The 115,343-nt window shown below is 63.9% G+C and carries 97 protein-coding genes and 3 pseudogenes (2 of these 100 only partly in view); 45 read left to right on the top strand and 55 right to left on the bottom strand.

Annotated features, from left to right (window positions below):
* From A0W70_RS02560 to gcvA, 3 genes are all read right to left on the bottom strand, one after another.
* On the bottom strand, positions 1–560 hold the 5' end (the start) of the coding sequence (locus tag A0W70_RS02560; protein ID WP_070988019.1) for an ABC transporter ATP-binding protein. It extends 568 nt beyond the left edge of the window; the window shows 560 of its 1,128 coding nt (coding positions 1–560); its start codon is at positions 558–560; the stop codon falls past the left edge of the window.
* A complete protein-coding gene (locus A0W70_RS02555) occupies positions 557–1,219 on the bottom strand; it encodes an ABC transporter permease (protein ID WP_070988017.1) in 663 nt (220 codons plus the stop codon). Before A0W70_RS02555 ends, A0W70_RS02560 begins: the two co-directional genes overlap by 4 nt.
* A gap of 189 nt (positions 1,220–1,408) precedes the next feature.
* Positions 1,409–2,305, bottom strand: a complete 897-nt coding sequence (gene gcvA / locus A0W70_RS02550) for a transcriptional regulator GcvA (protein WP_070988015.1) — start codon at positions 2,303–2,305, stop codon at positions 1,409–1,411.
* A 148-nt stretch (positions 2,306–2,453) separates the two neighbouring features.
* Here gcvA and A0W70_RS02545 point away from each other — a divergent pair, with 148 nt between their 5' ends.
* The 6 genes from A0W70_RS02545 (at position 2,454) to A0W70_RS02520 (ending at position 10,413) form a co-directional block, all read left to right on the top strand.
* Positions 2,454–3,791, top strand: a complete 1,338-nt coding sequence (locus A0W70_RS02545) for an NAD(P)/FAD-dependent oxidoreductase (protein ID WP_070988013.1) — start codon at positions 2,454–2,456, stop codon at positions 3,789–3,791.
* Between the two features lie 504 nt (positions 3,792–4,295).
* Complete coding sequence (locus A0W70_RS02540) at positions 4,296–5,537, top strand: FAD-dependent oxidoreductase (RefSeq protein WP_070988276.1); 1,242 nt, start codon at positions 4,296–4,298, stop codon at positions 5,535–5,537.
* Positions 5,538–5,932: 395 nt separating this feature from the next.
* A complete protein-coding gene (locus A0W70_RS02535; RefSeq protein WP_070988011.1) occupies positions 5,933–6,226 on the top strand; it encodes a sarcosine oxidase subunit delta in 294 nt (97 codons plus the stop codon).
* Positions 6,223–9,105, top strand: coding sequence for a glycine cleavage T C-terminal barrel domain-containing protein (locus tag A0W70_RS02530; RefSeq protein WP_070988008.1), 2,883 nt, complete (start codon positions 6,223–6,225; stop codon positions 9,103–9,105). Before A0W70_RS02535 ends, A0W70_RS02530 begins: the two co-directional genes overlap by 4 nt.
* 10 nt (positions 9,106–9,115) lie before the next feature.
* Positions 9,116–9,778: a sarcosine oxidase gene (locus tag A0W70_RS02525; RefSeq protein ID WP_175443047.1), complete on the top strand. Its 663-nt coding sequence runs from the start codon at positions 9,116–9,118 to the stop codon at positions 9,776–9,778.
* Between the two features lie 101 nt (positions 9,779–9,879).
* Positions 9,880–10,413 (top strand): VOC family protein, encoded by a 534-nt coding sequence (locus tag A0W70_RS02520; RefSeq protein WP_070988274.1) that lies wholly within the window; start codon positions 9,880–9,882, stop codon positions 10,411–10,413.
* Positions 10,414–10,547: 134 nt separating this feature from the next.
* Here the strand turns inward: A0W70_RS02520 and A0W70_RS02515 are convergent, their stop codons facing one another.
* A complete protein-coding gene (locus A0W70_RS02515) occupies positions 10,548–11,291 on the bottom strand; it encodes a sulfotransferase-like domain-containing protein (RefSeq protein ID WP_070988006.1) in 744 nt (247 codons plus the stop codon).
* The gene (locus tag A0W70_RS02510) at positions 11,288–12,214 is read right to left on the bottom strand and encodes an aminotransferase class IV (protein WP_070988273.1); all 927 of its coding nucleotides are present in this window, start codon (positions 12,212–12,214) and stop codon (positions 11,288–11,290) included. Before A0W70_RS02510 ends, A0W70_RS02515 begins: the two co-directional genes overlap by 4 nt.
* Before the next feature lie 303 nt (positions 12,215–12,517).
* Here A0W70_RS02510 and folD point away from each other — a divergent pair, with 303 nt between their 5' ends.
* Both folD and A0W70_RS02500 read left to right on the top strand, forming a co-directional pair.
* Positions 12,518–13,399 (top strand): bifunctional methylenetetrahydrofolate dehydrogenase/methenyltetrahydrofolate cyclohydrolase FolD, encoded by an 882-nt coding sequence (gene folD / locus A0W70_RS02505; protein WP_070988004.1) that lies wholly within the window; start codon positions 12,518–12,520, stop codon positions 13,397–13,399.
* 5 nt (positions 13,400–13,404) lie between these two features.
* On the top strand, positions 13,405–14,799 hold the full coding sequence (locus A0W70_RS02500) for a bifunctional folylpolyglutamate synthase/dihydrofolate synthase (protein WP_070988002.1): 1,395 nt from the start codon (positions 13,405–13,407) through the stop codon (positions 14,797–14,799).
* Positions 14,800–14,934: 135 nt separating this feature from the next.
* Here A0W70_RS02500 and A0W70_RS02495 read toward each other — a convergent pair whose 3' ends face one another.
* Positions 14,935–15,378, bottom strand: a complete 444-nt coding sequence (locus tag A0W70_RS02495; RefSeq protein ID WP_070988000.1) for a hypothetical protein — start codon at positions 15,376–15,378, stop codon at positions 14,935–14,937.
* 313 nt (positions 15,379–15,691) lie between these two features.
* Between A0W70_RS02495 and A0W70_RS02490 the strand changes: the two genes are divergently transcribed.
* Both A0W70_RS02490 and A0W70_RS02485 read left to right on the top strand, forming a co-directional pair.
* Positions 15,692–17,284 carry a BCCT family transporter gene (locus A0W70_RS02490; RefSeq protein ID WP_070987998.1) on the top strand — a complete coding sequence of 531 codons (1,593 nt, stop codon included), beginning with the start codon at positions 15,692–15,694 and terminating at the stop codon, positions 17,282–17,284.
* Between the two features lie 213 nt (positions 17,285–17,497).
* On the top strand, positions 17,498–17,893 hold the full coding sequence (locus tag A0W70_RS02485) for a DUF4870 family protein (RefSeq protein WP_070987996.1): 396 nt from the start codon (positions 17,498–17,500) through the stop codon (positions 17,891–17,893).
* Positions 17,894–18,001: 108 nt separating this feature from the next.
* On the opposite strand, the gene glnT is transcribed toward A0W70_RS02485, so the two are convergent.
* The 8 genes from glnT to A0W70_RS02445 form a co-directional block, all read right to left on the bottom strand.
* Positions 18,002–19,309 (bottom strand): type III glutamate--ammonia ligase, encoded by a 1,308-nt coding sequence (gene glnT, locus A0W70_RS02480; RefSeq protein WP_070987994.1) that lies wholly within the window; start codon positions 19,307–19,309, stop codon positions 18,002–18,004.
* Positions 19,310–19,355: 46 nt separating this feature from the next.
* Entirely contained in the window at positions 19,356–20,666 is a 1,311-nt protein-coding gene (locus A0W70_RS02475) for an FMN-binding glutamate synthase family protein (protein ID WP_070987992.1), read from the bottom strand.
* A gap of 13 nt (positions 20,667–20,679) precedes the next feature.
* Positions 20,680–21,366, bottom strand: coding sequence for a GltB/FmdC/FwdC-like GXGXG domain-containing protein (locus A0W70_RS02470; RefSeq protein ID WP_070987990.1), 687 nt, complete (start codon positions 21,364–21,366; stop codon positions 20,680–20,682).
* A gap of 2 nt (positions 21,367–21,368) precedes the next feature.
* Positions 21,369–22,268: a class II glutamine amidotransferase gene (locus A0W70_RS02465; RefSeq protein ID WP_070987989.1), complete on the bottom strand. Its 900-nt coding sequence runs from the start codon at positions 22,266–22,268 to the stop codon at positions 21,369–21,371.
* A 162-nt stretch (positions 22,269–22,430) separates the two neighbouring features.
* Complete coding sequence (locus A0W70_RS02460; protein ID WP_070987987.1) at positions 22,431–22,712, bottom strand: hypothetical protein; 282 nt, start codon at positions 22,710–22,712, stop codon at positions 22,431–22,433.
* A gap of 17 nt (positions 22,713–22,729) precedes the next feature.
* Entirely contained in the window at positions 22,730–24,145 is a 1,416-nt protein-coding gene (locus tag A0W70_RS02455) for an ammonium transporter (RefSeq protein WP_070987985.1), read from the bottom strand.
* A 763-nt stretch (positions 24,146–24,908) separates the two neighbouring features.
* Positions 24,909–25,559 carry a helix-turn-helix domain-containing protein gene (locus tag A0W70_RS02450; protein WP_070987983.1) on the bottom strand — a complete coding sequence of 217 codons (651 nt, stop codon included), beginning with the start codon at positions 25,557–25,559 and terminating at the stop codon, positions 24,909–24,911.
* 100 nt (positions 25,560–25,659) lie between these two features.
* A complete protein-coding gene (locus A0W70_RS02445; protein WP_217495361.1) occupies positions 25,660–26,343 on the bottom strand; it encodes a response regulator transcription factor in 684 nt (227 codons plus the stop codon).
* 361 nt (positions 26,344–26,704) lie between these two features.
* On the opposite strand from A0W70_RS02445, the gene A0W70_RS02440 reads away from it, so the two are divergent.
* The gene (locus A0W70_RS02440; protein WP_070987979.1) at positions 26,705–27,559 is read left to right on the top strand and encodes a cyclic nucleotide-binding domain-containing protein; all 855 of its coding nucleotides are present in this window, start codon (positions 26,705–26,707) and stop codon (positions 27,557–27,559) included.
* Here the strand turns inward: A0W70_RS02440 and A0W70_RS02435 are convergent.
* From A0W70_RS02435 to A0W70_RS02400, 8 genes are all read right to left on the bottom strand, one after another.
* Positions 27,553–28,203 carry a hypothetical protein gene (locus tag A0W70_RS02435; RefSeq protein ID WP_070987977.1) on the bottom strand — a complete coding sequence of 217 codons (651 nt, stop codon included), beginning with the start codon at positions 28,201–28,203 and terminating at the stop codon, positions 27,553–27,555. The two genes, A0W70_RS02440 and A0W70_RS02435, sit on opposite strands and share 7 nt — an antisense overlap.
* A gap of 308 nt (positions 28,204–28,511) precedes the next feature.
* Complete coding sequence (locus A0W70_RS02430) at positions 28,512–30,206, bottom strand: formate--tetrahydrofolate ligase (protein WP_070987976.1); 1,695 nt, start codon at positions 30,204–30,206, stop codon at positions 28,512–28,514.
* A gap of 161 nt (positions 30,207–30,367) precedes the next feature.
* Positions 30,368–30,979 carry a sarcosine oxidase subunit gamma gene (locus tag A0W70_RS02425; RefSeq protein ID WP_070987974.1) on the bottom strand — a complete coding sequence of 204 codons (612 nt, stop codon included), beginning with the start codon at positions 30,977–30,979 and terminating at the stop codon, positions 30,368–30,370.
* Positions 30,972–34,004 (bottom strand): sarcosine oxidase subunit alpha family protein, encoded by a 3,033-nt coding sequence (locus A0W70_RS02420; protein WP_070987972.1) that lies wholly within the window; start codon positions 34,002–34,004, stop codon positions 30,972–30,974. The genes A0W70_RS02425 and A0W70_RS02420 overlap by 8 nt, the downstream gene beginning before the upstream one ends.
* Positions 34,001–34,282: a sarcosine oxidase subunit delta gene (locus A0W70_RS02415; RefSeq protein ID WP_070987970.1), complete on the bottom strand. Its 282-nt coding sequence runs from the start codon at positions 34,280–34,282 to the stop codon at positions 34,001–34,003. The genes A0W70_RS02420 and A0W70_RS02415 overlap by 4 nt, the downstream gene beginning before the upstream one ends.
* 11 nt (positions 34,283–34,293) lie before the next feature.
* Positions 34,294–35,547 carry a sarcosine oxidase subunit beta family protein gene (locus tag A0W70_RS02410; RefSeq protein ID WP_070988272.1) on the bottom strand — a complete coding sequence of 418 codons (1,254 nt, stop codon included), beginning with the start codon at positions 35,545–35,547 and terminating at the stop codon, positions 34,294–34,296.
* Between the two features lie 110 nt (positions 35,548–35,657).
* Positions 35,658–36,911: a serine hydroxymethyltransferase gene (gene glyA, locus A0W70_RS02405; RefSeq protein WP_070987968.1), complete on the bottom strand. Its 1,254-nt coding sequence runs from the start codon at positions 36,909–36,911 to the stop codon at positions 35,658–35,660.
* A 397-nt stretch (positions 36,912–37,308) separates the two neighbouring features.
* Positions 37,309–38,172 carry a phytanoyl-CoA dioxygenase family protein gene (locus tag A0W70_RS02400; RefSeq protein ID WP_070987966.1) on the bottom strand — a complete coding sequence of 288 codons (864 nt, stop codon included), beginning with the start codon at positions 38,170–38,172 and terminating at the stop codon, positions 37,309–37,311.
* 165 nt (positions 38,173–38,337) lie between these two features.
* Between A0W70_RS02400 and A0W70_RS02395 the strand changes: the two genes are divergently transcribed.
* The 11 genes from A0W70_RS02395 to A0W70_RS16685 all read left to right on the top strand — a co-directional run bounded on the left by A0W70_RS02395 (position 38,338) and on the right by A0W70_RS16685 (position 48,780).
* On the top strand, positions 38,338–39,672 hold the full coding sequence (locus A0W70_RS02395; RefSeq protein WP_070987964.1) for a dihydroorotase: 1,335 nt from the start codon (positions 38,338–38,340) through the stop codon (positions 39,670–39,672).
* A 5-nt stretch (positions 39,673–39,677) separates the two neighbouring features.
* Positions 39,678–40,514, top strand: a complete 837-nt coding sequence (locus A0W70_RS02390; RefSeq protein ID WP_070987962.1) for a M23 family metallopeptidase — start codon at positions 39,678–39,680, stop codon at positions 40,512–40,514.
* Between the two features lie 76 nt (positions 40,515–40,590).
* Positions 40,591–41,034, top strand: coding sequence for a phosphoribosyl-AMP cyclohydrolase (gene hisI, locus A0W70_RS02385; RefSeq protein WP_070987960.1), 444 nt, complete (start codon positions 40,591–40,593; stop codon positions 41,032–41,034).
* 36 nt (positions 41,035–41,070) lie between these two features.
* Positions 41,071–42,480 (top strand): cysteine--tRNA ligase, encoded by a 1,410-nt coding sequence (gene cysS, locus A0W70_RS02380; RefSeq protein ID WP_070987958.1) that lies wholly within the window; start codon positions 41,071–41,073, stop codon positions 42,478–42,480.
* A complete protein-coding gene (gene yidD / locus A0W70_RS16395; RefSeq protein ID WP_075109816.1) occupies positions 42,477–42,710 on the top strand; it encodes a membrane protein insertion efficiency factor YidD in 234 nt (77 codons plus the stop codon). Before cysS ends, yidD begins: the two co-directional genes overlap by 4 nt.
* 124 nt (positions 42,711–42,834) lie before the next feature.
* On the top strand, positions 42,835–43,224 hold the full coding sequence (locus A0W70_RS02375; protein ID WP_070987956.1) for a sigma factor-like helix-turn-helix DNA-binding protein: 390 nt from the start codon (positions 42,835–42,837) through the stop codon (positions 43,222–43,224).
* A gap of 139 nt (positions 43,225–43,363) precedes the next feature.
* Complete coding sequence (locus A0W70_RS02370; protein ID WP_139150671.1) at positions 43,364–44,113, top strand: hypothetical protein; 750 nt, start codon at positions 43,364–43,366, stop codon at positions 44,111–44,113.
* Between the two features lie 544 nt (positions 44,114–44,657).
* Positions 44,658–45,773: a tyrosine-type recombinase/integrase gene (locus A0W70_RS02365; protein WP_070987952.1), complete on the top strand. Its 1,116-nt coding sequence runs from the start codon at positions 44,658–44,660 to the stop codon at positions 45,771–45,773.
* Positions 45,773–46,645 (top strand): hypothetical protein, encoded by an 873-nt coding sequence (locus tag A0W70_RS02360; protein WP_070987949.1) that lies wholly within the window; start codon positions 45,773–45,775, stop codon positions 46,643–46,645. The genes A0W70_RS02365 and A0W70_RS02360 overlap by 1 nt, the downstream gene beginning before the upstream one ends.
* 110 nt (positions 46,646–46,755) lie before the next feature.
* A complete protein-coding gene (locus tag A0W70_RS02355; protein WP_070987947.1) occupies positions 46,756–46,959 on the top strand; it encodes a MerR family transcriptional regulator in 204 nt (67 codons plus the stop codon).
* Between the two features lie 1,140 nt (positions 46,960–48,099).
* Entirely contained in the window at positions 48,100–48,780 is a 681-nt protein-coding gene (locus A0W70_RS16685; RefSeq protein ID WP_139150670.1) for a hypothetical protein, read from the top strand.
* Between the two features lie 423 nt (positions 48,781–49,203).
* On the opposite strand, the gene A0W70_RS02345 is transcribed toward A0W70_RS16685, so the two are convergent.
* On the bottom strand, positions 49,204–49,743 hold the full coding sequence (locus A0W70_RS02345) for a hypothetical protein (RefSeq protein WP_070987943.1): 540 nt from the start codon (positions 49,741–49,743) through the stop codon (positions 49,204–49,206).
* 279 nt (positions 49,744–50,022) lie between these two features.
* Between A0W70_RS02345 and A0W70_RS02340 the strand changes: the two genes are divergently transcribed.
* The 4 genes from A0W70_RS02340 to A0W70_RS02325 are packed head-to-tail and all read left to right on the top strand — an operon-like array spanning position 50,023 to position 57,798.
* Positions 50,023–52,473: a type I restriction-modification system subunit M gene (locus tag A0W70_RS02340; protein WP_070987941.1), complete on the top strand. Its 2,451-nt coding sequence runs from the start codon at positions 50,023–50,025 to the stop codon at positions 52,471–52,473.
* Entirely contained in the window at positions 52,466–53,746 is a 1,281-nt protein-coding gene (locus tag A0W70_RS02335) for a restriction endonuclease subunit S (RefSeq protein ID WP_075109815.1), read from the top strand. The genes A0W70_RS02340 and A0W70_RS02335 overlap by 8 nt, the downstream gene beginning before the upstream one ends.
* Positions 53,747–53,761: 15 nt before the next feature.
* Positions 53,762–57,106, top strand: coding sequence for a type I restriction endonuclease subunit R (locus tag A0W70_RS02330; protein ID WP_070987937.1), 3,345 nt, complete (start codon positions 53,762–53,764; stop codon positions 57,104–57,106).
* Positions 57,103–57,798 carry a M48 family metallopeptidase gene (locus A0W70_RS02325; RefSeq protein ID WP_070987934.1) on the top strand — a complete coding sequence of 232 codons (696 nt, stop codon included), beginning with the start codon at positions 57,103–57,105 and terminating at the stop codon, positions 57,796–57,798. The genes A0W70_RS02330 and A0W70_RS02325 overlap by 4 nt, the downstream gene beginning before the upstream one ends.
* A 1,694-nt stretch (positions 57,799–59,492) precedes the next feature.
* Here the strand turns inward: A0W70_RS02325 and A0W70_RS17065 are convergent.
* The 8 genes from A0W70_RS17065 to A0W70_RS02295 form a co-directional block, all read right to left on the bottom strand.
* Positions 59,493–60,662 carry a hypothetical protein gene (locus A0W70_RS17065; RefSeq protein ID WP_217495360.1) on the bottom strand — a complete coding sequence of 390 codons (1,170 nt, stop codon included), beginning with the start codon at positions 60,660–60,662 and terminating at the stop codon, positions 59,493–59,495.
* The gene (locus tag A0W70_RS17060) at positions 60,659–64,426 is read right to left on the bottom strand and encodes an ATP-binding protein (protein ID WP_217495359.1); all 3,768 of its coding nucleotides are present in this window, start codon (positions 64,424–64,426) and stop codon (positions 60,659–60,661) included. Before A0W70_RS17060 ends, A0W70_RS17065 begins: the two co-directional genes overlap by 4 nt.
* Before the next feature lie 266 nt (positions 64,427–64,692).
* The gene (locus A0W70_RS02315) at positions 64,693–64,992 is read right to left on the bottom strand and encodes a transposase (RefSeq protein ID WP_139150669.1); all 300 of its coding nucleotides are present in this window, start codon (positions 64,990–64,992) and stop codon (positions 64,693–64,695) included.
* 23 nt (positions 64,993–65,015) lie between these two features.
* Positions 65,016–65,231: a transposase gene (locus tag A0W70_RS02310; RefSeq protein WP_070987930.1), complete on the bottom strand. Its 216-nt coding sequence runs from the start codon at positions 65,229–65,231 to the stop codon at positions 65,016–65,018.
* Between the two features lie 665 nt (positions 65,232–65,896).
* On the bottom strand, positions 65,897–68,689 hold the full coding sequence (locus A0W70_RS02305; RefSeq protein WP_245675788.1) for a hypothetical protein: 2,793 nt from the start codon (positions 68,687–68,689) through the stop codon (positions 65,897–65,899).
* A complete protein-coding gene (locus A0W70_RS16925; protein WP_175443045.1) occupies positions 68,686–68,838 on the bottom strand; it encodes a hypothetical protein in 153 nt (50 codons plus the stop codon). Before A0W70_RS16925 ends, A0W70_RS02305 begins: the two co-directional genes overlap by 4 nt.
* A 294-nt stretch (positions 68,839–69,132) precedes the next feature.
* Complete coding sequence (gene mobF, locus A0W70_RS02300; protein ID WP_070987928.1) at positions 69,133–70,134, bottom strand: MobF family relaxase; 1,002 nt, start codon at positions 70,132–70,134, stop codon at positions 69,133–69,135.
* 537 nt (positions 70,135–70,671) lie between these two features.
* Positions 70,672–71,133: a hypothetical protein gene (locus tag A0W70_RS02295; RefSeq protein ID WP_070987927.1), complete on the bottom strand. Its 462-nt coding sequence runs from the start codon at positions 71,131–71,133 to the stop codon at positions 70,672–70,674.
* A 264-nt stretch (positions 71,134–71,397) separates the two neighbouring features.
* Between A0W70_RS02295 and A0W70_RS02290 the strand changes: the two genes are divergently transcribed.
* The 4 genes from A0W70_RS02290 to A0W70_RS02275 all read left to right on the top strand — a co-directional run bounded on the left by A0W70_RS02290 (position 71,398) and on the right by A0W70_RS02275 (position 74,017).
* Positions 71,398–71,826: a hypothetical protein gene (locus tag A0W70_RS02290; protein ID WP_070987925.1), complete on the top strand. Its 429-nt coding sequence runs from the start codon at positions 71,398–71,400 to the stop codon at positions 71,824–71,826.
* Between the two features lie 33 nt (positions 71,827–71,859).
* The gene (locus tag A0W70_RS02285) at positions 71,860–72,627 is read left to right on the top strand and encodes a nucleotide-binding protein (RefSeq protein WP_075109814.1); all 768 of its coding nucleotides are present in this window, start codon (positions 71,860–71,862) and stop codon (positions 72,625–72,627) included.
* Complete coding sequence (locus tag A0W70_RS02280) at positions 72,624–73,172, top strand: hypothetical protein (protein WP_070987921.1); 549 nt, start codon at positions 72,624–72,626, stop codon at positions 73,170–73,172. The genes A0W70_RS02285 and A0W70_RS02280 overlap by 4 nt, the downstream gene beginning before the upstream one ends.
* 503 nt (positions 73,173–73,675) lie before the next feature.
* The gene (locus A0W70_RS02275) at positions 73,676–74,017 is read left to right on the top strand and encodes a nucleotidyltransferase domain-containing protein (protein WP_245675787.1); all 342 of its coding nucleotides are present in this window, start codon (positions 73,676–73,678) and stop codon (positions 74,015–74,017) included.
* 31 nt (positions 74,018–74,048) lie between these two features.
* On the opposite strand, the gene A0W70_RS02270 is transcribed toward A0W70_RS02275, so the two are convergent.
* The 11 genes from A0W70_RS02270 to A0W70_RS17115 all read right to left on the bottom strand — a co-directional run bounded on the left by A0W70_RS02270 (position 74,049) and on the right by A0W70_RS17115 (position 80,032).
* On the bottom strand, positions 74,049–74,429 hold the full coding sequence (locus A0W70_RS02270) for a hypothetical protein (RefSeq protein ID WP_070987919.1): 381 nt from the start codon (positions 74,427–74,429) through the stop codon (positions 74,049–74,051).
* Entirely contained in the window at positions 74,426–75,508 is a 1,083-nt protein-coding gene (locus tag A0W70_RS02265; RefSeq protein WP_070987917.1) for a metallophosphoesterase, read from the bottom strand. Before A0W70_RS02265 ends, A0W70_RS02270 begins: the two co-directional genes overlap by 4 nt.
* An 8-nt stretch (positions 75,509–75,516) precedes the next feature.
* Complete coding sequence (locus A0W70_RS02260; RefSeq protein ID WP_070987915.1) at positions 75,517–75,807, bottom strand: nucleotidyltransferase family protein; 291 nt, start codon at positions 75,805–75,807, stop codon at positions 75,517–75,519.
* Positions 75,794–76,330, bottom strand: coding sequence for a hypothetical protein (locus A0W70_RS02255; protein ID WP_070987913.1), 537 nt, complete (start codon positions 76,328–76,330; stop codon positions 75,794–75,796). Before A0W70_RS02255 ends, A0W70_RS02260 begins: the two co-directional genes overlap by 14 nt.
* A gap of 52 nt (positions 76,331–76,382) precedes the next feature.
* Positions 76,383–76,523 carry a hypothetical protein gene (locus A0W70_RS16920; protein ID WP_175443044.1) on the bottom strand — a complete coding sequence of 47 codons (141 nt, stop codon included), beginning with the start codon at positions 76,521–76,523 and terminating at the stop codon, positions 76,383–76,385.
* A gap of 72 nt (positions 76,524–76,595) precedes the next feature.
* On the bottom strand, positions 76,596–77,303 hold the full coding sequence (locus A0W70_RS02250; RefSeq protein ID WP_139150668.1) for a hypothetical protein: 708 nt from the start codon (positions 77,301–77,303) through the stop codon (positions 76,596–76,598).
* The gene (locus tag A0W70_RS02245) at positions 77,300–77,779 is read right to left on the bottom strand and encodes a hypothetical protein (RefSeq protein ID WP_070987908.1); all 480 of its coding nucleotides are present in this window, start codon (positions 77,777–77,779) and stop codon (positions 77,300–77,302) included. Before A0W70_RS02245 ends, A0W70_RS02250 begins: the two co-directional genes overlap by 4 nt.
* The gene (locus A0W70_RS02240) at positions 77,772–78,155 is read right to left on the bottom strand and encodes a hypothetical protein (RefSeq protein WP_070987906.1); all 384 of its coding nucleotides are present in this window, start codon (positions 78,153–78,155) and stop codon (positions 77,772–77,774) included. Before A0W70_RS02240 ends, A0W70_RS02245 begins: the two co-directional genes overlap by 8 nt.
* A 10-nt stretch (positions 78,156–78,165) precedes the next feature.
* Positions 78,166–79,251 carry a metallophosphoesterase family protein gene (locus A0W70_RS02235; protein WP_070987904.1) on the bottom strand — a complete coding sequence of 362 codons (1,086 nt, stop codon included), beginning with the start codon at positions 79,249–79,251 and terminating at the stop codon, positions 78,166–78,168.
* A gap of 3 nt (positions 79,252–79,254) precedes the next feature.
* Positions 79,255–79,863, bottom strand: a complete 609-nt coding sequence (locus tag A0W70_RS02230; protein ID WP_070987902.1) for a 3'-5' exonuclease — start codon at positions 79,861–79,863, stop codon at positions 79,255–79,257.
* Entirely contained in the window at positions 79,829–80,032 is a 204-nt protein-coding gene (locus A0W70_RS17115; protein WP_245675800.1) for a hypothetical protein, read from the bottom strand. The genes A0W70_RS02230 and A0W70_RS17115 overlap by 35 nt, the downstream gene beginning before the upstream one ends.
* 218 nt (positions 80,033–80,250) lie before the next feature.
* Here A0W70_RS17115 and A0W70_RS02225 point away from each other — a divergent pair, with 218 nt between their 5' ends.
* Positions 80,251–80,454 (top strand): hypothetical protein, encoded by a 204-nt coding sequence (locus tag A0W70_RS02225; RefSeq protein WP_175443043.1) that lies wholly within the window; start codon positions 80,251–80,253, stop codon positions 80,452–80,454.
* Between the two features lie 606 nt (positions 80,455–81,060).
* On the opposite strand, the gene A0W70_RS02220 is transcribed toward A0W70_RS02225, so the two are convergent.
* Together A0W70_RS02220 and A0W70_RS02215 are read right to left on the bottom strand one after the other, a co-directional pair.
* The gene (locus tag A0W70_RS02220) at positions 81,061–81,657 is read right to left on the bottom strand and encodes a GGDEF domain-containing protein (RefSeq protein WP_070987898.1); all 597 of its coding nucleotides are present in this window, start codon (positions 81,655–81,657) and stop codon (positions 81,061–81,063) included.
* A gap of 647 nt (positions 81,658–82,304) precedes the next feature.
* Positions 82,305–82,919: a TetR family transcriptional regulator gene (locus tag A0W70_RS02215; RefSeq protein ID WP_070987896.1), complete on the bottom strand. Its 615-nt coding sequence runs from the start codon at positions 82,917–82,919 to the stop codon at positions 82,305–82,307.
* Between the two features lie 179 nt (positions 82,920–83,098).
* Here A0W70_RS02215 and A0W70_RS02210 point away from each other — a divergent pair, with 179 nt between their 5' ends.
* The 5 genes from A0W70_RS02210 (at position 83,099) to A0W70_RS02190 (ending at position 91,059) form a co-directional block, all read left to right on the top strand.
* The gene (locus A0W70_RS02210) at positions 83,099–84,259 is read left to right on the top strand and encodes an efflux RND transporter periplasmic adaptor subunit (RefSeq protein WP_070987894.1); all 1,161 of its coding nucleotides are present in this window, start codon (positions 83,099–83,101) and stop codon (positions 84,257–84,259) included.
* Positions 84,259–87,393, top strand: a complete 3,135-nt coding sequence (locus tag A0W70_RS02205) for an efflux RND transporter permease subunit (RefSeq protein ID WP_070987892.1) — start codon at positions 84,259–84,261, stop codon at positions 87,391–87,393. Before A0W70_RS02210 ends, A0W70_RS02205 begins: the two co-directional genes overlap by 1 nt.
* Positions 87,386–88,843 carry an efflux transporter outer membrane subunit gene (locus tag A0W70_RS02200; protein WP_070987890.1) on the top strand — a complete coding sequence of 486 codons (1,458 nt, stop codon included), beginning with the start codon at positions 87,386–87,388 and terminating at the stop codon, positions 88,841–88,843. The genes A0W70_RS02205 and A0W70_RS02200 overlap by 8 nt, the downstream gene beginning before the upstream one ends.
* Positions 88,840–89,388, top strand: coding sequence for an acyloxyacyl hydrolase (locus A0W70_RS02195; protein ID WP_070987888.1), 549 nt, complete (start codon positions 88,840–88,842; stop codon positions 89,386–89,388). Before A0W70_RS02200 ends, A0W70_RS02195 begins: the two co-directional genes overlap by 4 nt.
* A 486-nt stretch (positions 89,389–89,874) precedes the next feature.
* On the top strand, positions 89,875–91,059 hold the full coding sequence (locus A0W70_RS02190) for a lipase family alpha/beta hydrolase (RefSeq protein WP_070987886.1): 1,185 nt from the start codon (positions 89,875–89,877) through the stop codon (positions 91,057–91,059).
* A 76-nt stretch (positions 91,060–91,135) separates the two neighbouring features.
* Here A0W70_RS02190 and A0W70_RS02185 read toward each other — a convergent pair.
* The 5 genes and pseudogenes from A0W70_RS02185 to A0W70_RS02170 all read right to left on the bottom strand — a co-directional run bounded on the left by A0W70_RS02185 (position 91,136) and on the right by A0W70_RS02170 (position 97,179).
* A pseudogene (locus A0W70_RS02185) lies at positions 91,136–91,782 on the bottom strand (ISL3 family transposase).
* Between the two features lie 160 nt (positions 91,783–91,942).
* A complete protein-coding gene (locus A0W70_RS16680) occupies positions 91,943–92,155 on the bottom strand; it encodes a hypothetical protein (RefSeq protein ID WP_139150666.1) in 213 nt (70 codons plus the stop codon).
* A gap of 224 nt (positions 92,156–92,379) precedes the next feature.
* Positions 92,380–95,535, bottom strand: coding sequence for an efflux RND transporter permease subunit (locus A0W70_RS02180; protein WP_070987882.1), 3,156 nt, complete (start codon positions 95,533–95,535; stop codon positions 92,380–92,382).
* A 5-nt stretch (positions 95,536–95,540) separates the two neighbouring features.
* Positions 95,541–96,686 carry an efflux RND transporter periplasmic adaptor subunit gene (locus tag A0W70_RS02175; protein WP_175443042.1) on the bottom strand — a complete coding sequence of 382 codons (1,146 nt, stop codon included), beginning with the start codon at positions 96,684–96,686 and terminating at the stop codon, positions 95,541–95,543.
* A complete protein-coding gene (locus tag A0W70_RS02170; RefSeq protein WP_070987878.1) occupies positions 96,670–97,179 on the bottom strand; it encodes a GbsR/MarR family transcriptional regulator in 510 nt (169 codons plus the stop codon). Before A0W70_RS02170 ends, A0W70_RS02175 begins: the two co-directional genes overlap by 17 nt.
* A 100-nt stretch (positions 97,180–97,279) precedes the next feature.
* Between A0W70_RS02170 and A0W70_RS02165 the strand changes: the two genes are divergently transcribed.
* From A0W70_RS02165 to A0W70_RS02130, 8 genes are all read left to right on the top strand, one after another.
* On the top strand, positions 97,280–98,065 hold the full coding sequence (locus A0W70_RS02165; RefSeq protein ID WP_070987876.1) for a SpoIIAA family protein: 786 nt from the start codon (positions 97,280–97,282) through the stop codon (positions 98,063–98,065).
* Between the two features lie 152 nt (positions 98,066–98,217).
* Positions 98,218–99,735 carry a BCCT family transporter gene (locus A0W70_RS02160; RefSeq protein WP_070987874.1) on the top strand — a complete coding sequence of 506 codons (1,518 nt, stop codon included), beginning with the start codon at positions 98,218–98,220 and terminating at the stop codon, positions 99,733–99,735.
* A complete protein-coding gene (locus tag A0W70_RS02155; protein WP_175443041.1) occupies positions 99,735–100,619 on the top strand; it encodes a phospholipase A in 885 nt (294 codons plus the stop codon). The genes A0W70_RS02160 and A0W70_RS02155 overlap by 1 nt, the downstream gene beginning before the upstream one ends.
* A 403-nt stretch (positions 100,620–101,022) precedes the next feature.
* Positions 101,023–101,838 (top strand): MipA/OmpV family protein, encoded by an 816-nt coding sequence (locus A0W70_RS02150; protein ID WP_175443040.1) that lies wholly within the window; start codon positions 101,023–101,025, stop codon positions 101,836–101,838.
* 71 nt (positions 101,839–101,909) lie between these two features.
* Positions 101,910–103,088 carry an MlaE family ABC transporter permease gene (locus A0W70_RS02145; RefSeq protein WP_245675786.1) on the top strand — a complete coding sequence of 393 codons (1,179 nt, stop codon included), beginning with the start codon at positions 101,910–101,912 and terminating at the stop codon, positions 103,086–103,088.
* Positions 103,085–103,864, top strand: a complete 780-nt coding sequence (locus tag A0W70_RS02140; protein WP_281182032.1) for an ABC transporter ATP-binding protein — start codon at positions 103,085–103,087, stop codon at positions 103,862–103,864. The genes A0W70_RS02145 and A0W70_RS02140 overlap by 4 nt, the downstream gene beginning before the upstream one ends.
* Positions 103,864–104,802 (top strand): MlaD family protein, encoded by a 939-nt coding sequence (locus A0W70_RS02135; RefSeq protein WP_070987868.1) that lies wholly within the window; start codon positions 103,864–103,866, stop codon positions 104,800–104,802. The genes A0W70_RS02140 and A0W70_RS02135 overlap by 1 nt, the downstream gene beginning before the upstream one ends.
* Positions 104,799–105,404 (top strand): ABC-type transport auxiliary lipoprotein family protein, encoded by a 606-nt coding sequence (locus tag A0W70_RS02130; protein WP_070987866.1) that lies wholly within the window; start codon positions 104,799–104,801, stop codon positions 105,402–105,404. Before A0W70_RS02135 ends, A0W70_RS02130 begins: the two co-directional genes overlap by 4 nt.
* A 258-nt stretch (positions 105,405–105,662) precedes the next feature.
* On the opposite strand, the gene A0W70_RS02125 is transcribed toward A0W70_RS02130, so the two are convergent.
* The 5 genes and pseudogenes from A0W70_RS02125 to A0W70_RS17295 all read right to left on the bottom strand — a co-directional run bounded on the left by A0W70_RS02125 (position 105,663) and on the right by A0W70_RS17295 (position 112,159).
* Entirely contained in the window at positions 105,663–106,316 is a 654-nt protein-coding gene (locus A0W70_RS02125; RefSeq protein WP_075109813.1) for a TetR/AcrR family transcriptional regulator, read from the bottom strand.
* A 363-nt stretch (positions 106,317–106,679) separates the two neighbouring features.
* Positions 106,680–107,642, bottom strand: coding sequence for a tyrosine-type recombinase/integrase (locus tag A0W70_RS02120; protein ID WP_070987862.1), 963 nt, complete (start codon positions 107,640–107,642; stop codon positions 106,680–106,682).
* 447 nt (positions 107,643–108,089) lie between these two features.
* Positions 108,090–109,838, bottom strand: coding sequence for a diguanylate cyclase (locus tag A0W70_RS02115; RefSeq protein ID WP_175443039.1), 1,749 nt, complete (start codon positions 109,836–109,838; stop codon positions 108,090–108,092).
* Between the two features lie 443 nt (positions 109,839–110,281).
* Positions 110,282–111,361 (bottom strand): annotated as a pseudogene (locus tag A0W70_RS02110) (IS5 family transposase).
* A gap of 177 nt (positions 111,362–111,538) precedes the next feature.
* A complete protein-coding gene (locus tag A0W70_RS17295) occupies positions 111,539–112,159 on the bottom strand; it encodes a transposase (protein ID WP_070987860.1) in 621 nt (206 codons plus the stop codon).
* A 1,296-nt stretch (positions 112,160–113,455) separates the two neighbouring features.
* Here A0W70_RS17295 and A0W70_RS02100 point away from each other — a divergent pair.
* Positions 113,456–114,618, top strand: a pseudogene (locus A0W70_RS02100) (IS256 family transposase).
* A gap of 170 nt (positions 114,619–114,788) precedes the next feature.
* Here A0W70_RS02100 and A0W70_RS02095 read toward each other — a convergent pair.
* Positions 114,789–115,343 carry the 3' end of an AAA family ATPase gene (locus A0W70_RS02095; RefSeq protein WP_070987858.1) on the bottom strand. It continues 660 nt past the right edge of the window, so the window shows 555 of its 1,215 coding nt (coding positions 661–1,215); the start codon falls outside the window, past its right edge — the gene reads right to left on this strand; it ends in the stop codon at positions 114,789–114,791.

Here is a 115,343-nt window from a genome sequence, read left to right as displayed (position 1 = left end):
TCCTGCATCTTCAGGAACTCGTCCTGGATCACCTCGCGGTTGATGGGGTCGATCGCGCCGAACGGTTCATCCATGAGCAGCACCGGGGCGTCCGCTGCCAGCGCCCGTATCACGCCGATCCGCTGCTGCTGACCGCCCGAAAGCTCGTTCGGATAGCGCTCCATGAACGCGTCGGGATCCATCGCCACCATGTTCAGGAGCTCGCGCGCGCGCTCCCGGCATTTCTTTTTGTCCCACCCGAGCAGCGATGGGACCACCGAGATATTTTCGGCCACGGTCATGTTCGGGAACAGGCCGATCTGCTGGATGGCGTAGCCGATATTGCGCCGCAGTTCGACCGGGTCGTACTCGTCCGTATCCTTGCCGTCGATGTAGATCTTGCCCGAGGTCGGTGTGATCAGGCGATTGATCATCTTCATGGTGGTCGTCTTGCCGCAACCGGACGGCCCCAGCAGCACGCAGATCTCGCCCTCCGGGACCTCGAGCGAGACATGATCGACGGCCGTCACCGTCCCCTGATCGGTCTGGAACGTCTTGGTCAGTTCTTCGAGCCGGATCATGTGTCCCCCTGGATCTGCAGACCGCGCGGCGTCAGCTTCTTCTGCAGCCACAGCAGTGCGTAGTCCGCGGCGATGGCGAGGATGCTGACCGCTACCGCCCCCGTGACGAGTTTGCGTGGATCCGTCTGCGAGATACCACGCGAGATCAGTTCACCGAGACCGCCGGCGCCGATATAGACGGCGATCGCGGTCACGCCGATATTCAGGACCACCGCGGTCCGGACACCGGCCATGATGACCGGCACGGCGATGGGTATCTCGACCGCGCGCAGGCGCTGCACCGGCGTCATGCCCATGCCTTTCGCGGCCTCGCGCAGGGCTGGATCGACGTTGTTGATGGCCGTGTAGGTGTTACGGATGATCGGCAACTGCGAGTACAGCAGCACGGCGATCACCGCCGGCAGGTAGCCGATGCCCTGCCCGATCACCGACAGGATGGGGATCATGATGCCGAACAGGGCGATGGACGGGATGGTCATGACCATCGCCGCGACGTAGAGGACATTCTCGGCGATGCGCTGGTTCTGTGTGATCGCGATCCCGATGGGCACACCAGTCAGGATCGCGAGCCCGACGGCCACGGCAACGATCGAGATGTGCTCGACCGTGAGCACGGCGATCTGATCGAGATTGGAGAAGGCGTAGCTGAGCGTTTCCATCTCAGCCCCGGATCACGCCGGCCATTCCGCCTGATACGCACAACCGATGAGCCAAGGCCGTGTCCCCCTGCGGTCTTGTCGATGTGAATGCGGCGGCCAAGCTGCTCCGCCGGGGCTTGCCGGTCAATACACCAAGAATACCGCCGCACGCACGACAAGTTCTCGCGAATCCGACACAAAATCTCCTGATCACGACGCGCCGCGTTGTCCCTGTACCGCCAACCAGGTGCGCAGCGCCTGCAGCGGTGGCCGATCGGCGGTCGCGGTCGGCGCCACAAGCCAGTACCGACCTGGACTGCGGATACGCTGAGCGAACGGTTCCACCAGCCGCCCCGCCGCCAGATCCGACTCGACCAACGGGGTGCGTCCCAGTGCCACGCCCATACCGTTGGCGGCAGCCGCCAGGACTTCGTTGGAGGCGTCGAAAACCGGCCCCCGTTCCGCCGGCAGCCCCGTAACACCGGCTTCCGCGAGCCACTCTCCCCATTCCCCGGGGTGAGCGCCGTTATGCAGAAGGATCGTCGCGGACAGGTCCGACACCGTGCGCAACGCAGGCGGCCCGGCTGCCAGGGCCGGGCTGCAGACGGGGAAACGCTCCTCCAGCATCAGCGGATCGCAGCGCAGGCCCGCCCAGTCGCCCTGGCCGAACCGGATCGCCGCATCAATGACACCACTGTCGAAATCGACCCTGCGGACGGAACTGACCAGTTCGATCTCGAAATCCGGATACTGCTCACGGAAATCGTTCAGTCGCGGTATCAGCCAGCGCACGGCGAAGCTCGGGAACAGGCTGATGGTGACCGTGCGCTCCCCATGCCCCTGGCGCACCCGGGAGGTCGCCTCACCGAGCGCGTCGAGGGCCTCGTGGACGGCCCGAAAATACTCCCGGCCCGCATCGGTAAGCCGCAGGCCGTGCGGCTCGCGATGAAACAGGGCCGTGCCCATTTCCTCCTCCAGACCCCGGATCTGATGACTGATCGCCGACGGCGTGCGATGCAGTTGCGCCGCCGCCGCCTTGAAACTCATCAGTTCCGCGGCTGCTTCGAATGCTCGCAGGGCGGCCATCGGCGGCAGTTTCCGGTACATAACAGGCTCCACGGCGCCGGCGGACGGGCATCGCCCCGCCAAAGCCGGATGAATTTCATTCATCTGAGATGGAAATTATATCGCTTGAGCAGCCGCGAGGCACGGCGCACGGTGCGTGTCGTTGGCACATTCGACGGACAGACCACCCATGAGTTTCCCGACCCGCTCACCCTACGTAATCATCGGCGCAGGCATACATGGCCTCAGCACCGCCTGGCATCTGGCGCGGGAACTGCGCGCCCGTGGTCGCGGCGATGGCAGCGATATCGTCGTGCTCGATAAATCCTCGATTGCGGCCGGTGCCTCCGGCATCGCCTGCGGGGTCATCCGCAACAACTACTTCCAGCCCGCCATGCGGGAATTGATGGCGCACAGTGTCGAGGTCTGGGAGAGCGACCCCGCGGCCTTCCATTACCACCCGGTCGGCTACATGCAGATCAGCCCTGAATCCATGCACGAGGACGTCGCCTCGATCGCCGAACAGCAGCGGCAGATCGGCTATACGTCCGAATTCATCGAGGGTGAAAAGGATTCACACGACTACATGCGTGGCCTGTTCGATGACTGGAAGGCGCCGGGCACGACCTCGGTACTGCACGAGAAGAAGGGCGGGTACGCCAACAACACCGCCTCGATGTACGGCCTCGCCGGCAAGGCCGAGGCCGAAGGTGTACGCATTATCACCGGCGTGCGCGTAACCGGCTTCCAAACGGACAGCGAGTCGATCACCGCGGTGGAAACGGACAAGGGTACGATCGAAACCGACTATGTCGTGGTGGGCACCGGGCCCTGGATCAAACACTTCTGGGACATGCTCGAACTGCCCTCGCACATCACCATCCACGGCAAGGACGGTCAGGACCACGACAACGTCCGCATGTGGACGTACTGGAGCCTCCAGGAGGGCACCCTGGGCGTCGATCCGGAGACCCTCAAGACCAACGCCGGCGAGATGCCACCGGTGATCCACGTCGACAGCGACCAGCCGCTGTACTCCGACGAGGACGGCTCCCTGATCACCGACAGGATGTGGGGCATTTACTACAAACCCGACTTCAACTTCGGCGGTGTCCAGGGCGGGGCCGCTCCCGTCAAGATCGAGCAGGACCCCGATCGGGTTCACGTTGACCCCTACGGCACCGAGTCCCCGGACTTCGTGATGGGCCCCGAATTCGCCCACATGTGGGTATCGGCGCTGGCGTTCTGCCAGGGGCGTTTCTCCGGTACGCTCGGCCAGTACAAGCGCGAGCCGTCGGGCGGCATCGGCTGCTTCACACCGGACAATTTCCCCGTGTTCGACGTCTTCCGGCAGAACTGCTACTTCATCGCCGATTCGAACCACGGTTACAAGATGATCGGCGTCGGTGCCCTCGTCGCCCGCGAGATCATGGGCGAAGACAGCCGCCTGCTGCAGCCGTTTCGCTTCGGCCGCTACGCCAAAGGCGAACTGCACCCGACATCGCACAGTCCGTTTCCCTGGAGTTAAGGTGGGTAAAACCAGGAACGGAAGAACCACGAATGAACACGAATTCACACGAATGGTATCCGGGGAGCCCCTATGTCCCGGGAGCGTCGCTTACACGGCGTTCAGTACCTGTGCGCTTTGATTGCAACCACGAAATGGACACAAGATAGATCCGAAGGATGAGAAGGCTCGGAGCGAATACGACCGATTCGACCCGTTTATTCAGTACGGGACATCAAAACAGGAACTGGCCCATTTTGAGTTCATCTTGTGTCCATTTCGAGGTTCATCAGCAGACATCACACACGGTGACTCGCCATCAGCGCAGCTCCCCGGAGCATTGGCGCCCCCCCCGAAAGCCATTCGTGTCCATTCGTGTTCATTCGTGGTTCCAAAAACATTGCTGCGGAAATCGAGCAGCGGGGTTTATGGGGTTATAAGGGACGCTGACTGGCGTCATTGCGCCGGTAAGGCATCATGGGGGGCCGCGCGAGGCGCGGTCGTCGCGAATTCGAGGAGTCGATCATGGCACTTGGCCTGCTGAAACAGGGTCTGCGCCGCAACTACAAGCCGCAGCCGGTGCTGCCGCCGCGGCCCGAGCTCAAGTCGAGCTATGACGTCGTGATCATCGGCGCGGGCGGCCACGGGCTGGCAACGGCCTATTATCTGGCGAAGGAATACGGCATCACGGACATCGCCGTGCTCGACAAGGGCTATCTCGCCGGCGGCAACACCGCGCGCAACACGGCCATCGTCCGGTCGAACTACCTCACGCCCGAGGGCGTGCGTTTCTACGACGAGTCGATGAAACTGTGGGAAGGGCTGTCGAACGAATTCGACTTCAACATCCAGTTCTCCCATCGGGGGCATCTGACCCTCGCGCACGCCGATTCCACGCTGCGCACGATGCGCTGGCGCGCCGAGGTCAACAAGCACATGGGCGTCGACTCGGAATTGATCGACCCCGAGGACATCCGGCGCCTGTGCCCGCACCTCAATCTATCAGAAGAGGCACGCTGGCCGGTGCTGGGCGCGCTCTATCATCCGCCCGGCTCGACCGCACGCCACGACGCCGTCGCCTGGGGCTACGCCCACGGCGCGGCCAAGCGCGGCGTCGAGATCCATCAGCATACCGAGGTAACCGGTTTCCGGACCGAGGGCGACCGCGTGACCGAGGTCGAGACCACGCGCGGGAAAATCCGCTGCGGGCGCGTCCTGCAGGCGGTTGCCGGGGCTTCCAGTCAGGTGGGCGCGATGGCCGGCCTGCGCCTGCCGATCCACACCGTGCCGCTGCAGGCCTGCGTGTCGATCCCGATGATGCCCTTCCTCGATCCCATCATCGTCTCCGGCACGCTGCACACGTACATCTGGCAGACCGGCCGCGGCGAACTGGTGATGGGCGGCTCGAGCGACCCGGTGCCCGGCTACATGACCCGCTCCACGCTGGATTTCAAGGAAAGCCTGATGGCGCACGTCATGGAGCTGTTCCCGTTCCTCGGGGAGGTGCGGCTCAACCGCCAGTGGGGCGGCATGACGGACATGACCCCGGATTTCTCACCGGTCATGGGCGAGACGCCGCTGCGCAACTATTACATCGATGCCGGCTGGGGCACCTGGGGCTTCAAGGCCACACCGGTCTGCGGCTATCGCATGGCCGAGACGGTCGCCAAAGGCACCACACCCGACATCCTCAAGCCCTTCCGCTACGAGCGCTTCGACACCTTCGACCAGGTCGGCGAACGCGGTGCGGCTTCGGTCGGGCACTGAACTGTTTGTGAACCACGAATGAACACGAATGCACACGAATGGGTCCCGGGACGGCCGGAGCGGCCAGGGAGCGATGCTGAAGCCGCATACCGTGACTCTCTGCGTGTTAATGAACCACAAAATGAACACAAAATGGACACAAAATGGGTTCCTGCGCCCCGTGTACGGCGGTGCGCAAAGACGAGCGTATTGATCACTCAAATCGAACTCGGTGGATCTCGCTACCCGAGAAGTATTTTGTGTTCATCTTTTGTCCATTTTGTAGTTTCAGCGAAAGGCCTGCAGCGGCGCACGGAGCATCAGCGCAGCTCCACTGACCTCCGCTCTCCTCAAACACATATTCGTGTTCATTCGTGTTCATTCGTGGTCCCCGAATTCACGACGGGAGCGTCCCGATGAAACTGATGCATTGTCCATTGAACGGCTGGCGGAATGTCGGCGAGTTCGTCTATGGCGGCGAGGTCACGCCGACGCCGGCGCATGACGCCGATCCGAAGGCCTGGGCCGACTGGGTGTTCATGGAGGACAACACCGCCGGCGTCGTGCGTGAATGGTGGTTTCATGCGCCGTCGAGCTACTGGTTTATCGCGGAGCGCGACAACGTGCGCGACGTCGTGCTCCGCACCTACCCGCCGGAAGAGATTTTCCGGGAGCGGGTCGATTTCAGCAGTGAGAGTACTTCGCAATGAATGAACGCCTGCCCGCTCCATGGGGATCACTGCTCGATCGCGAGCAGCCGGTCACGTTTACGTTCGAAGGCGAGCGCGTCGGCGGATATGCCGGCGACAGTGTCAGCTCGGCGCTGCTCGGCCGCGGTACCTGGCTGCAGGGCCGATCGTTCAAGTATCACCGCCCCCGCGGTCCATTCACCCTGGTCGGCGATGACGCCAACTGCCTGGTGCAGCTGCCGGAGGAACCGAACTGCCCGGCCGAGCATATTGCAGCCACGGATGGACTGACCGTCCGAGGCCAGCATTACAGCGGCAGCCTCAAGAGCGACCGCGCCCGCTTCATGGAGAAGTTCTCGCGCTTCTTCTTTGTCGGCTTCTACTATCGGGCGTTTTACCGTCCGCGCGGCATCTGGGATTACTGGGAGAAATTCATCCGCCGCGCGGCGGGACTGGGCAGCGTCAACACCAACACGGCCCATTGCTATCGCGACAAGCAGTATGCGTTCTGCGATGTCGCCGTGGTGGGATCCGGTGTGGCGGGTCTCTCGGCAGCGCTCGCCGCCGCGGACTCGGGCGCCGACACCGTGCTGATCGAACGCGAACCGATTATCGGCGGCGGGCTCAACTACCATCGCTTCGATGCGGATGGTGCGTCCGGTTCGTCGCTGCGCGCGGAGCTCGTCGAGCGCGCGGAGCGGCATGAGCACATCCGCATCTATTGCGAAACTCAATGCACCGGTCGCTTCGGCGACAACCTGCTCGCGCTGATCCATGGCAACCGGATGACCAAACTGCGCGCCGGGCGCGTGATCGTCGCCACCGGCTCGATCGGTCAGCCGGCGGTATTCCGCTACAACGACCTGCCGGGCATCACGACCGGTTCCGGGGTCCAACGGCTGATGCGGCTGTACGGCGTGAAGCCCGGGCAGCGTGCCGTCTGCGTGACCGCGAACGGCGATGGCTATGGCGTTGCCCTCGATCTGGCCGACGCCGGGGTCGAGGTCGCAGCCGTGGTGGATCTCCGCGAACGTCCCGGCGCGGACCCGCGGAACGACGCGGTCCGCGAACGCGGGATTCCGATCCACCCGGGCAGTGGCATCGTCCACGCGGTCGAGCGCGACCAGCACGTTGCCGGCCTGCGCATCACCCGTCGCAGTCAGGCGGAGCGTGCCGGGGCGCCGGGCACCGACATCGATTGCGACCTGGTCACGGTCGATGTCGGCGCGACGCCGGCGATCTCGCTCATCGCCCATGCCGGCGGCGATGTGAGCTACAGCGAGGAAACGCATGGCCTGACCGTGCGCGAACTCCCGCCCGGCATGCATGTCGCCGGTTCCGTTGCGGGCCCCTGTTCGCTTTACACCGCCCAGGCGGAAGGCGAGACGGCGGGCCGCGCGGCCGCCGCGGGCGAACCGGCCGCGCTGCCCGTACCCACGGAACGCGACGGGCCGGGCAACGACCCGTGGCCGATTTTCGCGCACCCCAAAGGCAAGGAATTCGTCGATTTCGACGAGGACCTGACGATCGCGGATCTGCGTAACGCCGTGCGCGAAGGTTTCGATTCGATCGAGCTGGTCAAGCGCTTTTCCACGGTCGGGATGGGACCCAGTCAGGGCCGCACCGCGGCGGTGAACGCGGTCCGGATCACGGCCGACCAGTTGGGCGAGTCGGTCGAGGGTGCACGGGCATCGACCAATCGCCCGCCGGCGATCCCCGAGCGCTTCGGGCATCTGGCCGGCCGCGGCTTCGATCCGGTCCGTTACACGCCGATGCATCAACGCCATGTCGATGCCGGCGCGACCATGATGGTGGCCGGGGCATGGATGCGGCCCGCGTATTACGGCCGCGACGGGAAGGCCTCCGTGCGCGAGGAAGTCCGGGCGGTGCGCGAAAACGTCGGCATGATCGACGTCACCACGCTGGGCGGCCTTGAAGTCCGCGGGCCCGACGCGGTCGAGTTCATGAACCGGATGTACACCTTCGCCTACCGCAAGCAGCCGGTGAACCGATCACGCTACCTCTTGATGACCGACGATACCGGTTCGATCGTCGATGATGGTGTCTCCGCGCGCTGGGCCGAGGATCACTTCTACGTCACGGCCACGACCGGCGGTGTCGACAGCGTCTATCGCCGGATGCTCTGGTGGAATGCCCAGTGGCGCCTGGACGTGGATATCGCCAACGTCACCGGTGCGTGGGCCGGCATCAACATCGCCGGACCGAACGCCCGTGCCGTGATCGAGAAGCTGGACAGCGACATCGACTTCTCGGCCGAGGCCTTCCCGTATATCGAGGCCCGTCGCGGTCACCTCGCGGATATCCCGGTGCGGGTCCTGCGGGTCGGTTTCGTCGGCGAGCTCGGCTATGAGGTCCATTGCCCGGCCGGTTGCGCGGAGGCGCTCTGGGACCGGCTGTTCGAGGCCGGCCGCGAATACGGTATCCGGCCGTTTGGTGTCGAGGCCCAGCGCGTGCTGCGGCTCGAGAAGGGCCACATCATTATCGGCCAGGACACCGATAATCTGACCCATCCGGAAGAGGCGGCCATGGGCTGGGCCGTGCAGCGCAAAAAGCCCTTCTTCGTGGGTTTTCCGGCGCTCAAGGCACGTGAATCGCAGCCCCTGACGCGGCGTCTGGTCGGTTTCCGGTTGCCCGCGGACGCCGACCCCCTGCCCGAGGAATGCCACCTCGTGATCGACGGGGATCGCATCACCGGGCGCGTAACCTCGATCGCCTGGTCGCCGACGCTCGAGCGTCCGATCGGCCTTGCATTCGTGGACCCCGAACGCACCGAACCGGGCACGCCGTTCACCATCAAGGGCAGCGGCGGCACGCTGATCGAGGCCGAGGTCTGTGCGGCCCCGTTCTTCGACCCCGACAATGAACGCCAGAATCTGTGAGGGATCGGCCATGGCCGTCACACCGGAACATTTCAATCGCCGCAGCTTCATCTACCCGCGCCTGATCGAGGCCGGGGCGGAGTTCACCGAGGTCGTCGACACCACCGTGGCCGCGCGCTATCCCCACGATGCACCGCCGCTCGGTCTGGTGGATCTTTCACCCATGCCGCGGACCGGTATCAAGGGGCCGGGCGCGCTGGAATGGCTGGGCGGACAGGGTTGGCCCGTCCCCGGGGAGAACAACCAGGCGGCGCACACGGAATCCGGCGGCCTCGTACTGCGGCTCGGCAATCGCGAGGCTTTCGTACTGCCTTCTCCCCGCGGGGACGGTGACACCGTGCGCACACTGGAATCATCGATCCCGGGCGACGGCGCATGGCATATGCCACGGCGCGATACCCATGCCTGGTTCCTGCTGCGCGGCGAGGCCGCGGTCGAGTGCATGGCGAAACTGTGCGGCGTCGATCTGCGCGAAGGTGCCTTCCCGCGCGGGGCGATCGCACAGACTTCGGTCGCGCGCCTCAACACCATCGTCTGTCGAGAGATCGCCGGGGCCACGCCCGGCTTCCACCTGCTGGCCGACAGCGCGTCCGCGATCTGGTTCTGGGACGCGCTGCTCGACGCGATGCAGGAATTTGGCGGGGGACCGCTGGGGATTCACGAACTCGACTGAATACGGCGTATGACCGGTTCGCCGGCGCAGCGCCACGGGGCACTGCTCCGCAACGGCCACGGCGTGGCATGATGGGCCCGGATGCCCGCTCCGGAGCCGTCATGTCTACCGAACGCCGTACCACCGTTCGCGGTACCCCCGTCGATCTCGACCGGCCGGTCGCGGCGGACACCGAGATCGGCCATGTCCATCTGAAGGTCGCCGACCTCGAGCGCGCCCTCGATTTCTATTGCGGCGTGCTCGGGTTCGGGATCCGCCAACGCTGGGGCAGCAGCGCCGCGTTCATCGCCGCCGGCGACTATCACCACCACATCGGCCTGAACACCTGGGAAAGCCTCGGGGGCCCGGCGCCGCCGCCGGGCAGTACGGGTCTGTTCCACACGGCGATCCTGTACCCCGACCGCCCCGCTCTGGCCGATGCGCTGCGCCGTGTCATCGCGGCCGGGATCCGGCTCGATGGCGCCGCCGACCATGGCGTCAGCGAGGCGCTGTATCTGCGTGATCCGGATCAGAACGGTGTCGAACTCTACCGTGACCGACCGTCGGCCGAATGGCCGGTCGATGCCGATGGCCATCTGGCCATGGGGACCGATCCGCTGGATCTGGAGGATCTCCTAAGCGAACCTGCTCCCTGAAAGAGTTGGCGATTGATCCGCACGTCGCCTGAATCGCGAGCAAGCTCGCTCCTACAAGTTGTGTTCCGGCACTTGTGGTACATCGTTCCTGCAGGAGCGGGCTTGCTCGCGATCATGCTTAGACGCGGCGCGCCTCACGTGGGGATCAACGCGTGGCGCCGCAGCCGCTCATACGCCGGCTGGCATTCCCGCGCGATCGCCTCGAGAGCTTCCGGCAACCGTTCCGGTGGCGGCTGGTACGGCTGGAAACCGGTCGAGGCCTCGACGGCCTCGTACCAGTGACGGGCCCAGACCCCGTCCGTTTCACGCCGCCCCGGCGGCCACGACAGCATGCGTTCGTCGAACGGGATACCGACCCGCTCGCACAGCAGCGACAGCGCTGCGGCCGGACCACCCAGTATCTCCGCGGCATCGATTACCGGCGGGACTTCGCCGTCGTTGCGGGCAACGACCTCATCGAAGATCGCCGCCTGCTGAACCATACCGACATCCTCGACCCGCACCTGCTCCTCCCGCTTCTTGGCGTATGAGGCGAGCACCGCGCGCGGATCGCGCAACAGGAAACAGTTCTTCACGCCATCCAGCCACTCCCGGCCGACCTCATCGAGCAGATGATGGGTCATATGCTTCTGGTACCAGACGGCCTTGCCGCCGGGGACCGGACCGGTGAGCCAGTCGGTGACCGCGCGCCAGTCCGTCGGCTGCGAGGCGATCACTTCATCGCGCATCGGATGCGGCGAGCCGCTTGCCTGCAGGTAATAAGCGTACAGCGGCTCGTCGGTCACGAACGCGTCCGGGCGATTGCCGAACGAACGCAGCATGGCCGTGGAGATATTCCTCGGTCCCGACCACATGGCGATACGCACGGGTTCACTCATGACGGGACCTCCGCGGGGTAACGGCGTTCCAGCCAGTCGGCGTAGGCCTCCTGCAGATGCTTCGTGATGGGCCCGCGGCCACCGTCCCCGAGCGTGCGTCCGTCGACGGAGCCGACCGGGATCAGGCCGGCGAACGTACCGGTTACGAAGGCCTCGTCAGCGCCGTACACCTCGGTCAGCGAGAAGTCCTTTTCGCGCACGGTATAGCCGTTCGCCCGCGCCTGCTCGATCACGGTCGCGCGCGTGATGCCGTGGATGCAGTAGCGGCCGCTCGAGGTCCAGATCTCATCACCGCGCACGACGAAGAAATGGGTCGAATTGCAGGTCGCGACAAAGCCGTGCGGGTCGAGCATCAGCGCCTCGTCGGCACCGGCCTTGTTCGCCTGGATGCAGGCGGCGATGCAGTTGAGTTTCGACAGCGAGTTCCACATCGGGTCCTGGACATCGGGCGCACCCCGGTGGACATGGACCGTGAACAGGGTCATGCCCCGTTCCAGCACGGCCGGATCGGGCTGCTTCCACTCCGGAATGATCACGATGGTCGGCCCGCCGATATTCGCCGCCGGGCTCTGGTACGGCGTCGATTTCTCGCCGCGGGAGACCACCAGGCGGATGTGCACGCCGGTATCCATGTCGTTGGCGCGGCAGGTCGCCTCGATCGCCTCGATCATCTCCTGCCGGGTCAGGCCGATATCGAGATCGATCGCCTTCGCGCCCTCGTAGAGACGATCCATGTGCGCCTCGATATGGACCAGATGACCGTTGTGCAGGCGAATGCCCTCCCAGACACCGTCACCGAGCAGGAAGCCGGAATCGAACACCGAGACGGTCGCCTCCGGGCGCGGGAGGATGCGGCCATTGACGTAGATGCCGACCGTTTCGTTGCGGGGATCATGCGAGTGGGCGTGACTGCCACGTTCCATTATCAGGCTCCGGTGGAGAAGCGACCCGCGCACGGTAGTGCGCCCGCGCGCCCGGCGCAACGCCTGGCCGTACACCAGCGCCCCGCGAGTGACCATGCCGGCGGGTATTCCCGATTGTTACACTGCGCCGATCCGCGCGGCGGTGCGGCGCACAGCGTTCGCCCGAGCGCCGGAACCGTCGTGGCGGACAACATGACCGTCGCGAGCGGGCAAGCGCCGGACTGTCGTTCCGATACCCTGTCGGGATCAGTCCGCGGACGCGCTGACGCGCATCCAACCAGAGTATGCAGAGGGGAGCTACGCATGGCGGAAATCATCGACGGCAAGGCCTTCGCGGCCGGTCTACGCGAACGCGTGGGGCGCCAGGTGGCCACACTCGGCGAAAAGCACGGCATCACGCCAGGGCTCGCCGTCGTGCTGGTGGGCGAGAACCCGGCCAGCGAGGTCTATGTCCGCAACAAGGGCAAACAGACGCGCGAAGCGGGCATGGAATCTTTCGAGTACAAGCGCGACGAATCGATCTCCGAGCAGGAACTGCTCGACCTGGTCGATGAACTGAACCGCGACGAGCGCGTCAACGGGATCCTCGTGCAGCTGCCGCTGCCCGATCACATCAACGATGAAAAGGTGCTTGCGGCGATCGATCCCGACAAGGATGTGGACGGCTTCCACACGGTCAACGTCGGGCGACTGTGGACCGGTCTTCCGGGGCTGGTGCCGTGCACGCCGCTCGGATGCTCGCTGCTGCTGAAAGACAAGCTGGGCGACCTGTCCGGGAAGCACGCCGTCATCGTGGGCCGCTCCAACATTGTCGGCAAACCGATGGCCGCGCTGCTGCTGCGCGAGAACTGCACGGTCGAGATCGCGCACTCGCGCACGCACGACCTGCAGGGCGAGGTGAAGCGCGCCGATATCGTGGTGGCCGCCGTCGGCCGCAGGGAAATGATCCAGGGTGACTGGCTCAAGGAAGGCGCCACCGTGATCGACGTGGGCATCAACCGGATCCCGACCGATGAAGGCAAGACCCGCCTGGTCGGCGACGTCCATTTCGAGTCCGCCGAAAAGGTGGCCGGGGCCATCACGCCAGTGCCGGGCGGCGTCGGGCCGATGACCATCGCCTGCCTGCTCAACAATACCGTCGAGGCGACCTGCCTGCAGCGGGGTGTCGAGGTCCCCGCGGGCTGAACGCGATGACCGCCAAAGGCCCGGTCGGCGAGGACGCGATCGCCGCCGGCTGGGCCTGGCTCGCCACCCTGCCCCGTGCCGCCACGGCGCACACCGAACGCGGCGATGATCCGCTCGCGGCGGTACGCGGCCTGCTGGCCGAACTCGACCATCCCCAGCGCGGGCTGCGCGTCATCCACATCGCGGGGTCGAAAGGCAAAGGCTCGACCGCGCTCTACGTAGAGAGCCTGCTCGAAGCGCTCGATCTGCGTACGTTTACCTTCACGTCTCCGCATCTCGAACGCTGGACCGAGCGCCTGCGACTGAACGGCGCGGAAGCGCCACCGGACCGCGCGCTTGGCGCCCTTCATGCGGTCCGCGACGCCAGCCACCGCTGCGGCATCGTCCCGGGATTCTTCGAGGCGCTGACGGTGGCCGGCCTGTGGCTGGCCGCCGCGGAACGCGTCGACTGGTGCGTGATCGAATGCGGCATTGGCGGTCGCGCCGACGCCACCAATATCGTCGAACCGGCCGCCACGATCATCACCGGGATCGAACGGGAACACATGGACCGCCTCGGTCACCGCCTGACCGATATCGCCCGCGAGAAGGCGGGCATCGTCAAGCCCGGCGCCCCGTTGGTGGCACCGCGGCTCGCCCCGGAACTGGACGCCATCCTGGCCTCGAAGAGCGACGCGGCCGGGGTCCCGTTCCTGCGGGTCGAACAGCTCACACAACCTCCCGCCGGCGCCGGCGCCGCCGGCACCGATCTCGCACAGTGGTACTACGACCGTGACGGCCTGATCGCCGCTGGGGCGGGCTGGCAACTGCAGGCCTCCCTGGCGGCGCCAGGGACGCACATGGCCGGCAACGCGGTGCTGGCGCTGGCGTCGTTGAACGCGCTGGGGCTCGTCGCTCGCGGGCAGATGAACCACATCGCCACCGTACTGGCCCGCACGCCCCTGCCTGGGCGCATGGAAACGGTCTCCGAGCGACCATGGATCATCGTCGATGGCGCACATACCGGAGCCTCCGCCTCGGCACTGACCCGTACGATCGCAACGCTGGGCGCTCGGCGCCTGCACCTGCTGTTGTCGTGTTCCGCCGGGAAGGACCTCGACGCGGTCCTGTCACCGCTGCTGGCCGAAGCCGCAGCCGTCACGGTCACGCGTGCCGACCCGGACTGGTCACTGCCCGCAGAGGCACTCGCCGAGCAGGTGCGCGCCCATCAGGGACAGTTCGCTGTCGAGGTCATCGAGTCGCCCCACGAGGCTCTGGCCCATGCGTGCATGGACGTCCCCGAGGGAACGCTCATCCTCGCCACCGGGTCGGTGTATCTGGCCGGGGCCGTCCGCGCGCATTTTCCGCGGGATCCATCCCGCCATGCGGATCTGCCAGAGAGCCGTCACCAGGGCATCTGAGCACGCAATTCAACCCGCTCCGTACGACCTCGCTGGCATACGCCAGGCGAGGCGCCCGGCCACTGCCGGCGGCGGTCGACGCGCGTCCATACCCGTAGTTGTGCTGTTTCCGAATCCGCGCGAGCCGCTTGTGGGTTACCTGGTGGGCGCGTTCAACAGGAAGCGGCGGAAGTACTTCAGCACCGCCTGCTCGATGGCGGCTCGACGGCAACGCTTAGGCGGATACTCGCGAGTTCGCCCCCCGGAGTAGATCTCGATGCGGCCGTAGCGCCTCAGGGTATCCTCGGCGCCGGAGCCGGCGACCGATGCCAGATTCACGACCGACTCTTTGTAGACCCGACCACGGACCCGGTATTCGAGCGGAAGCTCGTTGAAATTCGTCACCGCCAGCCTGGCCCACGCATCATCGGTCTCGAGTTCGGGGGCATAGCCCTCTTCCGCCAGACGATCCCGAGCGGCTTGCAGGGCCGGAACGATTTCATCGCGGATACAGGATTCGACCTGCGTATTGGCATCGACCGGGGGTTCACCGGGACCTTCGCCCCGGAACCGCGCCATCAGTTCGCTCAACCACCCCATAGCACTTGCCCCCGGACTCCGTCAGCCGGCGACACCCGAGGACGCGCGGACCGAGTCGGAAACGCCCCCGTATGCGGCCGATAACAGTTGGCCGGCGGACGCCGTCTGCAAGCCAGAAAACTTGACCGCGGCTTCTCAATCATTAACCCTCTGCCCCATGGGTATTCCCTATACTCATGATTTTACAGGAGAAAACTCGCTTCCGGGGTCGTAGTGCCGTGCTCGCGCGGCGATCCGGAAACGACCTCGGGGATCAATCAACCCACGGGATCCGTCGGCAATGGCCGAGGTCCGAGGTCTGCGAGGAGGTATCATGGCAGATTCCCGAAGTTACCTTCAGCAACACACCAATCCGCCGGTATTCCTGATATCGGTTGCACTGGTCGTTGCATTCCTGCTCTGGGGCATCATCGCTCCGGGCAACCTGGGTAATGCGGCTGGTGCCATCATGTCATTCACCACCAATTATCTGGGGTGGTGGTATCTGGCTTCGGTGTTCGGTTTCCTCATCTTCGTCATCATTATCCTGTTCAGTCCGTACGGACGCCTGAAGCTGGGCAAGGATGACGAGAAGCCCGAGTGGAACACCTGGTCCTGGTTCTCGATGCTGTTCACTGCCGGCATGGGAATCGGGCTGGTCTTCTTCGGCGTCGCCGAGCCGATCTTCCACTTCAACACACCGCCCGGTGGCATGGCCGAGGCCGGCTCGGATGAGGCGGCGGTGCTCGCGATGCACACGACCTACTTCCACTGGGGCCTGCATCCGTGGGCGATCTACATCATCATCGGCATGTCGATGGGATATTTCTGCTTCCGACACGATCTGCCCCTGCGCCCCGCGTCCGCCTTCTATCCACTGATCGGTCGCGGCATCTATGGCTGGGTCGGCAATCTCGTCGATATTCTCGCCGTGTTCGGAACGCTGTTCGGCCTCGCTACGTCCCTCGGCCTCGGCGCAAGCCAGATCGGTTCCGGGTTGAACTCGGTCTTCGGCCTGGCCGATACATGGCAGATGCAGGTGTTGATCATCGCCGTCGTTACCGCGATCGCGGTAACGTCCGTGATGCTCGGGATCGAGGGAGGAATCCGCCGCCTCTCGGTATGGAACATGTACGGCGCGATCCTGCTTGCGGTGGTCGTGTTCGTGTTCGGACCGACACTGTTCATCCTCCAGTATCTGGTGCAGAGCGTCGGCTACTACATGCAGCATCTGCCGGCCACAAGCCTGCGCTCGTTCGCCTTCAGCGGAGACGGGCAGGACTGGATTTCGGCCTGGACCCTGTTCTACTGGGGCTGGTGGATCGCCTGGTCCCCGTTCGTTGGCATGTTCATCGCCCGCATCTCGCGCGGCCGCACCATCCGCCAGTTCATCCTGGGCACACTGCTGGCGCCGGTCGGCGCGTCGATGGTCTGGTTCGCCACTTTCGGTGGCAGCGCGATCTGGTACATCACCAATCAGGGCAACGAGGCTCTGGCCAACTCCGGGACTACCGACGCGATGTTCAACCTGATCAACGCGCTGCCCTTCCCGGGCTTCCTGGCGGCCCTGATGTCGCTGCTCGCCATCGTCGTCGTGGCGGTGTTCTTCGCCACGTCGTCCGACTCCGGCTCATTGGTGGTCGATATGCTTACCAACGGCGGTGATCCGCATCCGATCTGGCAACAGCGGATGTTCTGGGCCATCACCGAGGGCGCGGTCGCGGCGATCCTGCTGGTGGCGGGCGCCTTTGCCGCAAGCGGCAATCCGCTGTCCGCGCTGCAGACGGCGTCGGTGACTTCCGGACTACCGTTCTCGGTGGTCCTGGCACTCATGTGCTGGGGACTTGTCCGGCAATTCCGCCAGGACACGATCCCGCTGCCGAACGACATGGCCGCCCGCATGAAGCGGGAAGCGGCGTCGGGCTGACGCCTGGCACGACGGCCGTTTGATGGCCGTTTCACCTTAGGGCCAACTGCCGCGCGCGGCAGTTGGCCTTTTCTTATCCGTCGGTTCCATGTGGCGGGGCCATGAACGGATCGATCGGTAGCTGCATCAGACCACACGGTGTCGCAGCCGATTGCCTTCCCGGTTGGCCACGACGGTCATCCACCCTGTCGAACGGTTTTCGGAGACCATTCGATGGCCAGGAATTCTGAAAAGGAAGAAACCCCGGATCAGCACCGATTGGTGCTGGGCGTATATGCGCTTCAGCTGTTAGGGCTGATGCTGGTATTTACCCCGATTGTGGGGCTGGCGCTGAATTACGCCCGCCGCGCTCAGGCCGATGGAACGATCTACGCCTCCCACTTCGACTGGCAGATCCGAACCGTATGGTGGACCCTTCTGTGGGGGCTGCTCGGAGGCGGCCTGATGTATCTGGGGACGTCCCCGGAGTGGCGGCTGGCAGGGGTGGCCGGCGCAATCCTGCTCCTGGTCACGGCCTTCTGGTTCATGTACCGCGTACTCAAGGGTTATCTGTACCTGTCCGCGCGCCGGGCGTTACCGACCCGGAAGCATCCGCAGGAAAACGCGTAGAGAAGGTCATCGCGCGCGGTACCGCCGCTGGACATATGCCGCGCAAAAAAATGCCCCGCCGGTTGCGGGGCAAATGTACTGCCGTGTTTCCGACGATCACATACCGTATCAGCAATCCAGCGTGTGCTGCCGCTCCCACTCCGTCAGCTGATGCGAGTAGTCATCCCACTCCTGCATCTTCATTTTGATATAGGCCTTACTGAAGTCCTCGCCCAGCGCCGCGCGCAATGCCTTGTTGCGCTCGAAGGCACGGATGGCATCGATCAGATACAGGGGCAACCGACGTGCGCCCCGGGCCTTATGACCTTCCGTGTACATGTTGATATCAAGCCGCTTGCCGGGCTCGCGCTGATTGGCGATCCCCTCGAGGCCGGCGGCCAACTTCACGGCCTGAAGCAGATACGGATTGGCGGCGCCATCGGCCTGTCGGAACTCGAAGCGCCCGGGATCCGGGATGCGGATCATGTGAGTGCGGTTATTGCCGGCCCAGGTGACCGAATTCGGAGACCACGTGGCGCCGGAGGCGGTTACCGGCGCATTGATGCGCTTGTAACTGTTTACGGTCGGGTTGGTGATCGCACACATCGCCTGCGCGTGATGCAGGACGCCGCCCATGAAGTGATAGGCCTTCTCGGAGAGCCCGAGTTCATCACTGCTATCATCGAGCATGTTCGCACTGCCGCTCTTGTTCCAGAGCGACAGATGCACGTGGCAGCCATTGCCCGTCAGGTGCATGAACGGCTTTGGCATGAACGTCGCCCGCATCCCGTGTTTTTCGGCGATCGATCGGACCATGAATTTGAAGAAGGCGTGGCGATCCGCGGTCACGAGGCAATCATCGAATCCCCAGTTCATCTCGAACTGGCCGTTCGAATCCTCATGATCGTTCTGGTACGGCTCCCAGCCAAGATGGAGCATCGCATCGCAGATCTCGGAGATGACGTCGTAGCGACGCATGACCGCCGACTGGTCGTAACAGGGCTTCTCGGCTGTATCGAGTGAATCATGGATCTCGCTGCCATCCTGGCTGATCAGATGGAACTCCGCCTCGACACCCGACTTTGGATGGAATCCCTCGGCGTTCGCCCTCTCGATCATCCGCTTGAGAACCCGCCGTGGCGCCTGCTCGATCGGCTGGCCGTCCATCCACAGATCACCGGCCACCCACGCGACTTCCGGTTTCCACGGCAACTGGATGGCGGTATCGGGATCCGGTACCGCGAACATGTCCGGGTCGGCCGGGCTCAGATCGAGGTACGTCGCGAAGCCGGCGAAACCGGCGCCATCCTCTTCCATACCGGCGGCCGCGGCGGCCGGTACCAGCTTGGAGCGCTGGACGCCGCGTAGATCCGTGAAGTTGAACAGGAAGTACTTGATATCCCGTTCTTTTGCGAATGCTGCGAGCTTGCTTGTCATTATGCCTCCCGGGTGGCGTTGCTCGGATTTGCGCGGATCGGCCGGATCAGCTCCAGCCAGGGATCCAGTCGGTACCGGCCAGGGGGACGCGGGCCATTGCGGCCGCCTCCATGGTCAAGGCCACCATGTCTTCCGGTTCGAGGTTGTGTACGTGGGATTTTCCGCACGCCCGCGCCAGCGTCTGGCATTCAAGAGTCAGCGTGGCCAGATAATTCCGCACACGCTGTGCACCGAGTTCAGGATCCAGACGTTTTTCCAGTTCGGGATCCTGCGTGGTGATGCCGACCGGGCATTTGCCGGTATGACAGTGGTGACAGGAACCGGGCCGCGTCCCGAGCGCGTGATAATCCTCCTCGTAGATCGGCGCATTACAGTTGAGTGCCATCAGCGAGGCCATGCCGATCGATACGGCATCCGCGCCGAGCGCGAGCGCCTTGGCCACATCACCGCCCGTGCGGATACCGCCGGAGACGATCAACTGCACCTCGCGATGCATGTCGAGTTCCTTGAGCGCCTCTACCGCCTGGCGCACGGCCGGCAGCGTCGGGATCCCCACATCCTCGATAAAACAGGTCTGTGTCGCGGCGGTGCCGCCCTGCATACCATCGATGACAATGGCGTCCGCACCGGCCTTGACCGCGAGCATGGTGTCGAATTTGGTGCGGGTCGCGCCGACCTTGACGTAGATCGGCTTCTCCCAATCGGTGATTTCGCGCAGTTCCTGGATCTTGATCTCGAGGTCGTCCGGACCCGTCCAGTCCGGATGGCGGCAGGCGGAACGCTGGTCGATGCCCTTGGGCAGCGTCCGCATCTGCGCCACCCGGTCAGTAATCTTCTGACCGAGCAGCATGCCGCCGCCACCCGGCTTCGCACCCTGGCCGGCGACCACCTCGATTGCGTCCGCCTTGCGCAGTTGATCCGGTTCCATGCCGTAGCGTGACGGCAGGTACTGGTACACGAGGAGGCTCGACGCCTCCCGCTCCTCCTCGGTCATGCCGCCGTCGCCGGTGGTGGTACTCGTGCCCATGGCGCTGGCACCGTGTCCAAGCGCCTGCTTGGCATTGGCGCCCAAAGCCCCGAAACTCATGCCGGCGATCGTGATCGGTATCTTCAGTTCGATCGGCTTCTTCGCATACCGGGTACCGATCGTGACGTTGGTATCGCATTTCTCGCGATAGCCTTCGAGCGGGTAACGCGAGATCGACGCACCAAGGAACACCAGATCATCGAACGTCGGCACCGCGCGCTTGGCGCCGGAGCCACGGATGTAATAGAGACCTTCCGATGCGGCCCGCTGGATCTCGGCGATGACATGCGGGGGGAAGGTGGCGGATTCGCGTACCTTTCGTTCGTCCATCGGGTGTTCCCCCTCAGTAGTAGCCAATGTTGCCGATCTTGAAATTGTAGAGCTGGCGCGCGGAGCCGTAGCGCCGGAACGCCGCCGGATCGGCATCGATACCGGCCCGTTCGAGCAGACCCCGCACCCGTTCGACGTGCTCCGGCCGCATCTCTTTCTCGACACAGTCGGCGCCCAGACTTTCCACACTCCCGCGAACGAACAGCTGAGCCTCGTAGATCGAGTCGCCAAACGATTCACCGGCGTCGCCGCAGACGACCAGGTTGCCGGACTGCGCCATGAAAGCGGACATGTGACCGACGGATCCGCCGACCACGATATCCACGCCCTTCATCGAGATACCGCAGCGGGCACTGGCATCGCCGTCGATCACGACGAGACCGCCATGGCCGGTCGCCGCCGCCGACTGACTGGCATAGCCGGTAACATGCACCGTGCCGGACATGATGTTCTCGGCTACGCCGACACCGGCATTGCCCTCGATCGTCACGGTCGCTTCCTTGTTCATGGAGCCGCAGTAGTACCCGGCATGACCGCGAACCGTGACGTCGAAGGGATGATTGAGGCCGACAGCGATCGCGTGCCGGCCCATCGGATTGAGGATTTCGTACTGCTGATCCGTATTGGTGCCGGCGGCGTCGTCATGGAGCCGCTGATTGACGTCACGCACCGCCATGCGTTCCAGGTCGAGCGTATTCATGCTCATGCCCTCCCCCAGCTGTAGACGGTGGCGGGTTTCGGCTCCCAGACCCGGGCCGCATCGACCCCGGGGAGCCGCGCCAGCGCGCGATACTCGGTCGCGATCGCGACCCAGTCATCGGTCTCCGCCATGATCGCGTGCTTGCAGGCGATCGGGTCGCGCACGACGGAGAAGCCCTCGCGCGTACCGACCGCGAACGTATAGAAACCATCCAGATCCTTCAGGCCCGCTTCCAGCGCCTGCGACAGGGAATCGCCCTCGCGCAGCCGCCAGGTCAGGTACGCGGCGGCGACCTCGCTGTCGTTTTCCGTCTGGAAGGTCATGCCGGCATGGCGCCGAAGCCATTCCCGCAGCCGGTGGTGATTGGAGAGCGAACCATTGTGGACAAGGCACAGATCATCGCCGGTGTTGAACGGGTGCGCGCCCTCGGTGGTCACGGCACTTTCGGTGGCCATGCGGGTATGACCAATCGCGTGAGTGCCGTTCATCGCCCCGATCCCGAATTGCTCCATGACATCAACCGGCAACCCCACCTCCTTGTAGATCTCGAGCGCACCGCCTGCGCTCATCGCCCGGATGTTCGGATAGTGGTCCTGCAGCCATGCACGCAGGTCACGCGTAGACGCATCCGAGCGCAGGATCGCGTGGGTCGAAACCCGGTCGGCCGTGACCGGGGTACCGAGATCCCGGCCGACCTCGGCCGCGAGTCCATCCCAGTCGAAATCGGGATCACTGCTGTAAACCGTCATCTTGCTCGTGTACTGCCCATCATCGCGGTAGATCGCGATCCCGGCGCTGTCCGGTCCACGCTCGGTCATCTCCGCGAGCATCGGACAGAACAGTTCTCCAAGCCGCGGCTCCAGTTCAGGGTTCTTCAGATACAGGCCGACAATTCCGCACATCGCGCGTCGCCTCCTCCGGTCGTGGCGGCCAAGCCTACATGAAGCAGAAGTTTACCTCCATGAAGATATTTTTCCTACCGGGAATTCCTGCTTCAGCATTCACAACCGACGCCCGTCCGGGCCGGCGGCTCGTGCCGCCAACCCGGACGAGGACGATCCATCCTACTCTTCGACCGGATTCACGCCGCTGGCGCTGGAATGAGAACCGGCCGGCGCGTCCGATACGCTCCGAGCCACGTTCTCCTCCATCGTCTTGCGGACGCCATGCCGCCGATGGTATTCGGCGGCCTCTTCCAGGGCCCGGTTTTCCTCCCGGATCTGTTTGACGTGCCACCAGATCCAGAAGACGAATCCGGCGATCACAAGCAGCCATTCCGTTCCCGGAAAGGGGTAGATGGCCGTGATTTCAGCCGGGTTGGACCACGAACTGATACCTGTGGACATGATGTTTCCTCCTCTGTTCAGTCTTTGGCGTAGTCAATTTCGACCTTGTCGAATTCGCTCTCGGCCCAGGCGAAATTCGGATAGACATCGAGGTTCTCGTAGGTGTCGGCACCCGCAAGCTCGACCTCGCGCGGTTCACGCAGTATGCCCTTCGCCTGGAACAGCTTCGCCACCACGTACGTCGGCAGGAAGCCGAGCACGCCGAACATGATGATGGCCCCGAGGAAGTTGCCGATCGGGTTCACCGCCGGGGAACCATCCGGCGTCGTACCGAACCAGCCATGGCTGCTGACCCACCAGTTCGAGAGATCGATCGGAGCCGCTGCCGGGTAACCCCAGAGCAGGAAACCGGCCACGACGACACCGATGAAACCCGCATAACCGTGGACGGCACAGGCGCCAACCGGATCATCGATCTTGAACCGGTTCTCCACCCAGAAGTGCAGCTTGTAGATCACCGCCGCGATCGCGGCGCCGACGAACAGGGCCTGGATGGGGTGATACAGATCGTTTCCGGCCGAGGCGCCGATAATGCCCGCAAGACCGCAGGACAGCGTCCAGTACGGGTCGCCTTTGGAGACGAAATAGCCGGCCATCAGGCCGCCGGTCAGCGACATCAGGAAGTTGAAGGTCAGCGACGACAGGGTGGTGGGCATCAGATAGATGTTGGTCGCACCCATGCGCAGCTCTTCCTCGGAGCCGATATTGATGATCGGAATGTTGCAGGCGGCGTAGAAGCCCCAGAAGCCCGCGTAGATGATCACCAGTCCGAAGCAGGCCATCCATGCGTTATGCGGCGGGATATCCCGCGGACGCCCCTCCTGGTCGAACTTGCCGATGCGTGGGCCCAGTACGATCGTCAGGGCGAGGCAGGCACCGCCGGCGATGGCATGGATCACCCCGGAGGCATAAGCGTCATGGTAGCCCATGAGCTGGACCATCCAGCCCTCGGCATGCCAGCCCCAGGAGGCGTCGATGACCCAGGTCACGGAGCCAACCAGGACGCCGATGACGAGGAATGCCCCGGTCCGCACGCGCTCGATGGCCACGCCCGATACGATCGCCGCGGCGGTCCATGAGAACAGCAGGAAAGCGGCCCAGAAGACCCCGGAGATGTTGTCCTGCAGATGTGGGCCCATGTTCTCGGACCACGGCAATGCCGCCATCGCCGCTTCGCTGGTGATCACCGGTCCGAAAAAGCCCGGTCCGGCGTTGAAGGCCCAGTAGATCCACCAGGAAAACAGGAACCAGGTCAATGTGACGAGGGCGAGCACCATAATGTGCCGGTTAATGGTCTGACTGATGTTCTTGCGTCTTGTGGCACCTACCTCGTACGCGAGCAGGCCGGCATGGATGAGGAACATCATCACGACCGTCACCCAGTAATAAAACTCGGTGAAGATCGTGATGATCGCATCGATTTGTGTATCCATTGGTACCCCCCTTGTTATGGGATTTCCAACACCCGCAGCCGTCGAACGCGGGCCGGATGGCACTCGCCATACGCCTCCGTGCAACCGCTACGGGACCGGATCGGGTTCATTCTCAGGGATTGCCACACGGGACTTGTGGCCCGTAAGCGAGAGACCGGCCGGACCGCCACGCGGATCATGGGATCCGCGACGGTGGCCGGCGCCGGAAACGCCAGATCGGTCGGCTTCCGGGAACCGCACGCGTCGCTGCCACGCGGACGGAAGTCCGCGTGGTTCAATGTGGCGCGGTGGAAGCCGAGGCAGGGGACTGACGGATCCGGGGTGTGCTCGCCGACCGTTACCCGGACTTGGGAACGGGATCGACGCGATGGGGACCGCAACTCTGGCGGTCGGACGAGAGGGCATACCAGTCCGCAACCGCTCCCCGACCGGTCGACCGGCCTCACGGTGGCGACAGCCCGATCCCGGTGCAGCCGGGCGAGGTCTGCCCGCCCGGCGGCACATTCGAGCGGAATCGGCTTTCGGTATGGCTCAGAAGCGACCCGCACCATGTCGGGCTCCCTCAGCGCCACGTCCCGATCACACGCGACCGGAACGCATCCTGGTCGCGAATTTACCTTAAAGAATATTTATTGCATAGAGGGAAATTGTTGGTGCGCCATGTAACCGAGGCGACCCGTAGATACCTGGACATGGATTCACTATAGGCGGGAACGGCCTCGATCATCGCCGAAAACACGCGATTTTCAGTTATATTGAAAATCTACCCTGCATTTTCATCCCGGGAATATGTAATTACCGAGAGATAGCGACAGGGTACTTCCACGAGTTCGATCGGACCGTGCGGGGCAATCGAGTCGAAGAACAGGGCATCGCCAGGCCCCATGGGGAATGTCCGCTCGCCGTGGCGGTAAATCAGGCGGCCTTCCAGCATGTAGATGAACTCGACGCCTTCGTGCTGGAAATCGCCGAAGGGTTCGGATCCCTCCGAGAGCGTGATCCTGTAGGGCTCCACCCCCACCACGTTGCGTACGCCATGACCCAGCAGCTCATAGAGGTGGCCGGATTTGGTGCCACGGCGGTCGATCTCGAGACCGGTACCGGCCGGGACAAAGGAGACATCCCGACTCGTATCGAGCGGCGCGAACAGCGCCGACAAAGGCGTGCCCAGGGCATCGGCCAACGCGCTGAGCGTACTCAGTGAGGGTGAAGTCTGGCCATTCTCGATCTTGGACATCATGCCCTGCGAGAGGCCGGCCCGCTGCGCCAGGGCAACGATCGTCAGATCCGCGCGGCGCCGATGCCGACGGATCTCGGCACCAACGTATTTTTCAAGATCCCGGCTTGCCACCCCCGCCGTCGTGTCGGGAATGAGTCCAAGCGACTCGGCATCCGTTTTCTTCCCCTGATTCACCGTATTCCCTTTGCGCTCTTACCCTGGGCCGCAGGATACAGGTCTTGCGGCGCCCCATCACGACTCGGCCGCGGTGCCTGGAGCAGGCACCCATCCGCGCTCAGTTTTCGGAGAGATTCATGACCCAGATCGTCGCCATGCGCAGCAGCGCGGCGTTACTGGCGGCGCCGAGTTTGTGCTTCATATGCTCGCGGTGACTGTCGATCGTCTTGGGGCTCCGCTGCAGGCGCTCCGCGATCTCGCGGGTCGAATATCCCCACCCGAGAAGCGTGAACACCTCCAGTTCCCGGTCCGACAGCAGCGCCTCCGGCTCCGCCGTCGAGGCATCCGGTCCACGCATGCTTTGACGGAGCAGCCACGCGGCCCATTCCGGTTTCAGATAGAACCGGCCCGCGAGCACCTCACGGATCGCCTCGATCAGGCGATCAACCGCCTCCGCCTTGGTGATATAGCCGTCGGCCCCCGCCCGCAGTGCACGCTCGGCATACATGCGCTCCTCATGCATGGAAACAACCAGAATCCGGAGTGCGGGATACCGATTGCGGAGATCGCGCACCAGCGGCAGGGCATTGCCTTGCGGCAATGACAGATCCATCAGAACCAGATCCGGCGAGACCTCGTCGATGACACGGCTCCCCTCCGTGGCATCGCCGGCTTCACCGCAAACGCGCAGATCCTCGACTTCGCCCAGCAGATCCATCAGTCCCTTGCGGAATACGGGATGATCCTCGACCAGAACGACACGTGCGGCCGTCCCGACGGCATTCTCTGCAATCCGGGTCACAGCCATTCCTCCTCTGCCGCGGCACGGTTGTACAACCGCCCGCATCCGACCGCACGGGTCGTCCACCCCCTTGACTGCCCCCGGCAAAGCCGCTCGACAGCAGCGATCTTGACGGCAATACGGGACAAGTCTAGAGGTTTATGTATACAAAACTACCGTACCTGTACAGACCCGCGTTGGCACGCGGGTCCGGCGGTGCCCCGTCGCCCACTGGTCGTGAGGTTCATGTGACACCCCGTTCCGGATGGCGCGCTATTGCGCTCCCTGGGGAATTCTCCCATGAACGGTTTCCGCGGACCCCCGATAGGACAGGAGCGTTGCGGACGGTACCGTATCGATAATTGATCAAAGTTCCGGGTAAATGGACATGCAACGGACTTTTCCCATCAATGGAAGGTCGCAGGAACGGCATGCGCGCACCGTCCGCACGGACGAAAACGGCCTCTCCATGCCGCATCACGATGCTCACCGCCGTGTCGCCGCACGGATGGCCAATCACCGAAGCTGTTTCCAGTGCGCCCTCCGCCGATCGTGTTTCCCCGGTAACCTGAACGACGAAATCTTCGGTGAGATCGACCGTATCGCGGTCGCGCGCGGACCCGTGGCCCGAGGGGAGACGATTTTCAGTACAGGGGACCCGTTCCGTTGCGTGTACACGGTGCGCAGCGGCGCACTGCGAACCAGCATGATTGACCGCACCGGTGCGGAGCAGGTCATCGGATTCACCCTGCCCGGCGAGATCGTGGGGATCGAGAGTCTCGGCAGAGAGCAGCACTGCACCCGCGCGGTCGCACTCGAGCGGACCACGATGTGCGCGATCCCGGTGGATCGCCTCCTCCGCGTCGCCCAGTCGCACCCGGGTCTGCAGCGGCGGGTGCACGAGATCGCGGGCGATATGATCCGCCGCGATCATGCGCACTTCCGCGAACTCGGCCGGCTCAATGCGCATCAACGCCTGCTCCTGTTCCTGGCCGATTTACTGACGCGGTACCGTGTCGCGGGCTTTGCCACGGACGAAGTCCATCTCCCCATGTACCGTGAGGACATCGCCAATTACCTCGGGGTGGCCCTGGAAACGATCAGTCGCATGATGACGCGACTGGCGGAGGAAGGTGTCATCGAGGTCCGACATCGCCATATCCGCATCATCGAGGCGGGTGTGACCGCACTCACGGGACAACCCGCCAACACCGATTCGACCGCCCGCGGTTACTGAGCCGGGTCAACAGTCGGGGCCATGCCATCAGTCGCACCCGATAAACCGGAGTAGCTGGATACGGGTACGTGCGCGCCCGTTCCGGGGCGCATCGCCGGTACGCGCCGCGTGGCCCGGACAAGCGAACCGAGAATGCGTCTGCGCTGGGGGTTGCCGTTACGTCCGGTCCATGCGTGCACCATACCGGTCGACAACCGCCCGAGGCGCTCGCACTCATGGTGGAAATGCCCACGCGGTGACTCGAGGTCTCCCTCCGCGCTACCCCGCGTACCGCTGAAACCGGGCACCAGGATTCCATGCTCCGTCAAAAGCCGTACGGCACAGTCATGGGCGCATTCCCGTTTCCGGGCCTCTCCCGGCGCGGCCACGAACACGGAAGCGAACTTTCCCTGCATGGTTTCCCAGAAACGCGGTTCGAGTGCCTGCTGCCAGTTCGCGAGCGCATCAGCGACACGCGACGGATCGGCGTCGACCCCCAGTACAAGTCCGTCACACCAGGACAAGTAATCGAGGTCGATCGCTTCAAGCGACAACAGACGCACATTCGCCCCGCGTACCGTTCTGGCCCCCGCCGCAACGGCGGCCGCCATCACCGGCAAACGATCCGATGCATCTTCCTGCCATCCAATCAGGATATTGGCCATTGCGAACAATCACCCCCGCAGTACCAGACATTCACTGGACCCGTGTACTCGAGTCATGGGGCCACGGTGTCTGCTGGCACGCCGAAACGCGGCCCTGCCCGAATGTTGCCCGATGCGCAGGCGGGAGATTTGACGGTTATCAATCCAGCAATCGACTTTGGCCCACGCCCACAAAACCGCCGAGCCTGATACGTGGCGCACCATGACGTCGGCAACGCGTGTGTTACTCGGGGCCGGACACGAAAAAGGGCGCCCGGAGGCGCCCTTTTTGCAAACCCGCATTCCGGCGCTCGGCCGGAACCGGACGATCAGAACAGCCCTTCGATGTTGCCGTCGTCCCCGAGGCGGATATGCGCCGCGGCCGGGACCTTCGGAAGTCCGGGCATGGTCATGACATCGCCGCAGACGATCACGAGGAATTCCGCACCGGCGGAGAGGCGCACCTCACGGATCGTTACGGTGTGTCCGCTCGGAGCACCCTTGCGGCCCGGATCAGTCGAGAACGACAGCGGCGTCTTGGCGATACAGACCGGATAATGGCCGTAGCCCTGCTCTTCGAGCTGGCGCAGCTGATTGTGGATTTTGTCCTCGGCATTGATATCGCTCGCACCGTAGAGCTCGGTGGCGATCGTCTTGACCTTGTCCCACAGCGGCATCTCGTCCGGGTACAGGACATTGAACTGACTCGGCTTCTCCTCGATCGTGCGCACGACGGTATCGGCCAGGTCGCTGGCGCCGGCCCCGCCGTTCGCCCAGTGATCGGAGAGCACCAGCTCGACATCTTCCTCGGCGATGCGCTCGCGCAGCGCTTCGATCTCCGCTTCGGTATCGGCCGAGAACTTGTTGACGGCGACAACCGGCGGAACACCGAATTTCTTCACGTTGCGGACGTGGCGAATGACGTTCTCGGCACCCTTGCGGACGGCCTCGACGTTCTCCTTCTTCAGGTCTTCCTTGGCCACACCGCCGTGCATCTTGACCGCCCGGATCGTGGCGACGATGACACACGCATCCGGTGTCAGACCGGACTTGCGGCACTTGATGTCGAAGAACTTCTCGGCACCGAGATCGGCACCGAAGCCCGCCTCGGTCACGACGTAGTCCGCCAGCTTGAGCGCGGTGCGCGTCGCGCTGACGCTGTTGCAGCCGTGGGCGATGTTGGCGAACGGCCCGCCGTGGACGAATGCCGGGGTGGCCTCCAGCGTCTGCACGAGGTTCGGTCCGAGTGCGTTCTTGAGCAGCACCGTCATCGCGCCCTCGGCCTGCAGATCGCGCGCCCGGATCGGCTCGCGCTGACGGGTGTAGGCGACGACGATGTTCCCGAGCCGCTCCTGCAGGTCTTCCAGGTCGTTGGCGAGACAGAAGATCGCCATGACTTCGGAGGCGACCGTGATGTCGAAGCCGTCCTCGCGCGGGAAGCCATTGCCGACGCCACCGAGACTGTTGGTGATATTGCGCAGCGCCCGATCATTCATATCGAGCACGCGCTTCCACGTGATCCGGCGGGCATCGATGCCGAGCTCGTTACCCCAGTGGATGTGGTTGTCGATCATCGCCGACAGCAGATTGTGCGCGGAGGTGATCGCATGGAAGTCACCCGTGAAATGGAGGTTGATCTCCTCCATCGGCACGACCTGGGCGAAGCCACCGCCGGCAGCACCACCCTTGACGCCGAAACACGGGCCGAGCGACGGCTCGCGCAGGCAGATGGCGGCGTTACGGCCGGTGTGGTTGAGTGCATCGCCGAGGCCGACGCTGGTCGTCGTCTTGCCTTCACCCGCCGGCGTCGGCGTGATGCCGGCCACGAGGATCAGCTTGCCGTTCGGCTTGTCTTTCAGGGTTTCCGCGTATTCCGGGTCCACCTTGGCCTTGACGTGGCCGTACGGCAGCAGACCGTGGCCAGGAATACCCAGCTTGTCGGAAATCTCGGTAATGTTACGGAGGGTCGCGCCACGCGCGATCTCGATATCGCTCTTCGGATTCTGGTGCTGTTCGTTGCCCATCGGCCTGCTCCCGGTCCTGTCTTGGTGTCGATTATCCGCGGGCACCCCCGCAAAATGAGGACGGCCACCCGGGTTTCCGGAATGGCCGTCCGCTGGAGAACGCGATCTCGCGATCCGTCCCCGGTACGCCTCCCGCGTTCAGCGGTCGGAAGACGGTACGTTCAGTCGCTGACCGCCATGCCGCCGTATTCGGCGGCGGCATCGTCGAGCCAGAGAAACGTGTAGTCGGCGAAACTGCGACGCACCACGATCTCGAAGCCCTGCCCGTCCGCGGTCGGCCGGATCAGGATGCCCGCATGGCTCAGAAGGGTCTGCGCACACTGGCCCGGCGCGAATGCCCGCGGATGCAGGTCGAGTGTGCAGCCCTTCTCGAGCACGTCCCGCGCGTGCGGTCCCGAAAGCTCCACGGTCGTGAAGTTCCCGGTGACATCGTTCGTCGCGATGTGCCGCCCGGCGAGCGCCTCCTCCAGGCGCGCGATCAGATCGAGCTGCCCGTCCGCGGCGGTCCGGACAAACCACTCGGTCGGCGCCAGCCAGAAGACCGTGATCTCGCCGTTCTCGACGACCGTATTCGGCTCGGTCGGTAGTGCGACGCCCAGAACATCCTTCACCGCATCGGTGAACTTCGCGTCCTCCGCGTTTCCGCGCAGATTGACGCAACCGAGGAACGGGCGTTCACGCAACGTAACACCGGCATTCGCCGGCGCGGCCGCCTTGCGTTCGGGCGTAATCCGCTCGACCAGCGGCGATTCCTGACGAATGGCTTCAGACATTCTGCCGTTCCCCCTTCAGATCGTAGAACACGGGGCTCGTAATCCGGCACTGGATCACGCGGCCATCCGCCTGTGGCGCGTAGAGCACTTCGTCCATCCGCTCACGACCGCGTTTGACCATCGCGAGCGCGATCGAATGGCCGAGCGTCGACGAGTAGTAGCTGGACGTCACGTAACCATGCAGTGGTACCGGTTTCGGCGCCTCGTTGGCATTCGGATCCTCGACCAGTTGCGCGCCCTCGGGGATGATCTCCTTCGGATCGCCGACCGTGACCAGGCCGACGAACTGCTCACGGTCTTCGCGGATCGCGTCGGGCCGGCTCAGTGAACGGCGGCCGATGAAATCCTTCTTGCTGGACAGCAGGCCATGCATGCCGAAGTCCATCGGATTGACCGAGCCGTCGGTGTCCTGGCCGGCGATGATGAAGCCCTTCTCCGCGCGCAGGATGTGCATCGTCTCGGTGCCATACGGCGTGATGCCGTACTCCTGTCCCGCCTCCCAGACGGCGTCCCAGACGTACTGACCGTAATTGGCCTGAACGTTGATCTCGAAGCCGAGTTCGCCGCTGAAGCTGATACGGAACAGTCGCGCGGGCACCCCGGCGGCTTCACAGTCCCGCCAGGTCATGAACGGGAAGGCGTCGCCGGAGAGATCGACACCGCTGACGACCTTGGCGACGACATCACGGGCATGCGGCCCGGCGAGCGAGATCGCCGCCCACTGGTCCGTAGTCGAGGTCAGATAGACCTGCAGTTCGGGCCACTCGGTCTGGAGGTACTCCTCCAGGTGCGCCAGTACCCGGGCGGCACCGCCGGTCGTCGTGGTCATGTGGTAATGGTCTTCAGCGATCCGCGCGGACACGCCGTCGTCCATGATCATGCCGTCCTCGCCGAGCATGATCCCGTACTTGGCCTTGCCGACCTCCATGGTCTTCCAGCCGTTCGTATAAACACGGTTCAGGAACTCCGCGGCGTCGGGTCCGCGCACGTCGATCTTGCCCAGCGTCGAGGCGTCGAGGACACCGACGGCGTGCCGGGTCTGGTACGACTCGCGGTCCAGTGCTTCGCGCATCGACTCGCCCGGCTTCGGGTAATACCACGGGCGCTTCCAGTCACCCACGTTCTCGAACAGGGCACCGTGCTCGACATGCCACTGGTGCATCGGCGTCTTGCGCACGGCATGGAACCGCTCCGGACCGAAATCGCGACCCGCGAACGCGCCCATGGTCACCGGCGTGTAGGCCGGCCGGAACGTTGTGGTACCGACTTTGGCGATATCCTCGCCCAAAGCCTCGGCGGCGATGCCGGCGCCATTGATATTGCCCAGCTTGCCCTGGTCGGTGCCAAAGCCCATCGCCGTGTAGCGCTTGATGTGCTCGATCGAGCGATAACCCTCGCGCACGGCGAGATACACGTCGGCACTGGTCTGGTCGTTCTGCACGTCGATGAACTGTTTCGGCGCGCGCGAAATCGCCTTGCGCGACGGCACCCGCCACATCGGACGCAGCGGCGACTCCTTCTGCTTGCCGGTCGCCGGCGCCTCGCCCTCGATGTCCTCGGTCCCGAAGCCGGCACCGGCCGCCGCCATGGCGCCAGCCGACAGACCTTCGGTAATACAGCCACCCAGTGCGAAATTGCCGTTACAGGCACCGGCGTTGTACGTATTGCCCATCGCCTGGTCCGGTACGAACGAGGCGATCGACTCGTCGTAACGCATCGTTCCGCCGGGATGCGAGTGCAGATGGATAACGGGGTTCCAGCCCCCAGAGCTCGCGACCAGGTCGCAGTCGAGATGATGGATTTCTCCATAGACCCCATCGCCACGACCATTCAGGCGCATGACCTTGACGCCGCTGACGTGCTGGCCGCCACGCGTGTCCACTACGGCGTAGCCGCTGTAGATCGGGATTTCTTCCTTGCGGGCGCGGTCGACGAGTACGCCTTCGCTCTCCGGACGGACGTCGACGATAGCCGCGACGTCGACCCCGTGATCATCGAGATCGAGCGCGGTCTGATATGCGCTGTCGTTGTTCGTGAACACGACCGCGCGCTGCCCCGGGCGCACCCCATAGCGGTTGATGTAGGTCGACACCGCCGAGGCCGGCATGATGCCCGGACGATCGTTGTTGCAGAACACGAGCGGGCGCTCGATCGCTCCGGTCGCTAGGACGACCTGGTTGGCGCGCACACGCCACTGGCGCTGGCGCGGGCGCTCATCCGGGGACGTCAGACCGATGTGGTCCGTCACCCGCTCGAGCAGCGAGACGAAACCGTGATGGTAATGACCGAACGCCGTCGTGCGCGGAAGCAGCGTGACCTCTTCCAGCGATTCGAGTTCGGCCACCGCCTCTTTCGCCCATTCCACGCCCGGCTTGCCGTCGAGGAACTGGCGACCCGCGAGCAGATGACCACCGAACTCGTTCTGTTCGTCACAGACAACCACGCGGGCACCGCGCCGACCCGCTTCGAGCGCTGCGGCCAACCCGGCGGGTCCGCCGCCCACGATCAGGACATCGCAGTGGCGATTCTTCTTGTCGTAGCGATCCGGATCCGGCTGGGTCGGCGCCTTGCCGAAACCGGCCGACTTGCGGATCCGCGGCTCATAGACCTTGTCCCACCAGGACTTCGGCCACTTGAAGGTCTTGTAATAGAAACCGGCCGGCAGCAGTGGCGAGAACAGGCCCGTGACCGCGTTGACGTCGAACTTCACGCTTGGCCAGCAGTTGACACTGTTCGCCTCGAGCCCCTGATACAACTCGGTCTGGGTCGCGCGCAGATTCGGGATCGTGCCAGCGCCGCGCCCGATCTGCACGAGCGAGTTCGGGCACTCCGCACCCGCGCCCATGATCCCGCGCGGCCGATGCAGCTTGAAGCTGCGGCCCACCAGGGAAATGCCGTTCGCAAGCAGTGCGGACGCGAGCGTATCGCCCTCATAGCCCTGCAGGGACTGGCCGTTGAAGGTGAACGTCAGCGGCTTCCTGCGATCAATGCGGCCACCGGTCTGCAGACGGTTCGTCTGGCTCACTGTTCACCCCCCGGCGGTTCTTCGCCCATCCTGTAGAACGCCTTGAATTCGTAGGTCGTGGTATCGCGCACGGCATTGAACCAGCGGCGGCAACCCGCCGAATGCACCCAGCGCTCGCGGAATTCGCCCCGCGTATTGCTGCCGAAAAACAGATAGTCGGCCCATTCCGCATCGGACACCGAATCCGGATCTTTGGGCCGCTCGATGTGCGCCTCGCCGCCGTAACCGAATTCCGATTCGTCGCGCCAGCCGCACCAGGGACACTGGATATAAAGCATGATCTACCCCCTCAGTGAGCCACGCCGGCGGCGCCGTGCTCGTCGATCACCGCGCCGGTCTCGAAACGCTTCAGGCTGAAGGCCTCGTTGAGCGGATGCGGCTCGTCGTTGGCCATCGTGTGCGCGAAGCACCAGCCGGAGCCGAGCGTGGCCTTCCAGCCGCCGGTGCCCCAGCCGCAGTTGAAGTACAGGCCATCCACCGGCGTCTTGGTCACCAGCGGCGAGGCGTCGGGGCACACATCCACGCAGCCGGCCCAGTGGCGCAGCAGGCGCAGGCGGCTGACGATCGGGTACAGCTCGACCAGCGCGGCAAGCTGTTCCTCGATCACCGAGATCGAACCCTTGTGGCCATAGCCGTTGTACTTGTCGACACCGGCACCGATCACGAGCTCGCCCTTGTCGGACTGGCTGATGTAGACATGCACGGCACCGGACATGACGACCGTATCGATCACCGGCTTGATCGGCTCCGACACGAGCGCCTGCAGCGGCCGCGACTGGACCGGCAGGCGGATGCCCGCCATGTCGGCGATGACGCCGGAGTTGCCCGCGGTGACGGCGCCCACCTTGTTCGTTTCGATGAATCCTTTCGTGGTATCGACACCGGTGACCTGACCATCTTCACGACGGATACCGGTCACCTCGCACTGCTGGATCACGTCGATCCCGAGGCTGTCGCAGGCACGCGCCATACCCCAGGCGAGCGCGTCGTGGCGGGCGATACCGCCGCGCGGCTGGTAGGAGGATCCCAGCACGGGGAAGCGCGTGTTGGTCTCCGAGGTGTTGATGATCGGCACCATCTCCTTGACCTGTTGCGCGTTGAGCACGACGCCGTCGACACCGTTGAGGCGGTTGGCGTTCACCCGGCGCTCGATGGTGCGCATGTCCTGCAGGTTGTGCCCCAGGTTCAGCACGCCGCGCTGGCTCAGCATCATATTGAAGTTGACCTCCTGGGTGATGTCCTCCCAGAGCTTCAGGCCCTTCTCGTAGATGCCGGCCGAGGCCGTCCAGAGATAGTTCGACCGGATGATGGTCGTATTGCGGCCGGTATTGCCGCCACCAAGCCACCCCTTTTCGATCACGGCGATGTTGGTCATGCCGTGTTCTTTGGCGAGGTAATACGCCGTCGACAGGCCGTGCCCGCCACCGCCGATGATCACGGCGTCATAGCGCTTCTTTGGCTCCGGACTGCGCCACGCCTGCCACCAGTTCTCGTGATGGCTGAGCGCGTTCCGCGCCAGACTGAAAATCGAATACTTTCTCATGCCGGACATGCCCCCTGTTCGGCTGCTGGCACGGCGGTGGACCGCCTGCCTTCGGGCACAGACGAACGCGGACCGCAGGGCGGCCCGCGTCGTCGCGGTTCGTTACGGCCTCAGCCCCCGTATACCGGGAAGCGCTGGCACAGTTCCTGGACCTTGTCCCGGACCTGATCGATGACTTCTTCATTATCGATGTCATCGAGCACGTCTGAGATCCAGTGCGCGATGTCGGCGAACTCCTGCTCGCCGAATCCGCGCGTGGTCCCGGCCGGCGTACCGATACGCAGACCGCTGGTCACGAACGGCGGCTGCGGGTCATTCGGCACGGCGTTCTTGTTGACCGTGATGTGCGCGCGACCGAGTGCCGCATCCGCGTCCTTACCGGTCACGCCCTTCGGCGTCAGGTCCAGCAGGAACAGATGGTCATCGGTGCCGCCGGAGACGATCTTGAGCCCGCGCTCCTGGAAGACGCCGGCCATCACGCGCGCGTTGTCGATCACGCGCTGCTGGTAATCGCGGAACTCCGGCTGCAGCGCCTCCTTGAACGCGACCGCTTTGGCGGCGATCACGTGCATCAGCGGACCGCCCTGCATACCCGGGAACACGCTGGAGTTGAATTTCTTCCCGAGGTCCGTGTCGCGGGACAGGATGATGCCGCCGCGGGGACCGCGCAGCGTCTTGTGCGTGGTGGAGGTCACGACATCGGCGATCGGCACCGGATTCGGGTAGTGGCCAGTCGCGATCAGGCCGGAGACGTGCGCCATGTCGACCATGAAAAACGCACCGACCTCATCGGCGATCTCGCGGAAACGCTGCCAGTCAATCACGCGCGAATAGGCCGAAAAGCCGGCGATGATCAGCTTCGGCTTGTGCTCGCGCGCGAGTTCGGCCACCTCGTCGTAACGGATCTCGCCGGTCTCGTCGTCGATCCCGTACTGCACGGCATGATAGTTCTTGCCGGAGAAGTTCACGGAGGCGCCATGCGTAAGATGACCGCCGTGAGCGAGGCTCATGCCGAGGATGGTATCGCCAGGCTGGAGCAGCGCGGTGAACACGGCGGCATTCGCCTGGGCGCCGGAATGCGGCTGCACGTTGGCGTAGGCGGCACCGTAGAGTTCCTTGACGCGGTCGATCGCCAGCTGCTCGGCGACATCGACGTGCTCGCAGCCGCCGTAGTAGCGGCGCCCGGGATAGCCTTCGGCATACTTGTTGGTGAGGACCGAGCCCTGGGCCTCGAGCACCCGCGTCGACGCGTAGTTCTCCGAGGCGATCAGCTCGATGTGCTGCTCCTGGCGCGTGCGCTCGGCATTGATCGCGGCATCGAGCTCATCGTCGAAACCGGCGATCGTTTCATTGCTGCTGAACATGCATCTCTCCCGGAACCAGCGGGCGCAGCGGCGCCCGGAAACCATTCACCAAAACGTTCGCGGGCGCCGCATGCAGCCATCGGGCACGGGCGTCCGGATTCGTTCTCTCAGTACTTTTTCGGGCGCTGCGGGGCGACCATCCGCATGGCCTGCCCGGCGGTTTGCGAACACGCCATTATACGAGTCAGGGCGTGCAGCTTACAGCGCTGTCCGCCCGCGACTTGTTCGGCCACGACGCGCCTTTGCCTTGCGGCGACGACGGCCTGTCGGCGCCAGGATCCACGGCCGCGGCAAACCCCGACGGGGCGTTCGGCACCATTCCCGCACCCGTCTGCCCGTACCGGTTCGATTCGATTCACCGCCCTCTCCGGTGTCATCGAAGCGGCATAGAGCCCGCTCACGGGCCCGTCATCGGCAAGCGCTCCCCGGTATCAAGCCGGCGGAACCAGTGCCAGGCGGTGTGCGGCGCCGCTCCATCGGTATTCGGCGCGCCCCGTCCTGCCGCGGCATCCGCGAGGTCAACCGAGCGGATCTCGAGGCTGAACCGGGTCGCACCCGACGCGTTCGGCACACTCGCGTGCAGATGCGCCCCCGAGAAGATCAGCACGTCGCCGGGCTCCACCACGACCGGCATCGACCCGGACGGATCGAGTGTTGCCGTCGGATCGGGCGTGTTGCGGATGACCGGTGCGCGCCCCTCCTGCCGCGCCGCGCGCACCTCGCCGCGGATCGCTTCGAGATCCCAGTCGGCGCTGTCATTGTCGACCGGACGATCCCAGCAGCCCGGGAAGAACGTGATCGTGCGCCCCGGGGTGACCGGATAGATCGGCAGCCACCAGTTGATCTGTTGATAGACGTTCGAGGCCCAGGTGTCACGGTGCGCACCCAGTGTATGTCGAGCGTCGAGGCCCGGGCTGTCGTCGTGGGGCTGCGCCCGCAGGTTCAGCACATCGGCGGCCGTGCGGGTGACATCGAGCCCGAAATGGACCAGCAGGCGGCGCATCAGGTCCGTGGCCCGCGGGTCGCGCTTGTAGTCGGCTCGCAGGCGGGCCGCACGGCTGTGCCAGTCCTCCGACGCCATGGAAAACTGGGCCTCCGCCAGGGCATCGCAGGCGAAGGCGCTGCGCAACTCGGCGTCGAAGAACTCGACCAGTCGCGCCGCCGGCTCCGTGCCGCGTACGATCAGCAGATCCCCCGCGTAGATACGGGCCCGCAGCCAGTCCGGCGCCGGGGGCCGGCTCAGGGTCTGGATCGCGGTCATCGGTGGCCTCCCGTGGATGCCCGGGGATTGTAGCAACCGGAACAACACGGCCCACCGGGACGCCTGCACGGATTCGCGACAGCCGCCGAGCGGCCGCTATACTCGCCGCTCGGCCAGTCGCCACGCCGCTGAGCCGTTGTGCCCACGTCGCCCCGGGGAGTCAGTATGTCCAGTCTGTTGCTCACGGACGTCCGTATCGTCAACGAGGAAACCGTGACCGAGGGCGACTTGCTGGTGAAGGACGGCCGCATCGACACGATCGGCGGCGACCTCGCCGGCCGCGGGGCCGATCGGGTCATCGAAGGGAACGGGCGCTGGCTCCTGCCGGGCCTGATCGACGACCAGGTTCACTTCCGCGAGCCCGGCATGGAGCACAAGGCCGACATCGCCACCGAATCGGCGGCGGCGGTCGCGGGCGGAGTGACCAGTTTCTTCGAGATGCCGAATACGAAACCACCCACGCTGTCCGCCGCCGCGCTCGAGGACAAATACCGTCGCGCCGAGGGGAGAGCGCGCGCCAATTACGGCTTTTTCTTCGGCGCCGGGCGCGACAACATGGACGCGCTGATGCAGCTGGACCCGCGCACCACGCCCGGCATCAAGATCTTCATGGGGGCGTCGACGGGCAACCTGCTGGTGGACGACCCCGAGATCCTCGACCGGATCTTTGCGACCGCCGCCGTGCCGGTCGTCACGCACTGCGAAGACACGCCCACCATCCAGGCGAACGAAGCGGCCATGCGCGAACGCCTGGGCGATGCCGTCGAGCCGCGTCATCACCCGGTCATCCGCACCGGCGAGGCGTGCTGGCGTTCGAGCTCCTTCGCCGTTGACCTGGCGCGCCGGCACGGCACCAATCTCCATGTGCTCCATCTGACCACGGCCCGCGAGATGGCGCTCTTCGATCCGGGTCCGATCGATGACAAACGCATCACCGCTGAGGCCTGCATTCATCATCTGATGTTCAGTGATGCCGACTACGAAGCGCTCGGCAGCCGGATCAAGTGCAACCCGGCCATCAAGACCGCTGAAGACCGGAACGCATTGCTGGCGGCGCTGCGTGAGGGCCGTATCGACATCCTCGCCACCGACCATGCCCCGCACACCATCGCGGAGAAAGATCAGCCGTACCTCGATGCGGCGGCCGGACTCCCGCTGGTACAGGACTTCCTGCCGGCGCTGCTCGATCTGGTGAGCCGCGGGGAACTGTCGATCGAACAGGTCGTGCGCAAGTCCAGCCACAACGTGGCGCAGCGCTTCGACGTCGCCGAGCGCGGCTTCATCCGCGAAGGTTATTGGGCGGATCTGGTGCTGGCCGATCCCGACACGCCGACACGGATCAACGCCGGGGGCGTACTGTCGAAGTGCGGCTGGTCCCCGTTCGACGGCAAAACCCTCGCCGGCAGCGTGGCGGCCACGATCGTCTCGGGCGAGGCGGTCTGGCTGGACGGGTCACTTACGGGCGCCATTGCGGGCCAACGACTGCGGTTCGCACGGTGACTCCCATGACGCGCGCAACCACACGGTTCATCAGCGCCATCCTTTTGGTCGCCCTCGCCCTGCCCCTCGCCGCGGCACCGCGGCTGGAACTGCAGGGGCGCCTCGCGCAGGGATCGGTCGTGTTCGGCCGCACCGCCCCGGGCGCGAGCGTGTACTTTGCCGACCGCGAGGTCCGCGTATCGCCGCAGGGGGTCTTCGTGATCGGCTTCGGGCGCGACGCGGCCGATTCCGAACGACTGGTGGTCGAAGGACCCGATGGGGAGCGCATCGAACGCCGACTCGAGATCGCGCCGCGCGATTACGACATACAGCGCATCGACGGCGTGCCCCCGGAGACCGTATCGCCCCCGGAAGAGGCCATGGAACGCATCCGCGAAGAGGTCGAGCTGGTGCGTGAAGCCCGCACCCGCGACGACCCGCGGACGGATTTCCTGGACGATTTCATCTGGCCCGTGACCGGCCGTATTACAGGCGTCTACGGCAGTCAGCGGGTCTACAACGGCGAACCGCGCCGCCCGCACTACGGCATCGACATCGCGGCGTCCGCCGGCACCCCGGTTCGGGCACCGGCTGGCGGGATCGTCACGGTCGCCCACGAGGACATGTATTTCTCGGGCGGCACCCTCCTGCTGGACCACGGCCATGGACTGTCCTCGGCATTCCTGCACCTGCGGTCCCTTGCGGTCGATGTCGGCGACCGCGTAGAGCGCGGCGACACGATCGGCACCGTCGGCTCGGGCGGCCGCTCCACCGGGGCGCACCTCGACTGGCGCATCAACTGGTTCCAGCGCCGGCTGGACCCGCGCCAACTGGTAGACGCGATGCCCGACGGGGGCGGCTGAACGGTCGTGACGGCAGCCGCCCGCAAGGGCGTCGCGGACTGGGCGCCCACCATGGCGGCGCGGTATCATCGTGCGGATGGAAACCCTCAAAGAAACCGAAACGCTCGCCGAGGGCACGCGCATCGCCTGGGCCGATGTCCGCGCGGCCCTGCGTTTCGACGCGAACGGACTGATCCCGGCGATCGCGCAGCAGCACGACACGGGCGAGGTCCTGATGCTCGCCTGGATGAACGCAGCGGCGCTTGATGAGACCCTGGCCGGCGGACGTGTCGTCTACTGGTCGCGCTCGCGGCAGAAGCTCTGGCGCAAGGGCGAATCCTCGGGCCAGATCCAGCGCCTCATCGACGTTCGGATCGACTGCGACGGCGATGCCCTGCTCCTGCGTGTGGATCAGAACGGGCCGGCATGCCACACCGGCCGCCGCAGCTGTTTCTACCACCGGATTGACGGCGACAGTGTAGAGATCACCTCCGGGCCGCTGGTTGACCCGGCGAGCCTGTACGGACCGTCCGGCACCTGAAGCGCCGGCAACCATCACGAGCCAAAGACGTAACCCATGCCCCTGACGCTGTACAACACGCTCACGCGCACCCGCGAAACGTTCGAGCCGCGTGACCCGGAACGGGTCACCATGTACGTCTGCGGCCCGACCGTTTACAACTTCATCCATATCGGCAATGCGCGTCCGATCGTCGTGTTCGACGTGCTCTATCGCCTGCTGCGCAACCTCTGGCCGCGGGTGGTCTATGCGCGCAACATCACCGACGTCGACGACAAGATCAACGCCGCCGCCCAGGCCAACGGCGAATCCATCGGCGCCCTCACCGCGCGTTTCACGGAGGCCTTCCATACCGACGTGGCGGCCCTGAATACGCTGCCGCCGGACGTGGAACCGCGGGCCACGGACCACATCGACGGCATGATCCGCATGATCCGGACGCTGATCGATTCCGGCCATGCCTACGAGGCGGAAGGCCATGTGCTGTTCGACGTCAACTCGATGGACGAATACGGCCGCCTTTCGGGCCGTCAGCTCGAGGACCTGCTCGCCGGGGCCCGTGTCGAGGTCGAGGCGTACAAGAAAGACGCCGCCGATTTCGTACTCTGGAAACCCTCCACCGACGAGCTGCCCGGCTGGGACAGCCCCTGGGGTCGCGGCCGGCCCGGCTGGCATCTCGAGTGCTCGGTCATGGCGGAGACCCACCTGGGCGAGACCATCGACATCCACGGCGGTGGTCAGGACCTGATCTTCCCGCACCATGAGAACGAGATCGCGCAGAGCACCTGCGCCCACCACGGTGCCGAATTCGCCCGCTACTGGCTGCACAACGGCTACATCACGGTGGACGGTGAAAAGATGTCCAAGTCCGAGGGCAACTTCTTCACCCTGCGCGACCTGCTGCAGCAGTATCATGGCGAGGTGATCCGCCTTGCCCTGCTCTCCGGGCATTACCGGCAACCGCTGGACTGGTCGCCGGCCACGGTCGAGCAGGCCCGCTCGGCCCTCGACCGCTTCTACCAGAGCCTGCGTAACGCCGCGGACGCAGAGGTCGCCGACGACGAGCACGTGACCCCGGACGCCATCCGCGATGCGCTCGAAGACGATCTCAACACCCCGCTCGCACTGCGGCACCTGCATGCCACGGCGACGGCACTCAACAAGGCGACGGATGCCCGGGAGCGGCGGCGACTGAAGGCGGAGCTGCTGGGCGGCGCCGGGCTGCTGGGGCTGCTGGCCACACCGGTGGAGGACTGGTTCCGCGCTGGTGACAGCACCGGCCCTTCCGCCGAGGAGATCGAAGCCCTGATCGCCGAGCGCCGCGAGGCCCGCGCCCGACGCGACTTCGCCCGCGCCGACGCCATCCGCGACGACCTCGCCGCCCGCGGGGTCACGCTCGAGGATGGCCCCGAGGGGACGACCTGGCGGCGCTCCGCCCGGACGGAGGCCGCCGGTCAGCAGGCATGAAACGCGTACTGATCGGTCTGGTCCGTGGCTACGCCCGGTATATCAGTCCGTTTACCGCCCCCAGTTGCCGCTTCTTCCCGAGTTGTTCCGAGTACGCGGAGGAAGCGATTCGCCGCCACGGCGCCCTGCGTGGCGGCTGGTTCGCCCTGCGCCGGATCCTGCGGTGCCACCCCTTTTGCCCGGGCGGTTACGACCCCGTGCCCGGGCCGCGCCGGGACCGGGGTGACTGACCGGCCAACCCTGCCACCTCACGCGCCGCCGGGATGTCGCAGACAGAACAAGCTCTGACGACGCGCGCAGACGTTTTCCGCTCCCTCGCCCCCATGATGGGGGCCGAACCGAGAGGAGCCGACGATGAAACTGACCGATCTGGAACGCGCCGTGCTGCGCGAGCATTACCAGGCCCACGCCGTATGCACCCCGGAGGAACTCGCCGAGCGCGAGGGCGTCACGCTGGGCGAGATCCGTGAGGCCGAGAAGACCGCTCTGCGCCGGCTGGACGATCCCGACCACCTCGACGAGGCCGGCCTCGCCCGGCTTGACCTGAATCGACTCGAACGCGCCGTGCTGCGCGAGCGCTACTGCACCCGCCGCGCCCGGACCCCGGAACAGATCGCGGAATCGATGGGCGTCACCATGGCCGAGGTCGTCGAGGCCGAGAAACAGGCCATGCGCAAGCTGGAAGATCCGGAACACGCGACGGCCGAAAGTCTCGAGGCGCTCGGACTGCAGAGGAGCGCCTGAACACCCGAACCGGGCCACCGTGCCCGTCGCCTCGTGGCCGGCCAACTACTCGGGTGCAGGTTCGCACTCCCTCGCCGGGTGCATGCGCACGCCCTGCTGCGGTAGGGTCCGCGCTCCACCCAAAGCGAAGGGAATTCCGATGCCGTACCGCCCCCGAGTGCACCTCATCGCCGCGACCGTTCTGTTGGCGCCGCTGAGTGCCACCGCCGAAAACGAACTGAGCGCGGCGGACTCCGACGCTGGCATCGGATTCGAGGTCCTGCGAGCCGAACGTTCCATCGACGTGAACAACCTGGAAACGACCGCCGACGGCACCCTCGGCGGCATCCACGCGTTCCTGCAGCACGGTGACACACTCCGCGCGGAGGCCCGGCTGCTGGGTGGTTCGCTCGACTCCAGAGGGGGCGGCCAGCGCGATACCGGCACGGCATCACTGTTCGATGCCCGGGCGACATGGGGCACGTCGCCGGGACCGCAGCGCCGCTACTACGCCGGTATCGGGATCGACCATCTGTCCGCCGAATCGCCATTCGGCAGCGGCGATGCCACCCGGTCCACCCTCTATGTCCCGATCGGCATCGCAGGCTCGGGACGGTTCACGCCCGGGTGGCGCGCGCTGGTGTCGATCGAGGGCCGCTTTCTGATCGCAAGCGAGAACGAAATCGACGGCATACCCGGCGCCGGCGATGGCGATTTCGACAGCAGGGGCGGCTTCGGCGCCGAATTCTCGGTGCATCTGCGCAACGACGCCACCGGCGTTTCCATCGAGCCCTATCTGCAGTACATGGCGCCCGCCGATTCAGACGAAACCACTGTGGGTGGCAACGAAGTGCAGATCCGGGATGCGAGCCGTGCACTGGGCGGGGTCCGGTTGAGCATTGCGTTCTGAAGCCCGCTCCCCGGTCAGATGCCGCCTCGCGATCAGGCGGGGACGGCTCGATGCGCGGCAAACGGGTCACCGCGGGGCGCCAGCACACACCAATCGCGAGCAAGCTCGCTCCTACAAGGGAGTCCCCGCCCGCGTGGCAGAATTCATGTAGGAGCGAGCTTGCTTGCGATCGTCCGGCCAGGCCAAGCCGATCTGATCGCTGGCGGCGTTCCGGGAGATAGGACGGCCCGTCCATGGGCCGCGTCCCTTCGGGACTCGCTTCGCTCGCGCCGGATTGCTCCCGGCAATCCGGTCGAACCGGAGGGGTTCTGCCGCACCCTCGGACACCCCATACAAAAAAAGCCCGGCTGCTAGCCGGGCTTTATTTGTATGGCGTCCCCAAGGGGATTCGAACCCCTATTACTGCCGTGAAAGGGACGTCTTTCCGTCTATTGCCGTCTAGCGGTGAATACGTAAGTTTCTGATATACCGAACAACTGTCGATTGCTGTCCATCGTCGTCTAGGGTAGGATTTCCGTACACGTTCCGTACGGAGATTACTGCCGTGTCCCATGAGGTCCACAAAGTCAGCGTCCGCAATGCCCTGACACCGCGCCGCGAACCGTATTGGGGACCGCCGCTGGCCGAGGGCAGATACATCGGCGTCCGCAAACGCTCCGACGGGACATGCACATGGGTTGCCCGCCTGCGCGACGACGACGGAAAACAGCGGTATCGCTCGCTCGGCCAGGCCGGGGACCGCTTCGACTACCACGCGGCCAAGCGCACCGCCGAGGAATGGTTCGCGGGATTCGAGGCCGACGTACACAATGCCCCCCTGACCGTGGCGCAAGCCTGCCGGGAGTACGTCGAAGACCTGAAAGCCGAGGGGCGCACGGGCACGGCCGCTGACGCTGACGGACGCTTCCGGCGGACGGTCTATGACAACGCCATCGGCAAGGTTGTCGTGGAGAAGATCAAGACGACGCAACTCAAGACGTGGCGCAACGATCTTCCCGGCGGCAAGTCGAGTCAGAATCGATACCTGAATACCCTACGCGCGGCCCTGAATCTGGCGGTCCGCCATCGGCGCGTAAATCCCGCCGTCGCCGAGCGATGGAAAGCCGTCAAGCCGCACTCGAACGCCGACAAGCGCCGCAGTATCTACCTCGACCTCAAACAGCGGCGGGCTCTGCTGAAAGCCTGCGACGGTGCATTCCGCGATCTGGTCGAAGCCGCGATGCTGACCGGCGCTCGCCCCGGCGAGCTTGCGACACTCCGGCGCTCGGATTTCGAGGGACGCACCGGCACCATCACATTCAACGGCAAGACGGGATCGCGTTCCGTTCCGCTGTCCCCGTCCGCGCTTGCATTGTTTAACCGAGTCTCCAAGGGGAAGCATCCAAGCGCCTATCTTCTGACGCAGGATGATGGCAAGCCGTGGAAGCGGTCGGATTGGGACCACCTGATGCGGGACGCTCGCGCCGAGGCGGAACTACCCTCGGGCACGGTGCTGTACACGCTGCGGCATTCGTGGATCACGGAGGCCCTGCGATCCGGTATGTCCACGCTGGACGTGGCTCGCCTGACCGGCACCAGCCTCGCCATGATTCAAAAGCACTACGGCCACCTGGTAGCCGAGTCGGCGCGGGATCGGCTGGCGGACGTGGAGATGCTCTGATGGCCGACTCACGCCAGCACACCACAGAATCCTACCCAGCTTGGACACCGGCCGATCTGTCGGAATGGCTCGATAGAATTACCCACAAGTTCCCGGAAAGGAAGGTCACGCTGTACAGACGGCTCGCAACCGATGAGCGGATGCGGGAGGTTTGGGCATGGTATGAGAGCATCCGTAACCAGTTGCACCGCTACCAGGGCGGCAGCCCGGTGAGCTTTGTCTTGATGGTGGAACAGGCGATGCGGATGCCCGGTAAGCCGGGCAATATGCCACCGAAAAAACGCACACAGTATCTCGAAAGTGTGCGGCACCATGCTGACGCGTTAATCAATCTGCTGAACGATACCCGATTCGATTGTGCGTGGGACGGTGCGACGGAAGTCGATGCAGAGGACGACAACGCAGAGGGGAAAATCGGCGAGCATGTACTCTCGGCCCAGTCGTTCGTGAACTCAGAGCCCGGTGGCGGCGACATTCCGGTCGCTTACGTCGCGACTCCGGATGGGCTGTACAAACTGCCATGGGACTACCCGCACTCCCATCTATCGGAAACGCTCTATGACCTGTGTCTTTGGGCACAGGACGACGACTACTGGGGGCGGGGCGGGCTGACTTCGAGCAAATTCATTCGCCAGACAGGACCGAACGCCCGTGTTATCTATTTCAACTGCCAACTTTACGAGAAGTTCGTCCGCGTCGGAATGGAGATTCCGTTCCCCGTCTTGGCAACGGTGGCAAATGTGGCGCTGGATCTTCCGGTGGATCGGCAGACCGACGAGGATACTGTGAGAAAACAGGTTCGGCGCAACCTACAGCGTGAGGGCCATCCCGAGGCATTGCCTCGCTTGGACGATTCCGACCTGCCATTCTAGCAACGCAACCGGACAAAACTTTCGGATGTCGTTCATTTTTGTCCTGTTGCCATCTCTAGGGTCTCCATAGTCTGTACCCGTCGATATAGTGCGATGGAGATACAGACACGATGAACGCGCCGAAACAACTTGCCCCCCTCGACCTGAATCAGCGGTATGCCGTTGAGGAGGCGTCCGCCTACCTGCGGCAGTCTCGCGCAAAAACCTTTAATGACATTCGCGACGGCAAGCTTGCGTCGATCTCCGATGGCCGCCGGAGATACGTGCCGGGCTGGGCCATCGCCCGTGCCAGTGGCGCCGAGGATGTGGCCTGATGGCTGCCCTCAACTCACCCTGGCGGCGCTGGGCCAGACGCGCTAGCGCATCGAACCTCACCCCGAATCAAGCTTACGCCACTGCGCTGATACAGGCGGGCCAGGCTGATTCGCCCGAGGATGGATTGCGGCAAATCAAAGGAAAGCCCGAGCGCTGGCTCAAGCACCGCACCCCGCGCAGCAAAGCCGAGGGCGAGCCGGCGCTGTTCCAGTTCATCGAGGGCTGGCACAACCCGTGGCGGCGTCATGGCGCACTCGGCCGGCCGGCGACACCCGAACTTACTGACAGTCCTCGAGTAGCTGCCCCATTGCGGTGCGCTCTTGGGCGTCCATCCGAAGATCCTATTCCCGCTTCACGGTAACCCACTGCCGGACGTATTCGCATTGCTGGATCTCGGGCAGCCAGTCGGATGACCCCCCGCCTCCACCAAACATCCCGTAAAATCAAGGATTTAGGGCAGGTTTTCGGACCTGCCCAACATCCTACCCTCCATCTTCGAAACGCTGGGCATCCTCATTCACCCGAGCTTGAGCATGGGTTAATGCCCGTAGAGAGCGATATGGGGCTTGTCCCCTGACACTTCGCCCTCGCCCTCCGTGACGGCCACGAATTCAAGACACCCGCGAAAACGTCATCCAGGGAGCTCGAGGCCGGCACGAACACAGAAGCCCAACGGCATCCGTCCGCTATCCCACCGCGCCCCCCAAGATGCCCCATGCATCATCCGCCGACGAACGACGCTGCGTGTTCCGCCACCCCGTCAGCATGATCATTGCGCACGGCGACACATCGGCCCGAGCTTGGCTGGAGACTGGCGCGCAGGCCTACGGCGCGCCATAACGGCAAATATATCCATATAGTCCCCCTTCCCGAGCTTCGCGCGCCTGCCTTCCCTTTCTAGCTGTTACCAACCCCCGGCACAGTGACCGGTCGACCCTACCGCGAAATTGAGTCCGCGTTGCCACCTAGAAACGGCCGTGGCCTACGCCCACCGCTCGAGGCGCCCGACAACAAGTGTCGGCTTCAGGCGACTCTCTATGGGGCGAGTGATTGTTATATCATCAGTGTCCGTTTTCATCCCGAATACACAACACCAGTAGCTCACCGCATGGACACTAACCCGCCAGCAGGACATCGAGATGGCTGAACGAGACGATCAAGCGCTCCTTCAAGCCCTAGGAGGAGAAGCGCGTGAGGGCCAAAAGGTACGCGACGCCATTGGGAAAGCCGTTCAAAACTACACCAGCCGTCTAAACGTCGGCAGAAAGTTTTCGGAAGAAAGCCTTAATCTTGTTAACGAATGGCAATCTGCGCGCACCAAAAGCATCAAGCGCTTCATACTAGGGTATTCGTTTCTTTTAATCGGGGCAGGAATAATCAGAGGCGACCTCGAAGATCTATCCGTACTCGGGCTACAACCTGTTGGCAATTCTTCGGTTCTGGTCGCTTTGTATCTCGGAATCATCATTGCCGTTGCGTACACCATCTTTGAATCATCCGTCCATGTAGACAAATGTGCTAGAGACGAACGCTGTAGACAATATGAGTCCCGAATTCCGGATGCGGTTGCCGCGTATAAAGAACTCCAAGCGGCTGCCAAAAGTCAGGGTATCCAGGTTGAAGATCTAAACGAGTACACGAATTCCACCACATGGCTCGAAAGATACCGCGAAGTGGACGCATATTATCAAGGCATTAGATCTGCACACGGCGTCGACACGGCATTGCGCTCAATCGACGCATGGGCCGTTAGGGCTCTGTCACTCGCCAGTATTCTTTCCCTGCTGTCTGTAATCCCAAAGTTCGGGGTTGCGGTCTAGCCTCGAAGTTGACGACTCTGGTAGACACTCAGCTCCGAAGGCCGACTGCCGTTGCCTTCCCGATACATTCCCCGGCGGCACTCGGCGCAGCCGTTACCGCCTGCGCAAGATCGTCATCGAACCCGCGATCGGTCGGATCGAACACGTCCGCGTCCTCCGACAACTGCTGCTGCAGGGATTTGAGCAGGCGCGAGGGGGAGTAGAGCCTGATGTGCACCGCCCACAACCTGCTGAAGCTGGCCACGGTCCCGGATTGAAGAGTCGAAACCTAACGATCGCGCATAGATCAACCCAATGAACGCGCCCGACCTTCCTATCGTGTACACAGTCACTCAAACGAGCTCCTACAGGCCTCAGGCCACGAAGGCCTTATTACCAAACGAACGAACTTTATACTTATTGTAGGAACGATTTGAATAACCGTCATTTGCGTGTCCCTGTATTTTGGGCACTCGATGCCTGCAACGCGTCAATGGCTAATCCTAGTGGCTCTAGCAATCGTTCCTGCATATCCCGAGCCATGCTGATGGATTCGCCTGTCAGCTTGACGTACTGCGAAACTTCCCCCGAAACTGAACCAATCAGGTACAGCCTCGCGATGTGGGCTTCCATCGAGAGGTAAGCGGTCATCACTTTGCTCGCATCATCCTCCGGCAGTAGCCCGATTTGTGGCAGAAAAGCTCGATAGACGTCATCGATGCTATCGGTCGGAACCAGTACACCAGCGGCCTTATCGTAGGCCCCTTCCTTTACCCGATCGAGATTTTCTCGGATCGCATCTCGATTAATTTTCAGCTCCGCCAACAGTGCCGCACGGAGCGTGTTGCGCTCATGTGCTCGCTCCTCCGCGCGCTGATTGCGGGAGACACTCGCATTGTGGGCCAAGGTTGCGATGACTCCCGCGAAGCCTACCGCGCCGGCCACAAGTGTCTGAAACTCTTTTAGGTAGTAGAGAAAGGCCATTGGGAGAGCCTAGCAAAACGAGCCACTAACGTGTTCATCGGGGAACCAGCTGACTGCCCAGTCCCATCTCGTTGGAGGGCGGGCGGGACCAAACCGTTGAGGAACCGTCCCTGGGGCGCGCGGCCTCGCTACACGCCCTCGGGATCTGCAACGAGAGTGACGAAAACCATACGGCGCCCCTCCTCGTTCGGTTACAACCACCCTCCCGGTCGCATAGAATGGCGCCACCTCGCCCCGCCGCGCGGGAAATTTTATTTACAAGGACCGCCAAGATCCCCAATGCCCCTGACTCTCCCCCAGCTGGAACGCCACCTCTTCCGCGCCGCGGACATTCTCCGAGGGAAAATGGATGCCTCGGAGTTCAAGGAATACATCTTCGGGATGCTGTTCGTGAAGCGCTGCTCGGACGTCTTCGAGGCGCGCCGCGAGGCGATCGTCGCCGAGCAGATCGAACAGGGCGAAACTGAGGACCAGGCCCGCGCCATCGCCGAGATGAAGAGCTGGTACGGCGACACGTTCTACGTCCCCGAGCAGTCTCGCTGGGAGTACCTGCTCAACGAGGCGCATCGCAACGTCGGCGACTACCTCAACAAGGCGCTGTCGGGTCTGGAGAGCGAAAACTATAGCCTCGCCGGAGTGCTCGAGCACATCGACTTCACGCGCAAGGTCGGGTCGGGGAGGATCTCGGACAACCGGCTGCGCGATCTCATCGTCCACTTCGGGCAGTATCGACTGCGCAACGAGGACTTTGAGTTCCCGGACCTCCTCGGTGCGGCCTACGAGTACCTGATCCGCGACTTCGCCGACTCCGCGGGCAAGAAAGGCGGCGAGTTTTACACCCCGCGACCGGTGGTCCGGATGATGGTGCGCTTGGTCAAGCCCCAGGAGGGCCACAGCGTCTACGATCCCTGCTGCGGCTCCGGAGGCATGCTGATCCTCTCCAAGGAGTACGTCGATGAGCAGGGAGAGGACAGCCGCCGGCTGGGGCTTTACGGCCAGGAAAACGCCGGCTCAGTGTGGTCGATCGCCAAGATGAACATGCTTCTGCATGGGATCGCCAACGCCGACGTGCGTCACGAGGACACCCTCGGCGAGCCGCAGCACGTCGAGGGCGGCGAGCGCATGCACTTCGACCGCATACTCACCAATCCGCCCTTCTCGCTGCCCTACGGCCCTTCGGACAAGGCCAGCCAGAAAGACTGGCAGCCCAAGTTCGCCGAACGCTTCGCCTACGGTAACGTACCGCTGGGCTCGAAGAAGGCAGATCTGATGTTTCTCCAGCACATGGTCGCCTCGCTCAAACCGGACGGCATGATGGCCACCGTCATGCCCCATGGCGTGCTCTTCCGCGGGGGCGACGAGAAGCGCATCCGGGCCGGAATGATCGAAGATGACCTCATCGAGGCCGTCATCGGCTTGGCGCCGAACCTGTTCTACGGCACCGGCATTCCCGCCTGCATCCTGGTGCTGCGCGCCAAGGGCGCCAAGCCGCCGGAGCGGCAAGGTCAGGTGCTGTTCATCAACGCAGATCGGGAATACGCCGAGGGCCGCGCTCAGGACTACCTGATGCCCGAGCACATCGAGCAGATCGTAAGCACGTTCGACCGCTACGAAGCGGTGGATGGCTTCTCCGCGCACGTCAACACCGCCGAGCTGCGTGAGAACGAGTACAACCTCAACATCCGCCGCTACGCCGATAACGCCCCGCCGCCGGAAACCCAAGACGTGCGCGCACATCTCAAAGGCGGCGTACCAGTCGCCGAGATCCGTGACAAGCAGGCGTTGTTCGACGCCCACGGCCTTGATCCCATGGCGTTCTTCACCCCGCGGGCGAATGATCCCGACTACGTGGACTTCCCCGAGCGTTTCACGGACAAGGCAGAGTTGAAGCCCGCCATCGAGGCCAACGACGGCGTGCAGACGCAACAGGACGCGCTACAGAATGCGTTCGAGACGTGGTGGGCCGAACACAGCCCCAGCATTGCCGCAGTAGCCCACACCCAGGGCACCAACGGCAAGCACCTCAGCCGCCTGCGCGAGGAGCTGCTGGAGAGCTTCCGCGCGGCCCTGCTGTCGGTGGGCATGCTCGAGGCCGCCGCTGTGCGCGGCATCATCGCCGGCTTCTGGGACCATACCAAGAACGACTTCCGCACCCTCCAGGCCCGCGGCGCCCGGGGCGTCATCGAAGGCTGGCGGACCAGCATCACCACGGCGCTGGACGACAAGCAGGAGAAGGGTAGCCCTCTGGACCACAAGCTGGTCAGCTTCCTGCTCAGCGACTTCGTCGAAGAACTGGAACGCCTGCAGGGCCTGAAGGCCGAGCTAGACAGCAAGATCAAGGCTGCCGAGGCCCAAGCGGACAACGGCGACAGCGAGGACGCGGAGGCAGACGACGAGGCCCCCACAGCCGCCAACCTCAAGAGATGGAAACAGGCCCGCACCGAGGCCAACAAAAAGCTCAAGACGCAGCAGGCGAGCTTCGAGGCGCGGCTCAACGAGGCCGTCGACGCGCTGGACGAACCAGCCGCCGCACACCTACTGCTCCAAATTCTGCACGACGATATGGTGGCCCTACTAAAACGCTACGTTGTCCAGCAGCGCCGAGCCGTAATCGCCGCGTTCGAGACCTGGTGGGAGAAGTACAAGGTGACTCTCACGAATATCGAAGCGGAGCGAGACACGGCGGCACGGGAGCTGCGAGGCTTCTTAAAGGAGCTCGGGTATGCGTGAATGGTGCCAACTGAATGAGGTTGCGGAGATCAACCCCGATACCTTACCCGGTAACACCGATAACAACTTCTCATTTCGTTATATCCACCTTGGCGCCGTAGATCGCGGTACCATCGACTGGAATCTGACCACCGCAACCCGATTCGGCGATGCTCCAAGTCGTGCTCGGCGCACCGTACAACCAGGAGACACACTTTTCGGGACCGTTCGACCCAACCTTCAGTCTCATGGGTATATAGAAAAAAAACACAGTGGTGCCACAGTCGCGTCAACTGGTTTTTGCGTCGTTAGGCCCGACCAAACCCAAGCCATCGGGCGTTATCTGTTTCACTCGCTTATGAGCGAAAACATACACGCTCAGTCCATAAAAGCGGCGATCGGCTCCAATTATCCCGCCATTACGGATCGCGACCTGCAGCGTTTCAATATTTTTCTTCCTCGTCTGGATGAGCAGTCCCAAATCGCTCACATCCTAGACACCTTGGACACCGAAATCCGCCGGACCGAGGAAATAATCGCCAAGCTGGAGCAGGTCAAGAAGGGCCTGCTCAGCGACCTGCTCACCCGCGGCATCGACGAAAACGGGGAGCCTCGACCATCGCCGGAAGAAGCCCCGCATCTGTACAAGACGGCATCGTCAGGGCGAATTCCGCTGACGTGGAGATGCTCGACAATCGGCGAAGAATTCAATATCCAGCTCGGAAAGATGCTTGACAAGGAAAAGAATACAGGCGAGCGAAAACCCTACCTAGGTAACAAGAACGTTCAATGGGAGAACATTGACTTCACAGACCTTTCGTACTTAAGACTAACTAAAGCTGAGCAAGCGAAATATCGACTTAAACAAGGCGACCTGCTCGTCTGCGAAGGTGGTGAAGTCGGACGGGCCGCACTATGGGAATCCCAACTGACCGAGTGCTACTATCAAAAGGCACTTCATCGCCTCAGACCGAAAAACGATTTCCAGTCCGCGCTCCTACTACAGTTTCTTCGACTGTGGAATGAGCGCGGCTTTTTGGGTGGACAGGTCGCACGGACGAGCATTGCTCACCTAACCAAAGAAAAACTTGCAGCCCTGCCCCTCCTCGCTCCTCCGGAACCGGAGCAACGGGAAATCGTGCGCATACTGAATTCACATAGAAGGAGAACCGCGAGCGAACGTGCGACGCTGGCTTCACTACATCAGCTAAAGGCCGGACTAATGGACGACCTCCTCACCGGCCGCGTCCGCGTAACCCCCTTACTTAAAGAGGCCGAACAGGCCGTCGGCTAATTCAGGAACGCACCCATGGCGGGACCCGAGTACTCTGACGTTGAATTGCCCTTCATCGAGCAACTGAAGGCTCACGGCTGGGCTCACATCGAGGGCTCGCTGGACAATCCCGCCGTTACCAACCGAAACCACTTCGGCCAGATTATTCAGGAGGGCGTGCTGCGCGAGCAGCTCCACCGGATTAACCTGCGCGATGGGCAGCCTTGGCTGGATGACGAGCGCTTGTCCCAAGCCGTCGGGGCACTCACACGCATCCCTGCGGCGGGACTGGTGGAGGCCAATGAGCGGGCCACCGAACTCCTTCTCGCTGGGATCGCCGCGGAGGGTCTGCCGAATTGGGACGGCGGCCGTAACCAGACCATCCACTACGTCGATTGGGATACCCCGGAGAACAACCGTTTTACGGTCATCAACCAGTTCAAGGTGAAGTGTCCGCCGGGCCACGACACCGGCAACGGCCACATCATCCCCGACCTGGTACTGCTAGTGAACGGCATCCCTCTGGCCGTAGTCGAGTGCAAGGGCCGAACCGTACCGGAAGGTCTGAGCGAGGCCATCGACCAACTCCGCCGTTACGCCAACCGCCGCAAGGCCGATGGTGAAGTGACTGACAACGAGGGCGCCCCGGCATTGTTCCAAACCAACCAGCTCTGCATTGCCACAAACTTTGACGACGCCCGCATTGGCACCATCAGCGCCGCCTTCGCGCATTACCTCAACTGGAAGACCGTAACACCGCGTAGCGAGGCGGATGTGGCCGCCGAGCTGGGCGTCGAGCAGCTTTCCAGCCAGCAGCGCCTGGTTGCCGGCGTACTCACTCCCCCGAACCTGCTGGACATCGTGCGCCACTACTGCCTGTTCATGACCCTGGGCGGCCAGCGCGTGAAGGTGGCGTGCCGCTACCAGCAGTACCGCGCCGTCACGGCCGCGCGCGAGCGGCTGAAACATGGCACGACTCGGGCAGAAGACGGCGAGTTGGATCGCCGCGGCGGCATCATCTGGCACACGCAGGGCAGCGGCAAGAGCCTGACAATGGTCTTTCTTGTCCGGGCCATGCGCACCGACCCGGCGCTGCGGCGCTTTAAGGTAGTGGTCATTACCGACCGCAATGACCTGCAGGAACAGCTCTCCGAGACCGCGAGCCTATCCGGCGAAACCGTGCGCGTCGCCCGTAACACCCATGGTCTGAAGGCGTTGCTGCGCCGCGACGCCCCGGAACTGGTCTTCGCCACCATCCAGAAATATCGCGAGCCGGATAACGCGGATGAAGCGCAAGGCGTAGGGGACACCAAGGGGCGCACCACATATCCTAAGCGGTCCGAGCGTCTCGAATGGAGCGGTCGCGACGCGGCGGAACCTGACCCGCCACCACGCCCATCACAACCCTTCGAGGTACTCAACGCCAGCCCCAACATCCTCGTCATGGTGGACGAGGCTCATCGCTCGCAGGCCGGTGACCTGCACGCGAACCTCCTTCGCGCAGTGCCGAACTGCGCGCGCATCGGATTCACCGGCACGCCGATCATCATGGGCGACAAGAAGCGCACCCATGACATCTTCGGCAAAGAGATCGACCGCTACACCATTAAGGAGTCCGAACGAGATGGCGCCACCGTGCCCGTACTCTACGAGGGCCGCACCGCCGAGGGAGCAGTCAAGGAAGGTGCCAGCCTCGATGCGCTCTTTGAGGATCTCTTCCGCGAGCGTACCGCCGAGGAATTGGAGGCGATCAAGAAGAAATATGCCACGAAGGGCCAAATCCTCGAGGCACCCAAGCTCATCGAAGAGAAGGCCGGCGACATGCTGCGCCACTATGTGCGCCACATTCTGCCGAATGCCTTCAAAGCCCAAGTGGTCGCCTACAGCCGCAACGCCGCGGTCCGCTACCAGGCCGAGTTAGAGGCAGCCCGCAATGCCCTACTTGCCGAGGCCGACGCGCTGATCCCCGGCGATAAGGCCCTGAACGACACCGCCCTGCTCCAGCGCCCGCCGCAGGTGCAGGCCGCCGTGCAGGCCTGGCGCCATCGGGACCTGTTGGCTCAGATGGAATTCGCCGCGGTGATCAGCGGCAGCCACAACGACCCCCCGGAATGGGCCCAATGGAGTGACGGCACGGCCGTCAAGGAGCACATCAAACGCTTCAAGAAGCCGCTGGTCGACGACAACCCGGACAAGGCGGACCCGCTCGCCTTCCTGGTGGTCAAGTCCATGCTCCTCACCGGCTTTGACGCCCCCATCGAGGCGGTCATGTACCTGGACCGGCCCATCCGCGAGGCGGAACTGTTGCAGGCGGTAGCCCGCGTCAACCGCACCGGCCATGGCAAGCAAAGCGGCATCGTGGTCGATTACTACGGCGTGGCCAATCACCTCAAGGAGGCACTGGCGGCCTACAGCGCCGACGACGTAGAAGGCGCACTGCAAAGCGTCAAGGACGAGCTGCCCATTCTTCGCGACCGTCATCTGCGTGTCATCGACGTGCTGCGCGGCCAAGGTGTCGATGATCTCTCGGCGGTAGACGACGCCGTGCAGGCACTGGCCGACGAGCGCGTGCGCGCTGAGTTCACGGTCAAACTCAAGCAATTCAACCAGTCCCTCGACGAGGTGCTGCCCCGCCCCGAGGGATTGGAGTTCGTTGACGACGCCAAGCGGCTCGCTCACATCCATGCACGCGCCCGCGTCCGCTACAAAGACACCCCGGAGATCGGCAAGGACGTCGGCAGCAAGGTCCGCAAGCTCATCGACGACTACGTGATCTCGCTCGGCATCGACCCCAAGATCCCGCCGGTACAGCTCACCGACGCCGAGTTCGACCAGCACGTCAGCCGCCAGGTCGGCGACCGCGCCAAGGCCTCAGAGATGGAACATGCCGTCCGATCCCATGTGCGCAAGCACATGGATGAGGACCCGGTGAAATACGGCAAGCTGAGCGAACGCTTGAAGGAGCTGCTGGAGCAGCTCGACGGCCAGTGGGACGCTCAGGTCGAGGCGATGCAGGCGCTGATTCGCCAGATCCGGGACGGCGAGACCGTCGACGGCGAGGACCTGCCGGATATGCCCGCACACCACCAACCCTTCCTCCGGCAACTCATCGAGACGCGCTGCGGCGACGAGACCCCGGATTCGGCCACCATGGCGGCACTCATGGACACGACCGCCGAGCTGGTGGCGATCATCACCGAGGAGCTGCAGATCCCGGAGTTCTGGAAGCCGAATCACATCCCGGACCAGCAGCGCCTGCGCAGCCGGCTGTTCCAGGAGCTGTTCAACGGCGGGGTGATCCCGAAATCCAAGGCTGAGCCCACCGCGGACAAACTCCTGGAGCTGGCCCGGGCAAACCACGAGAAGCTGGTGGGCTCATGAGCGTTCTGCACGTCGATGACTTGACCCTTGAGGTGCGCCGCAGCCAGCGACGGCGCACCTTGGGGCTCACGGTAGACCGCGAAGGCGAGCTGGTCATCGCCGCACCGGCCAGCGTCGACGAGGCGACAATGTGCGCGTTCGTCCGCGAGAAGCGCTTCTGGATCTACAAGAAGCTCACCGAAAAGGCCGAGCTACGCCGACCCGTCCCCCGCAAGACCTTCGTCGATGGCGAGGGGTTTCTCTATCTCGGCCGCAGCTACCGCCTGAAACTCGTCGATGACCAGGACGAGCCGCTCAAACTGATCCACGGCCGGTTTCGCCTGCGTCGCGATCTGGTACACGACGGCCGTAACCAGTTCATCTTCTGGTACTGCGCGCGCGGTCGCGACTGGCTAGACCGAAAAGTCCGGGAGCATGCTCGAAGGATGGAGGCCGACCCCGCTGGTGTCCGTGTACAGGACCTAGGCTACCGCTGGGGCTCGTGCGGCAAGGGTGGCTGGCTATACTTCCACTGGAAGACCATCCTACTCCCCCGACCAATCGCCGAGTACGTAGCGGTCCACGAGTTGGCCCACCTGCACGTACCCCATCACACACCGGCATTTTGGCGGCGCATCGAACGCGTCCTACCGGACTTCCTGCAGCGGAGAAAATGGCTCGCTGTCCACGGTATGGACGTGGAAGGTCTCTAGCCGAAACGGATCGTCGCGAATGAGTGCTCGGGCTTAACCAACATGAGAAGCCCGATTTGTAGACGTAGACCGCGCTTTTGTCCGGTCCGTAAATACCCTGCCACCGCTGGCGAGGCCATCGCCGCCGCACCGAACGGCAATAGCAGCTGATGGATACCGACAGCGAGCCGTTCCCGTCGAGGGACAGACTACCGAGGAGACTACCTACCCACGTCGCGCGTCCTGTCGAACAGGCGGGGACGTTCACAAATGTTGTATATCCCTCACTGGATTTAGGGTCTATAACCCCCTATGAGTCGCATTGCGGAGCGTCATCCAGCCACCCGGGCGTGGGATTCCGCCCCGACTCAGGAGTCGAACCGGCGCGCTAAGGCGTATAGATCAGTGACACTCTGTGAAACACAACATAACAATCACAAAAAGCGGAAGAAAATGTTCGAAATAATCGGAATAATAGTCGCGATCGTAGTCGGAATCGCAATACTTAAGATGCTTATCTACAGAGTTTTTCCCGAATATGGCCTCAGAGTCGCGGAAAGGCGCTACATAGAAAACCCCACTCCTACCAACGACCGGTTACTTTGGGCTGCACGCAGCCGAGCGCACCGAGAAAGAAGATAGGCGACGGTCCCGTTTAAAAAACCAATATAATCATAAATTAGGGGATGTAAATATTGAAAATAATACTAGCGCCGTTTGTTTGGCTGATAGGATTAGTTATCGCAATCGCGATGCTTCCGTTTCTTATCTTTGCGTCTGTACGGAGTTCGAAGATCCAGCAGGAAGCAAAAGACGATTTTGGAAAGCTTGTAGCTGAAATCGACAGAGATCAAGGGCGACCGGTCTGCCGCCATTGTCTAAAAGACAACGACATACGTTGCTCCCCAGCACCGGAGCGACTGATAAGCACCCAGAACATGAACTGCGCGCGTTGTCATGGAACTGGTTTCATTGACGGATGACAGATATATCGTTTCCATGAAACTATGCGATAAGCCCCCTCGGGTAAAGGCGTAAGCTTCCCCGTCCGTGAACTAAGGCAAAAGCATAGCTTTCTGTCGTGCTACCTCCGAGGAGGAGGCTGTGAAAATATCTCGATCCACCAAGCATCACATCGTCGCGATCCAGGCCGAGGCCGGAGTGGCGGTCAAGGACCTGCGCCCCAAGCACGGGATCAGCTCCGCGACCTCCTACCAGTAGAAATCGAACTACACGCAGAAGCGTCTCAAGGACCACGAGAGCTTGCCGGCGTAGTCCAAACACATGTACGCCGAGCTCGCCCACGAGTACTAGGCCCACAAGGATGTGATCTCAAGGAACGACTTTCAGGCCCCCCGGCGCGGCGCGAGCTCGCGCCAGCCCCGGTGGCCGTGCACGGCCTGTCGGCCCTACGCGCGTGCACCGCGGTGCGCCTGTCCCGAGCGGCCGGGTATCGCCCGCTCCAGCCATTGGCGCGCGACGCGCTCGACGGCCTAAGCCCCATCGCTCGCACCGACCGAGCCCGAATCTCTACTTACGAATTGTCTACTTGACGGCGAAGCTTAGGGTTTTGTGGGGTAAGACAATGGGTATTCATAACTACTTAGCTATTTGTTGGGTTATGCGACTCTATTCGGCGGAGGGCGGCTCCACAGTGCGTCGCGCTAAACGCCAAATCTTCGATCTGAATTCCACACGATCTTCAATCAGAACGCTTAGCGGAGCAAGTCCGGTAGATCGTAAAGAAGCCTCAACGAATCCGGCCATCCTACGTCGGCGAAAAGCCGAAGGATCGCAACCAGTTTGGCCCGTCGGGCTTCGTCCTCAAACATGCCGCGATGATCCGCTATGAAACGCTCCACCATACCCACGACCTTCTTCTGTCCAAGACTTTCATACTGATACCCCTCCTCTTCACCACGTCCGAGAAGCAACGCGTAGACCGCGTCGAACACGCGAACCGGGTCACCGGGAATCACGAACTCGTACAGTTCAATGAGATAGTGAAGCGTAATTGGCTCACGAGTAGTGCCCAGCAGTTCAAGAATATCCGCATAATCATCGAGGAAACGCGCCATCGCGGTCGTACTGCCCAAGCCCGCTTCATCCGACGGATCGCTTGCATTAGCACCGGAACCGAAATATATCTGGTTCATCGCATGATGGATGACCTTTTCCGCCGCGATGTACCGTTCGGTCGCTTCCTCCTTTTCGGTCTCAGGTGCATCCGACTTGAGAACACCATGTGCCTCGGTCAATATCCGGCTTGCGTGCGTGAGGATCAGCGCGAGTCCCTCTTGTGCGCGGTTGCTTACCGCCTCCGATTGGGCGTCTGATCCAACTCGATATCGGTCGAACATCGCCTTGCGCAGTGACGACGTAAACGAGTCCAATAAATCTCGGTAGCACCCAGGATTGGTGGCCCATTCTTGAAGCCACGTCCACGTTAGTCCTCGGCCCTGGCAGACATACAGCTGCGCGGTCCATCCACCGAGGGACTCTAGGACAAGGTAGCGTGCCTCTTCATCGACCGGAATGTTGTTGTCGAGGCGTTCCTTGACCGTGCTCAACACGACCTCGCACCGCTCTGGCTCGCGGTAACTAAACCGCCGAATCGAGCGACTGAGGCAGAAGGCTAAGATCCGGGGATCCGGCTCATGCGTGGCGATTTGTTCGGCCAACTTCCACATGCGCTCAGGAGCGGCTGCATACAGGACCTGTAGGTTCTCGGCCACCTGAAGCCGAACTGCCGGCACCGGATCCTTGAGCGCGATCTCCAGATGCTCAATGATCATCGGGTGGTCGACGGCAAAGCGCTGAGCAAGCGCCACCCAGGATTTAGTGGCGTACACACGCACGGCCCAATTCCCCCAACTGATGCTCATCCATCTTCCTCGTCCGGCTCGGGATACTGGCTTGCAGACAAGCGTTCTAGCAACGCGAAAATTGCCGCTAAGTCGGGCAAGCCCTCCCTTCCTGGTTCATAATTCGGGCTTGACGCAATCCGTTCGACGGCGTTTGCCAGATGTCCCCAAGCGGCGCGATCGATCCGATCGTGCAGACCCGGATTTGCATCGATCAACGAGAGAAGCGCTTCGGCCTCTCTCCATAACGGCGCGAGATCTTGCGCCGAACTTGTCGAGCACGTCCGCTCGACAGTTGCGTATAGGGCGTCTGACGCATCAAGCACGTCTCGAGTGGGGCTGGCGTCCACGTCGACGCCCGCGCGGCGCAAGTCCTCGCGCTCAAAATCCACGCGACCACTCCACCCGCTGGTCATACGATATATTGGCTCATTCTCCGTCAACAGCCCCTCGGACTCGAGAAAGCGACGCAAATCCCGCGTTTTTTCAGTCTGGAGCGCACTTTCCGGAATCGGGGCAAGAATTCGGCCTAGAACGTGATACCAACGGCGCAGTTCATCATCGTCAGAAAAACGCGCCTCATCGACCGCCATCCTCTCGAAGTGGAGTTGTGCTGCGCCGTCTCGCGAAGGCCAAGCCGCCACTACGAACCGAACCGCGTCGCGTAGTGTGCCTTGGTTCGCGAAAAAGTCTGGACGTTCAATTAGCGGCCAGAGCAGATCGGCCATTTCATCACTACGTTCGCTGCCGACCCCGAAAATTCGAGCCCAGACCAATGGTGTGGCGTACTCGCGTGACGCCGCACGCACGCTTGCGGAAAACTTCGCGAAGTCGCTGCTGCGAAGGAAACGGGCGTACTGAGCTAGCAGATCATCGTCGCGAGAAGGTACCCCTTCGTCCACCTCGTCCCAGGCATTGAATTCCACATCACCACCACGCAACTCGATAATCGAAGTGCCCAAGTCCACTTGGCTGGGCTTAGGATTATCGCTGTAGTCGCGGTTCGCGGTTCGGCCGATCAGTGCATCGATAAGCGCACGTGTTCCATGCTCGGGCGAGATCGCTAGGACATCGCCAATGGCCCTACCAAGGTGCCAACGGCAGTGCTCAAAATCCTGCCTTCGGTTCGAGGAAAGCGGTAGGATCCGGCTCGGCTGCCGCCCCAACCAAGAGGTACTGTCATCGGTGATCGTCTGTCCGTACAGTGCGGCATAGATTTCAACGGTGAACTCAGGATCAGCGCGAGTGATCGGCAGGATTTGCTCGGCAAGCCAAACGGCCTCCTGATCCGCATGCTCGGAGAAATGGGGTTCGCGCAAGATGCGATCCAGAAGCGCGCGCGACGCAGGGGGATCCGAGACGAAGCTCTTGCCAACAAAACGGATGGCTGTATCGCTGATCGACGCCAGCGGTGGCGAGGCTGCCCATGAGGATTCAAGGAGTGCGCGCGACGCCCGGCCAAACGTATGGAGGAGATCATCTCCTTCAAGGTCGTCATGCTCGAAAATCGGGTGAAGCAGAACCAGCGCAGGATGAAGCAACGTTCGGTTGCCCGTGGCCACGAGAGCTTCGGCAACTCGGATCCACGCGGTCGCCGGCCCCGGCGTGATCCCCCCTGCGGCCTCGATGTCCATCGCCGCGAAACGTGCGAGACGTCCAAGGAGTACCTCCAAGTACGTTTCATCCGAACAGTCATTGACGCGCGCAATCAACCCCGAAATATCGCTGACACCTTCGGTATTCTCGACCACGACGCGCAGCGCAACGTTGCTTAGTACCGGGTCGACATTCGTGGCCGAGAACGCACCCGCTGCCAGCTGCCAACTCATCGGCCGCCCCGCACCGTCGAAACGCCAAAGTCGCTCCACTGCGAAACGGAGTGCCGGAGCGAGCAGGAGTGCGGTTGGGCTGTCGCCACTTAATTGAAACAACAGCGCTTCAGCGTCATCGCATTCGAGGTAGAAACGCCCAGCAATATGATCGAACAGCAAGTTGTGCGCGAATGTTACAAAATCGCCGAATTCTACGAGGAGGCCCGTTTGAATGACATCATCGAGCGCAGCATGTCCGATCACGACCTTGCGAACCGATAGCCGCCCTCGGCTTACCATTGTGGCCGCCGCCGCCCTCGCTGCCTCCTGTAGCTGCGTCGTGTTCAGGCGCGCATCTTCGTAGGCATCTACCAATCCTGCCTGAGTGCGGATCGCGCGGAATTCCGCCGGATTGATTCCATCGGCCAGGAGATCCGCGGCCAGCGACAGATTGAAAATATTGCGCAGCAGGTCGACGAGTGCGTCTGGGGCCGACTCCAACAGGGTGCCCAGTTCCGGTGATGCCTTCTCCGCTGCGGCAAGGTCGTTTTCGCTCAGAGTCGGAACAAGGAAATGGCGCACCTTACTCAGCCCGGACTCGGCGAAATCGATATCAGCAGGGGGACCAGAGAATGCTTGGCGGAACCGGCGACCGTTCTTGAGATCGAAGGTACGAATCGACGCTACGACGATCCATTCGTCAGAAAGCCGATCCCGCACATCCTCAATGAGCGCAGCGAATACCGTTTCAGACGGTCCGCCGCGAGCGGCGTCGAGAGCATCGATGATAAGCGTCTTGGGGCCTGCACCAGGCATAGCGCCCAGCGAGTCGACCAGCCGGTGTGTGAGCTCGAGCTCAGACGCGAGCTCGGCGCCTGTCCTGACACCATCGAAACGATCGACCGACAGAAAGATTACGGTTTCGCCAGCATCCGCGATGGCCCGCGCGGCGCGCACTAGTGCGCCAGTCTTGCCGGCTCCAGGTTCGCCGATCACCAGAAGCGAACCAGCCCGCATCGCCTCAAGCAGCGGCCCGTCACTATCGCGCTCTATATTTACGCCAGCGCCCAGCGGCAGGCTTCCGTGAGCGGCAAGTCGATGTAGGTGGTCCTCGGTTACTTCCCGCAGTTTTGTTATATCTGTCTCATAACGGGGCGCTCCGACATCCTGATGTCCCCGTTGGCGCAACGCGCGGAGCAATCCGAGACGATCAGCAGGCGCGCCACTACTGATCATGCCGCGCATGATTTCCTTCAGATCACGGAGCGGTGCTTCGCCGTCTGCCTCACCTCCAAACAAATGACGACCCAGCAGCCGAGAGACTTCGCGCCAATCGCTTTCTCCCTCGACCATGGTAAAGCGCGCGATACGGAAAATACGCGCCAAATCGACGAGATCTTCGGAGTCGGGTTCATCCCCTCGATGCGCGGCCCATGTCCGGGTTGCGATTACCTCAAATGCTTTGAGCGCGCTCCGCTCCGCCTGATTGCGCTGCGAACACGTGACCGCCCAGCTCCCACCGAAATCGAACGCACGGCATCCAGACTCAAGGTTGTCGAGACTGCGTGGGGAGTCAGCACGCACCGCCAACAGTGCGGCATTGCGAGTCGGATTCGGCAGGCCTGGCCCAGCCTTCTCGTCAGCGACCCACCTCGCAAGCTGACCGACAGTTCCAGTTAGCGGAGCGCTCTTACTGGAGGAAATGTTCGCGCGGGTTTTGCATTGAATTTGGAGACCGCTGTCGTCCTCTTGCGTCAGCTCGATATCGTCGAGGCCAGCGCCAGTCTCAAGGCGGACAGATTCGGGTATGGGCTGATCGCTGATACCGAAACGTCCACCTACCGGCATGCGCACTAGGATGTGAACCGCGAACCAGGTAGCGACCGCAGCATGCCAGTCCATACCGGCCTCGGTTGCGCTTCCTCCGGCGCGCTTGGGCGTCGACGCTGCAGTAGATTTGTGCTCCATACTCACGAGGATACCATCCAGCTCTGACGCCCTGTTGTTCCGTCTGACCAACACATACATTGCCAAGTGCTCGGCGCGCTTGCGGTTCCGATCCGCGAACCCTCAAGAAGACTTTAGTCTGTGGTCGTGTTCAGCCCAGCCCTGTATCTGTTCGGACACTGGCAGGCGCAGGCGTTTCGCCGGAGAAGACGATCCAGAACCAGGAGGCCCTCCGAGTAACCGCGCACACGATGCTTCGGTCGCGGGCGTTCATTGATCGGATATATACGGGATCATGATGCCGCCGGCCTTAAGGCCGGCGCCGTCGCTAGCTTCAGCAGGTTGTGGGCGATGCGCATCAGGCTCCATTCCCCGCGCGCCTGCTCAAGACTCCGCAACAGCAACTGTCGGAACGCGCGGGCGTGCTTGATCTTCCCGATCACGGGTTGAGGGAAGATCTTGCGCAGCCGATATCGGCTGCGCCAGCCAGCCCGGCGCGGCCTGGTCTCCATCTGTCCGGTGAAGCTGTCAGGGTCGGGCGAGCGATCACCGGTGGCGGTGGGCTGATCATGGTGGCCGCGGCGGGTCGCCACATAGCCCCGGATCGCATTGCGGTTCAGATATCGAGATTCGCCTCGCTGCAGTAGCCGGCGTCGGCCGACAGCTCATCGGGGACATGGCCCGCGTCGCGTTCGATCGCCGCCACCATCGGCGCGAGATGATTGATGTCGGCGGCGCAAGGGGTAGGCGTCTGCGCGATGATGATCTGGTGGTCGGCGTCAACGGCGATCTGCGCGTTGTAGGCCTGCACCCAGCCTGAGCGGGTGAGCACAACCCGACTTTCCGGATCGGTGAAGTTGCGCTGCGCGCCACCGGCGGGGGCCCGTCATCGTGATGGCGTGGTGGCGTGGTGGCACAGACGGTGGATCGGGATCATCATCATCGTCGTCGGCTTCGCCTTGCCGGGATGCTTCGGCGTCGGCCGCCGCCTGCGCCTCGGCCTCGAACGCGGCTTTCGCCGCGCGGATCCGCTCCAGGCGCTGCGCGCGGTCCGCGGCCCACTCGGGCAGCTCGTCGCCGCGCACCTCGCCGAACGCCGCATCTTCTTCACCGTCGGCGGCCTCCGCCGCCTCGAACCAGTCGGCGACGGGCGCGGCGGTTCTTTTCGCTGTCCACCATGTCAGGCTTCCTCGGTTTCGGATTCGTACCCGTCCACCTCATCCTTTCATGCTTGGCCGCGATTGCGCGCGCTCACCTGCCTCGATCTCCGATGCGGCCCGACAGTAGGCGCAATGCGCTATCAGCGCATACGCCGCACCGCATCGGGGTTGACGGAGATTCCGCCTGCCCAATGTCCGAGGCGTCCTTGTAAACGCCCGTTGGTGTGTTTGGTGTGTTTTGGTGGGGTCTTTCCCATTACTACCCCCAAAGTCTCAATTGACACTTCCGGGTAACTGAGAGGAAAGATCCCACCAAAACACACCAAACACACCAATTTCATCGCGCAGCCTCCGTGCGCCAGCGGGTGTCACCCGCACTCACGCCATCCTTGACGATTCGCCGTCCGTCCACGACGCACCCGGCATAGCGTCCGATCCAGCGGCCAAGCCGACGCGGGTTGATCGTCCCCCGCTCGCCTGCGATCTCGTCCAGGGCATTAGCGAGGGTTGCACGGTACTCGCTGGGCGCTCCGATATTGGCCGCAGGTTGCGCTTCGTCCACCAACTCGCGGAGTTTGACGGGTCGATCACCGATCACGCCATCCCACCCGGTGATCAGGCCGCGCAGCTTGATCGTCTCCGGCTCGTCGGCGTAGTTCGCGTCCACGGCATCCGCCGGATCGGCAAGGTTGAAGTCAGCCAACCGTTTATCGCGAAGCCACACGACGCATTGACGGATAACGGCATCCCATTCCTCAAACGATCCCATGCAACCGGGGGCCCCCTGCGGGCAACCTGCGGCCACGAATCCGCGCAGAATTGTCAGCGCCGCCGCCCGGTAGTGCAGCCAGCGTTCGCGCACACGCGCAACGGGATCGAAGGGAAACGCAAGGCGCTCGGGGGATTCCACGCCGTGATCAATCGTGCTCACCAGCACACGGCGGGCAAGGTCGCCCGTCACCTGGATATTGTTGCCGGTGGCCTGAATGAGTACGCGCGTGGGGACGCTCACGTTCTCGGATGCGCCGAGGCGGCGATCTTCATACGTCGTGGACGTGAGCACCGCGCACAACGTATCCGATTCGAGCGGGCCGTTTACATTGTCGATCAACAGCGACGGCGGCGCGGTCATGAGCTTGGCCATGATCCGTTTGCGCTGTTCTTCGGATTCAGTACTCCAGGGCGATTCGCTCGGCTCGTGCCCGGACAGCCACGCAACAGCCTTCGCCAGCTTTCCTTTTCCGGTGCCCGCCTTGTAGCTGTTGGCGGCGAATGCGGGCGCAGTCCCGATCATGGGTCGCTGTACGGCGGTCAGGCACGCCGCCAGTGCGATGCTGCGCGATAGCGCGTCCACGAACGGGAAATGCTCGAACGGCTCCCACAACGTTCGCAGAGCGGCGCGTACCTGTTCACGGCTGGGGTTGTGCGGTACGGGCGGCCAGCCGTCGGGGTGGTCGGCGAGCAACAGCACGCCGGTTCCCGGATCGTATCCGGGATTATCCAGCATGGAGCCATCCCGACGCAGCAGCGGAGCGGGCACGACGCTGGACAGCTCGGGAACGGTCCATGCGCCTCGGTTGTGCAGGATGCGTGCGGGCAGGTTGCCGGGTGCATCGCTCGCCAGCCAATCCTTCGCCCGTTTGTCGAAGCGCAACCATTGCGCGATGGACTCCAGGTGGTTGGACAGCCAAGGGCCGAATACGGGAAACACGCCGCCATCAACAAGCCGCACCAGCCTACCCTCGCGCTGATACACCTCGCCCGCGTGGCGCATAAGTTCGTCGGCCTGTTGGACCATGCGCGGCATCTCACCGGCAGCGATGCAGATCGTGGATGCGGCACGCTCCAGCGCAAACCGTTGTCCGCCGTGCGCGTGGCTGTAGATATACGGCTTTCCGCCGCTGCGAAGGTTCGCCCAGGCAATCCGGGCATCGTTGCCGTAATCCGGTTCGAGCGGGTCGGCGAAGCGTTCGCCGTGCCACTGTTCGGGTTTGTCCAGAATCGCGCCGACGGTGACGGTGCGGCCACTGCTATGCGTCAGCGTGAAGTCGGCGAATAGCTTGCGATTCATGACAGCCGCGACGAACGATTGCCGCGCCTGTTCGATCCGCTGTTCGCGTCCGTTGTCGTCCAGCGCGGCCAGATCATCGGCGGCGCTTTCCTCGAACGCGGCGAGCCGGTCATCGATCCACGCTTGCCGCGCGGCGTGTTGTTCGCCGGAGACCGCTTCGCGCGCTTCCGCCTTTAGCTCGGCCAGGCGCTCACGCTCGGCGTCGGTCAGGTCGGGCAGCGCCGTGGTCGTGTCCAGAGGATTGGCGTCAGCGTTCACCACCAGTGGTTCCGCGCGGCGTTGTTCGAGCGGTGCGACGCACGATGCCCCTGCGGCAAAGTCGAGGCGTTCGGGTTGCCACACTGCGGCGTCAACCAACCCGCGTTCGAGTAACGCACCAGACTTGCTCACCGCGTAGTACCCGTGCCCGGCCAGCCATAGCCGATCGAACAGCACTTGCCCGGCTCTTGGGATGTCCCGCGCATCGGCGACATGGATCCACAAGCGAAGCCCGCCCGCGCCCTTCATGCACTCGTCCGTATCGCCGTTGTAGATATACGTCGAACTACTGGCCGCCGCTACCATTGGCGCGTCGGCGACGGGGAGACACGCGCCCTTAACCCTGGCGTACAGCGTGCTCGGGTTCATCGGCTCGCCGCCCGGTGGCGGATCGTAGTCCAGCAAGAGGAAGCCGGGACCGACGGGCCAGTCGAAACAGTCGCGCGTGCGGGTGATGTCGCCCTCGCCCGCCGCCTGACGTGACGCAATCGGCGAGGATTCCGGGGCAGCGGCTCCGAAGCAAAGCGCTTGATTCGGTTGCAGGCTTGCCAGTGTTTCGCGCAAGCCGTCGACGCCATCCACCGCGCGGCGTTCGTAGTGGCCTCGCACGAGTTCGCCGCCGGGCCGTTTGATCAGTTCGCCGTTACTGTCGAGGGCGAATTGCTTGGCCAGACGTTTTGGTTTTGCAGCGGACAGCACGGACAGGGTGGCAGGATATGCTGTCGCGGCCCCGTTGCCCGCGTCGCCATCCGCCACGGCGGTGTCGTCGTACAGGTCGATAGGAAGATGGACCGCACTCATCGTCCGCCCTCCAATCGCGCGAGCGCGTATTCGCCCACGCGAAATGTCGTGCCCCGTGCCATCTGGCAAGTCAGCAACAATGGATCATCGGCGGCGATGGCATGCGCGCGGCCGATTTTTCGGCCGGGCGAAAGTGGGGTGCTGTTCATCGCGATCCGCTCCGTAGCGTGTAAACCTACGGCGGATCATGACGGCGCTTCAGCAGACGCACGAGGACAGAAATTGGCGTTTATCGGTATTTTTGTCCGAGCGGTGGCCTGAGGCGGCCTCGCTCCGACATTACCGGTGGCTTGAATCAAGGGGTACGGTCAACGACCATAACCCTCTGTAACCCACTAACAATCGCGATCGAACAGCGGACGTACGCGCCGCCATGGCAATCGTCCATCGCGAGGTGGCTGTACGCGGACCACCAGACACCTAACCATGACCCTCGTTGCCATTCAGCCGAGCAGCGGTCGCCAATCCGATCTATCTGTAGCGAGTCTCGTGGTTTTGCGAAGCGAAGTCCTCGTCACCCTCCCCCCTCGGAGCGACTCCAGATCGAGGTCCGCGGCCACCGCGCGTCGATGCCACTCTTCTCGCTGCTCGGGCTGCGACAGCTGCGTTTTGGATTCCCGGCTCGCAAGGCACGCGTTGATCCGCTCGCCAGCCCGGGACTGCTTCCGCGTCCTTCCTCGCTCGACCAACGCCGCATCCACTTGGCGGCGCCGATAGGAAAACCGCTCTCTGATCTCCCGCGGCAGACCAGCCAGTTCGAATCCGTGCAGCGTCTCCACGGTGCCGTATCCGAGGCTCCGCGCGGTTTCCGCCAGCTTCTGGTGGAATATTGTGTCCGCCCGATACCAGCGACAGTTTCCTGTGCCGAAGTGCAAGTCCACCGCCCGCCAGCCGCCGTCAGGCCGCTGAGTCAGGTTCCCTATCAGCACATGGATGTGCGCCTGTGGGTCCGCTATGCCGTCCACCGGGCGCGCGTCCTCATGCAGGAAACACGCGGCGATGAGATTCCCCGTTGTGCTCCGTGTGCGACCCCCCTTTCCCTTGCGCGTCATCACGCATGTCCGCTCGACATGATCGACCGCGGCCATCGCCGCAGAACACATGCCCTCCAGAAGCTCGTCGTCACCCAGCGCCAACGCGGCGATCGAAACCGACTTCGGCGCGGAGATCGTTAGATCCGTCGCCACGCGCCGCCGTGGGTGCGACCGGCGGCCGAACCCCTCGGCGGCCAGTATCCGTGCAAGATGATCCGGCTGCACATGGCCCTCGAGGCCGAGGGTGTCCGCTCCGCACCCGTGCCACCAGCTCGGCGCGCGACCGGGTCCGCCCGCCATTTCCACATAGTACCCGACCGGATTGCCCTGCCGAGTAATGTAGTGGGCATGTTCCGCGTACCGACTGATCCGATATGAATCGGTGGCCTTCAGGTGCTTCAGGCTAATCATCGCGTTCTCCGATAAAGGTTGCGTCCTTGGCCATCGCCGTCGATGGCCATCGGTCACACGGACATGGCATACGCCGATCCACGCGCCCCTCACCTATCGGGCGATGCATAGTCACCGCCGATGTCCCAAGGTGAGCACGACACGCCGACTGCGTGCAAGATCGGTGCGACTGTGTATCTAACAATTGATCATCGTTGCGACGACACACCCGGTTCTCATGAATGGCGGAAAATCCTCCGGTTTTGTTATGCCCAGTTCGTTGTTCGACACAAACAAGAGGAATACTTCCATTTAATCGGAGTACTTATACAGAGGACTCCCGCAATGAGAATCGAATGCCCCCGAAATCCACCATTTTTCACCCGTCGCCCATTCGACCGTCCGGGTCCGCGGAACCGGCCAACGGTAGCCCCATAACACGTGCTCGCCACACGCCCGCTGCGCGCAACCTCGGCGACCCGTGCTCACCACCCTCCGTCGCCCCAAGGGTCTGCACCAGCCGCCGATCACCCCATTCATCGCAGTGGCCGCGCCCCGTCAAAACCGCCGTGCGTACCGCCCGATCTGGCGTGCGGCGCCATAAAGCGCCTCCGCCGTATCTTCCGGGTTGATCTCCCGCTCGATGCATTCGCTAACAATCGCGCCAGCCGCCACCGCGTTATCATTCTCGAGACAGAAGTTATTGCATCCGATCCGAACGAGCCCCCAGTCAAGCGTCGAAGGATTTCCCTCCGGGTACTCGACCTCCACCCGGTGCGCCGGATACGCGACGCCATCTGTCTCCTCACGAAGGCAAACCGGATAAAGCTGTCCGAAGTAAACGGTCGACGGCGCCTTCGGCCCGTCGGGAAAGTCGTCGACGTGTTCCACAAACTCGCGCACCACACTCCCGAGTTCATGCAGGGAACGCGCGACCTCGTCGCGATCGGCGAAAAGATAGCACTGAAGATCTCGCGGCGTGAGCGCAAGACGGCCTTCTTCATCTACGTAATACAGCATTGATTTATCCCTCTGGGTCCGATCGTTCATTGACCGGATTGTACCGCCACTATTCATCCTGTCAGCTACCTACTCGTTAACGGGTAGAAATCCTCTCAACGAGTGATGAGTACATTCCGAATTGCTTTAATTCTCCCCGGTCCGGGCGGTCACGACTACCCACCCATGTTATAACTTTTATCCGATTTTTCAGCCATTTATGGCTTTCCCATCTTTGTATTATCAGTTAACCTCGAACTCAGATCCACATCACACTGATTACCGATGGCTGATGATCCGATCGCCAAATATGATGATCTTCTTGCGCGGGTCAAACGAGCGCATGAAAGGAGCGGCAACCTGACCGGATCCATACGGTACTTCTGGCCGGAATGGACGCTCCTGATCGGAGGGGGTGCACCATTTCGGGTAATCGATGCGGCGAGATCGCTGTGCGTATCCAAAGCGTCGATCGACAAAGCCCATTACCTCATAAAACGCGAAGGCTCAACTTCTTCTTCCGACAGACTTCAGTCTTCCTCCGATACCCATATCACTTCGTCCACCAGTGCCTCCGCGGCGGAGCAACCGCCCTCGGTCCACGACCGCGATCCCGACGAATACGACGCTGAGGGCAATCTCGTCTGGTACGACGGGCGATGGGTCTACACGTATTTTCCCAGAACGCAGAAGTGGCGATCCGATTATCGGTAAGCCGACCTGCCTCCATCTCAAAGGAGAGTTCCAATGTCGCATCGCGTGAAGTTGGTTATCGTGCATGGTGATAAAGGGGGTGTGGGCAAAAGCACCGCCGCTACCGTCATAGCTTCCTATCTGACCCACCAGGGCCGACGACTCATGGTCCTTGAGACGGATGTCGGGGATTCGGGCGCAACCCCGGACGTCGGACCGCGGTTTGCGGACGCGGTCGGTGTCGACGTCACGCACATGGCCCTGGAAACCCCGAATCGGCACACGCGGGATACGCTGGCGGATCTGTTCGAGCTCATCGAATCGAGTCGCGCGGAATACGTTGTAATGAATCTTCCAGCGGGAGCATCGAGAGTGCTCGAAGACGTCGGAACGCTGTTGGCGGCGGCCGCCGAGGCGTCCAATGTGGAAGTGCGTATTGCGTATGTTCTCGACCGGACGGATTCCGCCCTGGCGAATGCCGAGGCAGTGGTCCAGGGACCGATTTTCGGATGCGCGGCGCGATCCACCCTCGTCAGGAACGAGGCGATCGCGGGGGCGCGGGAATACGACCGCCGCCTCGATACGCAACCGTTCGCTCGGCGCCTTCCCCGCTCAACCGTGCCGGAACTCAGTCCGGATACCGCGGATCTGCTCACGGAGCACGGTGATCGGAATCTCGTCGATCTGATCGACCCGGATACGACACCGCTGCGCACCGTGCAGCGCATCCAGGTCGCCCAGTGGTTCGACGCGGCTGCGGAGTCGCTGCAGGTGGCCTTGTTTCCGGAGTTGTCCGACTATGCGACGGAAGAAGCCGGATGAACCATAACGACATGGGCGACCGCGACAGTGAAACCGCAGCCGAGGCAACGCGGCGGGGTCCGGCATCCTTGCGCGATGAGGTTCTGGAGCAGCTGAGTCCGCCCCGTCGAGCTATTCTCGCTCAGCATGCGCGGGATGTTCCTGATGACGATATCGTGTGGGGCCTTGCGCTCGTTCTTGCCGACTTCCACCAGGATGCGAGGACCGACTCGCGCCGCGTGCGCGCGGAAATGGCCGAGTTCGGCGACCTTCTGCAGGGATGGCACGGACACATGAGAGAAGAATTGGATCACACGACCAAGCGATTTCGTCGCTCCATATTGACAGTTCTCCGGGAGAACGAGGAGCGGGACCGTACAGCGATGGAGAAGGCCATCGACGCCTGTTTGGACCAATCCATCGAGCGGATCATCGACGCTCGCCTCACCGATCTGCTGCGAGTGGTCTCGGGAAAGGTCCTGGCGTTGCTCGGGTTCGCGTTCATTCTGGGCGGTGTGACGACAGTGATCGGAATGGCTGCAGCGGCCGGTGTGGATCACATGTAATACCTTGCTGCGCGGACGGGGGCGCCAGCCACCGCCTGGAAAGTCCCGCCGGATCGGTCTCCAACGATCGTTCTATCTTCTGATTATCGCCCTACCCACCCCATGTGGATGCCTCCGAGCGCGGTGTCACATCCGCGCTTCCGTCGACGGCGGAACAACGTTGACCTGCAGATGCGGCTCAGGTGATATCCACGGGTGGTGGCACGCAGCTGCGGCAGTGGACCCTAAAAGCGGCGATTTGATGGCTATCCCGGGGCGGTTTTGACACGCAACTGCGGCAGCAATCCTGCTGACCCCCGCTTTGTGGTCGGTCAAAGGCCGATTTTGCCCCGCAACTGCGGCAGTGGATCGGAGGAACGGGGTTTGATGGGCGATCCCGGGCCGGTTTTGCCCCGCAAGTGCGGCAGCCCTGCTGGCGCGCAACTGCGGAAGCCACCCGAAAAATGGGGAAAATAGGCGTTTTCGCGACTCGTTGCGAAAGTTGCAACGGGAGGAGAGAGTCGGTGATACGCACGATCGATCCGGAAACCGCGGCCGCCGTCCGCCAGTTCCTCGCCGGCATCGTCGATCGCTATGATATCGCCGAGGCCATCGTGTACGGCAGCCGCGCGCGCGGCACGCATCGCCCGGACAGCGATGCCGACGTTGCGGTGCTGCTGCGCGGCCAGCACCAGCGCTTTTTCGACGTGAAGTTGGATCTGGCCGACACGGCCTTCGATACGATGCTCGAGACCGGCATTCTCATCTCCCCGCTGCCGATTTGGTGCGACGAGTGGTCACACCCGGACCGACACGCTACACCGGATCTGCTGCGCACGATCGAGCGTGAAGGAGTGAAGTTGTGATCGACCGCAAGTCCACCATTGCCCACGCAAATCATGACGGGGACGGCGGATCCGGATCCGGGGCCCCATCCGCGGTAGCGGCCGCCAGCGCCTCGACCGCCCCGTCCAGATCTTCGGAGACATCGCGGACGAAATCCCGCCACGGCTCGCCCTCGGCGTCCGGGCCGGCGCCTAGCCACCGCTCGAGACGCTCTACGTCGATTGTCGAGCCGGCCAACTTCGCGCGCGCGTTCCGCGCGTGCTGATACGCAGCCGACAGGTCGCCGGATAGCGTGATACACGCGTGCGCCTGATCGGCTTCGTGGTACACGCCGACCAGCTGCGGCGCCGTCGTCGTGCCGTCGTGGAGCATTTTGCGGGCAAGCCAGAGGTGCTGCCGGCCGTGCTCGGCGTGCTCGTCTCTCTGTGTCATGACAGATCCTTTAGGTACAGGCAGTGCCGGGTCATGCGCTCGTAGCCGCGGGGATCGAGGTCGCCGGCGTACGTGACGTCGACGGACAGGTCGGAATTGTCGAAGCAGTGGTCGATTTCGACCGTGAGCCGAATCTGTTGCTCGGGCGGAATTGGCGAGAACACGAGAAAGTCCGCGTCCGATCCCATTTTGAAATCCCCGCGCGCGAGCGAGCCCACGACGCAGGCCTCGATGTCGCGCTCGGCGAGCATCGCGAGCGCGGCCCGCGCGCAGGCCAGCGCCGTCTCGCGGCGCTCCTGCAGCGTCGTCACCTCGAGCACGAGCGTCGGATCCCAGCCGGTCATTTCCTGATAGTAGCCGCGCTGGTTGCTGACCACGCGCGTGCGATCGATCCGGTAATCGCCGGACAGGTGCGTGTGACCGTGGATCCAGAGTGCAGGCGGCCACGGGCCGTCGAGCAGCCGCTCGAGGTCTGACGCGTACGCCGATTCCCAGGCCGTGTACGGCGATTCGCCAGCCCATTCGTCCCATTGCTGAAGCGATCGGGATGACGGCGCGTGGTGGGTTACCACGACCGTTGGGCCCGCGTACGTCTGATCCAGCTCGCGCTCGAGCCAAGTTACGGTCTCGTGGTGGATCGCTTCAGTTTCCACCGGACGCAGCGGGCCGCCGGCGGGGGATTCGATCGCCTTATAATCCGGAAATGCCTGGCCCAAGGCGGCGCGCGCGAAGGCCGGATCCCCCACGAGGTTGAGATCGGTCCACAACGTCGCGCCCAGGATCCGCACGCCCCGGACCGTGACCGACTCGCGCTCGAGCACGTGCACGTTCGTGCCAGCCGCGGCCGCGCGGGCCCGCTCCAAGGCCTCGCCCAGGCGGGTGGTGTAGTGTTCATGATTGCCGAGCACGTAGACGACCGGTGTGGTCGGCCAAGTCTCGGCGGCCCACCGCACGCCGGCTCCACCGTGGTCGATGTCGCCGGCCAGAATCACGAGATCCGCGCCGAGGTCGACTACGTCAAAATGCGCGCGTCGCGGGTCGACTTCGGCGTGAATGTCGGAAAGAACTTGGATCCGCATCGTTACTCCTATACCGGCTGGGCCTCGGCCAAAATTTGCTCTCGGGTCCGGTCGGGCAGGCCGTTCGGCGTCACGATGTCGACCCGCACGCCGAGCAGCTCTTCGAGCTCGTGCTGGATCGCTCCGATATCGAACAGCGTCGTCTCCGGTGTCGGGTCGACGAACAGATCGAGGTCGCTTTCATCCGTGTCGTCGCCATGTAGAACCGATCCGAAGACCCGCGGATTGCGTGCATGGTGCGACTCGACGACGCGGCGGATCGCGGCCCGGTTCGCGGCCAGCGCGTCAGCGGGTTTCATGGCGTGGTGCAACTCGCCCCGGGATACGGTCGTTCTCGTTCTGCCAATAGAGCTGCTGATAGAGCTTCTCGAGTTCCAAGAGCATCGCGTCATCGAATGACGAGGCCAACACGGCGCCGACCCGGGCCCGTTCGGCGAGACACAGACAGTAATCGACAAATCGGAGCCGCTTAACGCGGTCTCTCAGTCCCGGAATGAGTGCGGCTTCTCCGCGCCGATCCATATCATCGAGTCGGACGCGCTCTTTCCACACGTACTCTGCGGCCATCTCGATTGGAATGGCCGTCGGTGACGGCCGCACAGCCGCCCACGTCTGCATCAGCAGGTCCTGCACCGGCGACAGCGTGTCGACTTCGAAAAGCGCTTGTTCAATCACGAGATAAGCGTGTACGGCGCTATGCGGTCGCCGGGCGACGAGCGACTGGTGCGCCTCACTGGCCTGATTGTGTACGGGCGTGCCGGGCTTGAGCTGCGCGAGCGCGGCCGTCAGCGCTTCGATCGCTGTATCCGTCCCGTCGGTCACGGCTCCATCTCCTGCGGCCGAAGGCTTTATCGGTGGCATCCGGCCCGGCTGATCATCGAAGAGCGGTTCCGAGCCCGAATCCTGCTGCTGTAACAAAGAACCCGGTTGTCACGTCGCCCCAAATCATCGTTGGGATGCCGATCAACAGGCAGACGACGACTGCAAGGCCGCCGGCATCGCTGGTGGTGAACATTGTCACTCCTCCTTTCTTCTTCAGATTTGCTTTATTTCGTACAGCAATCGTTTTACGTAACTTGTACGAAACTCACCGGCGGATCAGCCGTGCAATACTCGCGATCTCCTCGCCGATCCGGTCGCGCGGTGCGTCCGATGACTGATAAGCCGCCAAGGCCTGCTCGAGCGCTTGTCTGACCTGCGCGAGCCGCTCGTCTGCCTCCGCGGCCGCCGCGCCACTGCCCCACACCTGCAGCTGACGGTAGGCCGCGTATTCGCAGGCGGCCGCCTCGGCATAACGATGGGCCGCCTCGTAGCCCTGGATTGGGGTAGCGCCGCCGAGATCCCGATTGAGCCGCCACAGCCGCCGCTCGATCGATTCACTGCGCCGCCGCCAGCCCTCGGCGCTGGCCGAGATCGCGGTCGGGCTCGTCCAGAACGGCTCAACTGCGTTCTGGGTCAGGTCGCGCGAGACCTGGCCACCACCACGCCTGCGGCCGCTCGCGTCGGTCCACTCGGTCTGCTGTTCGTGCAACTGCTCGTCGAGCAGCCCGAGCGTCTCGAGCAGCGTGTCGTCACGCTCTACGCCCATCACCGCGCCGATCCCGGCCCGCTCGGCGCGGGACAGGGCTTTGCATTCGAGCCAATGGAGCCAAGCGCGTTGCGCCCAGATTGCCGGCCAGTCCGGCCCGCGCTCTTCCCCGCTTTCACCGCGCGCGCGCTGGTAGACGGGGTCGATCTGCTCGATCCGGTGCTCGAGATAGTCTCGTACGTCGGCGATGTACACAGCGCGCCTCATGTCTCACCCCGCTTCCGCTTTCCGATTTGCTGGCGGCACCAGACCCCGAAGTCGGCCGAGATCTGGCCTGGACCAGGCCCCGGGGTATCTCTCAAAAACGGCTCGACCGCGAATTCGGTGAGAACGCGCGGCACGGTATCGACCCACTCTTGCCAATACAGCTGCTCGCGGAGCAAACAAAGCTGCTCGAGCAGCGTGTGGTCGAGATCTCGGGCCAGCACCGCGCCGACGTCTTCATCTTCGGCCCAGCCAAGTGCGTCGACAACGACGTAGGACAGCCACTTATACCTGTTGCGGATCTGCTCGCAGGTCGTCGGCGAGATCTGTGGCGCATCCGGGTCGATCACCCGCAATTCCGACGGAAAAGCGCGCTCGTAGTCCGCCTCGGCTTCGCCCATCTGCTGCTCGACGTACCCCCGTACGGTCTCGATCGGGATCGCCCGGCGATACAGCGTTTCCTCGCGATCGCTACTCATCGGTCACTCCGCGCGTCCGCTCGTGCTCGATCCAGCGCCCGATCGCGTTCGATGCCTGCCAGAGCTCGTCGATGACGGTCGCGATATTAATCCCGTGACGGCGCTCGAGCGCGTGGTCGTCGTCACCGGCGCGCATCGAGCGGATCATCCGGCCGGCCTCCGCGACCGATTCGTGTGCCTCGGTCAGCAGTGCAAGTCGCGGCACTGGCCCGTCCTGGTATTTGTGCGCGTACCGCTCCCGGTCATAGCGCTGCAGATTCTCGACGGCCGCGATGATCACGCTTCGCAGTGACGACAGCTGGGATTGCCCGAGCTCGTCGGAAAGCACTCGGCTGAGCCGGTACTCGGCGGGCGGGCGGTCGATCGGATCAAACATCCGGGATCCCTCAAGCCGCCAGCTCAATACAACGCACCGGGTCATAGGCCGCCTCGTCACGGGCCGGATTGCTCAGAACGCGGCAGCCGCCCACGGCATAGTCCTCGACCCGGTGGGTATGGCCGTGGATCCAGACATCGGCATGCGCGAGCAGCTCACTGCAGTCGCTCGCGTAGGCCCCGGGCGCCCAGTGATCGAACGCGAGATCGGACCACGAGTGCGGGCGATCACCTTCCCGCACGGTCACGCTGTTCGGATGCGGCGCGTGATGAGTCACGACGACCCGGTTCCAGCCGGCGTAAGCGCGCAGGGTCCGGTCGAGCCAGTCACGTGAGGCCAGGTGCCAGCCGCGTGTCGTCGCCGCGGACAGCGGGGGCGGGCGACAGGTCTGCCCCGTCTTAACCGGGCGAGGCCCGTGCCAAGCCGCGTGATCGACTACGCGCTGGTACTCGATCATGAAGTCGTCGGCCTGACGCAGCGCCCGGTCGACGGAGATCTGCGCCAGGCGGAAATCACTCCAGAGCGTGCACCCCATGATCACCAGGCCGCCGAGCTCAAGCACGTCGTTTTCGAGTACGTGGATCCGTGCCGGATCCTCGGCCTCGATCAATCGGATCTTGCGGCGGTACTCGTGGCAGTCCTCGCCGAGCGGGTCGTGGTTGCCGGCCACGAAAACCACGTGCGGGGCGCTCGCCGCCTCGATGATCCAGCGCAGCCCTTCCCATGTATTCGCCACGTCACCAGCGACCACCAGCACGTCCGCACTGGCGTCAGCGATAGCCAACTGATCGGGCTGCCGGACATGCAGGTCGCTCAGGTACTGAATCCGCAGCGTCCGCGGCCAGCCGGTCTCGTGCAGCAGGAATTCGAGCAGCTCGCGCGCTTCCGGCAGGTCCGCGATGGCCTCGTCAATCTCTCCGGCGGCGGCCAGCGCGAGGCCGGCCCGGACCGGATCACCGCGCTCGTACCACTCGCGCGCACTGTTCAGCTCGAAGTCGAGATCCCGCCGGGCCGTTGTATCGATGCCGCGGATAAGCGCCCGCAGGCGATCAATCAGCTGGACGAGCTCGCGGGTGTCGAGGTCACGGTCGCGCATGGCTCAATCCTCGAATCCGGGCCGGATCGGCGCCCCTTGGGGGATCCGCGGCCAACCGACACCGGGCAGCAGCTTGCCGATCATGCGAGCGTCGTCGATACCGCGGTGCGCACGGCCCTCGAATTCAAGGCCGGCGGTCTGCACCGCGCGCCCGAGGCCGACGCGCTTCATTTGCCATTGCTGAGCCCAAAACTTCTTCACGTTCACATGGGCCGGCAGATTGCTTAACTCGTGCTGGATGCCGTGCCGTTTGGCATCTAATTCGAGCTGGTACGCGTCGAAATTGCCCCAACTGCCCCATTGAGCGCACTGCCAGTGGGCGAGCCATTCGGTGAATCGCCAGTAGACCTCCGGGAACCGCGGGGCGGCGTCGACGTTGTGCTGCGTAATGCTGGTGAGCTCTTTACAGAAGTCCGTCAGCTCGTGATGCACCACCGGGTACACAAAGCGTTCGAACTCATCGACCGGCTCGAAATCGTGGCGGCGGAGCATGACCGCGCCGATCTCGATCGTTTCCATGTCCGCACGGCGGACGGTGTCGTCGCCGTTATTCGTATCCGAGCAGCTACATTCCAGGTCAACAACGGCGATATGTCGGGCAGGAGTACTCATGGCATTGCTCCCGTTCGGTTGCGGGGAAATCGAATAAGTGGCTGGATCGCTCGAGCATGCGTATTCGCCGCAGCGCCACGGCGTACTCGCCGATGATCTGCTCCGCATTTCGGATCGCCACGACTTCGTTCGGCGTCTCGGCTCGCTTGCGCCGGCCTTCGTTTTCCAAGCAATTCCTCATCACAGATCCCTCGCCCATGCCGCTTTCGTTTTTTCCCGATCAGCCTTACAACGTAATGGTAATATTACCTTATCACCAAAACAGAGTGATGGCAATTGCGGCAACGGTAGTATTATCATTGGCTTATGGCACCGATACGACCCAAGACGAAGCCGGCCGCAAAAGTGCGGATCGTCGGCCATGGCCGCGCGACCGCACGCCCCCAAGTGGCCGCGCGAATCCGCCAGTCCACACTGGATCGGCTCGATGCGGCGATTGAAGGACCTCGCTACCTGGCCATCGATTACCTACTGGCCCTCGGGCTCGCGCAGATCGAGCAGCAGGAAGCCGTGACGGAAATCGACGCCACCGAACTCGACGATTCCGGGCAATCGCCACGATCGGGATACAGCGACAATTCATCGAATTAACCGGCAACACCCGACTGGCCTGAGACGTATCCCCCGACAAGTTCGGTCCTGTTGAGTTATGTCTCCCGCCCCGTAAACGTTAAGACGCACGACACTGAAAATCCCAAAAAAGTGCCGCCAGGGCGACGTGCGGGCCTTTCACTATCCCCCACCCGGTGCTTGTGGGACTGCCACAAGCAGACACCGACCGCCAGGTCGCTCGCGCCCACCTGATGAGGCGACGCAAGACGACCGCAGTACGCGAAGCCGCTCGGCAATGGCTGACTGGATCAAACATGCTGTCGCCCCATCGTGCTCCACCAGCTTCATGCATGTATTTACCCGCCCCGCCCCTACCTCAATCCGGGTCCCGCGGCCATCCAGAATTGAAGGGTAATTCCAGGGGTATCCGATGATCCGTCCATCGCCAATACTCCAATACAAGAAATCGTTGCCGAGCGTTTTCGATGCCCGGGTTAGGAACCACATCGCCCACGTACGGTTTCTCCGGGCCTAATCTCTATCGTTTGAATTACCCGGAATATAAGAACCGCCATGGTCGCCTGAGTTCCACCTCAGAGGAAACTTAAAAACGGGACGAAGCTGGCCTGCGCCCGCGTCTTCGCGCTATTGTTCATGAACTCGGACTTGATTACGTCCGTCGTGTTTGGCTTGGTAGAGCATTGCGTCAACGCTGGCGAACCAGGACGTGAGTGTGTCCTCCGGTTCTGCCTCGGCGACGCTGATTGATACCGTGATGCCAAGGCTCTGGTCGAAAGTGTATTCTTCAATGCGCTTTCGGAGCGTTTCGGCGAGCTGTGCGGCGGCCTGGGTAGTGGCGCCGTTGGCGAGAACAAGCAGCTCCTCACCCCCGTAGCGGAAGACATCGTCGCTGGCGCGCACCGTCGCGGTGATTACCCCGGTCAGCTCGACGAGGATGCGATCGCCGACGGCGTGACCATAGGTGTCGTTCACTGCTTTGAAATGGTCGATGTCGAGCAGCAACATGGCTGCCGGAGTACCTGCGATACGCCGCTGTAGTGCTATCCCGGCGCCCGCATTGAGGGCGCGACGATTGCCGACGCCGGTAAGGGGATCGCGCTCGGCGAGGTCGGCGAGCGCGCGGCGGCTATAGCGGACGCTGGTGGCGACCACGAGCGAGAGCAGGTTGAGAGAGACGAGCGCTTCGGGGGCGCGATCGATATCACGAACCGAACACCACACGGCTTGCGGGTTCGGCTGGGTTTTCCGCTCATTACGGGCTGAGCAACCGGCCGCCGACCCAGCCGCTCCTCCACGCGGTCAAACCCGAGTCGCGCGCCCGGCCTGATTAAGTTTCGGGCTATCAGATGCCGCCGTCTCCGGCGGCCGGGACCGTGCATCGCATGCGCCGCGAATGGAGCGCATTACGGTCCAGACGAACAACAACTGCGTCAATCCCCGGTATGGCCTGGAACTCCGCGAACTGAAGCGAATAACCCTGGGGCTGACGGTAGGGGGCGACGGATCTCCGAGGGGCAGGTGCATAAGCCTGATATCAACGTAGTTGCCGTCGGCTGCTTCCACACCAACGGTTTCAGCGCGCCGCGCTGCGGCTTGATGAATCGTTCGATGAGATATTCGCGGATTGCTTGCGTGCGGGGCCCGCAGTCGGCCTACGGGCATCGCTGGGGTCCATCTGGGGTCCATGATCACTGCAACGATATGCTATGTACCCCACTGGCGAAATTCTTTTCAGATCGCCCGAAATTCCCGGTTCCGCAATTACTTGCGATTCCTCCAGATGCTATAAGTTCTTGACCGGAGGCGGTCGATTTTCCGCCGGAGCGCGTCGTGGTGCGTCGCGAACCTCGATCCCGCTTGTACAAATATCACTTGGCCACCCAGTCGAAGAACACCGCCAGCAGCGTGTCGCGATGATTCTCCAGATCGCAATGCACGGGATCGCGCAGATACTGCATGAACAGTCCGGACATGTAGGTATGCAGGGCAGAGGCCGCGACCGGCGGCGGGATCGCCGGATTGAGGCGCCCGATTTCGCGCGCGCGAACGAACTGCCGCTCGAACAGGTCCAGTACTTCCATCACCAACTGCTCCTGACTTTCGACTGACGGATTCATATCTCCAACGAGTTCGCAGCGCAGCAGCAGGATGGTATAGACACGATGATGCCGCGGATCGTCGATCAGACGCTGAAGGCCAAAGGCGCAAAGCCGGCGCAGGACCTCCACCGGGTCCTCACCGCTATCGCGTGCGAACTCCTCGACTAGATCGCCAAGCGGCAGGCGGACGCGATCCAGCATGGCCTGGAAGAGCGCGCTCTTGTCCTGGAAATGCCAGTAGATAGCACCGCGGGTATGACCCGCGCGTCGGGCGATCGCATCGAGCGAGGTCCGGGCCACTCCGTTTTCCAGGAAGGCCTCCTCCGCCGCGTCGAGCAGCAGTTCCCGGGTGGCTTCCGATTCCGCTTTGGTTTTCTTGGCCATCTTCTCTCCGCGGGATCGCCATCATGGCCCCGCCCTGTCGTGCCGGGGGATCGGTAGGGCGAATGATAGCGCATTCCGCAAGTTACATACAGTCCTGATTGTATGTATAATCCGCCACCCAAGGAGAAGTACCGATCCTGCAAACGGACCGGCACGCCCAGCCAACCCCGGAGAACGGAATGACCGACAACAACCACCGCGAGTCGCGCACGGCTCTCGCGGCGCTACTGCTGCTGGCCCTTACGGCCTGCGGCAACGACTCCCCGGACAGCGGCAGCAGTGAACAGCAACAACCGCCACGCGTAACGGTATCCGGGATCGAGCTGCAGGCGGTCGATGTCCGCGAACAGTACGCCGGGCGCGCCCGCGGCGCGCGCGAAGTGGAGGTGCGCCCCCGGATCGAGGGCATTCTCGAAACCCGTGCGTATACCGAAGGCGCCATGGTCGAACAGGGGGAGACGCTGTTCCGGATCGACCCGGAGCCGTTCGAGGCCGCGGTGGACAGTGCCGAAGCGCAACTGCAGAACGCCCGCGCCAATCTGCGCCAGGCCGAGCGCGACTGGGAGCGCGTCCAGTCCCTGTACGCGGACGACGCGATCAGTACCCGTGAGCGCGACGCCGCCCAGTCCGCGGTCGAACTGGCCCGGGCCGATGTCGCCCTCGCCCGGGCCGGCCTGCGCACGGCGGAGATCGAACTCGGCTATACCACGGTGGAGGCGCCGCTGGATGGCGTCACGAGCCTGGAGGCCCTGCCGGAGGGGAGTCTGGTCGGCCCCGGCGACCTGCTGACCACAGTGACGCAGTTGAATCCGATCCACGTACGCTTCGCCCTGCCGGAGCGCGACGCGCTCGCCCGACGCGAGGCGCGGCGGGCGATGACCGCCGGGGCGGATGACGATGTCGACAGCGAGCGCCGGGCCGTGCTCATACTGCCCGATGGCGAGCGCTACGAGCGCGAAGGCCAACTCGACTTCACCAACGCGAGCATCGACCCGGACACCGGCACCGTCCGCGCCCGGGCGGTATTTCCCAACCCCGATCAACGCCTGACCCCCGGGCTCTTCGTGCGTGTTGAACTGCGCACGGCGACGCTGGAAGACGTCGCGGTTATCTCGGAAGCGGCGGTCACCTCCGATCAGGACGGTCCCGCCGTGTATACGGTCAACGACGACGACCAGGTCGTCCTCACGTCGGTCGAGCTCGGCCCGGTCGTAGATGCGGGCCAGGTCATCGAGTCCGGGCTCGGCGACGGTGACCGGGTGGTCGTCTCCGGGCTCAGCGGGCTGCGCGACGGTATCGACGTCGAGGTGCAGGATGCCGATTCCGGGGAGGACGACTGATGCTGCGACTGTTCATCGATCGGCCGATCCTCTCGTCGGTCATCGCCATCATCATCGTGATCGCCGGTGCAGCCGCCCTGCGCACCCTGCCCGTCGAACAGTACCCGAACGTGGTCCCGCCCCAGGTCGTCGTCGAGGCGAGCTACCCTGGTGCCAGTTCCGAGGTGATCGCCGACACCGTGGCGGCGCCCCTAGAACAGGAGATCAACGGTGTCGACGACATGCTCTACATGGAGTCAACCAGCACCGATGCCGGTACGCTCCAGATCACCGTCTCGTTCGCCCTCGGGACCGATCCGGACCAGGCGACCATCAACGTCAACAACAAGGTCCAGGCCGCGACTGCGCGGCTGCCGCAATCGGTGCGCGACCAGGGCGTGCGGGTCGAGGCCCGTTCCACGAACATCCTGCTCGTCCCGGCGCTGTACTCGCCGGACGAAAGCATGGGCACGGTCGAGATCAGCAACTACACGCTGCTCAACGTGATCGATGAACTCGTGCGCCTGCCCGGTGTCGGCAACGCCTCGCTGTTCGGTGCCCAGGACTACTCGATGCGCGTCTGGCTGCGTCCGGACCGCCTGGCACAGTATGACCTGACACCGTCGGATGTCGCCGCCGCGATCCGCGAACAGAACGCGCAGTTCTCGGCCGGACGCATCGGCGCGGAACCGGCGCCCGAGGACCAGGCGTTCACCTTCACGGTCTCCGCTTCGGGGCGGCTCTCGGACGCGGACGCGTTCGAAGACATTATTCTGCGCGCTGACAACGAGGGTGAAGCCCTGCGCCTCGGGGACGTGGCACGCGCGGAACTCGGCGCGCAGGACTATGGCTTCTCGGCGACCTACAACGGCCAACCGGCGGTACCCGTCGGCGTCTATCTCCAGCCCGGTGCCAATGCGCTTGAAACGGCCGCGAACGTGCGTACGGCACTGCAGTCGATGGAGGATCGTTTCCCCGAGGGCCTTGAGTACACCATCCCCTACGACACGACCGAGTTCGTCGAAATCTCGATCCAGGAAGTCCTGATCACGCTGCTGATCGCCGTAGCCCTGGTCGTCGTGGTGACGTTCGTCTTTCTGCAGCATCTGCGGGCGACGCTGATTCCGGTCGCCGCCATACCGGTTTCCCTGATCGGCACGTTCGCCGGCATGCAGGCGCTCGGCTTCTCGGTGAACCTGCTGACCCTGTTCGGGCTGGTGCTCGCGATCGGCATCGTCGTCGATAACGCCATCATCGTGATGGAGAACGTCGAACGCCTGATGCATGAAAAGGGGGTGAACGCGCGCGACGCATCGGTCGAGACCATGGGGCAGGTCGCCGGGGCCGTCGTGTCGTCCACCCTCGTGCTGGTCGCGGTCTTCGCGCCCGTGTCGTTCCTGGGTGGGCTCACCGGCGAACTCTATCGGCAGTTCGCGGTCACGATCGCCGTCTCGGTCGTGATCTCCGGGGTCGTGGCACTGACCTTGACGCCCGCCATGTGCGCCCTGCTGCTGGACCGGCAAGCGAGCGCGCCGTCAAAGCCATTCCAGTGGTTCAATCGCGGCTTCGAGGCGATCACATCGGCATTTGTCAGCGCGGTCGGATTCCTGCTCCGCCATACGGTGATCGGCGTCACCCTGTTCGCGGCCGTGATCGCCGCCACCCTGTTCGTGCTCGATCGACTGCCCTCGGGCCTGGTGCCCCAGGAAGACCAGGGCGTCGCACTCGTCGCCTACAACCTGCCGCCATCGTCGGCGCTCGGCCGCACCAAAGCGGCACGCGACGAGATCTCCGAGCGCCTGCTCGCGATGGACGAGGTCGATGAGTTCACGGCCTTCGCCGGCTTCGACATCATGTCTTCCTCACAACGCACGAGTGCCGGCGTGGGTTTCGTCAACCTGGCCCACTGGGACGAGCGCCAGGGCGCCGGGCAGGACGCGGCGTCGATGGCCCGGCGCATCATGGGCATGGGGCAATCGATACCCGAGGCGCGCGTGATCTCCTTCGTGCCGCCACCGATCCAGGGCCTCTCGCTGACCGGTGGCATCGAGGGCTATCTGCAGGCGCGCGGTGGCGCCAGCGCCGATGAACTTCACAACCTCGGCCAACGTCTGGTACGGGCCGCGAACGAGCGCGCGGAGATCACCAATGCGCGGATTACGCTGGATACGAGCGTGCCGCGCTATTCGGCCGACGTCGATCGCGAGAAGGCCAAGGCGATGGGCGTACCCATCGACGGGATCTTCGAGGCCCTGCAGAGCACGTTCGGGGCCCTTTACGTCAACGATTTCACGCTCTCCGGCCGAAACTGGCAGGTCAAACTGCAGTCGGAAGCCGATTTCCGCAATCGAGCCGACGATCTGCGGCGGGTGTTCGTCCGCTCCAGTGACGGCGAGATGATCCCCGTCAGTTCTCTCGTCTCACTCGAGCGCGAGACCGGACCGGATATTTTCAACCGGTTCAACGTCTACCCGGCCGCCAAGTTCATGGCCGACCCGGCCCCGGGCTACACGACGGGCGAGGCGAAGGCGGCGGCGGAAACGGTCATGTCCGAGACCTTCGGCGACGACCGCGACACCCTGCTCGGCTGGACCGGCGAGGCCTTCCAGCTCGAGGCCGCCGCGGGCGCGGGTGGCCTCGCGTTCGCGCTTGGCCTTTTGATGGTCTTTCTGATCCTGGCCGCGCAATACGAACGCCTGACACTGCCGCTGGCCGTCGCGACAGCGATACCCTTCGGCGTGCTCGGCGCGGCCCTCGGCGCGTTCATACGCGGGTTCCCGAACGACATCTACTTCCAGGTCGGGTTGCTGGTACTGATCGGACTGGCCGCGAAGAACGCGATCCTGATCGTCGAGTTCGCCGCCCAGAACCGTAAAGCCGGCATGAGTTCCTTCGAAGCAGCCCGGGCGGCCGCCCGGCAGCGTTTCCGCGCGATCATGATGACGGCCATGACCTTCATCATCGGCACCCTGCCGTTGATGTTCGCCAGCGGCGCCGGCGCCGCCAGCCGCCAGGAGATCGGCACCGTCGCCGTGGTCGGCATGCTCATGGCGAGCACGCTCGCGCTCGTGTTCGTGCCGCTGTTCTACCGCCTGTTCGAAGACTTCACGACCTGGCTGAAGAACCGGCGTCAGGAGGGCAACGGCCATGCGTAATTTTCTGTCCGCACTCAGCGCCATTGCGTTCCTGGCCGGATGTTCGGTCGGCCCGGACTATCAGCGCCCGGACCTGGATCTGCCTGAAGACTGGCAGGACCAGGCCATGCCCCCGGCGGAGCAGAGCAAGGACTGGACCGAGTGGTGGCGCCGTTACGACGACCCCGCCCTCGAGGCGCTGGTCGCGCGGGCCACGAGCGCCAACCTTGATCTGCGCGAACAGACGGCCCGGGTGCGCGAAGCGCGCGCCCGACTCGGTCTCAGCGAGGCGCAGCAGTTGCCGAGTCTTGATCTGCAGGCGGACGCGACACGCCAGCGCACGAGCCAAGCGGCCGCGGCCACCGGCCCCGGCGGGGTCGGCAACGACTTCCGCATCGCCGGCTCGCTCGCGTACGAACTCGACCTCTGGGGGCGACTGGACAGCGCGACCGAGGCCGCGCGAGGCCGGCTGCTGGAGTCGGCGTTCACGCGGGAGGCGGTTCGCCTGTCGGTGATCACGGATGTGGTGACCACCTACTTCGAACTGCGGGCCGCGGAGCGCCAGTTGCGGATCGCCGAACGCACCGTGGACTCGCGCGAACGCAGCCTGGAGATCGAACGCGCGCGCTACGAAGGCGGCGAAACCAGCCGCCTCACCCTGCGCCAGGCCGAGGCCGAACTCGAGACCACCCGCGCGCGGATTCCCCCGATCCGCGAACGGATCAATCGGCTCGAGAGCGCCCTGACAGTGCTCATCGGCGGCAGCCCGCGCGAGATCATCAATGCCCGCCGGGGCAGTACCGAGGGAACGCCGCTTGAAGAGATCCGTCTGCCCGAAGGGCGGCCTGACCACCTGCCGTCGGAACTGCTGGAACGTCGTCCCGACATCCGGTCCGCCGAAGGGAATCTGATGGCGGCCAACGCCGATATCGGCGCGGCCCGGGCCGAGTGGTATCCAAGCGTGAACCTGAACGCGCTGATCGGTACCCGCGCCGCGGAGACCGGTGATCTGTTCTCGGCGGACGCGCGCACCTGGAGTATCGGTGGTTCCCTGCTGACGCCGTTGGTGGACTTCGGCCGCATTCGAGCACAGGTCGACACCGCCGAGGCGCTGAAGGAGCAGGCGGAAATCAACTATGCGCGCACGGTTCGGACCGCTTTCCAAGAAGTCCGGGACGCCCTAACGCTCTATGAGGCCGCCGGCGAGCGACTCGCGGCCCGGCGGCGCCAGGTCCAGGCCCTCGAGGACAATCTTGCAATCGCGCGGCGGCGCTACGAGAGCGGTTACACGAGCTTTATCGAAGTGCTCGATGCCCAGCGCGGTCTGCTGGACGCCGAGCTGGCCGTAACCGAGGCGATCCGGGATCGCTTCACGGCCACGGCCAGTCTCTACAAGGCACTGGGTGGTGGCTGGTCGGATGACGCCAGCGCGTCGAATGACAAGACCGCGGAGACTGATGAACCATCATGACCCTCCAGGGGATACAACCGATCCTGTTCGCGCTGCTCACCGTCGCGATGGACCCGGCATGGGCTGCGGGTAAAAACGTCGAGGCCAATACCTCAGGGTACGAGGCCGGAGTCCGCACCGCCGCCGGCGAGAGCGTGAATACGGCGGAATTCTACGTCCGCCGGCCTGCGCCACTCCTAGAGGAGTACGTGCTGCCGTACCTTCCGGCGGGTGGCACCGCGCGCTGGGAGACCGCGCTCAGCTACTGGAGCGGCGACAACGATCATGCCGTCGTCTTCGCACTCGGTCCCACCCTCGAATATCCGCTGCCGTGGACGAACTGGGGACTCACACTCGGAATCCAGCCGACGTTGTTCTCCAACTACGAGAGCGATAACCGCAACCTCGGCGGTCCATTCGAGTTCACAAGCCATATTGGCGTGCGCTGGCAATCCAATCCGGACTGGTACATCGGTGCCCGGATGCAGCACACGTCCAACGCTGGCATCTACGACAGCAATCCCGGCGTCGACCTGTTGGCTGTGGAGATCGGCTCCGGGTTCTAGTGGCCATGCAGGGAGCCCGATCAACCGGTGCCGGCAACGTGAAGAATGAACAGGGTCAACAGGTACGCGTAACTGCGAACGCACGTTCCTGGACTGATCTTTACGCGCGATCATGACGTCTCCCTTTCTCGGATGGAGGTCTGGTGATGACGCGCGACGAACGACGGGTTGAAGCGGTCCCGTTTCAGTGGACAGTTTCAGGCCTGGGCGGCGCAGCACCTCCGTGAGCGCGTCCCCGGTCTCCGGAACTGGCCCCGAATCGGCTTCGTGGGTATCGTTGTCCATGGCGTATCGTTTTCGGCTGGTTGGTTGCTCGCACTTCCATTCCAGCCGGATACGCCGCCTCTTTCAAATCCCTCCGTGCACCACTTTCAACAATAATTCCCCCGTGACCTGCGAGGAGGAAAAGCAATGTCCCTGAATCTGCGTTGTGCCGGATCAAGTCGTTCTCGGAAACTTGCAACGCTGGCGGCAGCGCTTGCCTGCGTGGCGTCAACGACAGCCTGTACGCTGCTGGAAAGCAGCGAGCAGGCAGGATACGTCGAAAACCGGTCGACAATCCGGGGGCAGATCGAGACCCAGGCAACGCAGGGTCCGACGTACGCGGTGCTCTACGAACAAACGCGCGACGGCTACGAGTTGACCGGACGCTACGCCATATCCGATTCCGGGCGCTACGTATTCCACGTGCTTCCGGGCCGATACGTACTCGGCGCGTTCAGCGACAGCAATGACGACGGCCACTACCAAGCGAGCGAACCGGCCGCCTATGTCAGCGACGAGAAGAGCCGGCCGAAAACGCTGCACGTGGAGCCCGGAAAACCGCACCAAATCTCCACCCTGACGGTATCGGATCCCATAGCGGTCGACGGTCCCGAACAAGCGCCGATCGACATCCGGGGGGCGGATCTGAACCTGGGACGACGGGTTGCGCTGGACGACCCCCTGTTCGATCGCGCGAACGCTCGGCTCGGCTTCTGGCGTCCCCTCGATCACATCGAACGCCGGCTGGGCGGCCTCGTGCGCCTGGAAGAGTTCAGCCCGGACAAGACACCGGTCCTCTTCGTCCACGGGATCGAGGGAACCGCGCGTGATTTCCAGTCCGTCATCACGGCACTGGACCACGAACGATTCCAGCCCTGGGTACTCCAGTACGCGAGCGGCCTGCCGCTGGACCCGGTTTCCGATTACCTGCGACAGGCGTTGACCGAACTGCAGGCGCGCTACGGCTTCCAGGAGGTGATTATCGTCGCCCACAGCATGGGTGGACTGATCACACGGGACCTGGTGCTGGACCACGCCGCGGCGCCCGCCCGCTTCCGGATTCCCCTAGTGGTGACGATCAACAGCCCCCTGATGGGGCTCGACAGTGCCGCGACCGGCGTCGAATACTCGCCACTGGTCATCCCCGCGTGGCGCGATCTCGTCCCTGCAAGCGAATTCGTGGCCAACCTGCACCAGCGGGACTGGCCGGCGGCGACCCGGTATCACCTCTTCTTCTCATTCCTGCCCGATGAACCCGGGGACGGGGTCGTACCGCTGTCGAGCCAGCTCTCGCTCGAACTCCAGGACGAGGCCGACCGCGTCCTCGGTTTCCGCGCACAACACAGCGCACTCCTGCACGACCCCCGTCTTGTCGAACGGCTGCATCGGTTGCTGATGACGCAGTAGTCGCAGCGCCGCCAGGGCGCGTCAGTCCTGGTGGTCAGTGGCACCCAATTCCAAACTTCATGTCTCTCCTGACCTTTCAGTGGGTCGGTAGCGGCGGTTCGAGCTCCACGCCACCGGTGCACAGGAACAACATTGAGGTCAACGCTTCGGCACTGTGAAATCCATAGGCGCGTCGGGCGATCACGCGTAAGCGGTTGTTGATCCCTTCGGCGAAACCATTGGTCAACCTATCCTTGATGTAGGCCAGTATCCGTTCCTTGTGCTCACGGATCGTGCGCGGAAAAGGCGCCGGTTGTTCGCCTGGATGTCGGCCAGCTTCTGCTGCTCATGCCGGTTCAGGTTCCACGGGCTTTTGCGCAGCACATAGCGGCTGCGCTCGATCACCCGGACCGTGGCCTCGTCCCCGGCCGCGCGGACCTCGTCGCGGCGCACCGCGTCCACGGCGTCACTCGCCAGACGCTGGACATGGAACTGGTCGAAGACGATGCGCGCATGCGGCAGGTGCTCGCGCACCGCCTTTTTGTGGCCACCCGCCATGTCCATCGTGACGGACTCGATCGCCGCGCAGCCGGCCTCGCCCAGATGCTCGAACAGCCCCGCCAGCGCATCGGCGCCGCGGCCCTTGGCCGCCCACACCACCCGACGACTGTCGTGATCGACCACCACCGTGAGATAGCGGTGGCGCTTGCGGTAGCTGAACTCGTCCACGCCGATCGCGCGCATCCCCGACAGCAGGGCACACGGTACGCGCTCGGCCACCACGCGCCTGACAATCCCGGAAACCGCGCGCCAGCTCAGCCCCTGAAGTCGCGTGATCGCCGTAAAATCCAGCGATTGAGCGAGATAGGCGGTGAGCTCCTCCGGCGCGTACGTGAACCGGCTCTCATGGCAGGCCCACGGCACCTGCTCCACTGTGACGCCAGTAGCGCTGCGGGCGCCGGTCATAACCCGGCCCACGGCGGCCACAGCCGCCGCAGCAGGGCTTGCGCCAGCGCCGGCGAACGAAAAATGCCAGCCCGCGCTCGCTCAGCTCCACATTGCTGGCATACAGGGACTCGACACCCGTCAACTGACGGCATACCTTGGTCACGCGCATGGGGTTGTCCTTGTGCTTTTAGGTTGGCCGACATCTCCGCAGAAAGCACGAACCCCATGCGCCATTCAATCGACGTCCCGCGCATTCAATGACTGCCCTTGGGCTCACCCGGCCCCGTAGACCGACGCGGGCCGCCCCGTGGTTTACATCGACCCCGCCAGGGACACGGGCAAGTGCAGGATCGATACATCTCCACGGAACAATCGAGTACCTGCCCTTCAATCTCAGCGCTTTGGCTCCTGATGTGTGGTTTTCCGGGTGTCGCCATCATGTGCAGCGGTCAGGCGCTTGCGCGCATTCGCCCCCAGCATGAGCAGACAGGGTGTCAGCAACAGCGTCAGCGCGGTGGCGAAGGTGAGACCGCCGGCGATCGCGCTCGACAGGGCGGTCCACCACTGCGTCGAGGGGGCGCCGACGGCGATCTCACGCCCGAGCAGATCGACGTTCAGTCCGAGCACCATCGGCATCAGACCGAGGATCGTCGTCAGCGCGGTCAGCAGGACGGGGCGCCGGCGCTGCATACCGGTGCGCAGGATGGCATCGCGCGCTTCGAGGCCGCGCGCACGCAGGCGGTTGTAGGTGTCGATCAGAACGATGTTGTTGTTGACGACGATACCGGCCAGCGCGATCACACCGATGCCGCCCATGACGACGCCGAACGGCCGCCCCGTGACCAACAGGCCGAGCAGGACGCCGGCGGTCGAGAAGACGATCGCGCTGAGCACGACGAATGCCTGGTAGAAGCCGTTGAACTGGGTGACAAGGGCCGCGAGCATGAGGAAGACGGCCGCCACGAAGGCCTGCACAAGGAAGCGGCTCGCCTCCTGCATGTCTTCGTTCTGGCCCTTGAAGCGCACGGACACGGCCTGCGGGAGATCGGCCTCCCCGAGCGCCGCCTGCAGCTTGCGGGTCTGCGTATCGGCCAGCAGTCCGTCGGCGACGCCGGCCTCGACGGTCAGCACGCGCCGGCCGTCCACCCGGTTCAGGGTGCCGGTCGGCTGCGCCGGCTCGAAGTGCACGAAGTGCTCCGCCGGCACCTGACCGGCCTCGGTCGGTACGTACAGGGTCCGCAGGCGCTCCAGTGTCCGCGATTCATAGGGGAACCGGATGCGGATGTCCACGGCGTCGTCGACGTCCTCCGGGCGGTACTCGCCGAGGAGAATGCCGTTGGTCGTGAGCTGCACGGCCTGGCCGAGCAGCGACACGTCCGCGCCCAGGCGCGCTGCGCGCTGTCGATCGACGCTCAGGCGCCATTCGACGCCCTCGAGCGGCCGGCTGTCACTGACGTCGGTAAACCCGCCGACCTGCGTCATCGCCTCGCGGATGGTACCGACCGCGGCGGCGAGGTGGCCCGGATCGGGCGCGCCGACCTCGATCTGGATCGGCTTGCCGGCCGACGGACCGGCGGCCGCCTCCTGGACCTGCACGATGATCCCCGCGAGATCGTCGGTGCGTTCGCGCACCTCGGCAATGATGGCATCGGCCGGGCGGCGCTCGTCCCAGTCGGCGAAGTTGAGCTGGAGCGTGCCGATCAGATCGGCCGCGCGGTCGCGCGAGGCGCCGCGATTGCCGTAGGTACGTGCATAGAGGCTCTCGACCCCGGCGAGGCCCGCGAGGCGCTGTTCAACCTCGCGCACGATCGCGTCACGCTCGTAGACCGATCGGTTGCCGCGCGCGCGCACCTCGACCTGGGCCGTGTCGGGCTCGACATCCGGGAAGAATTCGAGGCCGCGACCGAATACGCCATAGAGGCCGTAGGTCGCCACGAGCAAGACACTCGCCGCGAGCAGCGTCTTGCCCGGGTGCGACAGCAGCGCGTTGAGCAGGCGGTAGTAGCTGTCGGCGGCGTCCACCGGTTCGTCGTCGTCATCGTCTGGGGTGCCCGCCACCTCTGCGTTCTCCCCGGACGAGTCGCGCCGCGTGATCGCTGCACCCAGCACGGGCACGAACACCAGGGCCATGAACAGCGAGGCCCCGAGCGTGACGATCACGGTGGCGGGCAGGTACTTCATGAACTCGCCGACGATGCCGGGCCAGAACAGCAATGGCACGAACACGGCCAGGGTGGTGGCCGTCGAGGCAATGATCGGCCAGGCCATGCGCTTGGCGGCGCCGGCGTAGGCACGGCCTGCATCGAGGCCCGCACGCAGACGTCGATCGGCGAGCTCGACCGTGATGATGGCGCCGTCGACGAGCATGCCCACGACCAGGATCAGGCTGAACAGCACGACAATGTTGAGCGTGTAGCCGAAGGCCGCGATCGCCAGGATGCCGGCCAGGAACGAGCCCGGGATGGCGATACCCACCAGCAGCGCCGGACGCACGCCCAGGGCGGCGATCGCGACCACCATGACGAGGAAGACCGCCGTGATGACGTTGTTCTGCAGGTCGCCGAGCATCTGGCGCGTCTGCTCCGACTTGTCCTGCAGATAGTCCACGCGGACGCTGCTGCCCCACGACTCGCGGTGCCGGGCGATCACCGAGCGTGCCTGTTCCACGGTCTCGATGATGTTGGCCCCCACGCGCTTTTTGACCTCGAGCGCAATCGCCGGCTCGCCGTCCACGCGGGCGAAGCCGTTCGGGTCCTTGAACGTACGCTGAATGCGCGCGACGTCACCGAACGTCACCACCCGGTCACCGGCGGTTTTCAACGGCAAGGCCTGGACATCGCCGTAGGTCTCGATCACGCCGGGCACCTTCACGCCGATGTTGCCGGCCGCCGATTCCACGGCCCCCGCCGCGACCAGGCGGTTGTTGCGCTGCACGCGGTTGACCACCTGGTCGAACGACAGGTCGTAGGCCTGCAGGCGGTTGGGATCGACCACGACGTCGAGCACGGACTCGCGATCACCGGCGAGATCGACCTCGAGCACCGGCCCGAGCCCCTCGAGCGCGTCGCGCAGTTCGCGGGCACGCGCGACCAGGTCGCGCTCGGGCAGCGAGCCGGACAGGGCGACGGTGAGAACCGGGAACAGTGCGGTGTTGACCTCGGTTACCCGGGGCTCTTCGGTTGCCGCCGGCAGCTCGCTCTGGGCGATGTCGACCTTTTCGCGCACGTCGCGCAGGGCGGCGTCGGGGTCGAAACCGGCGTCGAACTCGAGGGTCAGCGTGGCGTAGCCCTCGCCCGCAACCGAGCGGATCTCCTCGAGCCCGGGGATGGACTGCAGTTCCTGCTCCATGGGGCGCAGCAGCAGGCGTTCGGCGTCCGTGGGCGAGATGCCCTCGTGGATCAGCGATACGTAGGCCGTCGGGATCGTCACCTCGGGTTCGGCCTCGCGCGGGATGTTCGTGTAGGCCTGCGCGCCGGCGATCAGGATGGCGATCAGCGCGAGGCCGACGAGCCGCGTGCGGGCGAAAGCCGCGTCGATGAGCGCGCGCATCGCTGTCAGCCCTCGGCGCCGGCCGCGGCGGGGTCGGGCACGCGATCGACGTCGAGCGTGCCCACGCTCGTGCGCACCCGCTCGCCGGAGGCGACGAACCCGCCGCCGCGGACGACCAGGCGCACGGGGTCGGGCAGCCCGGTCACCCAGATCCCCTCGGGCTCGGTGTGCATGATCTCGACTGCGTGGAAAACGATCCGGTTGTCGTCGTTGACCGCCTTCACGCCGAGTTCGCCCTGCGTGTTGAGCGACAGCAGCGCCGGCGACAGGCGATGGGCCCGCACCCGGCCGGTCACGATCCGCATCTCGGCGCTGGTCCCGGCGGGTCGGCGTTCCGGGTTGGGGATCTCGGCCTCGACGCGGAACGTCCGGGTGGCGGCGTCGCTGCGCGGCGCGACACCGACTACTTGCCCGCTGCGAACCGCGCCCGAAAGCAGCGTGACCGCGGCCGGTTGCCCCGGCGCCAGCGCATCGGCGGCGCCCTGCGGAAAGTGCGCGACCACGCGCAGCGGGTCGTTGTCCACGAGCGTCACGGCCTCGCCGTTGACGCCGAGATAATCGCCGGCATCGACGAGCACTTCGTCGATCGTGCCGGCCCATGGGGCCTCGATGGTCGTGTAATCGATGTCCTGGCGGATCTGCGCGAGGGCCGCCTGGGCCTGTTCCAGTGCCGCGCGCGCCTCCTCTACCTGCACGCGCGCCTGGTAACCGCTCGCCGACAGCCGCTGCGCCGCCTCGAGTTCGAGCTGGCGCTGAGATACACGGGCCCTGGCTTCCTTGAGTCGTGCACCGCGATCGCCCCGGGCCAGTTCGATCAGTATCTCGCCACGTTCCACGCGTTGCCCGGATTCGACCGGCACGGCCGCCACCTGCCCGGCCGTCTGCGCGCGCAGCCGCGCCGAGCGATGGGGCCGGGTCTCGCCCTGGGCCCGCACAGCGCGCTCGATCGATTCGGCCCTGCGCTCGGCGATGGCGACCTCGAACGGGGGCCGCTGGCTCGAAACGGGAGCAGCGTCGCCGGTGCCCCCGGACCCGCTCAACCAGCCGGAGGCCATCCACAGGGCGGTAGCAAGGACGACCGCGCCCGCCAGCGCCCAGCGCCGGTGGGCGGGCCGGGCCAGCCAGGCGTTCTCATCAGGTGTGGCCGTCATCATCAGCCTCCTCGTCGTAGGACCGCACCACGGCCTCCGAACTGCGGCGCACGCGTTCGTAGAACGTTTCCAGCGCCTGCAGGCGGGCACGGGCGTCATCCCACCCGGCGGGCAGATTCTCGCGCGCGCGGGTCACGCCCGCGGATGCGACACGAGTGCGCTCGATCACCCCGCGCAGCAGCGCCGGGTAGGGATCGGGGCGGAGTTGATAGTAGTCCTGGCGATCGCCGGGGCGGCTGACGCGCTCGATGACGCCCAGCTGCTCCAGCAGCCGGGTGTTGGTGCTCACGCTGCCCCGGCTGACCTGCAGGTGCCGCGCGAGGTCGGCCAGCGAATACGGGCCGCCGTGCAGGATCAGGAAGCCGAACAGACGGCCCGCGATCCGCGGCAGACCGTCCGCTCGGGCGACCCGGCCCATGTGTTCGATGAAGGTCTCACTTGCCTCGGCTTGCTCCGCCTTCGACTCTCCGTGATCGGACGATGGATCGTTCATGGTTCAGGGCCCGTCATGCGGCTTGCTCCGATGGAGTCCGTACGATAGACTATCCAGTATGTTCAATCAACACTGAACAAATTGAAAGGAAGAGATTCTCATGCTGGAGCCACTCGAGGCGCCCGATCACGTACTCGCACTGCGTATTGCCGGCAAGCTCACCGGTCGCGACGTCGACCGCTACAGCGCCATGTTCCATGAGAAGCTGGAACGGCGTGGCGGCCTCGGTGCCTGCATCGATCTGAGCGGGTTCGCCGATCTCGACGCCGCCGGCCTGGTTAAGGGGACCGCCGCTGATCTGGAATTCCTCGCCCACATCGGCCGCTTTCGGCGGGTCGCGATCGTTTCCGACAAGAACTGGCCGCACGTCCTCGTCGCCCTGATCGAACGGGTCGTGCCGGATCTGCCGCTGTGCGTCTTCGGCGCCGAGCAGGCGGATGAAGCCATGCAGTGGGCGGCGCAGCAGCCCGCCGCGGCTTCGCCGCGCGCGCCTGCGCTGCGATTCATGCCGACCTCGCACGATGACGTCCTCGGTTTCGAGATCAACGGGGTGCTCACGGCCGCGGAGACACCGGCGATCGTGAGCACTTTCAATGAGTTTCTGGCCCGACATGAGCGCGTCCGTGTGCTGAACCGGATGACGGGATTCCGAGGCATCGAGGTTGGCGCGCTCGCGAAGACCGGGTTGCTGTCGATGAAGCTGAGCGCCCTGCAAGAGGTCGAACGCTACGCCATCGTCGGGGCGCCCGCTTGGATGACCGCGCTGATCGCGCGCATCGACCCCCTATTCCCGGACATGGCGATTCGATCTTTCGCGGCCGACGCCGAGGAGGAAGCCTGGCAATGGCTGGATGCCCGGCCCGAGCAGGGCGGCACTGCCGGCTGATCCCGACCCCCGATCGTTCCGGTGAGCTCGGGGCGACAGCACCGGCGCCGTGAACGCACACGCCGGCGACGAGGGCTGCGGGCGAGCCGCCACCGGGCTCGCCCACAGCGACAGGCAGTTCGGGTAGAGGCGACAGCAGTGGACTGGACGACATGAGCGACACCGACAACGGCTGCACGGGCGGGCATGGCCTGCTGATCGTGGCGGCCGCACTCATCGGCGGCCTGATCCTGTTCGCCGCCGCGAAGGCGCAATTGGCAGGCACGATCTTTGAGCAGGCCCGGGTCGCCGTTGCCGCCGGCACCGGCTGGCTGCTGATCCTGATCATGAACGTCGTGCTCGGTTTCGCGTTCTTCCTGGCATTGAGCCGCTACGGCGGCATCCGCCTCGGCGGTCCCGACGCCCGCCCCGAATACAGCCGGCTCGACTGGTTCGGCATGCTGTTCGCCGCCGGCATGGGCATCGGCCTGCTGTTCTACAGCATCGCCGAGCCCCTGCAGCATTTCGCTGCCTTCCTGCCCTATCTCGGTGACGACCGCCCGGCGACCGCGCGGCTGGCGATGGAGATGACCTTCCTGCACTGGGGGCTGCATCCATGGGCCGTTTACGCCCTGGTCGGGCTGTCGCTGGCGTTCTTCCATTTCAATCGGGGCGAACCGCTCGGCTTCGGCGTTCCCCTGGCGCGACTCATGCGGGCCGAGCAGGCACGGCGCGTGGGATGGGCCGTCAACCTGGTCGCGGTGCTCAGCACCGTGTTCGGCATCAGCACCTCCCTCGGACTCGGCACCAGCCAAGCCGCCGAGGGCATCGGGCAACTGACCGGCCTGCCCGCATCGACCGGGCTGGAGCTGGCACTGATCGGGATCGTGGCGTCGGTCGCCCTGGTGTCGGTGCTGTCGGGGCTCGGCAACGGGGTGCGTCTGCTCAGCAAGCTCAACCTGTTGCTGGCCTTCGCACTGATGCTGTACGTGCTCTTCGCCGGGCAGACCGTGTTCGTACTCAAGGCCCTCGGCGAGCACGTGGGCGGCTACCTCAACGATCTCACCCTGCTCTCGACCTGGAACGAGACCTACACCGGGACCAACTGGCAGGCCCAGTGGACCCTATTCTACTGGAGCTGGTGGATCGCCTGGTCGCCTTTCGTCGGCATGTTCATCGCCAAGGTGTCGCGCGGACGCACGGTCCGCGAATACATCCTCGGTGTCGTACTCGTGCCCAGCGGCTTCAACTTCCTGTGGATGACCGTGTTCGGCGGCAACGCGCTGCACCTCGAACTGTTCCAGTCTGCCGGCCTCGCCGAGGCCGTGGCAGCGGAGCCGGACGCGAGTCTGTACACCTTCCTGGCGCATCTGCCCTGGAGTGAAGTGACGATCGCCCTGGCGGTTGTCGTCGTCCTGATCTTCTTCGTGACCTCGGCCGACTCCGGCGCGCATGTTGTCGCTACGCTCACCTCCAACGGCCTGGATCCGAGCTGGCAGCAGCGGGTGTTCTGGGTCGTCACTGTGGCTCTGGTCGCCGCCGTACTGATGCGGGCCGGCGGGCTCTCCGCGTTGCAGTCGGCGACGATCGCGACCGGGCTGCCATTCGGCCTGCTGTTGCTGGCGATGATCCCCGCTCTCCTGCGCGCGATGCGTGCAGACCCGCGCGATCAACAAAATTCGAGGTCATGATGACAACCCGAGGACATGCCGCAAGCACACTGATCGCGGGCACTCTCGCACTTGCGGTCGCCGCCACCTTCACACCGCGCGAGGGAGTCGGCGACCCCGATTCCGGGGGTGCCACCGTGACACCGGAAAGCCTCCTCGGACAACGCAGCCAGTATGTCGTGCCCAACGAGGATGCACTCACCATCAACGAACCGATCTATTTCGTCGTCGGTCGGGACGAGGATACGACGGCCCGGTTCCAGTTCAGCTTTCAGTACCAGATTTTTTCGACCGAGAACAAGCCCATGCCGTACGGCACGGGCTGGCTCGCACCGCTTCATTTTGCCTACACCCAGACCTCCCTGTGGAATCTCAGCGAGGAGTCGGCGCCGTTCGAGGATTCGAGCTATAGCCCGAGCCTGTTCTGGGAGCTGGTCCATGACGGCGCGTCATCGGGCGTGCAGCCGAATTTCCTGCGCTTTGGCTACGAGCACGAGTCCAACGGTCAGGCCGGCGCAACGTCCCGAAGCATCGATACCCTGTTCATCCAGCCGGCGTGGCGCTGGTCGGTGGCGGATCGCGACCTGGTCGTTGTACCCAAACTGTACGGCTATATCGCAACGGGTAACGAAAACGACGATATCGCCACGTATCGCGGCCATGGCGATTTCACGGTTCGGTACGGCACCACGGACGGCGGTCTTGCCCAACTCATCTATCGCCGTGGTGACAGTGGGCGCGACTCGATCCAGTTGGACCTGTCGTGGCCTTTGCGTACTGCAATCGCCGCTCGAACCGGCGGTTTCCTGCACCTGCAGCTTTTCCAGGGCTATGGCGAGAGCCTTCTGAGCTACAACGAGGAGCAGGATCTGCAGGTCCGCATCGGCTTCTCGATCGTGCGCTGACCCAAGCGGAGGCCACATGAATATCGCGAGGGATGTGACACCGCCCGGATTCGGAGCGTCTGCGATTGCCGCACCCCGGCAGCTTCTTTGGGTGCTGTGGCTCGTGACCGTGCTCCCCTGCGCATCGGTGCAGGCCGCCCGCAGCATGAGGGACGCCGATCCTTCGTGGTCCGTACGGGTGGGGGCCGGTGTCGCGAGCCGCCGGGACTATACCGGATCGGACAACTAAGCGCTGGCGGGCTTCGCTCGAGACGAATGCGCGCTGAGCCAATACTATCCTATGGCGGGCTTTACACATACGTACAAGGATGTATGCTTCTTAAATCATTGATGACTACGCTTCACGGCAACAACACAGGTCTCCATGAGCGAGACCGCGCGCGAAAGACCAAAGGACCCACGTATGAACAGAGATTCCGTCGTATCCGCGCTCATGGCGGCGGTCTTGCTGCCATACGCCATGGCTACGCCGGCGCAGCGCGAGACCGAGGACACGGCCCCGGATCGCCCCCGGGAAGCGGCATCCGAGGGGGACTGGTCGGTGCACCTCGGAATCGGCGCTTTCCAACACCCCGAGTATCCGGGAGCCGACAGTCACGACACCGCTGTCCTGCCACTGATCGACGCCCGCTATGGCGAGAGCCTGTATATCAGCACGGCGCGGGGCATCGGCTGGAATGCCATCCACACCGACAAATTCACAATCGGACCGTTTATCGCTTATGCCGGCGGCCGCGACGACAAAGGCCCGCTTGCCCCGCTGGCGGAAGTGGATGGCGGTGCGCTCGGCGGCGTGCGGATCAATTTCGAGGCCGGCCGGCTTCATCTTGGCGCTGAGGTCGGCAGCGCGCTCAGCGGCGATATCGACGGCGAGCGCGTGCGGCTCAGAGTCACCTGGCGCGACGCCCTGTCCGACAGCCTCCGATATGCAATCGGGCCGCGTATCCAGTGGGTCGGCGACGACTGGAACGATGCGTTGTTCTCACTGTCGGCCGCGGAGGCCGATCAGATCGGATTATCCCCCTACGCGGCGGATGGCGGCGTCAGTACTGCCGGCCTGCAGGCACGCCTCACGCGCGACCTGACACCCCGATGGTCCGCAACAGCCATTCTCGGGATTAGCGAGATGCTCGGTGATGCCGCTGACAGTCCGATCGTCGACGATGTCGGTGATGAAACGCAGCTATCCGGGGGACTCCTGCTCGCTTACCGGTTCTGAGCACGGCGGATCCGAGGTCGCAACCGCTGTTTGGGAGAGACCGGCTAATGGGAATAGGGAGCAGTTGGCTCTTGTCCGCGTTCGTCCCCGTGCCACGACGAAGCGGAAGTCCGAATGCGCGCGGCAGTCAGCACGCTGCGTCCGCCGACGCGCGCCTGGCCGATGACGGCGAGCGGTTGGTTGTCCGCGGCGACTGGACGTTGCCGCATTACCAGTTGCTGCAGGACGCCATCAGGGCAGTCGGCGACGCAGGGAACACGAAGGAACTCGATCTGCGCCAGCTCGGCGAGCTGGATACCGCAGGCGCTACGCTGCTCTCTCGCCTGGTGGGCGCCGATCGGTTGTGCGCCGAGGCCCAAACAGCGGGGCTGCCGCCCGAGCGCCAGGCATTTCTGCGCCTCATTGCGCCGGCCGCCGCCGCGCGGCCCTCGCACGCCATGCATCGCGGAAATCCGCTTGGCAACGCCCTCGCGAGCCTCGGCGCGGCCACACTGGCGCTGTTACGCCATCAGCGCCGGTTACTCGGATTCATCGGCCTGGCGCTCGCGACGCTGATCGCCATCCTGCCTCGCCCGTGGCGATGGCGCCTCAACGCCCTGCTCCACCAGATCGACCATACCGGCTTGCGGGCCGTGCCCATCGTGGCACTGCTGACCTTCCTGGTCGGTGCCGTCGTGGCCTTCCTGGGCGCTACCGTCCTCGCCGACTACGGTGCCGCCGCGCGCACCATGGACCTCGTCGCCTACGGCTTCATGCGCGAGCTGGGGGTGATGCTGGCCGCCATCCTGCTGGCGGGACGGACCGCCAGCGCATTCACCGCCCAGATCGGCGCGATGAAGGTCAATGAGGAGATCGACGCCCTGCGTGTGCAGGGCCTGGATCCGACCGAGATGCTGGTGCTGCCGCGCATGCTCGCGCTGGTGCTGACGTTGCCACTGCTCACCTTCGTCGCGGTACTCTCCGGTCTGACTGGCGGTGCGGCGGTCGCCATCCTGGCCCTGGACATCCCGAGTACGCAGGTCCTGGGCATCATCCGCGGCGTGCCGTTGCAGGAATTCATCCTGGGCATGGCCAAGTCCCCGGTATTCGCCGTGGTAATCGCCCTGATTGGTTGCCTGGAGGGCTTGCGGGTCAGCGGCAGCGCCGAGTCCGTGGGCCGGCACACCACGGCGAGCGTGGTCCAGGCGATCTCCGCGGTGATCCTGCTCGATGCGGTGGCCGCGATGTTCTTCATGGAGATGGGCTGGTGAACGAAGTCGCCATTCGCGTGCGCGGCCTGTGCAACCGTTTCGGAGCGCAATCGGTGCACGAGAACCTCGATCTCGACGTCCACCGCGGCGAGATCATCGGCGTGGTGGGCGGCTCCGGCAGCGGCAAATCGGTGCTGCTGCGCTCCATCGTGGGTCTGCAGCCACCCGCGGCGGGCGAGATCCGCCTGCTCGACGAAAACCCGCTCGAGCTGCCCGACGACGAGCGCGCCCAACTCGAACGCCGGCTCGGCGTCCTGTTCCAGCGGAACGCCCTGTTCTCCTCGTTGACCGTCACCGAGAACATCGCCCTGCCCCTGCGCGAGCACACGAGCCTCAACCACAGCGAGGCCGAATCGCTCGCGGCAGTGAAGCTGGAGCTGGCGGGACTGGCGCGCGATACCGGCAACCTCTACCCGTCGGAACTCTCGGGCGGCATGGCCAAGCGGGCGGCGCTGGCGCGGGCATTGGTCCTCGACCCCGAACTGCTGTTCCTGGACGAGCCCACCGCCGGGCTGGATCCGATCGGCGCCGCCGCGTTCGATCGCCTGCTGCTGACGCTCGGCAACGCCCTCGGCCTGACGGTGTTTTTGGTCACGCACGACCTCGATACCCTTCACACCGTCTGCGACCGTATTGCCGTTCTGTCGAACAAGCGCGTGCTGATCACCGGCACGCCGGAAACCGTCGCGCAGGCCGACGATGAATGGGTGCAGGAATACTTCCACGGACCGCGCGCCCGCGCGGTCCGCAACACCGCCACCCTCGAGGAGCATTAGTGGAACCGCGTGCGCATCACGTCCTGATCGGCCTGTTCGTCGTGCTCGGCATCAGCGCGGCCCTGGCGTTCACGCTCTGGCTCGCTCGACCGAGCGGCGGCGAGGTCACCGACAGGTATATCGTCGTGTTCGACGAGTCTGTGACCGGTCTCACCGTCGGCAGCAACGTGCGCTACACCGGCATCCCGGTCGGTCGAGTGACACGCCTGCGACTCGATCCGCAAGACCCACGCAAGGTCCAGGCGTATATCGAGGTCGGCCCGAGCACGCCGATCAAGGCAGACACGGACGCTCAGCTGCGTATGGCCGGCATCACCGGCAGCGCCGAGATCCGGCTCAGCGGCGGGTCACCGGACAGCCCGCTGCTGACCGCCCGCGGCGACCAGTTGCCGGTGATCCACGCCGAGCCCTCGGCACTGGCACGCCTGACGGGCGGCGGTGAGCAACTGTTTGATCACCTGCTCACGCTGTTCGACCGGGCCGACAAACTGCTGTCGATTGAGAACATCCGCAAGGTCAGCGCGACACTGGACAACGTCGAGCACATCAGCGGGGTCGTTGCCGAGCGCAGTGACGAGATTGAACAGGCCGTCGAAAACCTCAAAGCCACCACCGCCAACTCCCGCCGCGTCACAGACCAGACCGCCCAGCTGGTAGAGCGCGCAAATGCCATGCTCGACGAGCGCGGCGAACCGCTGCTCGACAGTGCGACGCGCGCCGTCAGTTCGCTGGAACGCACCAGTACCCGCCTTGAACGGCTGCTGCGCGAGAACGAGGACGCCCTCGACAGCGGCATGCAGGGCCTGCGCAGCGTCGACCCGGCCCTGCAGGAATTGCGCGCCGTACTGTCATCCCTGCGCGAGATCACGCGGCGCCTGGAAGACAATCCCGGCGAGTATTTGTTCGGCGGCGACGACGTACCGGAGTTCCAACCATGAATCGATTCGCGTACCGAAGCCTGCTGGCATTCGCCTTCGCTGCGGGTCTGGTCAACTGCACCATCGTGCCGGAACCGACGCCGAAAGACGTCTATCGCCTCCCGCCCTCGACGGTCGACGCCGCGGAGTCCCAGGCCATAGACACCTCGCTGCGCATCCGGACCCCGGCCACCAGCGGCGAACTCGCCAGCACGCGCATCCTCGTGCTCCGGCAAGGCAATCGCGTCAACGCCTACAGCGCCAGCCGCTGGTCCGCGCCCGCCCCCATCCTGTGGCGCGACCATCTGCGCGAGGCATTCGGCAGCGACGGCCGTATCCGCCGCTTGAGCGGCGACGATAAAAACGTACGTACGACCTGGGAGCTCAACGGCGTGCTACGCGCGTTTCAGAGCGAATACCGCAACGGCGAGCCGCGGGTCGTTATTGAGTTCGACGCCAATCTCATCGACGAGCGTACCCGTGAGATCGCCGCGACCCGCAAATTCCGCGTCCGCGAGAATGTTGAGGGCAGGCAGGTGCCACAAGTCGTCAATGCCTTCGGCCGGGCCGCCGACACCACAGCGCGCCAAGTCATCGACTGGATCACCCACCGACTGCGCTGAGCACAGCGAGCGCTACGACTCATGCTCGCGATCGTTGTCGGCGCTGGTGACCTTGAATACGACACCTGGATCGCGCCGAAGCACTCGCGCCCGCGCGCCTACATGAGCGCCACGGGCCTTGGCTATCGGTCCGCCATTTTTGACCGGCCAAGCCGGAGCGGAATCCCGGTCATCACAACGATGGTCGGATTGCATGCGACATGCGGTTCTGACCGCAGTCCCCTGCGGCGAACCAGGAACCGACCCCATTTTTCTGAATCATTTGTCCAGGCCACTACTGCCGCCACGGAGACCATTCGACAGCATCCGCGTGACCAGCGACGCATATTGGTCCGGATCATCGACGAACTCAGTGCCGGAGAATCGGCGTAGAAGGTGCCGCGCCTCGAACGACATCGTAATCAATTCAACTAGCATGAGCGCCGGAAGCATTGGCGGAACATCGGCCGCGATCTCGCCTCGTTCCCGCGCCTTATCAAACAAAGAGTTGATCCTGGTACAGTGCCCGACAAAGGCTTCCGTCACCAATGCCTGTGCGCTACTGGTCCGATGGTCGCGCAACTGGCGCACAATCAGGCGTGCGCACTTCGGCCTACTGTGCATCATTTGGAAATATTGACGCAGCAACGCGTCCACCCGTGCGTGTAGGCTTCGCTCATTGCTGTCATCGTTCGAGATCACACGATCAAGGCACGCACAGGCTTCACGCATGACTTCGATATAGAGACCCTGTTTTGATCCGAAGTGGTACAGTACGGCAGTCTTACTAGTGTCAGTACGTCGTGCGATATCTCTGAGGGACACTCCGTTGTAACCGAATTCACCGAAGAGGTCGGTTGCTGCACGTAAAATCGATGTACGGTGCGTTGGCTCGGTGTGTGGATCGTAGGCGCTGTTCGGGTACTGTGACATGAGGCATTACATCCGATCGATGCGCGAAACAGGTATTGCGCTCGGACGGAACAGTCCTCCCCTCCACAACCCTGCCCTGCGACCGGCGTCACTTAAGAACGGGACGATTACCGGCATGCCTCGCCGACCACACGCACCGCGCGGGTCCACGCTTGAGCCGCGCGCAGGCTCCTCACCAGCTTGGCTCCATCATCCCTGTCCCTCGGGAGCGCGTATAACCGCAATGTAGCGCACCGATTACTCCTCTGGCCAGCGTGCGGGGGCAAGCGAATGTTTTGGGGGTTGTGTCAGCCGGGAAGACCATTAGATGAATCTGGACCGGTAGGAGCGCTGGTTCGAACCAAGCATCGCCCACCAAGTTTCTCAGGCTCTCCATGGTATCGGTGGAGCCGCGGTTGAGACGTCAAGCGAGGTTTTTACTGCCCCACGAAGTTTGTCGAGAGACTCTGCCCAAGCCAGCGTCATTTTCTGGTGCTCCTCCAGGCGGGCACTGCGGTTGTACGCTGCCGCGACTTGGCTGCGCTGCGCGTGGGAAAGTTGCAGTTCTATGACCTCCGGCGGCCATCCCATCTCATGCAACAACGTGGACGCCGTCGAGCGGAAACCGTGCGCCGTGACCTGGTCAGCGGAATACCCCATGGTCTTGAGGGCCATTTTCGCGGTATTTTCGGGTATTGGTCGCCCGGGTCGATTGCCTTCGAAAACGTACGGCCGAGGACCCGTCACCGGGTGAAGGCGGCGAAGGTGCACGATCGCCTCTGGCGCCAAGGGAACAATGTGTTCGCGCCCCATTTCCATACGCGCCCCGGGAATTCCCCAGATCGCGCCCTTGAGGTCGAACTCCGGCCACGCTGCAAAACGCAGCTCGCCAGGGCGCACAAACGTGAGCGCTAACAAGTGTAGCGCCGCATTGGTCGAGGGCTCGCCGTCATAGCCGTCCATCGCACGCAGAAGCCCCCCGAACGCATCCGGCTCTGTGATCGCCGCCCGGTTGCGGCGAGGAACTGGCGAAAACACATCAGAAAACCGTAATGATGCTCTGGGAGAAAGCGGGTTTAGGAGGTTGTTGACATTGTACAGCGCCCAGCCGCGCTCCAGGACCTGGGCGTCGAGCGGACGCGCCCAGCCGTTGTAGCCTTCCATTGCCACATGAACAGCCTGCTCGCAGCTCGAGCTCTGGTCCTCGATGCGGTCAAAGAATGTGGCGAGACCCGCCGCATCGTGATCGATGCGGAAGCCGTCGAGCAGACCTCCGAAGCTGTCACCGACGGCGACTTCGTGGAACCGGCTGCCGACATCGACAGCCACCAGCAGGGGATTCTCCATGGCGGCCTCCGGGCACGACGTAACGCTCGGCGTTCATCCGGCGTCTCGTCTACCTGGCAGCCACCACCTCGCGGCGGGCATCATCCTCTGTGGACGCTCCGGATGATGCAGGAGTGGCGGAGGCGGCATTTCAGAGTCGAGCGATGTCCTGCGGACGGCGGACCCCACGAGCCACACCCTCGCCACACCAGCGAGTCTAGACCAGGCCTTTCACTTTCGCCCGCCTGCAGAATCCGAAGGTAGCCCCACTACGTGCTCTCGCATGGACCCCATTACACACACATGGACCTCATTGCACATGCATGGATCGAGCGCGCGCGTCGGGTCGTGATGCATCATGATCGTCTGGCCAGTATCTCCGAAGCTTGAGTCTGGCTGAGCGAATTGCGTCGACTGATGCAGCGGCTTACGACCGGACGGTTATGTAAACACCCTCTCAGGAAACGGTCACCCCGATTCGACACGATTACGACCCGCAGCCTTTGCCCTGTAGAGCGCCTGATCCGCTCGCCGAAGCGCATCGCGAGGGGAATCATCGGAACGCGAAGCCGTAATCCCTACGCTGACGCTGACGTGAATTTCGTCGCGAGTCCCCACGGATATCGCCTGTTCACCAATTGCAAGCCGTATCCGTTCCAGAACCCGCTCACGATCCTCGCACACGAGGCCTTCCATGATGATCACGAACTCTTCGCCGCCATAGCGCGCCGTGAAGTCCTCCGGCCGCAAGCACGCCTCGATGACATCCCCAACTGTGCGCAGGACCTCATCACCGGCTTCATGTCCCCACTGGTCATTGATCGCCTTGAAGTGGTCCATGTCCAGCACCGCTACGACATAGGGCTCGCGCGTCTCCGAGAGCTCGTCCAGCTTGCGCTCCAGCGATTCTCGATTCCCCAGACCCGTCAGCGCGTCGCGATAGGCGAGACGCCTCAACTGCCGACGTTCGCGGCGGTGCCGCTCACGCTCAAGCCGCTCACTCACGAGATGTTCGACCGCATCTCCGATCAGACGCACGAGTTCGCGGTCCAACTCGCTGAACGTATCGTCGCGGCGCTCGGGTGCGCTGAAGTTCACCGTGCCCCACGCCTCGCCATTGATGTGCACCGGCACACCAATGTAGGTCTCCAGGCCGAATGCCGAATAGCACGGGTGGCCGGAGATACGCTCGTCCTCGGCGGCCTCCGTGGTGGCGACCACATCCGCTGCCTCGAGCGTTATCGCGCAATAGGTGTTGCCCACCGGAAAGGATGCGCCCGCCTCAGGTCCCGAGACGTCACTGACAACAGCATCAACGATGTACCGTTCCCCCTCGACACGCGCGACAAGCCCGATCGACAGTTGGAGATAGTCGAGGCCCAGTCGCAACAATCGCTCAAGCGTTGAGCGCGTAGGCGAAGCCGTCCGATTGACGATGGCATGGACCGCCTTGAGCAGATCGATGGTGGCGGTGTAGGCGGACACGTCCTGTATAACGCCGAAAAATCCTCGAACGTTGCCCTCACCGTCCGTATCCGGCAGGTAGTCGATGCGCAGGTCGAGCGAACGCCCGTCGCGCACGTCGATACGATCCGAGTAGGTGACGTGCTCACCAGCCAGAGCACGTCTATACAACGGCAGGAGCACGTCCAGCGAGCCGGGCTCAATGATCGCCGATATATGCTTGCCATAGAGATCGTCCCGGCGAACGTTGAAGGATTTCTCATAGGCGCGGTTATTGAACCGATAGCGCAGGTCGCGATCGACATAGGCGATTCGCGACGGGACGGTATCGGCGAGTTCCAGCAGAGTGGATTCCGTCGGCCAGATGGTCGGCGACGGGCTCCGTACGCAACTCGCCACCACCCCGCCTGCACCATCCGGACCGAGGCGCCACCCGGCTTGCGGAGGGCATGCGATCAGGTCGCCCGCATCGACAGCGGATTCCGGTTCCCCGCCGGCAATGTCCCGGATCCGCTGAACCAGCGAATCGTGGCCGCCGGCCATGGCAAACCCGGAGAATTCCATCCCGGCCAGTTCGTGCGGTTCGTATCCGAGCGTATCGAGCGAGTCACCGGCGGCCGCGGTAATCCTGCCGGTCGCATCGAGTCGAAGATAGACAGCCAGCTGCAACCGGGCCGCTGCCGCGATCCAGTCGTTGTCAGAAACGCCGTCGCCTCGCTCATTCAGCGGTTTGTCTTGTGTTGATCCGGCCAACTCCATCGACTCCTGCGCAACATAAGTTGCAACGCTGGCGCGACAGCGCGCACGCGTTTCAGACTACAGCCCCGGCTTTCATGATTCCACCAGCGCCGCGCTTACAGCAGCCTGTGAGAAACTCCTCCAAAATCCGCGCCGTTCCACGCTTGCGGAATTCCTGGGGCAGGCGAGGCATTCCGGGGACGGTATATCGATCTCGAATGTTAGCCCGCCCGGATCGTCAGGCTATCGTTAGCAGGCTGTTGAAAATCGCCTAACGAACGGTCCGCTCGTATTGTTTTGACTGTAGAGGCACGGTATTGATCGAACGTTTTCGTGCTCGCCGGATTGGCGGCTGCTTACCATCCGGTGGCGATTCCCGCAGTCCGGATGCCGCGATTCGCCTTGTTTACGACCGCCTCTTCGCGCGGCTGCGGCAAGACGGCGTTGCCGGACGCTCATCACGATGGCCCGGCAGCCAGTGCCAGCGTGCGCATGCGCACGAGGTTCGATCCGATCATCGTCAGGCAGAAGTGCTGGCCGACGCACCCGGGTCCGCGGTACATCATCTGGACCAGACCGCCGACGGTCTTGCCCCAGCCGAAGCGTTCCTCGATCTGTTTGCGCTTGTCCTGGCTGATGGCGTACCCCTTGTGCCGCGTCGTGCGACCATCGATCCGGCTGCTCCGATTGCCGCTGTCGTTGCACGCGACATGCGGCGTGATACCGAGCTCGCGCACGCCCTGCACGAACCCGCGCGTTTCGTAGTTGCGGTCGGCGCCCACGGTTTTGCGGTGCGCGCCGGGCAGTTCACTCAGCAGTCGCAGGGCGGTATCGCGTTCGCCCGTGCCGTTGGCCTGGCTGACCGCCGCGCGTACGACCAGGCAGTTGCGGTTCTCGGTGACCAGATGCCCCTGGTAACACAGCATCGATGTCGTGCCCTTCGACTTGCGATAGAGCAGCGCGTCGGGATCAGTCGTCTAGGCATGGGTGTTGTTGCAACGCTTCTGCCCGCGGAAATCCGCGGCCGCATTACGCCCGCCGCCCGTCGGCGGCCCGTCGTCACTGCCGTCGCGCGGGCGGAAGCTCTTGTGCGAGGCCCACGCGCGCACCAGCGTGCCGTCGACCGAGAAATGCTCGCGCTCGGCCTGCGCCAGGATCTCGTCGAACAGTGTCTCGACCACCCCGTGCTCCATCAGCCGCTCGCGGTTTTCAGAGAACACCGAGTGGTCCCACACCGGATCATCGATCGCGAGGCCGACGAACCCGCGAAACAGCAGGTTGTAGTTGATATGCTCCATCAGGTGGCGTTCCGAGCGCACCGAGTACAGCACCTGCAGGAGCATCGCGCGGACCAGGCGCTCCGGCGGGATCGACTCACGTCCGCCTTCGGCGTACATCGCGTTGAACAGCCACGACATGCGTCCCAGCGCATCGTTCACCATCGCGCGGATCGGGCGCAGTGGGTGATCGGCCGGCACGGAGGTTTCGAGATGGACCGTCGTGAAAAGGGCCTCCTGGGTGATGTCCGCTCCGCGCATCGCCTCGCTTCCTGATGACCGGTACCGGGTGCGATTATCCCGCAAACGGCGCCATGACGGGACCGTTTTTCAACAGCCTGTTAATAAGGGGGTTTGTATTCGCGGCGCGCGGGCATGGCGCCGAATGGCGTTGCCGCGCATAGGCGCGCGGGGTTGGACCAGGGCGTTATTCGAGCATCATTCCCGTCCCTGACGTGTGCCGGTGCGTGCAATGTAGCGCGCCAGCGGGGCCGAGGCCAGCACGTGGGCACAGGCGGGCGTCCACCCCGTGGGGCGGATCGGTGATCGACGGTAGCTGGTGCGGTTCAGTGCGGTCTTCAGGGCGCCTCCGTGGATGTTGTGGGCGCTGCGCGACGCGGGGCGATCGCCGCTGGTCACTTGAAGCGTCGGCTGGCGGCAGCGCGGGCAGATGCACGGGATGATGGCGGGCGCCTCGGGCTGCGGCTCCGACGGTGGCGTTGCGGCGATTGCCGCACGGATGCGCGCGAGCTTCTCGCTGCGGCAACGGTTGGCGAGGAAGCCGTAGTGGCGCACGCGCATCAGCCCTTCCGCAGCTACGTGCAGTAGGAAGCGGCGGACGAACTCCGCACCGTCGAGTGCAAGGGCCTTGTGGCGGCCGCCATCGCGGCAGCGCAGCGTGACGCGCTCGTCATCCACGGCGAGGACGCGCGCGTTGGTGGTGGCGATGCGCCGGGTGTAGCGCGCGAGATAGTCGACCACGGTGCCGGTATGCTCGAGGCTTTTGCGGGTGAAGCCAACCCAGTCACTGGCCATCACCATATCGGTCGGGGCGTCCACCTCGTCCGGAAGGCTTGCCCAGTGTAGTTCCCCGCGATAGGCCGCGGAATTACCGTGACAGCACTCACATTGGACCAAGAACTCAAAGGGGAATCAGGTAAACTGCCCCCGGGCCGACCGGCAGGATCCGTCACTACGCTGGTGAATGGTCGCGCCACCGTTGCCGACAGTCGGCGCCTAGCGACGTGAACTGACAGAGACCGAGAAGAGAAGGGGTATATTTGGGGGTATTTGGGTTAACAACTTCATGATAACAGTTTATTTACAACTAGTTACGTGACTTATGTGACACCCACTCCCGGAAGCAGGAACCGATCAACCCGGAATCACCCTTGACGCCAGCGGCCCGGGTGTTCTCCATGAGCTACCGGCACTCGAGGCCGGCCGGAGAACCGAAACGGCCTTCGTCGACTGGGTCCGCGATCGCACCCGGGCGACCTAATCCTTCTTCACGAAGTGGGTATCGGCCTTCGGGGTAGGTTTTGGAGGAACGCAGGCACACCCCGGAAGTCGCGGGGCCCCGCCGCGCGCGCCACCGCACGCGCGGTGGGTACCGACTGGAGCGGGTTGCCGGAGTGACGACCCCCACGCTCGCGAGAAGCCCGGCCGGCGACCAGCCGGCCGGGTTCGCACCGCTGGCGAAGCGGCCTTTGACTTGTGCCTGCGGGATTTTAAAGAGGCGCAGCCCCTTTTGCTGAGACCGATTCGAACAGAGGCTCGTGCGGGATCAGCGCGAGCGCAGGCGGTATGCCGACCGCCAAACAGGCAGGACCCTCGGGGCTATAAACGCGACGACGTTGCCCGTGACCCGTCCTCGTTGACCCCGAAAAGCAAAGGCGGTCGCGCTCGCTGTCGCTCGCTCCGTGTGCTCCCTCCCGTTGGTCGGTCCGCTCCACGGGATTAATTAATATCGTCTGGATTTTCTTTCGGAGGTCCGCCTTCGGAACGTTTACCGCAAGAGTCTTCAGCCGTTCGCGCTCTTCACTGAGGGTACGGCAACGAGGAACGGGAGGGACAAAAGAAAGACGGACAAGGACACCCCCTTAAGGGGGGTGTCCTTGTCCGTCTTTCTTTGTGCCGTCTGTCCGTCGTGTCACTGGGGCGTTTCCGCCAGAAGGCGAGAGCAGGACGATACTAAGCACCTGGTTACCAATTCGGACCACGGCACTCAAGGGCATCTTGAGCACGGCAAAGGACGAACCGGTGTACGGCTTGGCGCCGTGGACTGTAAATCAAATCGTGTAACCGCTCAGGCCTGCTTGGTCTCGACTGGAGAATGCAGCCATGGGCGGAACCATGAACAAAGAAGAAGAATCGGATCTGAAGGCGATTGCGGCAAAGCTGGCCACGGGGGTAAAAACGGAAAAGGATCTGGGGGATCTGACGCAGAAGCTGGTCAAACTGACGGTGGAGACGGCGCTGGGGCGGAGATGGAGGCACATCTCGGCTACGCGCAGCATGATTCCGCGGGCAACGGTTCGGGCAACAGCCGTAACGGCACGACCGCCACGACGCTCAATGGCCAGCACGACGAGGTCGCGATCGAGGCCTCACGCGACCGAGCCAGCAGCTTCGGGCCACAGTTCATCCGCAAGGGCCAGACACGCCTGAGGCCGATGAATGATCAGATCCTGGCACTGTACGCGAAGAGACTGAGCACCCAGGATATCGTCGCCGCCTTCCGCGAGATTTACGACGCCGTGATCTCGGCCACGCTGGTGTCGCAGGTTACCGACCGGGTGCTGGAGGCGGTCGCCGAATGGCAGAACCACCCGCTGGATGCGGTCTATCCGATCGTGTATCTGGACTGCATCGTGCTAAAAGTGCGCCACGACAAACGCGTGGTGAACAAGTCCATGTACGTGGCCCTGGGCATCGGCGTGGACGGGCACAAGCAGCTGCTGGGCCTGTGGCTGGCGGAGAGCGAGGGGGCCTCGTTCTGGCTGTCGGTGCTCACCGAGCTCAAAAACCGCGGGCTGCAGGACATCCTGATCGCCTGCGTGGACGGTCTGAAGGGCTTCCCGGAGGCCATCTTGGCCGAGTATCCCCACACCCGCGTCCAGCTGTGCGTGGTGCACATGGTGCGCAACTCCCTGCGCTACGTCTGCTGGCGGGACTACAAGGCCGTCAGCGGGGATCTCAAGCGGATCTATCAGGCGCCGAGGGAGGCGGCGGCCGCGCGTGAACTCGAGGCGTTCATCGACTGCTGGGGCGCGAAGTACGCGCAGATCGGGCGCTCGTGGACGGCCCACCGGCCGCACCTGATCACGCTGTTCGAATATCCGCCGGAAATCCGCCGGGTGATCTACACCACCAACGCCATCGAGTCGCTCAACAGCGTGATCCGCAAGGCGAGGCGCCAGCGCAAGGTCTTCCCTTCGGACGACTCGGCGATGAAAGTGGTCTACTTGGCCATGCAAGCCGCTTAGCGCAAATCGATTATGCCGATCCAGAACTGAAAGCCGGCCCTGAATCGCTTTATGCTCGACTTCGGCGATCGGTTTGCCGAGCACCCGTCAACGGCAGACCGTTACACAGAACTAGTGACGATCCAGGACGTCACATTGACACCATCCCGGTCCATCAATGTTTTCGCCCTCTTCCGGCCGATTCGTTCGCTGTATCGCGGTTATGTGGCTCTCGCGTACTTTTCCCCCTGCTCGGTGGGAACCCATGCCCCGGATTTCTCGCCCGGTTGAATCATACCTGCATTTTGCAGACTTTCTCGCACGCGGCCCATCGCCCTCTTCCTGGCCTCTTCGGTGTTGCTCGCGATGACTCCCTGACTGAAACATTCCGATTGCCACTCGGAAAACCGTGGCGATTTCGCGGTGTCCCCCTGGTGCAGCCGCACGAGAATCGACAGCGCTTGCTGTTTCCGCGACGACAGCCCCTCGTTGGCCTTGTCTTGGGTGATGTCCGCCGCATGAAGCGCTCCGCCATCACCGCGGCAGAGCCACGCCGGAACATACGACTCGGGTGGGAGGTTATTGCCCTTTACGCCGACGAGCTGGACGTGTCGTTTGCGTTCTTCTGGATCCGTGATCCCGGCTTCCTTCCCCTCTTTCGCCGTCATCGTCCGCATAACGTACTCCGCCCGAACCTTATCGGTAATTGCACCACCACCGCGACTCGAGTGGCTGGACAACTCGTTTTGGCTGAGACTTCCCTTCGTCGCGTGGCT

The organism is Halofilum ochraceum, from assembly GCF_001614315.2.
Lineage (GTDB): Bacteria > Pseudomonadota > Gammaproteobacteria > XJ16 > Halofilaceae > Halofilum > Halofilum ochraceum.
Note: the sequence above shows the minus strand (reverse complement) of the source record. Positions and strands in the feature narration are given on the sequence as shown.

Coding starts and splice junctions, on each gene's coding strand:
- A0W70_RS02555 (WP_070988017.1), bottom strand. CDS start 1,219: ATGGAAACGCTCAGCTACGCCTTCTCCAATCTCGATCAGATCGCCGTG.
- gcvA (WP_070988015.1), bottom strand. CDS start 2,305: ATGTACCGGAAACTGCCGCCGATGGCCGCCCTGCGAGCATTCGAAGCA.
- A0W70_RS02545 (WP_070988013.1), top strand. CDS start 2,454: ATGAGTTTCCCGACCCGCTCACCCTACGTAATCATCGGCGCAGGCATA.
- A0W70_RS02540 (WP_070988276.1), top strand. CDS start 4,296: ATGGCACTTGGCCTGCTGAAACAGGGTCTGCGCCGCAACTACAAGCCG.
- A0W70_RS02535 (WP_070988011.1), top strand. CDS start 5,933: ATGAAACTGATGCATTGTCCATTGAACGGCTGGCGGAATGTCGGCGAG.
- A0W70_RS02530 (WP_070988008.1), top strand. CDS start 6,223: ATGAATGAACGCCTGCCCGCTCCATGGGGATCACTGCTCGATCGCGAG.
- A0W70_RS02525 (WP_175443047.1), top strand. CDS start 9,116: ATGGCCGTCACACCGGAACATTTCAATCGCCGCAGCTTCATCTACCCG.
- A0W70_RS02520 (WP_070988274.1), top strand. CDS start 9,880: ATGTCTACCGAACGCCGTACCACCGTTCGCGGTACCCCCGTCGATCTC.
- A0W70_RS02515 (WP_070988006.1), bottom strand. CDS start 11,291: ATGAGTGAACCCGTGCGTATCGCCATGTGGTCGGGACCGAGGAATATC.
- A0W70_RS02510 (WP_070988273.1), bottom strand. CDS start 12,214: ATGGAACGTGGCAGTCACGCCCACTCGCATGATCCCCGCAACGAAACG.
- folD (WP_070988004.1), top strand. CDS start 12,518: ATGGCGGAAATCATCGACGGCAAGGCCTTCGCGGCCGGTCTACGCGAA.
- A0W70_RS02500 (WP_070988002.1), top strand. CDS start 13,405: ATGACCGCCAAAGGCCCGGTCGGCGAGGACGCGATCGCCGCCGGCTGG.
- A0W70_RS02495 (WP_070988000.1), bottom strand. CDS start 15,378: ATGGGGTGGTTGAGCGAACTGATGGCGCGGTTCCGGGGCGAAGGTCCC.
- A0W70_RS02490 (WP_070987998.1), top strand. CDS start 15,692: ATGGCAGATTCCCGAAGTTACCTTCAGCAACACACCAATCCGCCGGTA.
- A0W70_RS02485 (WP_070987996.1), top strand. CDS start 17,498: ATGGCCAGGAATTCTGAAAAGGAAGAAACCCCGGATCAGCACCGATTG.
- glnT (WP_070987994.1), bottom strand. CDS start 19,309: ATGACAAGCAAGCTCGCAGCATTCGCAAAAGAACGGGATATCAAGTAC.
- A0W70_RS02475 (WP_070987992.1), bottom strand. CDS start 20,666: ATGGACGAACGAAAGGTACGCGAATCCGCCACCTTCCCCCCGCATGTC.
- A0W70_RS02470 (WP_070987990.1), bottom strand. CDS start 21,366: ATGAATACGCTCGACCTGGAACGCATGGCGGTGCGTGACGTCAATCAG.
- A0W70_RS02465 (WP_070987989.1), bottom strand. CDS start 22,268: ATGTGCGGAATTGTCGGCCTGTATCTGAAGAACCCTGAACTGGAGCCG.
- A0W70_RS02460 (WP_070987987.1), bottom strand. CDS start 22,712: ATGTCCACAGGTATCAGTTCGTGGTCCAACCCGGCTGAAATCACGGCC.
- A0W70_RS02455 (WP_070987985.1), bottom strand. CDS start 24,145: ATGGATACACAAATCGATGCGATCATCACGATCTTCACCGAGTTTTAT.
- A0W70_RS02440 (WP_070987979.1), top strand. CDS start 26,705: ATGGACATGCAACGGACTTTTCCCATCAATGGAAGGTCGCAGGAACGG.
- A0W70_RS02435 (WP_070987977.1), bottom strand. CDS start 28,203: ATGGCCAATATCCTGATTGGATGGCAGGAAGATGCATCGGATCGTTTG.
- A0W70_RS02430 (WP_070987976.1), bottom strand. CDS start 30,206: ATGGGCAACGAACAGCACCAGAATCCGAAGAGCGATATCGAGATCGCG.
- A0W70_RS02425 (WP_070987974.1), bottom strand. CDS start 30,979: ATGTCTGAAGCCATTCGTCAGGAATCGCCGCTGGTCGAGCGGATTACG.
- A0W70_RS02415 (WP_070987970.1), bottom strand. CDS start 34,282: ATGCTTTATATCCAGTGTCCCTGGTGCGGCTGGCGCGACGAATCGGAA.
- A0W70_RS02410 (WP_070988272.1), bottom strand. CDS start 35,547: ATGAGAAAGTATTCGATTTTCAGTCTGGCGCGGAACGCGCTCAGCCAT.
- glyA (WP_070987968.1), bottom strand. CDS start 36,911: ATGTTCAGCAGCAATGAAACGATCGCCGGTTTCGACGATGAGCTCGAT.
- A0W70_RS02400 (WP_070987966.1), bottom strand. CDS start 38,172: ATGACCGCGATCCAGACCCTGAGCCGGCCCCCGGCGCCGGACTGGCTG.
- A0W70_RS02395 (WP_070987964.1), top strand. CDS start 38,338: ATGTCCAGTCTGTTGCTCACGGACGTCCGTATCGTCAACGAGGAAACC.
- A0W70_RS02390 (WP_070987962.1), top strand. CDS start 39,678: ATGACGCGCGCAACCACACGGTTCATCAGCGCCATCCTTTTGGTCGCC.
- hisI (WP_070987960.1), top strand. CDS start 40,591: ATGGAAACCCTCAAAGAAACCGAAACGCTCGCCGAGGGCACGCGCATC.
- cysS (WP_070987958.1), top strand. CDS start 41,071: ATGCCCCTGACGCTGTACAACACGCTCACGCGCACCCGCGAAACGTTC.
- yidD (WP_075109816.1), top strand. CDS start 42,477: ATGAAACGCGTACTGATCGGTCTGGTCCGTGGCTACGCCCGGTATATC.
- A0W70_RS02375 (WP_070987956.1), top strand. CDS start 42,835: ATGAAACTGACCGATCTGGAACGCGCCGTGCTGCGCGAGCATTACCAG.
- A0W70_RS02370 (WP_139150671.1), top strand. CDS start 43,364: ATGCCGTACCGCCCCCGAGTGCACCTCATCGCCGCGACCGTTCTGTTG.
- A0W70_RS02360 (WP_070987949.1), top strand. CDS start 45,773: ATGGCCGACTCACGCCAGCACACCACAGAATCCTACCCAGCTTGGACA.
- A0W70_RS02355 (WP_070987947.1), top strand. CDS start 46,756: ATGAACGCGCCGAAACAACTTGCCCCCCTCGACCTGAATCAGCGGTAT.
- A0W70_RS16685 (WP_139150670.1), top strand. CDS start 48,100: ATGGCTGAACGAGACGATCAAGCGCTCCTTCAAGCCCTAGGAGGAGAA.
- A0W70_RS02345 (WP_070987943.1), bottom strand. CDS start 49,743: ATGGCCTTTCTCTACTACCTAAAAGAGTTTCAGACACTTGTGGCCGGC.
- A0W70_RS02340 (WP_070987941.1), top strand. CDS start 50,023: ATGCCCCTGACTCTCCCCCAGCTGGAACGCCACCTCTTCCGCGCCGCG.
- A0W70_RS02335 (WP_075109815.1), top strand. CDS start 52,466: ATGCGTGAATGGTGCCAACTGAATGAGGTTGCGGAGATCAACCCCGAT.
- A0W70_RS02330 (WP_070987937.1), top strand. CDS start 53,762: ATGGCGGGACCCGAGTACTCTGACGTTGAATTGCCCTTCATCGAGCAA.
- A0W70_RS02325 (WP_070987934.1), top strand. CDS start 57,103: ATGAGCGTTCTGCACGTCGATGACTTGACCCTTGAGGTGCGCCGCAGC.
- A0W70_RS17065 (WP_217495360.1), bottom strand. CDS start 60,662: ATGAGCATCAGTTGGGGGAATTGGGCCGTGCGTGTGTACGCCACTAAA.
- A0W70_RS02305 (WP_245675788.1), bottom strand. CDS start 68,689: ATGAGTGCGGTCCATCTTCCTATCGACCTGTACGACGACACCGCCGTG.
- A0W70_RS16925 (WP_175443045.1), bottom strand. CDS start 68,838: ATGAACAGCACCCCACTTTCGCCCGGCCGAAAAATCGGCCGCGCGCAT.
- mobF (WP_070987928.1), bottom strand. CDS start 70,134: ATGATTAGCCTGAAGCACCTGAAGGCCACCGATTCATATCGGATCAGT.
- A0W70_RS02295 (WP_070987927.1), bottom strand. CDS start 71,133: ATGCTGTATTACGTAGATGAAGAAGGCCGTCTTGCGCTCACGCCGCGA.
- A0W70_RS02290 (WP_070987925.1), top strand. CDS start 71,398: ATGGCTGATGATCCGATCGCCAAATATGATGATCTTCTTGCGCGGGTC.
- A0W70_RS02285 (WP_075109814.1), top strand. CDS start 71,860: ATGTCGCATCGCGTGAAGTTGGTTATCGTGCATGGTGATAAAGGGGGT.
- A0W70_RS02280 (WP_070987921.1), top strand. CDS start 72,624: ATGAACCATAACGACATGGGCGACCGCGACAGTGAAACCGCAGCCGAG.
- A0W70_RS02270 (WP_070987919.1), bottom strand. CDS start 74,429: ATGACACAGAGAGACGAGCACGCCGAGCACGGCCGGCAGCACCTCTGG.
- A0W70_RS02265 (WP_070987917.1), bottom strand. CDS start 75,508: ATGCGGATCCAAGTTCTTTCCGACATTCACGCCGAAGTCGACCCGCGA.
- A0W70_RS02260 (WP_070987915.1), bottom strand. CDS start 75,807: ATGAAACCCGCTGACGCGCTGGCCGCGAACCGGGCCGCGATCCGCCGC.
- A0W70_RS16920 (WP_175443044.1), bottom strand. CDS start 76,523: ATGTTCACCACCAGCGATGCCGGCGGCCTTGCAGTCGTCGTCTGCCTG.
- A0W70_RS02250 (WP_139150668.1), bottom strand. CDS start 77,303: ATGAGGCGCGCTGTGTACATCGCCGACGTACGAGACTATCTCGAGCAC.
- A0W70_RS02245 (WP_070987908.1), bottom strand. CDS start 77,779: ATGAGTAGCGATCGCGAGGAAACGCTGTATCGCCGGGCGATCCCGATC.
- A0W70_RS02240 (WP_070987906.1), bottom strand. CDS start 78,155: ATGTTTGATCCGATCGACCGCCCGCCCGCCGAGTACCGGCTCAGCCGA.
- A0W70_RS02235 (WP_070987904.1), bottom strand. CDS start 79,251: ATGCGCGACCGTGACCTCGACACCCGCGAGCTCGTCCAGCTGATTGAT.
- A0W70_RS02230 (WP_070987902.1), bottom strand. CDS start 79,863: ATGAGTACTCCTGCCCGACATATCGCCGTTGTTGACCTGGAATGTAGC.
- A0W70_RS02215 (WP_070987896.1), bottom strand. CDS start 82,919: ATGGCCAAGAAAACCAAAGCGGAATCGGAAGCCACCCGGGAACTGCTG.
- A0W70_RS02210 (WP_070987894.1), top strand. CDS start 83,099: ATGACCGACAACAACCACCGCGAGTCGCGCACGGCTCTCGCGGCGCTA.
- A0W70_RS02205 (WP_070987892.1), top strand. CDS start 84,259: ATGCTGCGACTGTTCATCGATCGGCCGATCCTCTCGTCGGTCATCGCC.
- A0W70_RS02200 (WP_070987890.1), top strand. CDS start 87,386: ATGCGTAATTTTCTGTCCGCACTCAGCGCCATTGCGTTCCTGGCCGGA.
- A0W70_RS02195 (WP_070987888.1), top strand. CDS start 88,840: ATGACCCTCCAGGGGATACAACCGATCCTGTTCGCGCTGCTCACCGTC.
- A0W70_RS16680 (WP_139150666.1), bottom strand. CDS start 92,155: ATGCGCGTGACCAAGGTATGCCGTCAGTTGACGGGTGTCGAGTCCCTG.
- A0W70_RS02180 (WP_070987882.1), bottom strand. CDS start 95,535: ATGCGCGCGCTCATCGACGCGGCTTTCGCCCGCACGCGGCTCGTCGGC.
- A0W70_RS02175 (WP_175443042.1), bottom strand. CDS start 96,686: ATGACGGCCACACCTGATGAGAACGCCTGGCTGGCCCGGCCCGCCCAC.
- A0W70_RS02170 (WP_070987878.1), bottom strand. CDS start 97,179: ATGAACGATCCATCGTCCGATCACGGAGAGTCGAAGGCGGAGCAAGCC.
- A0W70_RS02165 (WP_070987876.1), top strand. CDS start 97,280: ATGCTGGAGCCACTCGAGGCGCCCGATCACGTACTCGCACTGCGTATT.
- A0W70_RS02160 (WP_070987874.1), top strand. CDS start 98,218: ATGAGCGACACCGACAACGGCTGCACGGGCGGGCATGGCCTGCTGATC.
- A0W70_RS02155 (WP_175443041.1), top strand. CDS start 99,735: ATGACAACCCGAGGACATGCCGCAAGCACACTGATCGCGGGCACTCTC.
- A0W70_RS02150 (WP_175443040.1), top strand. CDS start 101,023: ATGAACAGAGATTCCGTCGTATCCGCGCTCATGGCGGCGGTCTTGCTG.
- A0W70_RS02130 (WP_070987866.1), top strand. CDS start 104,799: ATGAATCGATTCGCGTACCGAAGCCTGCTGGCATTCGCCTTCGCTGCG.
- A0W70_RS02125 (WP_075109813.1), bottom strand. CDS start 106,316: ATGTCACAGTACCCGAACAGCGCCTACGATCCACACACCGAGCCAACG.
- A0W70_RS02120 (WP_070987862.1), bottom strand. CDS start 107,642: ATGGAGAATCCCCTGCTGGTGGCTGTCGATGTCGGCAGCCGGTTCCAC.